The organism is Alitiscatomonas sp., assembly GCF_037242085.1.
GTDB lineage: Bacteria > Bacillota > Clostridia > Lachnospirales > Lachnospiraceae > Alitiscatomonas > Alitiscatomonas aceti.
This window is the reverse complement of sequence record NZ_JAXXBR010000081.1, coordinates 1-81,155: the sequence shown is the minus strand read 5'-3', so window position 1 is coordinate 81,155 and position 81,155 is coordinate 1. Positions and strand designations below refer to the sequence as shown.

Below are 81,155 nucleotides of genomic sequence, written 5' to 3'. Positions count from 1 at the left end.
CCTTGGGCTTTTCCAGCACATCAAAGCTGTCTATGTATCTCATGTGGGGGATCTCACCCAGCACCTGATCGGTGAGGGTGGTGAGCATCCACCAGGCCCGGCCTTCTTCCTCCCGGAGCATAGGCAGCAGCTTTTCGCAGTAGGCGGAGATGGCGAAGCTGTTTTCACCCTGCTCCTCCAGCCAGATCTGCACATCCTCCCCGGAGATGTCCCAGCCGTCCTCGGTGCGCAGACCGATGTTCTGGAGGGGCTGACGGCCCACAAGGATGTTCCAGTGCTCCAGCACCTCCTTGGGGGCGTGCTTCTGGAAGTAGACCAGCTCAAACAGCTTGACCTTGTCGCCCTCCGGGGTGAGGATCAGCTCATGCTTTTTGCCGTTGAAGCCCATCTCGAAAGAGATTTCGTCAAACGCCTGGTTCAAAGCCCCTTCCATTTGGGCCACGAGTTCTGCGCCGCGGGTGTGATCTTTGTCCTCATCCATCATCTGGCGCAATTCTGCTTCCATCTCGGCAAAGGTTTCCCACCAGTCCTCTGTCCGCTCCCGGAAGCACTCCCAGAACTGCGGCAGAGAAATACCCTTCTTGCACCGTTCGATAAACTCTTTGGTGTCATCGTCACCAGGGCGGACTTCCAATGCCTTTTCAAAATATCGCAGAGCCCGGCCCTCCTGATCCAGATAAAAGTAAGAGTAACCCATGCGGAAGTTCCAGCAGTGGTCTCCCTCAAAGTATTCCTCATGGGGTTTCAAGAGAGCGATGGCCTTTTTGAGCAGCCCACAGTTGGAAGGTGCCCCCAGATTGTTGTAGGCCCGGGCCAGCTCGCTGTCCATCTCCGGGGTGCGCTCCTCGGCGGGGATGGCCTCCAGCGCGTCGATGATCTTCTGGTACTCGCTCTTTTCATTCCACTTCTGGCATTGCTTCAAAATGTCCATATCAGTCTCCTCCTCGTCCTCATCCGGTTTCCAGTCTTTGATCTGCTGGAACACGCCATTCTCATCCCGCTCAAAGGCGCAGGGAGCGAGTGTATGCAGCAGAGGAATGATGTCGGGATCGTCGTTGCAGATCGTATTCAGCTTGTAGATCCCGGCATTGTTGGGGTCGTCCATGTACGCCTCGCTCTCGTCACCAGCGGTGAAGCGCCAGCCACTGTCCCAGCCGCCGTCCGGTTTCTCCCGGTAGCAGTAGCCTACCTTGCAGCCCTCCACCGTGATACGGTTGGTGGCGATACAGCCATCGGCACCCTCCCAGTCGGGGAGCAGATCTTTTACATCTTCCGCCTTTACATGGTAGTTCCGGTTGCGGCCAGAGGCTTCGTACAGCTCCTTCCGCAGCATCTCCACCTGAGAAGCCATATCCGTGATCTCATCCTCGCCCATCATCTCGCTGATGTCGTATTCCAGCGGGGCATGGACAAAGTCCGCCAGGGCCTTGTCCATGGCCTCGTGCTCCTCCGGCGTAGCAGTGATGCGGATACGGCGGGCGGGGGTGTTGTACTCGTCCAGATCCTGAAGGTTTACACTGCCACTGACGCTGCACTCCAGCAGGATGGCGGCCAGGTCGGTGACCACATCAATGGCGAAGTGAAAGTCCATCTCCACGCCATTGGAGTGGGTGAACTCCAGATACTCCACGGTCTGGCGGAAGTCCCAGTTCTGCTTATCCAGTCCGATCTTGGTGAAGATCTCGCTGAGAGGGATCTCCTCTTTCTTCAGGTCTTCCAAAAATGCCACAAGGTTCAGACTGTCGTCGGAACCGCCAATAAAGTCGCCCCAGTATTTGTCGATATACATCTGTCAAACCTCCTATTATTCCGGCCACTCATCTCCGTCGCAACGGCTGATGAAGTCATAGTGCAGGCTCTCAAAATAGTCGTTGGGATAGGATTCACCGTCCTGCTGAAGCTCCAAACCATCCAAGTCCATCATTTTATTGATATAAGCAAGGGTAGTATGGATACCCGCAATATGTTCGTCCTGAAGCATCTCGGCTATTATGCTTTTCTGCTCCGGGATCAGTGTGGCGAGAAGTTCATTTTTCGCCTTATTGTCCTCCGTCTTGGGGAAACCATCCCCCTTGACCCACCGGGCCGTTATGCTGTCTTTCCGCTCCACAAGACCGTCAATAAATGCTTTATATAGTTCCAGTTCCTTACTCATGTTAAACCCTCCATTCCCACGTGATTTATTTCCAGATCAAACTCCCATCTTCACCCGGATGATAGGCCGATGAAAGTCATGATCTCCGTTTCGTTCATTGTCCTCCTGCACTTCCGGCTTACAGTGAGGCGAACAGGGCAGGAAACCGAGAAATGGGCCCAGCCTGCCGCAGATATTGCATCCGCCATCACCTCCGCAGGTGGTAAGCCTATCAGTCTGCACCACTTCCCGCATATTGGGATCGTAGGCGATGGACAGGCCGAAGAAGTTGGGTTCCTCCATGTCATAGGGCCGGTTCTCATCCTCATCCATGTTCTCAAACCAGTGCAGACGCATGGAGTAGTCTAACCCATCTCCCCATGGAAACAGGGTCCGACACCCGCCGCCACACAGGTAGGCCCACTCGTCCGTCGTGGGCAGGGAGAAGCCCTGTTTTTGCAGCCGGTTTTGAAAGTCCAGATAGTCCACCTCGTGATAGAGGCTGACCTGCCAGCTGTCACCATCCTGCTTGAAACGGGCACGGCCTGCCAGCATGGGACTGATGGCACTCCCTAATGTCCTTTGCCATACGCTTACCTCACGATTCTCTGCACAGTTTTCCCTGTTCCAGTGCCAAAATCCACCGTATACCACACTTGAACCATCTTTTGTCCTCCTACAGCCTATCCAGATTTTCTTGTAAATCGCCCTGCATCAAGTGTTGGGCAATGGCTTGGTTCAGTCCCTTATGGGGGTGATCGGCTGTCTGCTCTACATCGTGGAGGCACTCCTCCATCAATACCTCCGGAGAAATGCCTTCCCGTTTGCCATAAAGATGACCGAAGGCATAGCACACAGACTTGAGAAAGTCAAAAATGTAGTTGTGATTTCCTCGCATACTGGGCAGATCATTGAACGAGCCCATGCCGCCATATGCCCGGAGGTGGTGGGCAACCTCCCGCCGTTGGCTCCAGTCCTCAATATCCCGCTCCAGCCAGTCGATCCAGTTTTGGAACTCTGGATGGTCTGCCAGAAGGATGGAGCGTAGACAGGTCAGAGCCTCGGTATAAATATCTGTCTGTTTCATCAGAACCCTCCTGATTCTTTTAACGCTCCATCATAGGTGTGGCTTTCCCAGATGGCCTCAAATTCCGCTTTCTCTATGACGCAGGCGTGGAATTCCTCGCCCCAGACATGGGCGTTCAATTCCTCCACGGTGGGGATCGGCGTGATCTCGATGGCGCCGTCGTAAAGGTCAGGGATGTTGCGGGTGCGGCCATCCGAAAAAATGTCAATGGAGCGGAGGGCCAGCCGCTCATCTTCGGTATCCACTTCATAGAGGATGACCGCTGGTTCACCCTCCGGTGCGCCCTCCCAAAAGAGCTTGATGTACTCGATCTTGCCAAGATAAGTCCGCATCGCTTTTTCATCGGCACAGGCTACTCGGATCATTTTTGCCAGCAGCATCAGGTCATCGATGTATTGGGAGTACACGCAGAACACATCTTCGTCGGAGTCGAAGTGAAACAGATCCACGCCGCTGTTATTTTCCTCGAACTCCTGGATCACGCCCCGGACCAGCCGTTCCCAGTCTCCGCTGCTGCCGGTCAGTCCCAGCCGTCGGAATTCCTCTGTCCGGAATCCGTCGCTGATCTTCAGCAGAAGGGAGATCGCATAGGGGTGGTGGGGAATGAGAAAGAATGGCGCGATCTGCTCCGGCTTCACCCAAATTTTGAATGGCGGGCGCGGATCAGGTATCCAGGGCAGGATCTCCCATTCGTCCTCTGGCCGGTTTCCGTATTGGCAAAGGTCTTTCATTGCTTCACCGCCTGTTCAAGTTTCTTTCTACATTTCTCAATGTGGGCTTGCTTGGCGGCCATGATCTCCCGTACCGTCTCTGTCTTCATCTGCAATAGAAGCGCGATCTTCTCAACAGGCATCCCGTCCGCCGCCAGCATACAGAGAATTTCCTTCTGTGCGGAGGCCTTTCCAGCAGCAAAACCAGTATCATAGTCGTGAGACAGCAGGGCAAAGAATTGCTCCGGTGTCAGAGAGGAAATCCGTTCCTGCTCCCCGTGATCGATCCTGCTGCGGGGCATTTCCAGTTCATAAGGTTTCATTGTTCCCATACCGTACTCCAATCGCAAAGCATTTCATTCTGTGTCACCCGGCGCAGCTCGTCCCGCACCTCCATCAACGCAAAGCCCAGCAGGTTTTGTCCACGCCACTGCATGGGGTCCTGGGCCTCTGGGGAGCTGGCTGCGAGGCGAATACCCCAGATGTTATCGTAGGGGCTGGCCTCCACCAGCACACTGTCCCCGGTGGAGAGGAGAAACTCCCGCAGATCGCGGTTCTGGCTGAATTTGCACCAGTTGCCATTCAGCACAATGGCGTATTTGAACCTGTCCCACACCTTCTGGTCAAAGCCCCGCACCTTGCGGCCCAGGGCCTTGATCTGCCTGGGATCGCTGCACGCCAGGATCTCCTTGCGGATCTCCTCGTCGCCAAACAGCTGGGCTTTTCCCGCCATCATATACTGCTCCATGCAGAGATAGGTGTCGGCGATGGACCAGAAGTCCTCCATCCACCACTGGCTGAGGCAGCTTTTTGTGATGCTGCCGTCCTCGGCAGGCTGATGGCCCCAGAACAGGCACAGCTCCCGTGTTCTCCCTGCGGAAAACTCCTGCTGGAGCCACTGGCGGGTGTACTTAGGTCTTCCTTCCGGCTGCCACACCTCCACAAAGAAGTCGCCGTGCTCCAGCACCCCGCCGTTGTCCTCGTCATCCCACCACCCTTTCCAGGTCACCGGCTCGGGAAAGAGGGTGCGGTATTCCGTCCGCTCCTCCGGGGAAAGGGTGTCCAGCCAATCGCCAAATCGGTATATGTAATCCTCCCCATGGCCCATGCGCCAGCCAATGGAGTATCGCTCGATCTCCCGATGGGCCAGCCAGGGGGGAGGCATTATTTTCTTATTTTGTAGTTCCATAGGGGTCTCCTTTTCTATTAAGTGTTATCGCAGTTCTTCCCTCACATCCAGTGGAGCACCGTCCATGGATGTGATCTGTTCCAACTCTGTTTCCGTCAGATTTTTGTTCCATCCTCATTCCTCCTGCATTTTCTTCAGCAGCTTCACGATCCGCTCCCGGTTCTTTGCGGTTTTCATGAAGGTGGGGAGATGGTCGGCCTGCGTCTTTTTCGCTCTTCCCATCGGCTTTTCCCGCAGGTCGGCGCTGAGATAGCTGATCAGATAGGCAAGGTGTTCCCGGTTGAGGGCCCAGACTGGCTTACCCTGGAAGGAGGTCAAAAACCACAGCTCCAGGCCAAAATAAGGTTCTCGTCCATCCTGAATATCAGCAATATAAGAGAAAGCCTCCGCTGTTTTATGAACTTCTCCCGACATGGTTGTACCGCAATAGGGGCAGGCCACATGGAGAACGGAAAAGTGCTGCCTTTCCTCCGCTTCAATATCCACCCGGTAGTATCTTCCACAGTTTTTGCACTGGTTATGGACATCATAGCGGTAGATCGTCCGGTCACGGGCCTCCTGATGGCCGCAGCTCAGGCACCGGAAATAGGCGTTGTCGTCATCCGCTGTCACCACACCCGCGCCGTGGCACTTGGGGCATTTCACCTGGATGCCGGAGGTCAGGGCGTTGTATGCACTGTATGTAAAGTAGGGTTCATCAGTGATTCGGCTCATGCGCCCGCACACTCCTTTCAAAAATCACGAAGTTCCTCAAACTTTTCAATCAGGGCATCTTTCTGAAGTGTATCGCCCGGCAATGCGTCCAGGATACCCCGCAGGGCCATGTAAATTTCATCCCGTTCCTCGGTTTCGATAAAGCGCATCTTGTTGAAAGTCTGAGTGTAGGCTGCCACCGCTTCCAGCGCCTGGGTCTGGGCGTCCTCGCACGGCTCAGAGGCCAGCTTCATCAGCTGGGAACGGGTCTTGCGGTATTGATTGGCTGCTTTTTTTGCGGAAGTGGCAGGGATATGCTCCGCGCCGTCCCAGCCCCGGAAGGGGTTGTCCAGATTTTGCGCCAGCCACTCCGGTTTCCGGGGCTTGGTGATCCGCAGGTCCATTCCAGGCTTGCCTTTCCAGATCTGCTTTGCCGCTTTTGCTGCCGTCTCCGGCAGGCTAGTCATCCAGAACCAGCGAAGCTCTGGCATCTGCTCCGGGGTGGGGATGTCGTCCGCCCCGAAGCCGAACAGATCAAAGGTGGAGAGGTTCGTCAGTTCCCGGAACTTTCGCACGGCAGAGAAGTTTTGCAGATTTCCCGGCGCGCCCCAGAGCCGCAGCTCCTTTAAGTGGGGATGGGAGGCAACAAGGGCGGTCAGATCAAAGTCCTTCAACTGGATACCGTGAAGGCCCCAAAGATCCGACAGCTCCGGGTGGGGGCGGTATTCCCCGATAAATTGGAGGGTCAAACCGCTGCCATTCCCGATGGCATGGATGGTACAGGCATCCGGCCCCTTGTTCTGGAACAGGAGCTGCTCCGTATCCTCACCCAGCCACAGTTCCTCCAGGCCGGTCATGTCCAGCATCAGCTTTCTGATGCTGGTTCCCCGCAGATCAAGTGTCCTCTGACTGTGGTTCAGCAAAGTCAGTTCATCAAGGAAGGGATTTCCCCGCAAAAACTCCAGCAGATCCGGGTGCCACCGCTCACAGATGAGGTCAGAAAGGCAGGGCAGCGCCTCCAGTTCCAGCGCCGAATCGAATGGTGCGTACTGGTCCATCACCCGATGGTTGCTGACCTTCACCGGGATACCGCCGATCTCCGTTTCCCCGTCGCTCTCCATGGCCTCCTTGAAGGCCCGCCGCCGCTTTTCCGGGGCGGCCTCCCACCTCATCTGCAAATACACCTCATAGCCGTTGTCCCAGCCGCCGTAGGAGCGGCAGGGCTGGTCGGTGAAGGATGGCAGGATACCCACCAGCGTGTACTGTGGCGGGATTTCCACCGGCACCCGCAGCAGGTGAAGGTCACGAGGCCAGTACATAAAGTCCTTGTAGAGCGGACGGAGATGGGGCAGTTCCTCTGCCGTCAAAGGGGCGTCACCTGTCCAGTCCAGAGAGAGGATCACCGCCCAGGGCTGCTCACTCACCGTGTCCGGCGGCGCAATATAGGCCACCTGGCAGGCGGTATAGCGTTTCAGATATTGATTGTAAACTGTATAGACCTCTCCGGCATTGGCTTTCATGGGTTCACGCTCCCCTCATCCGTCTTTCTCTAAATAAAATCACCACACGCTGTTGGAGAACTCTCCAGCGGCAAAGCGGTGGATCTGCCCGTTGATCTCTACCTGCCAGACCTCAAAGGTATGTTCCTGGTGATAGACGGGATCTTGGACTTTTACCCGCTTGCCAGTGGTTTTCCAGTCGTAGTCAAAGATATTTACGCCAAACAATTTGCATTGACCGTCTGGGCCAAAGGTTTCATATTTCCAAGTCATATTTTCAATTCCTTTTCAGTGACTTGATATATGCGCTCTCCGAGCCGTCCCAGTAACAGTTCACACACCGGCCATCCTGAAAATGATGGTCGCAATTTGGGTAGCCATAGAGAACATGGGCGCATTCCGGGCACAGCCCCATCATCTGTGAGGAACCTTTGAAAAACAGGCTGCCGCACTCATCACAAATGGCCAGTTCTTTTTCTGCCATGGGAATCACCAGTCCCGTTCCCGGAGGGCCTCCTCGGTGTCAATGGAGATGTTGAACCATTCCAGAATGTAGGCCACAGCTGCCGCAATACATTCCCGGGCTGCCGTTTCGATCTCGCTGTCGTTCTCATCAAACTCCTTCTGGAGATCATTGATGCCGCAGACCGCCTCGTCCAGCGTTTCCTGTATCACTTCGGTGTCGGTTTCGCCGCTCTCCAACAAATCGATGACCTTTTGAAGCTCGCCCTTTACCTTGTCTACCAGAAAAGCCGGATAGTAATCGTCCTGATACATCTCGTCCAGCAGTTTGTGATTGGGGTCAAATGCTTTCATGTAAGTGCTCCTCTCATTTTTCCTTTATTGCTTGAAGCCGTTCCCTCCACTGCGCTTCTTCGATTCTCTCATCATTTTGGTAAAAATGGTCTTTGTCGCGAGCCAAATGGTCAGTGAGCAGAGGTGCGTCCCACGGGGTGCATACGGTAAAACTGTCCCGATCCGCTCCCTTGATCTCCCGGTTGAGGTAATACACCCGCCTGGCATCGCGGGAATACCAGTGCCCAAGCAGTTCCCAGGAAGTCAGTTCTGCTTTGGGAAGCTGCTTGCCGTAGGCATAGATCCGCTTCTCATCTCTGGCAAAATAGGTATCGCCCAACGAGCGGAAAGAGGAAATTTCCGCTCCCTTGATGATCTTCACCTTGCCGTCCCCGTTGTGGAAGCAGACCTGCCGGCTGTCCTTTGCATAGCCCTGGGGCGCACCCGAATCGTTCTGGCCGTTGTCTAATACCTGGAAGGATGCAAGATCTGCTTCGGGGACTCTCCCGCTGGTGGTGTAGACGGCTGTTTTGTCCATGGCGTAGGCAAAGTTTAACACCTGAAACGATGCCGGGTCTGCTCCACGCAGGCGAATCCCACCGAGAAAGCAGGCCGCAGAGGATTTGCCCCAGTAATGCCAGCAGCAGAAGTCTTTTGGATCGATCCCTTTGAGCAGACCGTTTTCATATAGGCCGGAGAAATAGACAGCTCCATCCTTGAGGAAAAACTCGTTGTCCACCGGCTCTGCGTTGGTGATTGGCTGCAGCGTTTCTTCGTGCTTGGCTGTAATACTCAGCTCGATCTCATCGTCGCTGTAAATCAAGTGGAGCCCATGATGGGCTTTTCCATCAAAATGCAGTTCGATGTCATGGTATTTGAGAATTAAAGGTTTCCCATCGCTTCTCAGCGTGGAAACGGCATCAGGATTCCCGAAGATCTCTATGACCTCATCCTGTGACATCCCGAATTTCAGCGGTGAAATGTCCCACGGATTCTGCAATGTTTGATTGCGCCAAATAGTAAAGTCCTGTTTCATAGTTTTCCGTCCAGTGCCTCCACAGTTTTCATGGCAGCGGAATCAAATTTACACTGCCGCAGTTCCCGTTCAATCAAGGCAAACACATCTGGAAAGCACTCGATCTCGTCCTGATACTCATATTTCGCATACAGTCTCCCGGACTCCGAGATCCAGACCTCTGCCGGATAATAGTAGCCGATGTAGCCGATGGGCTGGCACTTCTGACTGGCTGCCTGTTCAATTTCCGCCAGTTCACAGCCGGACATATCCCGGAAATAGGCATCCTCCAAATGGTTTTTGATTCCATTGACCAGATGAGGAAACAAAGCAAATTCAAAGTCAGCCGCCCATTTCAGCTTTTTCTGCGCCAGGTACCACTCACAGCACAGGCCGAAATACTTGCGGTAAAACCGCTGGGTGGTCTTCATCATAGGAACGCCATGATCGGCGTAATACTGCTCCGCAATGGAAATATCCACACTGCGGCCTTCGTACCACCCGGCGTACTCCATCAGCTGCTTGACCTTGCTGCCCAGATCGCCGGAAATGGGGATGCGTTCTTTAATCATAGGATACCACCTCAGCTCTCATGTGTGATACAAAAAATTTCCTTGTTCAGATCAAAGTAGATCACCATCAGCTCGTCAGTGATCTCCGGGTTGAAGGACAGGTCCAGAATGAATACCTGCTGATTCATCTCGCTGTCCACCAGGCTGCCAAACCGCTTGAGCCGCAAAAAGTCCACCATCTCGGCAAAGGACAGCTTGGCCGGGTCGGTTCCCGGAAAAAGTTCCGCCGCAATATCCGGGCCTACATCGTCCCGGTGGAACTCCATGAAAAATGTCACAACGCTATGGTAGCGGCTGTCCTCGTCCGCCAGCGCCGCTTTGATGGCGGCTTTGGCCTTCTCCGCCAATTTCTCCGCCTCATCCAGCATTTCTCCCACCGCATCCATGACAGCAGGATCGCCGGTCAGTTCTTCCTCTACATCGAAGAGAAAGGGCAGTCCCGATTCCTCGGGAAAGTTGAATATCTCCTCGCCGGGTGTATATGTAAAATCAATGCGTTTACAGTTCAGCTTCATAGGGATGCCTCCTCATTGGTTTTCCAGATGGGGCAATGGAATTGGCGAATAGACCACTGTATCTCCGTCATTATCCATCTTGAGAATGATAGCAAATTCCGCTGTATTGCTGTCCTGTCCCTTTGGGAGAGAAAAGATCATTGGGGGCAGCGCAGGGCAGCATGGTTCGTGGTTTTATTCCAGTCTTCCATGGCAGCAGATAAAATGACATCAATGTGTGCCAATACCTTCTCAATGGAACCCGCTGAGATGCTGTAAAAAGCGGGGTTTTTATGATACTGCTCTGTGATGAAGTTTTTATAAGTCTGCACTGGCATAAAGCAAAATTCCCAATCAAGGGGATACAACCCAAGCCAATACCCATACAGTTTCATCTCTGCGCCTCCTTATCCCTCGATGCAGCGATTGATCAGAGCAATCACTTCCTGCTCCTCGGGCTCGTACATCTCATAGAATTCTTCAAACATTGTGTGTCCTCCTTTACAGCAGTTCCAGCACTGCGGCGGCAGACTCGGCAAACTCCTCCGGGGCCTGCTCCAATATATCCCGGTAGGCCAGCACCGCCTGCCAGGAGTAGTAATAGAAGCTGTAAAACAGGTCATCTGGGAAGACCTCGTCCTCCTCGTACCGCATTTCATCTTCTTCCTCGTCATACTCCTCCGACCACAGGTATTCTTCTCTCAGCAGATTGGAGAACAGCGGCAGCGGATCGGCGTGTTCCATCTCATCTCCATCATGGAAACACTGGAGGATGCAGGCGAAAAAGTCCAGCAGTTCCCCAGCCAGGAAACGGGCTGCAGGGTTCTGGCCGCTCTTTTTGAGGGCCTTCTCCAGAATCCGGCTCAAGAACACCATGCCGAAGGGGGAAGCGTGCCACAGGGTACTCTGGTGTTCCATGTTGATAGTGAGCTCATAGAGGGATTCTTTGACTGACGACAAATCACGCATCTGCTCCAGCACAGTCAGATGTGCGGGAAACTCCGTTCCCCGGCCATAGGCGGTGGTGAGCCGATGCCACGGGACATCAGCGGCCTTGAGATGGGTGATGTAGGTTCTGTTTTCTTCTGTCATGTCGTTGTCCTCCTTATCCTGCTGTCTGATTGCTGTATTCCTTTTCAAGCTGGATATACCACCGTTTCAGCATGGTTTCCAAATTAGTTTTCCCGCTGCGGTCTGTAAAAACAAGGAATTTTTGCAGTAGTCTTGGGAATATATATTTACCCGCTTCTGTCAGGTCCTGATTGAGATAGACCATCCGCAGGATACGGCCCTGCTGGTCCAGAGGGTTCTTTTCAGCAATTTCTTTTCAAAGCAGAAGCGCAGGAACACCACATTCTCGTCGTAGAAGTCCTCCACCACAGCCGCGCCAATGCTGGTATAGGTAATGTCATACACCAAACGGCTCCACTCAAATTTCTCGGTATAGAGCAGTTTCAGTGCCTTCGCCCAGTGTTCCTCCGGGATCACCAGCATCCTGTGCCGGGCAGTGCTGGAGTAGCCGCGGCAGACGGGTTCTGGGTGTCCCAGCAGTTCGCTCACACGGTCGGCATAGACGAAGCACAGTTCCTCATCGAACAGGCCGCCAATAAAGTTGCCATTGCAGTACAGCATATAGTTCTTAGACTTGGCCGGAGAGTAAGAGAGATTGTATTCCTGCGAGTCTAGGCTTCTATGTACTTTGTTCAAAAAATCGATTGATGTCATGGCTTTGCTCCTTATGCTTCAAACTCGCCCATTACATACTATCCCAAAAGACATTGTCAATGGCGCATGGCTTTGTGGAAACGACTGCTCTTATGGCAATACCACACCGGATAGGGGGTGCCGATAGAAACACTTCGTATCCATGCGCTCCCGCAGTTCCTCGATGCTGCAGCAGGCGGGAAAGCCGTAAGAGACAGTCCTGTCCAGCATTTCTTTGTACTGTTTAAAAAAACGTCCGCGGTGATCTCATCCATACCAAAAAGGATGTTGTCCTGGATCACATTCTCAAACCAGTGGGCCAGCAGGCCGGTAAAGTGAACGGATACGTTCTCTCCTGCCTCGGTCCGGGTATCCATGTGCAAAGTATGGGCTTCAAAGTCAGTGCAGTAGCGCAGGACTCTGTTATCGTGCAAATTGTCAAAGGATTGAATTCCCATACTCATGCCAGCTCCGCGTCCAAAATCTGGACTTGTTTCCCTTTCTCATTCACATAGTAAAGGGCGATATAATCAATGCCGTCCCGCTTGACCTGCTCCCAGGGCATACGCTCGCCGGTGATCAGCGCCACGGTATCCGCCTCATCTGGTTCGAAGTCCTCTTTTTCGTCCTCATAGTCAATACTGTAACCCAGCTCCAGCACCAGCCTGGAGGCAGGGATCTCATACCGCTTGAGGGGACGGTGCTCCAGTTCGGCTGGATCATGCTCATCGCAGAACAGATTGTCATAGCCGTGCCGACCGCCGTCAAAGATGACGAACTCCTCGCCGCTCTCCGGGTCGCGGCCAGCCACCAGTCCGGGGGCCTCGTCGCCATCTGCAATATAGGATTGGGGCTCTCCCTTCACCGTGAGCAGATTTCCGTAATACCAGACTTCCAGCAGTTCATTGCCGGCGGCGGAACACAATGTCACAGTGGGCAGACGCTTCTCCGCCCATTCTTTCACATGGCCGATGAGCCAGGTGGGATATTTCTCAGTCATCATAGTCTTTCTCCTCCTATTTCAATTTCAGCACAAATCCCCAGATACTCACCACAATCAAGAGGACACCCAGCAGAAAGAAAACCACACGCCGGTATCCTCTGCTGTGTCGATGGGCATCCCGCGTACCAGTGGGGTCGCAGAGCCAGTTCCAGTTGCGGATCGCTCCAATTAAAATCACGGCCCCGATGAGCACCGAGGCAATGTACCAATGCTCTTGCAAAAATGCTGTGATCTGTTCACTGTTCATTTACAGATACCCCCCTTTTTTTACATCATCGGGAGTTTCCTTTCGGATGATTTCCTCCCGCTCTTTTAAATCCAGCTCCAGAGCTTTTTCCTCCTCCAGATATTCCTCGCAGTCCCGAACCAGTTTTTGAGCGTCCAGGGCAATAAAGTCCTTGACTTTTCTCTTTTTCATGGCTTTCTCCTTACGCAAATACCTGCTGGTACTTCTCTTTCAGTTCCTTCGGCGCCGTCTTGATGACCTTGCTGCCGCCGTTCTGAGAATCCTTTCCCCAGATGGCCCAGAGCAGGCTCTGCCAAGCGATAGCCTGGAATTTTGTATCCTTTCTCTCGTCTGGCAGGAGATAGGCGGAGAAGCGGTGCTTGACTGTCAATAGAGCATCCAGGCTTTCCTCATTGGCAATCAGACTGCGGAATTCCTTGGCAGGCTCCAGCCACTGCATCGATAATGCGCCCCGCACCAGTACGCCCAAAGTCCACAGCTGGAAACCGAACTTGCGGATAAAGGCATGGAGGAATTTCTCTTGCAGGGAAGAGTGCTCATCATCGCATAGATCCAGATACTCTGCCACCAGCGGTGCCCACTGTTCTCCTTCCAGCCCCAGGGCAAACACGGCGAAAGTTCCGGGCATGGCGCAGGATTCATCGGGGAGGTTGTTGTACCATTCATACTCCCGCATGGCCAGCCGTGCATACCGCTCAATATCGCCGTGTAATCTGGGGTACTGGACAGCACAGGCAAAGAGCTGATTCACTCCCTTTTTCGGAAGCCCAGGAATGGGCAGATAGTTTTTCTCTGGGCCACGGAACTCCACAGAGTAACTGCGGGGGAAGTCCTCCTGCTCCAGCACCGCGCACAGGTAGTCCAGGATTTCAGCATAGCACTCATCTGTGGAGTCCTTGGCGGTGATGCGGATGGCAGCGAAAGCGTCGTTGGCCGAGGCGGTCAGGTGCTTTGTTTTCCGCTTTTGGATGTTAGGCGGCAATTTGCCGCTGCCACTCGTTTTCAGTTCCTTTACCATGTCCGGGCGGAGCTGGGAAACCAGACTGAGAATATGCCCGGTCGTGAGAGCTTCAAAACTCTGCCCATATACTGTATGGCAGACCGCCACATAGCAGGCAAAGTGCAGCAGTCCTTCATCCACATCCTCCGGGCGCAATTCCGGCCACACCGTGCAGGGCGGAAAGACTGTAAACCCATCTTCACGCTCTCCAACAAGGAAGTACCGTTCCTGCACCTGCTTTTCTATGTACTTCTCCAACTTATAGCGGATCTCATTCCAGCCCGCCAACCGCCGCAGGGCATCGCAGAATACAACTGCCTCCTCGCAGGGAAATCCCTTCAAAGGCAGCTTGGACAGATACCGATCCAGCAGCTGGCTGGGAAGGAAGGGAGTTCCGCTTTGATTCCGAACTACCATCGGGGAGCCAGAATGGCTTTCTTTTGCGGTCCCATCCAACACATCCTGGATGCACTGATCTGCGTGTTTCAGTACTTCGGGGTCAGTATCCGGTTTATGTATCAGATAATAACGGTCATTTACGCCGTCGCGTTTTGGCAGACTCATGTCTGATCACCTCTTTTTAGACAATAAAAAAGCCCCACGCCGCACTGTCATGAAGACAGGCTGACGCAGGACATGAAGAAGCCGCGTTGAAGGAGCCGCATCCACCAGCAGATGTAGTTTCTTCAACAACCAAAATTTTTTTTTCGTATCTTAAAGCAGCAAATGGCTGTCCAACATATTGATTCATCGCAGCACCCTTTTTGTTCGCATAGTATTGTTTTTTCCGGGAGAATTGAGCGCCTGGATTTTCGCGGTGAACGTGAAAACCAGATGCGCGATGGTATAATGTCTGTTTCCAGGCATTATACCACATATTGTTTGATTCGGGAATATTTTTCTTACAGGAATCCATATGCCTAAAATAAAATTTTAACTAAGTTAATTCCTGTATACAAAAAACTTGCAAAATTTTCCGTTTGGTGCTATACTAACGTTTAGTTGGAAAACATTTTTGGAAGCATAGCTCAGCTGGGATGAGCGTTCGCCTCACACGCGAGAGGTCATGGGTTCGAGCCCCATTGCTTCCATTTTCTTTTTTATGAGATCCGGGGCATTAGCGCAGTTGGGAGCGCGCAACATTCGCATTGTTGAGGCCGTGGGTTCGAATCCCATATGCTCCATGTTTTATTCTGTCAATACAAAAATACCGGGACCATACCGTTTTGGATGGTTCCGGTATTTTTGTTATGGGAAATGGCACCCTATGGCATAAAAAACGCTCTGCGGGGATCTTCATGGGGCGAAGGGAAACTTTGCCGCAGAAGCAACCCGCCGCAGACGGAGAAGCCCGCCTGCGGGCCTCTCTCTTGTTTCGTCCTTATGTACAGCCTCATTGCTGTATGCCTACTTCTGCCCATCCAGATATCTTCCGATCCCCAGGACCAGACCGTCTGCCAGCTTTTCAAGCGCCGCGTCCGAGTGATCCGATGCCTTGTCCCCCAACTCAATATCCACGCTGGGGATGGTGGAATAAGAGGTCTGGGTCAGATCCATGGCCATGGCGCCCGATGAAAAGATCTTATTTCCTTTTTCCTTAAGCCCCTTTACCAGACTTTCCCCCAGGGCGTTGTGGGACTGCCAGTGGGAGGCCACCGGCTCCATGGCCCGGTATGACCTGTGATCCGGGACACTCATGAAAAAGCAGCCCTTGTCGGATGTGGTGGAATCCCAGTGCAGAGAAATATGGATATCTGCCGTATTGTTGGCGATCACCGTCCGTGCCACATTATCCAGCTGCACATCTTCCTCCTCCCGGATCATCACCACGTCATAGCCCTCTGCCAGCAGCTTATCCTTCAGTTTTTTTGCCATGGCCAGGGTCACTGTGCTTTCCGGCGTCCCGTCTGCGAAAGTCATCCCGGACGATATGGCGGACGCATACACGGCTCCGGCTCCTGTGGTCCCTCCGGTCACCTTGGGAGATCCGTCCGGATGGCAGAGGGTCTTCATGGAGCTTCCGCCCCGGGTCCCATGGCCCGCATTGACACAGACCGTCTTTCCCTTCCGGTCCGCCCTTCCGTTCTTATAATACACCGCCACCTCGCTGTTTATCTTGGAAAATGAAGCAAATTCCCAGTTTTTGTCCAGGAACACGTCCTTCGAGCTTTCCACATGTACATTTTTTTCATGGACCTGTACGGCTGACTTCCCATCCAGGACACTGGCTGGCTCCTGGCTGCTCAGATACCGGCTGGCCACATAACACGCGTTTCCGTTGACCGTCACCCGGCTCCAGGTTCCGTCGTCCGATTCCCGCTGGATCTTCGTCCCCCTGGGTACCGTTCCCAGAACTGCGCTGTCTGTGGATTTTCCCTCCCGGCAGTTTAAATTGCCCGCCGTCACATATACCGTATCCGCCAGGGCCGTTCCCGGCACCGCCGCGGCCACCATAAGAAGCCCGATGCCAGCCATCAGTCCCATTTCCTTTCTGTTCATATAACCCCTCCTCTTTCTCTCCGGCCGTTTTCCGGCCAGGCTCCTGCCCGATATGTAAAAGGCAGGGGGAAGCACAGCCTCCCGCCCGCCTTTTTGTTTCTGTTATTCCGTCCGGCACCCGTATCTTCCGGCCTGGCACCGGATGGTCCACCACTGGCCGTTGCAGTACACCTCCATCCAGCATCCGCCGCTGCCAGTGCAGCCGCAGTTCCCAGTGTTTCCGGTATTTCCGCAGCCGTTGTTTCCAGCGTTCCCACTGTTTCCGCAGCCGCAGCCACCGTTGTTCCCGGCGTTTCCGCTGTTTCCGCAGCCGCAGCTTCCACCATTTCCAGTATTTCCGCAGCCGCAGCCACCATGGTTCCCAGCGTTTCCAGTATTTCCGCAGCCACAGCCTGCGGAACCAATATTTCCTGTACTCTGGCAGCCGCAGTTCTGGTACCACCAGCTGTTCCAGCAGGTGTTCCGACAGTTTCTGTAACATCCGTTGTTCACAAAATTATTTCGATTGCAGCACATATGATAAATCTCCTTTTTTACTTAAGGTTGTACTTTATCATATGGGACAGCCGCAAAAAAGGTGCAGGCTTTTCCATTCCGCAGCCAGAAAACCAAAGACCTGCCCCGGCCGGGCTCCTCCGGCGGAGGAAGCCGGCCGCTGCCGCATTAGTCTCCCAGCACGTTGACGATCTTTGACGGGCTCCTGTAATTCCAGGAAGAGATCTTGATTCCCGTCCGTTTACTGGAGGCATGGACCACCTGGCCGTTGCCGATATAAAGGGCCACATGGTTGATCCCGCCGCCGCTGCCGGAATAGAATACCAGATCTCCAGGCCGCATCTGGCTGGATTTGATGGATTTTCCGCAGCCCGCCTGAGCGGAAGAGCTGTGGGGCAGGGACACTCCGAAGTGTGCCATGACAGACATGGTGAAGCCAGAGCAGTCCGCGCCGTTTGTAAGGCTCGTGCCTCCCCATACGTAAGGATTGCCCACAAACTGTACGGCATAGTTGGCGATCTGTGCCCGTTTCGAGGAAACGCTTCCTGCGCTGGAACCGGCCGCCCCGTCGTTGGCGCTTCCGCCGGATGGCTTGGAGCTTCCGCCCTTACCAGGCTTTGATGTGGTCCCGCCAGACGGCTTGGAACTTCCAGTGCTTCCATTTCCTTTTGCCGGGGCCTCCACCACCGGAGTATAGGGGATCGCCTCATTGAGGCCGTATTTCACATCCACATAGTCGCTGGAGATGAACGCAGTGGAATCATCCAGCTCGATCTCCACCCAGCCGTCCTGCTGGCTGGCCACCAGGAACTTTTCACTGCTGGCAATCTGGGTCCAGATACTGGATTCCGTATTGGGCTCGGACCGTACATTGACGCCGTCGGTGTTGGCAATGGCCATGAGCTTTGCCACCTGCATGGCCTTATCCTCCGCCTGCTGGCCTGTCAGTATGTACTCTGACTTCACATAACCCGTGATCTTTCCGGAGCGGATCTTATACCATCCGTCATCCGTGGTCTCCAGGATATCACAGCCCGCGTTGCTGGGCAGCTTTGCAATGATCTTTCCGTCTCTTTCGCTGGCCTTATCCCGGACGTTCAGATAGTTGCTCACGTTGGAAACGCCCAGATTCTCATAAAGACTTAAGACCGTGGTCCGCATATCCTGCTTCCGGGCCTCATTGAGGGCATAGCGGACGGTCACATAGTCTGCGGAAAGATATCCGTCGTCGATCTGCACCCAGCCGTCCTGGATGCTCTCCACCGGATACCGCTCGTCCTTATAGACCTGCCCCATGATCTCGCTGTCCTGGCTGGGCTCTTTTCTCACATTCAGTTTATCTGTGCTGACCACTGCCCGCTCGATGACGTTTTCCGCCGCCACCTCCCTCGCCTTGTCGCCCGTATAGATATACTGGGAGCTGACATAGCCGGTGACGCCGCCGGAGGATATTTTATACCAGCCGTCGGTGGAGGTGTCGATGATCTCACAGGCACCGCCGCTTAAAAGCTTTCCCACCACCTCTCCATAGGTCTCCGGGATCTTTCTCACATTCAGATAGCCGGATACCCCGGCGATCCCCAGGTTTGCATAACCGTCCAGGACCTTCTGGACCGCCTCATCATGCTCCTTCTCGGCGATCTCCTCCGCCGAAAGGGTGGTCTCCAGAACAATGGACGCCGGTTCCCCGCTGGTCTCCGGCGGAGCCGTCGTCTCCAGGGACGCCTCTACGGTCTCCACCTTTATCCTTCCGGCCCGGCTTTCCCCGCTCTTTCCCAGAACGCCTCCAGCCACAGCCACGACGATCACGACTGCCACAGCCGCGCCTGCGCCCGCCATATATTTCATGGAAACGCCGCTGGTCCTTTTCTGCCGGATCTTTTTCAGCCGTTCAATATTCTCCTCCGGCTGTACCTTATTCCTTTTTTCCGTTACTTTCTCTTCATCCGTCATTGATACTCTCCATCTCCGGGAATTTCCGGATTTATATACATACCGTAACCCATTTTAGCAGATTATAAGGGTTCCTGTCAAATTTTTTCCCGGGATGAACCATGATATTTTTCTTACGATTTCATGAGGAAAGAGTGGAAAATACGCCGTACCGGGCCTCACCAGTCCACCACACGGTCCACGATGGCCTGCTGCTCGGTGCTGGTCCTCCTCAGATAGATCCTGGTGGTCTCAATGCTCTCATGTCCCATAAGGTCCGCCAACAGGGCCAGGTCATTGAACCGTTCCAGAAAGCTTTTGGCAAACCGGTGGCGGAAGGAATGGGGATAGGCCACCGCCGGATCGATGCCGTACCGGAGGGCCATGACCTTCAGCTGTCCCGCCACACCCCTGGTGGTGATCCGGCGTCCCTGCTTGTTTAAAAAAAGAAAGCCGCTGGTCTGGTTTCTTCCTTCCAACCAGGCCAGCGCCTCCTCCTGCAAAAGCTTCGGTATGTAGATCCGCCTCAGCTTTCCGCCTTTGGAATACAGATCCATATATCCGATCTGTACATGCTCCGCCTTGATCTGGATCAGCTCGCTGACCCGGACCCCGGTGGCTGCCATAAAGCGGACTGCAAAATACCAGAACAGCTCTCCGTCCCGCTTTAAGCAGCTTTTAAAATACTCATAATCCGCCTCGCTGATCACATTCTCCAGAAAGGCCTTCTGCTGCACCTTTACAAACTGCAGCTTCCACTCTCCCTTTCCAATGCTGTCCAGGTAGCAGTTGATGGCGCGGATCCTTAAATTCACCGTTTTGGGCTTATAGGATTCGATCAGCCACATCTTATGGTCCCGCAGCTTTTTCTGCGTCACCGTATCGAACTGGGCGAAATACTGCTTGACAGCAAATTTGTAGGATGCGATGGTATTTTCCGACAGATTCGTGTTCCGGAGATATACCTCAAAATCGTCTTCTCTCATATTGAAAGACCTCCTTTCAATATGATTTTATCAGACATTTCTCAAAATACCATGTATTTCCCTGTTTTTCGACATACATCAAAGCCGATGTTTTATAACTCTCCGATTACTGTTTCCCCAGGGTCTGGAAGTGCTCCATGGAGCCGTACAGCTTCTGGATCCGTCCAAATTCCTCTTCATCGTAGAAGGAGCACAGACCATTTCCAAAGGCCTTGGCTGCCTCCAGCATAAACCGTCCTGCATCCTCCAGGTCCTCCAGATGGGTAGCTCCGGTGGCACAGCCTGCCACTGTGGTCTCTGTGGTCACTGCCACGCCTACCACCGGGGCCTTGGTGGCTGTTGCCGGCTGTAAAATGCTGTTTAAGTGGTACAGGCCGTTTCCGTAGGGAGTGATATCCTGCTGGCTTAAGGCAAATACGTGGGGCAGCCGTCCTGTGGTGCTGATCATTACATCCAGAAGATCCTCGCTGACCCGTAAGATGTATCCCTCCTTCACAGTGGGGGAGATGGCAAAGCCGCGGTGATTGATGATCCGGTTGCCCTTGGTGGTATCCACCACTAAAACGGCGTCCAGGTCATCGGTAACCTCTTCCTTATTTACCTGCCAGGTCTCAACCGGGGAGTTCATGAACGGAACGGGCTCATGGGGCGTGGTGGGCGCGTCGGGACATACGTGGGTAGAGATAAATACGTCTCCCTCTAAGAAATCACCCTTTTTCTGCATATCCAGAAGCTTTGCAGCCACTGCCAGAGCCGTTAAAGCGCCGTCTCCGTCAGAAACGAAGCCCAGCTGCTCCGGTCTTGCTCCCAGGCCGCCCAGACGGCCTAAGATACCCATGGTCTTTGCAGAGCCGCCTTTGCTCTTTCCGTTCCTTCCGGGGATCAGGATCCGCACCATATCTGTGTGGCCCTTGGGCCCCTCCAACGGGTAAGTCTCCACCTGACAGTCCGGAACGATGGAGCGGAAATATTCCACCACCTGTGCTCCGGATGCCGAAGCGCTGTCTAAAATATCGAAAAGTTCGATAAGCTGCTTATATAACATAATATAACCCTCCTTGCGTAAAGCCGCCGCTATTTTTAGCTGTTTAATCTATATATCCCTTTTCCTGATAATACCGTCTGGCCCCTTCGTGAAGGAGCCCAGACCCATCCTGGCATAAAAAGGATTTATCCTCCATGGCCGCCAGGCGCGGATCTCCCGCTTTTCCTATATTTTCATCCATGGCCCTGACGATCTCATAGGCCAGCCCATCCTCCATCTCCGCTCCGGCGCATAAAAACACCGGAAAGCCAAAGGTCCTCACAAGCTCCTCCTGACCCCTGTATGTTCCTGCCGGGAGCGTGAGCCTCTGGTATCCCGGATTAATCTCCAGGATCCTGTCCAGCTCCTCCTCCGTATAGGAAAGGACTGAAACCTCCATTTCCTCTGAGAGTCTGATGAAAACGTCTGCGGGAGCCTCCAGGAAGCCGTGGATCCCGTCCACGGTCCCGTCTCTTAAGATCCCTGTACTGTTTTCGATCCCCCGCTGCCAGAAATTTTCTTCCTTCACATCCATATCCAAAGCGTCAAAGACCGCAGCAGAGGCCATTCCCGTCTCCGAAAACGCCGTTCCGGCTGAAAGATTCCGGCCGTCCAGTTCATGGACGAAGGCCAGGCCCGAGTCCTTCCGGGCCAGCCACTGGGACGCCGCAGGATAACAGGCCATGAGGATGCGGAAATTCTCTTTTTTCTCTCCCTCAAAGGTCCCTTCCCCGTTCCAGGCATCATATACCACATCTCCAGATACCAGGGCCAGATCATATTTCCCCTGGCACAGGTTTTCCAGGCTCACAGGAGAACCCTTGGACTCCTTCAGCTCCACATAGACCGTGGACTCAGAGGTATTAACTGAATCAGCCAGGGCGATGGCCTCCCTGTGAATAAGCTCCCCGTGGAGCCCTCCGGCCAAAGTCACACACTGCCGCTCTCTCTTTGCCTCCTCGTCCGGAGCGCAGCCCCAAAGCGCCAGGGCGCTTCCCAGAAGGGCCGCTGCCGCCAGAAGCCGCAATGGCCGGCCAGGTGTTCTGTTTCTTTTTCTGTATCCCATCTTATATAAAATCATTGACACACACGGCACCATAGGGACGGATGCTCATGCGGTAGGCGCTTCCCTGGCCCATGGCTTTTTCTATGTATGCAATATACTCGTCCGCCAGGGCATTGGGGATCATGGCCATGATCACGCCGGCAAAACCGCCGCCGTGTACCCGGCAGGCTCCGCAGCCTTTTTCCTTAAGAAACAGCTCTGTAAGGGCCAGAGCGGTGGTGATGCCCTGCTCCTCGCTTCCCGGCACATAACAGTTCTGGAGCCACTTCCAGGAGGAATTGCCTGATTCAGTGATCAGCTCCAGGAAGTCCTCAAACCGGTCCTCCTTTAAGGCGCAGACCTCCTTCTCCACCCGCTTATTTTCCTCGAAGAAATGAAGCGCCCGAAGGAGCGCCCGGTCCCCGGCCTTTTCCTTTACCTCGGTCACACGCGCGATGACCTCTTCCTCTGTGATATCGGCGCAGACCTCTTTTCCGAACACTGCAGCCACCTTTTTCATATCCGAGGGGATGGAGGAGTATTCCGCGCTGAGATCCGCATGGCCCTTTCCTGTCTGGACAATGATCAGGCTGTGGTCCTGGGCTCCGAAATCATAATCGATCTTTTCTACCACTGGCTTTAAGGGATCCTTAAAATCAATGGTGATCATGCCGCCCACGGCGCAGGCCATCTGGTCCAGCAGGCCGGAAGCTTTGTTCCAGTATTTGTTTTCCGCATATTTTCCCACATGGGCGTAGGTGACCACATCCACTTTATTCCCGTTAAAGAAGGTATTGATCATGGAGCAGATCAGCATCTCATAAGATGCAGAGGAGCTGACTCCGGCAGCGCTGATGACGTTGCTGGTGATAAAGGCGTCAAAGCCGCCGATCCTGTACCCCATCTCCTGAAAGCCCATTAACATTCCCTTGGTCAGATCGATGGTCCCCGCCATCTTTTCGCTGGGAGAAAGGTCGTCCAGGCGGATCGTAAACCTCTGGTTGTAGGTCTCGCTGATGATATGGATCTCATCGGTCCCGTTGGCTGCGGCCGCAGCCACACAGTCCAGGTTGATGCTTCCTGCCAGGACCTTTCCATGGTTGTGGTCCGTGTGGTTTCCGCTGATCTCTGTACGGCCAGCGGAGGTGAACAGATACATGTCTGTATTTTTAAAGGCCTGGACAAAGCCCTCCATTACATGGAGATACCGGTTTTTATTTTCCTTTGCATGGTCCTTTCCATACATTTTTTCCAGGAAGTCCGCGGCCTTCCCGCCGTCCAGCTGCTGTAACAGCAAATTTTTTTCCATCGATCCATCTCCTTTTTCCATATGGCTGTCATTGGTCCTTGCCAGCCAGCCTTTTCCCATTATATAATAGATACCGACATACTTGCAATAGTTTCGTGGAAAGGTTTTGTAAAACATGAACAGCTGGAACGGAAAACCCTATCATTCTCTGGATTTTCATTTAAAAGAAATGTTTGGCAGAAAAGTATATAAGCTGGCCCTGGACGGCGGCATGACCTGTCCCAACCGGGACGGCTCTGTGGGCCGGGGCGGCTGCATCTTCTGCAGTCAGGGCGGCTCCGGGGATTTTGCCGCCAAAAAGCAGCTCTCTCTCCGTGAGCAGGCGGACCTGGCAAAAAAACTGGTGGAGAAAAAGGCCGGTCCCGATGCCCTGTACATCGCCTATTTCCAGTCCTACACCAACACCTACGCCCCTCTTTCCTATCTGGAAGCCCTGTTTACAGAGGCCGTCTCCCTGCCGGAGGTCTGCGCCCTGTCCATCGGCACCAGGCCCGACTGTCTGCCGGATGAGACTGTGGCTCTCCTTTCCCGGCTGAACCAGGAAAAGCCCGTATGGGTGGAGCTGGGTCTCCAGACCATCCATGAGTCCACCGCCCGGTTCATCCGCCGCGGCTATGGGCTTCCCGTTTTTGAGGATGCCTTCCGCCGTTTGCGGGCCGCAGGCCTGACGGTCATCGTCCATGTGATCCTGGGGCTTCCGGGTGAGACCCGTGAGGATATGCTGGAAACCATCCGGTACCTGGCAGGTCTTAAGATCGACGGGATCAAGCTTCAGCTCCTCCATGTATTAAAGGGCACTGACCTGGACCGGCTGTACCGCCAGGGCGCCTTCCAGGTCCTGGAGCTTTCCCAGTATCTGGAGCTGGTGGGAGACTGTTTAAAGCTCCTTCCTCCGGAAACGGTGATCCACCGGCTCACCGGCGACGGGCCCAGATCCCTGCTGACGGCCCCCTTATGGAGCGGAAACAAACGTCTGGTGCTGAATTCCATGGCCAGGTATCTAAAAGAAAATAAAATTTATCAGGGCCAGGAGTACTGATACTCCCGGCCCTTTTCTGGCTCCTATAATGCTAAGATCACGCCTCCGTCGCTGGCGTATACGGTGGACACCCCGCAGGTATCGGTGATGACCACCTCTTTGAACTCTGCCATGGAGCAGAGCTTTTCCTTCATGAACTGGGCGCGCTCCGGGGCGTTGCAGTGGGCGATCACCAGACGCTTGTCTTTTGTGGTCCCAGCTTCCTTCACGGCGATCTCCGCCATACGCTGCAGGGCCTTCTGGATCCCCCTGGCCTGGTCCAGCTTGATGATCGTGCCGTTGTCCGCACCCATGACCGGCTTGATGTTTAACTTGGTGGCAAAAAATGCCTGGAGCCCCGTAAGGCGTCCGTTCTTTTTCAGCGTATCTAGGGATTCCAGGACAAAATACGTATTCATCCGGTCCCGGCAGGCAGCAGCCTTTTCACAGATCTCGTCAAACTCCAGGCCCTGGTCACAGAGCTCCCGGATATACATGGCGATATTTAACTGGCCGCTGGACGCAGATTTTGAATCCAGCACCAGGATATTTTTCTTCCCGTACTCCTCCTCATAAAGGGACTTCGCCAGGACCGCGCTGTTATAGCTTCCGCTTAAGGCCGCGGAAAGAGTGATCACAAACACGTTCTCTTCCTCGCAGCAGTACGCCTCCTTGAACATCTCCGGAGACGGACAGGCCGATTTCGGGCACTCCGGGTACTCCTTTACTACTTTTATAAATTCCTTCTGGTCAAAGGTCTCGTCATCCACAAAATGCCGCTCTCCCACCATCAGTGTCAGAGGGATCATGGAATAGCAGGGATCCTTTCTCATTTCCTTTGTCAGATCCAGGCAGCTGTCCCCTATAATCTTATATCTCATACCGCTTCCTCCAGCTTAAAACCGCGCCCTGCGCGATGTAGTAATCATTACTACATATTATAGGATCTCACTGCCGGAAAGTCAATCCCCCGGAAAAGCTTTTCCTCAAAACAGGTACACGATCATCTCCAGCAGGCACAGTCCCAGAAACAGAAGAAATCCCGGATTCCAGTAGACATACTTTTTCCATGGGCTCTTTTCCCCGTTATGGGCCGTCACCTGGCGGTACCAGATGGGGCCGAACCGCCAGAGGACCATGGCCCCGCCGGCTGTCATAAAAACGAGGAAGGCCAGGAATGCCATGGAATAAGGGACCGCTGCCAGGTCTCCCAGGGCCGCTGCCACCAGATCCTGCCCGGCCACCATGACGGTGCTGAAGGAATTGATGGCCATGTGCATCAGGACCGTATAGCGGATGCTGCTGGTCCTTACGGCCACGTAGCCCAGGATCAGGCCGATGGCAGCCGCATAGAAAAACTGCAGCAGGTTTCCGTGCATGAGCCCGAAGAGCACCGCTGTGAACGCCACCGCCGTCCGGTCTCCGAACCGTCTGGCCCGTTTTAAGATCATGCCCCGGAACAGAAGCTCCTCCATGAACGGTCCCAGAAAGCAGGCGTAAATGACCATGGACGGCGTCATGTCCATCATCATCTCCGCCGCCGGGTTCATTTCCTCAATGGTCCTGCCGTTGAACGCGGAGAAAAAGGCGTTCACCAGATTGCCCAGAAGATTAAAAACGTTCCCGATCCCCATGGCGGCGATGAGACACAGGAGAAAGGCCGCCAGGGACAGGGGCTGAAGCTTTCCCTTAAACTTTGGGACCCGGCACAAAAGGAGGGCTATAATCGGATAGGCGCCGCCGATGACGAACAGATATTTCACCAGCACAGCGGTCCAGGGAGAGTCAAAAAGCCAGGAAAACCAGCGGAAAACGCCGGTCTCCTGGCTTTTTGCCCACGTTTCAGCCAGGCCGAACAGCAGGGCCCCGGCGTACTGGTACGCCATCAGGGCCGCTGCGGAAAGTCCCAGCATAGTAAATGTGATAAAATAGTCCCGTCTTTTATATTCCATAAACGTCCTTTACTGCTCTTCCCGGGCCATGTCCATCATGATCTCGCCGCTTCTTGCAATGAACTTTGTCATGCGCTCCGGAGAGAGGCTTCCATGGGCCAGCTTGGCCAGATCGTAAAGCTGCTGGCAGATCTTTCCGGTGTTCTCTCCGTCTTTGTGGTTCAGCACGAATTTCACCAGCTGGTTATTGGCGTTTAACACCAGAGTCTCCGATACCGGGAACATGTCTGCGCCGCCGCCGTACATGCTGTACATCTTCATCATATCGGCCATTCTGCGGCTCTCCTCGGAAACGGTGATCATGGAGGCCACCGACTCATTCTTAAGCTTCTCCACCTTCACTTCCAGCTTATCGTTTCCAAGGGCCTTCTTAAAGATCTCTGAAAGGCTTTCTGCGTCCTTCTTTGCCTGCTCCTTTGCGGCCTCGTCGTCCTCTTCCTTCTCCTTAAAGGTCTCGTTGACATCCGCGTCGATCCGGAGGAATTTCACCTTCTCGTTCTTCTGCTCCAGATGGGAGATGAACGGGGAATCGATGGCATTGGGAAGGATCACCGCATCCAGGCCGGCCTCCTTGAACATGTTGATATACTGGCTCTGCTCCTTTTCATCGGTCACATAGAACACCTGGTTTTCATGGCCCTTTTCTTTATTGGCATCCAGGCAGTCCTTCAGGGTCAGATATTTGCTGTCCAGGTTTTTAAAGATGATATAATCGTTCATCTTTTCTGCAAACTTCTCATCCTTTAAGCAGCCGAATTTAATGAAGGGATTGATATCGTCCCAGTATTTCTCATAATTCTCCCGGTCGGTCTTGCACATGCCGGAAAGCTTGTCTGCCACCTTCTTTGTGATGTAATCGGAGATCTTTTTCACAAAGCCGTCGTTCTGTAAGGCGCTTCTGGATACGTTCAGGGGCAGATCCGGACAGTCGATGACGCCCTTTAACAGCATCAGGAACTCCGGGATCACCTCTTTGATATTATCGGCGATGAACACCTGGTTGTTATACAGCTTGATCTTTCCCTCGATGCTCTCGTACTCCATATTGATCTTGGGGAAGTACAGGATCCCCTTTAAGTTGAAGGGGTAGTCCATGTTCAGGTGGATCCAGAATAAGGGCTCCTTGAAGTCCATGAATACCTTGCGGTAAAATTCCTTATATTCCTCCTCTGTGCACTCGTTGGGATGCTTATTCCACAGGGGATGGATATCGTTGATGGGCTCGGGCCGTCTTAAGATCTTATATTTTTCTCTTGCTGGGGAAACCTCCACAGTCTCCTTTGTACCGTCCTCGTTCTCCTTTTCCTCGGTCTTTGCCTCTTCCACAATGGTCTCGATCACGGTGTCCTTATCGGTCAGCTCATCCTTTTCGATGGTATCGTACTGGGGCTCTGCCGTCTCGTCTGCCACGTAGATCTCCACCGGCATGAAGGCGCAGTATTTTTCCAGGACCTCTCTGGCCCGGTACTCGTTGGCAAACTCCGTGCTGTCGTCGTTTAAATAAAGGGTGATGGTGGTTCCTGCTTCTGTTTTGTCCCCGTCGGTCATCTCATACTCTGTGCCGCCTTCGGACTCCCAGTGGACCGCCCTGGCGTCTGCCTTATAGGATAAGGTATCGATGGTCACGCGGTCTGCCACCATGAACGCAGAATAAAAGCCCAGTCCGAAATGACCGATGATCTGGTCCTCGTTGGCCTTGTCCTTGTATTTATTTAAGAAGTCCTGGGCTCCGGAAAAGGCGATCTGGTTGATATATTCCTCCACCTCGTCCTCGGTCATTCCCAGACCGTTATCGGAGACCTGGATGGTCTTTTCCTTGGGGTTTACGGTAACGGACACCTTATATTCCACTCCGTCCGGCTCCTCGTACTCGCCCATCAGCGCCAGCTTTTTCAGCTTTGTGATGGCGTCGCAGCCGTTGCTCACCAGTTCTCTGTAAAAAATGTCATGGTCTGAGTACAGCCACTTTTTGATAATGGGGAAAATGTTCTCGCTGTTAATGGATAAACTTCCGCTCTTTGCCATAAAAAATCCACTCCTTCGATATTTCTGCTGTTCTGAATGTATGTCTCCGTCAGACGACGGCTATTTTTCCTGCAACAATGGATATTGTAATACCTTTGGATGGAAATGTCAATAAAAATTTAGCACTCGCGCGAAGTGAGTGCTAGCAAAACAATCTGTCCGGATCTCCGGCCGCAAAAACGCCGCCCGAAGCCAGGATACGTTCCCGGCCCCGGGCGGCATAAACCGCAGATCTCTTTTATTATACCTCCAGCTCCTCAAGGACCGCCTTCAGCGCCTCCTTTACGGAACCTTCCTTTAATACATTGTGGAGCCCGCTGTACTCTAAGAGCTTAAAGTAGCCCATGGAGCCTCCCGCCTGGCACAGCTTATAATAATCTGCCCATGCGGCCTTCCGGTCTGCCTTCATCTTGGTATAGAACTCGAAGGCGCCGATCTGGGCCATGGCGTAGTCCACATAATAGAAGGGATACAGGAAAATGTGCTGCTTCTGCATCCAGAATCCGCCGCCTGTAAGGAAGGCGTTTCCGTCATAATCCCTCCAGGGCATATAGACTTTCTCCAGCTCACTCCATACGGCTCTCCGCTCCATGGCCGTCATCTCCGGCTTTTCAAATACCCGGTGCTGGAATTCATCCACGCAGACCATATACGGGATCTTCATCAGAGCATCGGCTAAATGCTCCTTCCGGTACTGCTCCGCCTTATCTCCAAAGAAGCTTTCCATCCACGGATAGGTCCAAAGCTCCATGCCCATGGAGTGGATCTCATTGATCTCGCTGGTACTGTGGCAGAGCTCCGGGGTCTTCTGGAATTTATCCGCCGTAAAGCCAGCAAAGGCATGGCCGGCCTCATGGGTCAGCACGTTCACATCCGCCTGGGTCCCGTTGAAGTTGGAGAAGATAAAGGGCGCATGGTACAGGGGAAGGGAGGTGCAGTAGCCGCCGACCCGTTTTCCTTTTTTGGTCTCCAGGTCAAACAGCTCGTGCTCCACCATAAAATCAAAGAATTCCCCGCTTTCCGGAGACAGCTCCCGGTACATTTCCTGGGCCTTTTTCACCATATAGTCCCGGTCTCCCACAGGAACCGGATTTCCCTGGGGACTGGAAATGGATTCGTCATAATAATGAAGGGTATCCACGCCCAGGGCCTTTCTCTGACGCTCATACAGCTTCACACAGGCGGGGACGATCACCTCCTGCACCTGGCGGCGGAATACCTTCAGATCCTCTGCGTTGTAATCGTATCTGCGGCGTTTATAATATCCCATCGGGATGAAGCTCTCAAAGCCCAGCTTCTGTGCCATTCCGGCTCTGAGCTGTACCAGACCGTCATAGATCTCGTCGATCTTCGGTGAGATCCCCTCAAACAGACGGGCCCAGGCCTCGAACGCTTCCTTCCGCTCCTGGCGGTCTGTGCTCTGCATATGCTTTAAAAGGCCGTAGGTGCTGCACATTTCCCCCCGGAATTCCACAGACGCACCGGCCACAGTTTTGGAATACAGGTTGGCTAACTCTGCTTCCTTTACCATATCGTCCACCACGGCCTCGCTGGAAAGGAGCTGTCCCACCTCCATATTCTGGATCAGGATGGAGCCGAATTCCTCCTCCATATCCTTCTTAAAGGGAGAATTTAAGATCACCGTTCCCATTTCCTTTACCAGGATCTCGTATTTGGGCATCCATGCGTGGAAATATCCCATCTCTGTCTCATAAAATTCATCCATCATATTGATGGTGTTCCGGATGTGGGCCAGCTGTCTGGCTGTGGAGACCTGGATATCCGTATTCACATAATCCATGTACGCCGCTTTAAACTCCCCAAAGTCTGCGGCATTTTTCAGAGCCTCTGTGACTGCTCTCATGTCTCCCAGGACCTTTTCCATATCCGGGCGGACATACTGAAGTTCAGAAAATTTTTCCATAGTTTCTGCTTCCCCTTTCTTTTTTCCCATATGAAACCTCCCTGCCAGGAGTTTTCTGTCTTTATTTTACTACAAAGACGGAGTTTCTGCAATCTGGGAGAGAAAGATTTCTTCCGGATCCCGCCCTCTTTCCAGCAGATGGGACGCTTTTTCCTACGAAAAAAAGAGGCCCGCAGGCCCCTTTTTTATTTCAGATATTCTGCCGCCACAAAAGCCATGGCTCTGGTGCAGAGCTTGATGTAACGCTCGTCCACCTGGAAACCGGGATTGTGCATGGGCGCATCCCCTCCCGTTCCCACAAAGATCATACAGGACGGGGCCTCCTGGGCAAAGAACCCGAAGTCCTCGGCTCCCAGCATGGGATCCAGGTCTGTGACCAGCCACCCCTCCGGACGGCCGTCTCCCATGTTCTCATAAAGCCGGTCCGCATTGCTGCGGAAGGCCTGCTCCACGGTCTTTGTAAACTCCACATCGTTGTAGACTGCCGGATATCCGGCCCGGAAGGCGATGTCACAGGTTCCTCCCATGGATTCTGTGATCCCCTTTGCCAGGGTCTCGATCTGATGGCGCATCACGTCCCTGGATTCCCTGGATACGTTCCTCATCATCACGCCCAGGACTGCCTGGTCTGCAATGATGTTGGGCGCCGAACCGCCGTGGATGGTCCCCACGTTCAGTGTGGCCTGGGCCATGGGCGAAAGGTTTCTGGACGCGATCCCGTGAAGGGCGGACACCACTGCCGACGCAATGTAAATGGCATCCACGCCTTCCTCCGGCATGGAGGAGTGGGCTGCCCGGCCATGGATCGTCAGCGTATAGCCGTCCGAATAGGAAGACAGGTACTTCTGCTTTAAGTAAATGAGACCGCTGGCCCCGTTTTTCACATGAAGGGCAAAGCAGGCGTCCGGCTTCTCCTCCATCAGTCCTGCCTTTATCATCTCACGGCCGCCGCCGCCGTTTTCCTCTGCCGGCTGGAACACCAGCTTTACCTTTCCGTTCCAGCGCTCTCTGGTGCGGAAAAGAAGCTCTCCCACGGCCAGGAGATTGGCCGTATGGACGTCGTGGCCGCAGGCGTGCATGACCCCGGGGACCTGGGAGCCAAAGGGAAGCCCCGTCTTCTCCTGGATCGGAAGGGCGTCCATATCGGCTCTCAGCATCAGGAACTTACCCGGGCGGCCGCTGTCGATGACAGCGATGATCCCCGGCTCCTGGGGGCTCTTTTCATAAGGGATCCCGATGCGGTCCAGCTCCCGCATCACCAGCTGGCTGGTTTTAAATTCCTGGAAGGACAGCTCCGGGCACTGATGGATCTCATGGCGCAGGCGGAGGGTCTGCTCCTCCAGCTCATCCGACAGGCGGACCAGCTCTTCCTGTAAGGTTTCGTTATATTCCATATTTCCGGCCTCCTCTTAAAATCCGATGGCAGTTCCGATGAAGATGGAAGCGACCATGATCACAAACAGGATCGCATAGCAGGGCACCAGGAACTTCATCCATCGCTTAAAGTCCACACCGGCCATGGCAAGACATGCCATAAGGTTTACGTTGGTGGGCAGGAACAGGTTCGTAAAGCCGTCTCCATACTGGAGGGTGAGCACTGCCATCTGGCGGGTAACGCCCACCACATCGGCTAAGGGAGCCATGATCGGCATGGCAACCACAGTCTGGCCGGAGCCAGAGCCGATGAATACGTTAATGAACGCATTTGCAATGAACATTCCCACAGCCGCCATAGCGCTGCTTAAATGGCTTAAGGGGATGGAGATGTAATAAACGATGGAGTCCAGGACTCCCGCCTGGTTTAAAATAATGCTCATAATGGAGGCCAGGACCATGAATACCATAACGCCGCACATGGACTGGGTTCCCTTTACGAAGTTTTTCATGGTATCGTCCAGGCTGTATCCGGCCAGGATCCCTTCCACAAAGGCAACGGGAAGCATAATGGAGCCTAACTGGGTCATGCCCAGGCCCAGGGTCGGGCCGCCGGCGGCAAAAAAGATAAATGCGCCGAAGAAGATCGCCAGGATCGCCATTTCACGGCCGGAAAGAGGCTTATATGTATTTTCATACTCTCCGCTCTCCATGTCTTCCTCTCCGCCGAAATCCGCCTCGTATATGGCTGTATTTTTCTGGCAGCGCTTTGCCCACCATACCAGGTATGCGGAAACCACCGCCACATTGAGGATCGTTACGATGGTCCGGAGACCTGCGCCGGAATAAGGAACCAGTCCGGCGATCTCCTGTCCCATAACGCCAGTAAGGGGATTGATGGGGGAGGACATGAAGCCGGTGAAGGAGCCCAGGATCACAAGGCCAACGGCAAAGGTCCGGTCTGCCCGGAGCTTTCTGGCGATCAGAAGTCCCAGGGGAACGAACAGGATCACCGTGGAGATCATGGAGCCCACACAGCCTAAAAGGGCTGTGGCAAATACATAGATCGGAATGATCGCCAGGGCCTTATCCTTCAGCCGGTGGATCAGATTCCCCAGGGCCCGGTCCAGGACTCCTGTGGAGTTGACGATCCCCATCATGCCGCCCATGATGATCAGTGTCACGAACAGCTTTCCGAAGGAGGAATATACCGTATCTCCCACGGCCAGGATCACATCCACCGGGTTCAGATACGTCTTTTCCACCACCTCATAGGTGCCTGGAACTGCCATCTTTCCATCTCTCTGGTACGCTCCCGACGGGATCACAAACGACAGGATGTACACAGCCAGGTTTACGATGAGGATGATCTTCCACATGCTCATGGACTCTTTTTTCTTTTTGTCTGCCTGCATAAGTCTTTCTCCTTTTTTAGTAATATTTTATGATTATTTTATCTTCTTCCGTCATTTTTAACAAACAACGTTTTTGTCGCATGGCACAACTAAAAGAATCCATTCCAAAGAGATTCCTCTTCTCCGCATATTTTCTGTGAACACTTCACAAAGTCCATGGCTGCCTTTGTGATGTAGCTGCTCTTCAGATGAAGGACGGCCCCCAACAGTGTGACATCCGGATATCTCCATCTGAAAAATACCATCCCCCTTCTCTGCTCCGCCGTCAGATGGTCCAGATAGCCGGCAGGGACCAGCGTTGCCCCGATGCCCTCGGCACAGCACTCCAGCACCGTAAGGACGCTCTGGGATATGACAAAGATCTTCGGATCGAAGCCGTCCTCCCTGCAATACCGGTCAAACTGCTCCCCCATCCACGTATCTGCATCCATCCGCACAAAGGGACAGCCGGAAAAAGGACGCAGCGAGACGATCCCCTCTTCTTTAAAGCCTCGGATTTCCTCCGAAGACAGGCATTCCGCTGCCATGGGCTCCGGTACAGCCAGGACGGTCTCCTCCCGGGACAGCCGGTGGGAGACCAGGGCCGGATCATCCTCCATATGATAACCAAACATCAGATCCAGCTTTCCAAGCTTTAGATCCGCAACACAGCCCGCCAGGTTCTTTTCCTTCACGGTCACGCAGATCTCCGGATGAAGCCCTGAAAACTCCTTCATGATCCGCGGGATCAGGATACTGCTGCGGAAATAGGAGACGCCCACCACCAGATTCCGGCTTTCCTGCCCCAGGACCGCGTCCAGCTCTGCCCGCATCTGCCGCTCATTGTCCAGGATCCGGCAGACGTGCCGGTACATACACTCTCCGGCCGGCGTAAGGCTCATGGGCGTTTCCCGGTTGAACAGCCGGGTATTATACTCCTTTTCCATTTTGTCGATCTGCTTGCTGAGGGCCTGCTGGGTCATAAAAAGCTTTCTGGCCGCCTTTGTGAAGTTTAACTCCTCCGCCGCTGCTGCAAAATATCTGTAATTATCAAAATTCAACTGCCGCCTCCTAACAGGTAAACGCGATCCCGCTTCTTTTTAAAAACTGCTTTACGCTCTCATCCCATTCCCGCTCCAGGGTCCGGTCCATGGTGAAAACGTTCATGGATGTGCCCGTAACACAGGTCATTTCCTGGTTTTCATACTGGATGTTGATATAAAGGCCGCCTGCCTGCTCCGGCAGGATCCCCGGAGCATGGGCCTGTACGAACCGGCTCCTGGCCTCCTCCGACAGGCAGAGGACGATGCGGAAGGTCTCCGGCAGACGCTTTCCCCGGATCAGGGAAAAGCATACGGGCTTTATGGTCCTCCAGGAGGAAAACTCACCGATCTTCCCCTGCTCCTCTCCTGTATAGTATCCCCGGCGCACCCGGCCGTCGATGGTGAACCGGTTGAAGGTAACGATGTCCGCCTCCCTTAAAAGAAATTGATCGAACAGCTCTCCGATAAAAAGCCCCGAGGTAAATTTCTTCTGTTCCTCGATTCGCAATGCGATCATACCTGTTCCTCCCCGGCACATACCGTCTCAAAGATCTCAAAAAAATCCGCCGTCACAGCCGGACTCCCAGTGACCGTAAGCCCCTGCCACAGCTCCTCATCCCCGGTCAGTGGGTGTTCCGCCTGGAACGCCTGGTAGGAGCTGTAAAAGGCAGCGCTTCTCTTTTCCCGTATCATCTGCTCCTTGCGGACTCTGGTGGCAGCCTCATCGTAATCGTTTTCGCACCTCAGGATGTAATATTTCCCTCCGTCCTCCACCACCGGGCTCACCTCTCCGGATGCCATGGAAAAGGCCGTCTTTTCATACTCCTCTCCCATGAGGCCGTACCAGAGCTGTTTTTTTATCTCCGGATCCTCTGAATATTCCTTGGCTGCGGCAAAAAAATCCATTCCCTCCTCCTGGATCTTTGAACGGATCTCTTCTGCCCGGGTCCTGTCGGAAACCTGGATCTGGGCCACGGAGATCACCTTGGCCTCGCTGTCGCTGACCTCCAGGTTCATATCCCCTGTAATGGTCTCCACCAGCTTTTCCGCCGTCCAGTAATCCGTATACAAGGCCTCCGCTTTTTCCTCTGTCAGCCCGAACTCCTCTGCCTGGACAGAGCCCAGAGCGTCCATATACTGGCCGGCCGCTGTTTTGGCCAGCTCCTTTTCCCGGCTGGAAAGGGTGATCTCCTTCTCCCGGGCCATGAGGCTCATGACCTTCAGCTCCTTTAAAAAATCATGGATCTGGCCTGTGAGGACCGTCTCAAAGGCCGTTCCGCCGCCGTCCACCTCTGCGGTCCAGATCTCCTCTGAATATACGTTTTCGTAGCGGAGCCGCTCCGTGGTCAGGATCACCATGGTCTCCGCCTTTCCGTATTCCTTTTCTCCTTTTCCGGAATACAGCGTTTCCACTGCGCCGCAGCCCCCTAAGCATACGGCTGCCGCCATGGCCGCCATGGAGACAGCCGCCCGGCATATCCACGCGCTTTTTCGTTTTTTCATCTTCTTTTCCATTATTTCCGCTCCACCAACAGCTTTAATATCTTCAACGGCCCCTGGTTTCCATTGGAATCCGCCAGAAATCTGGCGGCGGCCCGGGTCTCCGGCCGTCCATTGGCCACTGCAAAGCTGTAATACGCCTGGTTTAACATCTCGATATCATTTAACTGGTCGCCGAATACCATGGTCTCTTCAGGACGGATCATGAGGCTTTCCTGGAGAAGCTTCACCGCCGCGCCCTTACTGACTCCCGGATCCATGGTATCCAGCCACTGCTCTCCCGCCAGGGTCACTTTAAGCTTCGTTCCGTATTTTTCCTTAAACCCGTCCGCCCGGCTTCCCAGGCCCTCCATACGGCAGCCGGCGATCTTCACAATGGGCTCAGCAAGGGTCCTCAGATCCTCCAGCTTCCTTAAGCGGAAATGATATCCGTTTAACATCCACTGGAGAAACTCCGGATTCCTGGAATCCGTATAGGCGCAGTCCGCACAGTCCACTAAAACGTCCAGACCGGCGGCTTTCATATCGGCGATCACGTCCATGGCCAGCTCCTGCTTATACCGGGTCAGAAAAAGCTCCCTGCCATAGCAGCCCAGATACGCCCCGTTATCCCCGATGTAAAAGATCTTATCCTTTATTGGATCAAAAATATATTCAATGCTGGCTGAATGACGGCCGCTGGCAGCCGCAAAATAGATCCCCTGGCTTTTGAGCTTCAGGATCACCTCGTAAAGCTCCGGGTCCAGCCGGCTTCCCCCATCCTCTGTGAGGGTCCCGTCTATGTCTGATACGATCAGTCTGATCATCTTCGGCACTCCTTAAATTCCGTTTAATTCCTTCAGTTCCTGATACAGCCTGCTCACAGGAAGTCCCATGACATTGGCATAGGAGCCCTTAAGCCCCTTGATATACCTGGCAAAAAAGCCCTGGACGCCGTAGGCCCCGGCCTTGTCCATGGGTTCCTCGGACATGGCGTACTGGAAGATCTCCTCCTCTGTCAGAGGATACACCTCCACATCGGTCTTGTCGAAAAAGACCCTGGAACAGTCGTTTCCGTCTTCTCCCTTAAGGATCACACAGACGCCCGTGTACACCTGGTGGACCCGGCCGGACAGCATCCCGATCATCTCACGGGCCTCTTCGTGGGTCTTTGGCTTTCCCAGGATCTTCCCGTCTATGGCCACCACCGTGTCGGAGCCGATGACAGTCTCCCCGGCCTTCCTCCCGGCTGCCACATCGGCCGCCTTCTGGGACGCCAGCTCCATGACCACCTCCGACGGCACGCTGGAAGTGACCCGTTCCACCACGTGGCTCACCACGATCTCCGGCTGGATCCCGATCTGCAAAAGCAGCTCATTCCTTCTGGGAGACGCCGATGCCAGAACTACATTCTTTATTTCCATTTTCTGCTTCCTTTCTAAGAAAAGAGGCTGCCAACTGCTAAAAAGCCTTCAGCCGCCTCTTTTCCTCTACGGATCTTCCAGGTCCAGGATGCCCGAAAAGCATTTCCGGGACCTGCTTCCGTATTTAGAATTCAAATTTTTCTTCCAGATATGCCTTTAACTCTGCAATGGGTACCCGTACCTGCTCCATGGTATCCCGGTCGCGGACCGTAACGGCTCCGTCAGTTTCAGAATCAAAGTCATAGGTCACGCAGAACGGAGTTCCGATCTCGTCCTGTCTTCTGTAACGTTTTCCGATGTTTCCTCTGTCGTCAAACTCACAGTTATAATATTTGGAAAGCTCTGCGTACACCTTCTCTGCACCCTCGTTGAGCTTTTTGGATAAGGGCAGCACGCCCACCTTCACCGGAGCGATGGCCGGATGGAAGTGGAGAACGGTCCTTACGTCGCCTTCGCCGATCTCTTCCTCGTCATATGCGGAGCATAAGAAGGCCAGCGTCACACGATCAGCTCCCAGAGACGGCTCGATCACATATGGGATATATTTCTCACTGCTTTCGTCGTCAAAATACGTCATATCCTGACCGGAGGTGTTCTGGTGCTGGGTCAGGTCATAGTCGGTACGGTCTGCAATTCCCCAGAGCTCGCCCCAGCCGAAGGGGAATAAAAATTCCAGGTCCGTGGTGGCCTTGCTGTAAAAGCAGAGCTCCTCTGCGGAATGGTCCCGGGCTCTCAGCTCGTCGTCTTTAATGCCTAAATTCCGCAGCCAGTCGATGCAGAACTGCTTCCAGTAGGAGAACCACTCCAGATCCGTTCCCGGCTTACAGAAAAATTCCAGCTCCATCTGCTCAAACTCTCTGGTACGGAAGGTGAAGTTTCCGGGAGTGATCTCGTTACGGAAGGACTTACCGATCTGACCGATACCAAAGGGAAGCTTCTTTCTGGAGGTTCTCTGGACGTTCTTGAAGTTTACGAAAATACCCTGTGCCGTTTCTGGACGGAGATATACCGTATTCTTGGCGTCCTCGGTCACGCCCTGGAAGGTCTTGAACATTAAGTTAAACTGGCGGATATCGGTGAAATCGTGCTTTCCGCAGCTGGGACAGCAGATGTTGTTGTCGTCGATATACTTCTTCATCTCTTCCTGGGTCCAGCCGTCGATCCCTGTCTCCGGCTCAATGCCCTTTTCTGCCATATAGTCCTCGATCAGCTTATCGGCGCGGAAACGCTCCTTACATGCCTTACAGTCCATAAGGGGGTCGGAGAAGCCTCCCAGATGGCCGGAAGCCACCCATGTCTGGGAGTTCATTAAGATGGCGCAGTCCACACCCACGTTATAGGGGCTTTCCTGGATGAATTTTTTCCACCAGGCCCGCTTTACATTGTTCTTAAGCTCTACGCCCAGGTTGCCGTAATCCCATGTATTGGCAAGACCTCCGTAAATCTCGGATCCCGGGTAAACAAAGCCTCTGGATTTCGCAAGCGCTACGATCTTTTCCATTGTCTTTTCCATATCGTCTCTCCTCTTCATTCTGTTTTCAGGACAGCGCCCTGTATGTTCCTTATTTAAAAATTATATAGGACACGCCTCCGTCCGGGGTCCTGGCCCCGTTTTCTCCCGTCAGCGTCACTCCGTCGGAAATGTACTGGATGGCTCCGTCGGTCTCTAAAAGCGCCGGGCCCTCGACCACGGCCACATGGAGCTTTGATTTTTTCTTGACCTGGTCCGCCGGTACGGCCGTTCCCTTTTCCTTTCCTGCCGCAGCCGTCAGGGATACGTCCCCAAGCTCTGCTTCTTCCATGGAAAGGATGGACAGGGCCTTTACCTGGACTCCGCTCTCCTCATCCGGATACGCGGCCATAAATTCCATATAGGCCGCCGGAGAAGAAAAGTCTATGAGCAGGGAGGCAGTCCCGTCTGCCAGGGTACACGTATTTAAGACCGCTGGGGCCTTCTCTTTGTCCCCGGCTGTGCTGGCCGCGTCCTGGTTGAAGGCTGCCAGGTTTTCTTCCACAAAGGCCTTTAATCCTTCTTCTGTGTAATAGTCCTTCTCGTATGTCTCTATGGCAGCGCTGGTGACCTGGCCGCTGCCGGTGATGTACAGGCTGTCCTCTGTGGGTTCAAAGGCCTGCGCCGGACCGCGGGTACAGGCCGCCGTACAAAATACGGCAAGCCCCGTCAGGGCACAGAGACATGTATTTCTGATTCGGTTCATGGATCTTTCAGACCTCCTGAGTTGTTCCAGGCCCCATGGCATGGATCTTTGCCGGAGCCCCGCAGCTTGGTGCTTACGTAGCATTATCCATTACTGCGTTCAAAATGTCAAGGGAATGGAACGTTTTATCAATAAATCTTTCCTTGTTCTGCTCCACGCACCGGACGAATTCTCCCAGTACCTGGTCCGTCAGGGTGAACGTATACAGACTCTCCACCGGAGCGGCCAGGACGTACTGCCAGGCGTACAGGGTGGAATCATTGAGACGGCCCAGGGGAAGCTCCCGGTATTCTCCATTGATCTCCATGAGCTTCAGCTCATATACGGGCTTTACCAGACGGTTGGGGACCGACGGCTTTAAAAGAGCCCGCAGGGACTGGTATAAAAGCCGCAGCGTCTCCGTGGCGTCTATATTTTCCCTTCCATAATAATCGGCCATCTCCAGGAAATAGGAGCCATAGCAGGCTGCCTCCATATCCCCGGCGATCTCCCGGAAATAATTTTCCACCTCCGCACCCGCCAGGGTATAGGCGTCGCGGCCCTCATACAGCAGAAACTTTCCAAATACAAAGGGGGCCGCCGCGGCCATAAGCTGGTTCCCAGGCCGTCTCACGCCCCTGGCAAAGGCGGTGATCTTTCCCCGTCCGCGGGTCAGGATCACCAGCCTCCGGTCATATTCCCCCACCGGAGCGGCCATCAGGACCATTCCGGTGACACTTATCTGTTCCCTCATGACAATTTAGATATCCCTTGGGTTATACCCGTAATTCTTCATATAAAGCTCGCTGTCCCGCCATTCCCTGCGGACCTTGACCCAGAGCTGCAGGTTGACCTTGGCGTCCATCAGATTCTCGATCTCGATCCGGGCCGCGGTGCCGATCTTTTTCAGCATGGATCCGCCCTTGCCGATGACGATCCCCTTGTGGGACTCCCGTTCACAGACAATGGTAGCCTCTATATCAAAGATCCCGTTATCCCGCTCTTCCATGCGCTCGATGACCACAGCGATCCCATGGGGGATCTCGTCGGACATGAGCCGCAGCGCCTTCTCCCGGATCAGCTCTGCGGCGATCTGGCGCATGGGCTGGTCTGTGACTGTATCCTCGTCATAATACTGGGGGCCCTCCGGCAGATACTGGAACAGGGTGCGGATCAGGGTATCGGTATTGGTTTTTCTCATGGCCGATACGGGGATGATCTCCTTAAACCGGTACACATCCTTATAGGTGTCCATGGTCTTTATGATCTCATCCTTTTTTACGGTATCGATCTTGTTGATCACCAGGATCACCGGCGTTTTCACCTTGTTCAGCACCTTTAAGATGTGCTGCTCTCCGGCTCCTATGTAGGTCCCCGGCTCCACCAGCCACAGGATCACGTCCACCTCTTTTAAGGTATGCTCGGCGACGCTTACCATGTATTCTCCCAGCTTGTTTTTCGCCTTGTGGATCCCCGGCGTATCCAGAAAGATGATCTGTCCCCGGTCATCGGTGTAGACCGTCTGGATCCGGTTTCTTGTGGTCTGGGGCTTTTCTGAGGTAATGGCGATCTTCTGGCCGATCAGATGGTTCATCAGCGTGGATTTTCCCACATTGGGCCGCCCGATCAGGGTCACAAAGCCGGATTTATATTTTTTGTTCATTCAATTCCTCCCATAAGGCGCCGGAGGGCGGGCATTACTGCCCGTCTTCTGACGCCGTTCCGTTATACAGAGGCTGGATGGCACCGAACATGGCCGCATCCGCCTTGATCTTTTCTTCATTTCCAATGGCACAGAGAGCGCCGGTCTTTAAAACCTCCCGCACGATACCGGAAAGGGCCCGCACATCCTCCACTCTGGCATTTAAGATCTCATCCCTCTCCTTCTGGACCATCTCGTCCGTCAGTCCGGAATACCAGGCGGCCAGGCCCCTGGCTCCCTTCTGGGATGGTGTCAGCGGCGTATCCAGCTCGCTGATGGTACCGATCACATATTTTGCCATGTCTCTCTCGTCGGCGTCGAAATGTTCCAGATACTCGGGGATCCCCTCGTAAATGTCGTTGGTCTCCTTCATATTGGGATCCCGGTAGGATACGAAATACCCGTCCCCGGACCGGGTGATGGCGCTCATGCAGCCATAGGCGCCGCCCTTGACACGGAGATTGATCCAGAGATAATCGTAATTTAATGCCACCTTAAGGAGACGGAGCACTCCGGTATACGGATAGCCGCTGCCCGCAAAGCTGCCGCACCGGGCCACATAATTGACCTTGGAGGAGGAGGTAAAGCCCTCGTTCCGGCGGATCCCCGGCGCCTTCACTGCATACGTCTTTTTCTCACCCTCCGGCAATGCCTGGGAAAGCTTCTTCATGGCTTCCGGAAGGAAGGAAAAGCCCCGGTCGTCCGCCGTGTAGCTGACCGTCATGTTGTCCCTTGTAAAAAGGGCCCCCATGACTCTCTTAAGGCCTGCGATGATCTCTCCCTTTTTACTGTCAAACTCCCGTACCCACTGCTCCACAGACTGGAAATAATCGATGCCGGCTGTGATCTCGTTGTAGTAGGAAACGTCCGAAAAATAGGAGGTGGCCCTGGATACAGCGGCCGTATGGCCGGAACTCATGAGCCGCATCTGGCTCTTGGATCTCACCTCGTTTAAGATCTCCCGCAGCCGTTTTTCATCCTCCAGAATGGATTCCGTAAGGATTTCTTTTAATATCTCAAAGCCAAAGTCCAGTTTCTCATAAAGCACCCGGACGCTGGCCGCAAACAATCCTGTAAAGCCGCCGTTTTTAAGATCCGGGAAGGCGGTCACAGAAAAGCTCACGCCGCCGCTGTTTAAAAAGATCTCGCTGCTCAGATCCCCGTAGGTATGGCGGGCGGTATCCACATAGCCCAGAACAGCCTTTAAAAGCCCCACATAGGGCAGATCCTGTACCGGAACGCGGCTGGTATCAAAAAGCACCTTTAGATATCCGATGCCCGAGGTAAATGTATCGTGGCGAACCACTGTGATCCCATCCACCTCCGTCTCAGAAAAGATCAGCTTCGCCGCCTCCGGCTCCATATCCGACCGGCCAAGAAGGGGGATCAGCTCCAGCTCCTCCTTTGTGGAGGGCGTATCCTGGTATTCCTTTAATTCCTTCGTCTGCCGCACCAGGTCCAGGATCTCGTCGTGGGAAAGCCCCGCCTTATATTCCGCCAGCTTTTCTGCCGTTTCCGCCTCCAGTCTGGCGGTCATGTTCCGCTCCGGGCTTAAGATCACCAGAGCCTCATAGGGATTATCCAGAAGATATTTCTTTATGAGTCCCTCAAAATATCCGTTTCCCGCTCCCTCTTTCAGAGCCTTGAAGGTCTCCTCATACTCCAGGTGCATCATGGGATCGCCGCCGTAAAGCCAGCTGTCCAGGCACTGGAGGCCGTACATGAGGCCCTTGGGTGCAGACCCGAAATCTGCCTCCCTGTACTGGAATTCATACAGGTTGATGCCGGCCCGCAGGCTCTTTTCATCCAGGCCTCCCAGGGCCAGCTTCCGCAGGGTCCCCTTGACCACCGCCAGGAATTCTCCCTTCTGGTCTTTTCTGGCGTTCTTGGCCGCCACAGTGAAATACGGCTGGAGGATCCCGTTGTCATAGCCGCCCATGATGTCGTCGCCGATCCCCGCGTCCAGAAGCGCCTTCTTTAAGGGCGCCGCCGGAGCGTCCAGGAGCACATACTCCAGTACCTGGAAAGCAATATATTCCCGGGGGGAAAGCTCGTTTCCGGCCTGGGTGCTTAAGGAAAGGTAAACCGCGTTCTCCACGTCGTCGGTTTCTGACACAGAGTAAAAATACTCCTGCTCCACCGGCTCCTTAAAGGCCTTCTGGATCTGGATCTCAGAATCTACCTCTTCTCTCTCATATTTTCCCAGGTATTCCCGGTCCAGCCACTCCAGCTTTTCCGCCATGTCCATGTCGCCGTAAAGGTAGATGAAGCTGTTGGAGGGGTGGTAATATTTTTTATAGAAGGCCAGGTAGTCCTCGTAGGTCAGGTTCACGATGGCCTCGGGATCGCCGCCGGACTCAAATCCATAGCAGGTGTCCGGGAACATGGCAGCCTTGGTATACCGGTCCAGAAGACTTTCGGGCGAGGAAAATTCTCCCTTCATCTCATTGTATACCACTCCGTTGTAGGTCAGCTCGCCGTCTGGCTCTGAAAGCTCGTAATGCCAGCCCTCCTGCATGAAGATCTTTTTTTCTTTTCCGATCCTGGGATTTAAGACTGCGTCCATATAGACGTCCATCAGGTTCTGGAAATCCCTGTCATTGCAGCTGGCAATGGGATACACAGTCTTGTCCGGATAGGTCATGGCGTTTAAAAACGTGTTCATGGAGCCCTTCACCAGTTCCACAAAGGGATCCTTCACCGGGAATTTTTCTGAACCGCAGAGGACGCTGTGCTCCAGGATATGGGGAACGCCTGTGCTGTCTCCCGGCGGTGTGCGGAAGCCCACGCAGAACACCTTGTTTTCGTCGTCGGTGCTCATGAGGAACAGTCTGGCTCCCGTTTTTTTATGCTCTAAGACGAAGCCCTCTGAATTCAGTTCCCGGATCTCTCTTGCATCCAGGACTCTGTATGCGGACAAGCTTCCGATCTCCTTACGCTGACTGTGCATATTGATTTCTTCCTTTCTATTACGATTACGATTGCAGATATAGGGGGATGGGATTTCCAGGATGGAAAACTGGACCGGCGGTGACGATACTGGGCGGGTCTCAAGGCCGGAACCCCCTCTGCAGGCAAGCCTGCGCCAGGGCTTTCCGGCCTTGATCCCCTTGTATCTACATATTTCCCACAAATTTATCTTTTAGGATCGCGAAGCATTCCCGGACGGAGAAGTGTAAAAACAGCACCGGGTCGGATTTGGCGGCGATACCGGTGATGCCGGGGATGCCGGTCTTTCTGGCTATGGCCTTGGCCCGGAGTACGTGGAAGTTGCTGGTTATGATCCCCACGCGGATGGATACCTCCTCGTCGGGAGGGGACAGATAGCCCGACGCTGCCATCACGTCCCGGATGGTCTGGCGTCTTTTTGCTTCCCGTTCCTGGATCAGGAGCTTGCTGTATACCAGATTTTCGTAGGTGCTGGCAGACTGCTCCTCCAGAAGCATCTGGGATTCGGGGATGCCGTGGGCCTTGAGATATTCGTACATGGCCTCCGCCTCTGTCATCTCCTCGCCTACCCCCTGACCGCCGGACAGCACCAGAACGGTGTTTGGATGGACCCTGGCGTATTCCAGGGCTTTTTCCAGACGGTACTCCAGGGTTCTGCTCAGAGCCTTTCCCCGCACCTGTGCGCCCAGGACGATGACATAATCGGCGCTCTGCTTATCCAGGGAAAAGAAGTTGACCCCCATGGCGATCTCCACACACACAAAGACCACAAAAATGGCAGTCAGGGCCGTCACCGCCGAAACCTCCAGGCGCAGCGAGATCCGGTCCCGGAACCTGTCGTAAAAGTGTACCACCGTCGCAATGATAAAAAGACAGGCGGACAGCACCAGCCAGATCGGTGCGAAGGAGGTGGACGGCCCGGAATAGCAGACGATCACCCCGTAATATGCCAGGCAGAATACGCCAAAAAACCAAAACAGAAATTCCATGGCCCCGCTCCCTTCCCCTTAGTCTTCTCTTTTTCTTAAGATATCATACGGCTCTGCCTGGCCGTCCAGGTCGATGAAGAGCACCTGCTGCGGATGGGGAGCGCTTTCCTGGCTTTCCCCGTCTTCCCGGAAGATCCCCTTCACCGTCACTTCCACGTTCCGGCCGTCGGGCTTCATGATCTCAATGGTCTCTCCCACGGAAAACTTGTTCTTCTGCTCGATCCGCCCAAAGCCGCGTCCATCCGTTTCCTCCACAGTCCCCAGATAGGTATAGTTTTTCACATAGGTGCTGCTGTCATAGATCTGGGTGTCGCTTCCAGGCTTTCCGAAATAAAAGCCCGTGGTAAATTCCCGGTAGGTGCATTTTCCGATCTCCTCCCGGTACCACTCCAGATTTTCCCGGTATTTCTCCGGACTTTCCAGATAATCATCGATGGCCTTCCGGTATGTCCTGGCCACGGTGGCCACATACAGGGCCGTTTTCATGCGCCCCTCGATCTTAAAGCTGTCGATGCCGGCTTCGATCATCTCCGGAACGTACTCGATCATACAGAGATCCTTGGAGTTAAAAATAAAGGTTCCCCTGTCGTTTTCATAGACCGGCATGTATTCGCCGGGCCGGGTCTCCTCCACCACTGAATACTTCCACCGGCAGGGATGGGTACAGGCTCCCTGGTTGGCGTCCCGGCCGGTAAAATAATTGCTTAAAAGGCACCTTCCGGAATAGGAGATGCACATGGCCCCGTGAATAAAGCTTTCGATCTCCATATCCTCGGGGATATGGTCCCGGATCTCCCGGATCTCCTTTAAGGAAAGCTCCCTGGCCGATACCACACGCTTCGCTCCCAGCCCATACCAGAACTGGTAGGTCCCGTAGTTGGTATTATTGGCCTGGGTACTGATGTGGATCTCCATCTCCGGCAGGATCCGCTTTGCAGTCATAAACACGCCTGGATCGGAAATGATCAGAGCGTCCGGGCCGATCTCCCCCAGCTCTTTAAAATATTCCTCCACTCCCGGAAGATCGTCGTTATGGGCGAAGATATTGGCTGTGATATACACCTTCACGCCCCGCTCATGGGCAAAGGCGATCCCTTCCCGGATCTCTTCATTTGTAAAATTTTTAGCCTTCGCCCGGAGTCCAAAGGCCTCGCCTCCAAGATAAACGGCGTCGGCTCCATAGATCACAGCAGTCTTTAATACATCCAGGCTTCCCGCCGGGATCAAAAGCTCAGTCTTTCTCATGAGTCTTCCCTTTCTTTCCGGACGCTTAGGGCCACCCCGTCCCCGATGGGGAGGATGGCGGTCTCCAGATTTTTCATATGTTTTAAAGTATAAAGGTATTCCCGCATCCGGACATGGATGGTCCGGTCCCGTCGCTCCACCGCGTACCTGGACTCCACAATGGTCCCATCCTGGAGCACATTGTCGGACATTAAAAGTCCGCCGGGGGCCAGAAGTCTTAAGGCGTCCGGCAGCCAGTGGACATACTGGCCCTTGGCCGCATCCATGAAGATAAAATCAAAGGAGCCGGAAAGGGATCCCAGGATCTCTCCCGCATCCCCCTCCAGCAGCGTGATCTTTTCCTCCATCCCCGCCCTTTTAAAGTTTTCACGGGCAATGGGGATGCGCTTTTCGTATTTTTCTATGGTGGTAATGTGTGCCGTTTCCGGCATGGACCGGGCCATTAAAAGAGCCGAATAGCCCACAGCCGTTCCCACCTCCAGGATCCGCTCCGGCTTCTTTAAAGCGAGCATGGTCTTTATAAGAGCCGCCGTCTCCCGCCGGACGATGGGCACGCCGGACCGGACCGCCTCCCTGGCGATCCCGTCGCACAGCTCCCCGTCTCCTGGATCCAGGGAATTGATATAATCTGTGATCCTGCTGTCAGTGATCATTACTCCTTTTTCGTCTCCTCGTCCAAAATATTGATGATCTCCTTGGAGCTCTGGGAGGTATTCAGGGAAAAGCTTCCCTTTTTCACCTCATAATCGTAGCATTTTGCCTGGATGGAAAAGGCCACATGGTCCCGGATCAGACCGGCATCCTCCAGGAGCTTTCCCACGTCCGCCACCGACTCTGTACCGTCCAGGGTCACAGTCTTTTCCGTCCCCGGGAGTGCTTCCATTCCCGGGGCATAGAAAATATCATGGCCGAATTCATACGTTTTTCTGACGCCCAGCACCAGAAGCACCAGCACCAGGGCGTAAAACACAAGGCGGCCGGAAATGCCGATGACAGCCAGGCTGATCTTATTGATTTCCTTTGTCAGTTTGCTCATACGGCTCCTTTGTCCCGTCCTTTGGGACGGTCGTTATACTTCCATGATGATCGGAAGGATCATCGGGTTTCTCTTGATCCGCTTCCATAAGAAATCGCTTAAGCTGTCGCGGATGATGTTCTTGATCTTGCCCCAGTCGGAAACGTGCCGCTCCAGGCAGTCAGCCACGGCGTGGTCCACAATGGCCTGGGCTTCCTCCATCAGATCCTCAGACTCACGCACATAGACAAAGCCCCTGGACACGATATCTGGTCCCGAAAGCAGCTGGTTGGAGTATTTCTCCAGGGTCAGCACCACGATGATGATCCCGTTCTGGGCCAGGTTCTGACGGTCTCTTAAAACGATGTTTCCCACATCGCCCACTCCAAGGCCGTCCACCAGGACACCGCCGGACTGGACATGGTCGATGACCTGGGCGCTCTCCTCGCCGATCTCCAGCACATCGCCCGTATGGAGCATCATAATGTTTTCCTTGGGGATCCCCAGGGATTCTGCCAGCTCCTTCTGGGCCATCCTGTGACGGAATTCACCATGGATGGGGATGGCATATTTGGGATGCACCAGGGAATAGATCAGCTTGATCTCCTCCTGGCAGGCATGGCCCGATACATGGGTATCCTGGGAGATCACCTTTGCGCCCTTCATGGAAAGCTCGTTGATGACCCTTGCCACTGCCTTTTCATTTCCCGGAATGGGTGTGGAGCTTAAGATCACCACGTCTCTCGGCGTGATGGATACCTTCCGGTGCAGGGAGGAGGCCATTCTGGATAAGGCCGCCATGGACTCTCCCTGGCTTCCTGTAGTGATGAGCACCGTATCCTCTTCCTTATAATTCTTTAACTGCTCGATATCGATGAGTGTGCCGTCGGGGATGTTGATATATCCCAGCTCCTGGGCCGTCCCGATGACGTTCACCATGCTGCGGCCCTCGATGACCACCTTTCTTCCGTACTTGCAGGCTGAGTTGATGACCTGCTGCACCCGGTCCACGTTGGAAGCGAAGGTCGCCACGATGATCCGGTTCTGGGTGTGCTCTGCAAAGATCGCGTCAAAGGTCTTTCCCACAGTCCGCTCGGACATGGTGAAGCCCTTTCTGATGGCGTTGGTGGAATCGCACATAAGGGCTAAAACACCCTTTTTCCCCAGCTCCGCCAGCCTCTGGAGATCTGTCACATCTCCAAATACAGGCGTATAGTCGATCTTAAAGTCTCCGGTATTTAAAAGGATGCCTGCCGGCGTAAATACTGCCAGGGCTGCGGCGTCCTCGATGCTGTGGTTCATCTTGATAAATTCCACACGGAAGCAGCCCAGGTTCACGGACTGGCCGTGCTTTACCACCTTGCGCTTCACGTTTTTCAGCATATTGTGTTCTTTTAATTTATGGTCAATGAGCCCCATGGTCAGTTTTGTCCCGTAGACCGGAGCGTTGACCATTTTAAGCACATAGGGGATGGCTCCGATATGGTCCTCGTGTCCATGGGTGATCACAAAGCCCTTCACTTTGTCAATATTGTCCGTCAGATACGTCACGTCCGGGATCACCAGGTCAATGCCCAACATATCATCGCTGGGGAAAGCCAGGCCGCAGTCCATGACGATGATGCTGTCCTCATATTCGATGGCAGTCATGTTCATTCCGATCTGCTCCAGACCTCCCAGGGGGATGATCTTTACTTTGCAGTTCTTATTGTCTTTGTTTGCGTTCTTCAAGTTTTAACCTCCATTGCGTTCTGCGCTTTTCTTCTGCACGCGCTGCAAAGGCCATACAGCTTTACCTCATGGTCCGTAACCTCAAAGCCCAGACTCTCGAACACCTGCTTTTCCAAAGTGTCCAGAAGATCCGTCTCCAGGGAATACACCTTCCCGCACTGGGTACAGATGGCATGGTGATGGCGGTGGCCCGATCCCGTCTCTTCTCCGTTCAGCTCATACCGGGCGAAACCGTCGTCAAAGGTGACCTTTTCGATCACATGCAGTTCCAGAAGGACCTGTACGGTCCTGTATATGGTTGCAAGCCCGATCTCCGGGCTTTCCTCTTTTGCCAGGTCATAGATCTCCTCCACCGTCAGGTGCTCGTCCCCGTGGGCGCTCAGGATATTTAAGACCATGAGCCGCTGGCTGGTAACCTTAAGCCCCTTTTCCCGCAAAAGATCCTTTACCTTTTCTTCGTTCATGAAATAACTTCCTATTCCTTTGTCTCAATGTCCACGTCATCCAGAAGCTCCTCAAAGATCTTCATAAGGCCCTCTAGCTCCGCTTCATCCTCCACAAATTCATAAAGAGCGTCGGCCTCTCCCTCCCTGGACATATCCTTTAAGATATAGCAGTCGGCCTCTTCCTCCTCATCCTCGGCGTCCGTCACCAGCAGATAATCTGATCCGTTTAATTTTGTCTCTTCCAGCACGTAAAATTCCAGGGTCTGCTCGTCGTCCACCAGCGTGATCTTTCTTTCTTCCATTTTTTCTCTCCTATTTCGTAACGGTCCGGCCATGGTGATCTAGGTAACCCTGGAGGATCAGACAGGCAGCCACCTTGTCGATGACGGCTTTCCTGTTCTCTCTCCGTACCCCGGATTCCATCAGGACCTTTTCTGCAGCAACTGTCGTAAGGCGCTCATCCCAGAGCGTCACCAGAAGCCCGGTCCGGCGCTCCAGCATCTCTTTAAATTCCTTTGTTTTCTCCACCCGGTCTCCCTCGGTATTGTTCATATTTTTCGGGAGTCCCAGCACGATCTCCTCCACGCCGTATTCCTTTATGATCTCCTCGATCCTGGCGCAGGTCTTTCTCAGCTTATTCTCATCTTTCCGTTCGATGGTCTCCAGTCCCTGGGCCGTTAAAAGCAGCTCATCGCTTACGGCCACCCCCACGGTCCTGGATCCGAAATCAAGTCCAAGTATCCTCATTTTCTCCACGACAAAATCAGCTGGCCTCATATCCCCCAACTGTTCTGCCGCTTTCCCCCTATGGTTCTTTTCTGGCTTCCGCCATTTTGTCTATTTCAGTCTCGTATTGATGTAATTTTCCATCAATTCCTCTAAGATCTCGTCCCGCTCCACCTTCATGATCAGGCTTCTGGCGCTTTTATGACTGGTGATATACGTCGGATCTCCAGACATGATATAGCCTACGATCTGGTTGATGGGGTTATATCCCTTTTCAGTCAGAGCCTCGTAAACCTCCCGAAGGACCTGGCTGACCTCCATCTTCTTTTCTTCCTGTACTGCCCTGAAATACTGTGTGTTGCTGATATCGCCCATAAATGTCCTCACGTCCTTTAGTTGCTATTCCTTATTTTACCCCAAATCCGGATTTTCTGCAAGATAAATGATCTCATCTGTCAGGAATTCTTTTAACACTCCCCGGACAAAGCAGTTTTTTCCGCCAGCTTCCGGCACAGCGGCCTTTACATATTCCTTTGTATGGCCCACCATGTACCGGGCTCCGCCTATCTCCACAGGCTCCTCCAGAAGGACCTCCGTCTCCCTTCCCAGAAAGGAGGCCCGGTATGCCTTTGACATCTCCTTCTCCAGGGCCAGAAGCTCTGCACTCCGCTTCGTCTTTACCGGCTCCGGCACCTGGTCCGGCATCCGGTCCGCCCGGGTCCCCGCCCGTCTCGAATATTTGAATACATGCATCTCGTAAAAATGGACCGTTTCCAGGAATTTTTTTGTCTCTGCAAATTCCTCGTCTGTCTCTCCCGGGAAGCCCACGATCACGTCAGTGGTAATGGCCGGATCCTTGAAATATTTTCTTAAGATCCCGCACCGGTATAAATAGTCCTCACAGGTATAGTGGCGGTTCATGCGCTTTAAGGTAGCGTCGCAGCCGCTCTGCAGGGATAAATGGAAGTGGGGGCAGATCTTTTCCATGGCAGAGAGCTGCCGTACAAATTCCTCGGTGATCAGCCTGGGCTCCAGGGAACCGAACCGGATCCGCTTCACGCCAGGGATCTGGTGGAGCCGCTTTGTCAGCTCCAGAAGGTCCTGGGGCTCCTCCTTAAAGTCTGTGCCATAGGAGCTTAAGTGAATGCCTGTTAAGACGATCTCCTGGTATCCCTTTTCTGCCAGGGTCCTGACCTCCTCTTCCACATCCTCCGGCCGGCGGCTCCTGACCCGTCCCCGGGTGTAGGGAATGATACAATAGCTGCAGAACTGGTTGCATCCGTCCTGCACCTTGATAAAGGCCCTGGTATGGTCTGCCTGGCGTTCAATGTGGAGCGCTTCATATTCCTGGGCTGCGGAAATATCGATGACCGCGTCCTGGGGCTCCCGTCCGGCCAGCCGCTCCTCCAGAAGCTGCACCAGCTCCGCCTTCTTATTATTTCCGATGACCAGGTCGATGGCCGTATCCTCCAGGAGCTTTTCTCCAGCCGCCTGGGCATAGCAGCCCGCAGCCACCACAAGGGCCTCCGGATTTTTTGCCTTGGCCCGGTGGAGCATCTGGCGGGATTTTTTATCCGCCACATTGGTGACGGAGCAGGTGTTGATGATATAAACGTCAGCCTTTTCCTCAAAGTCCACGATCTGGTAGCCGGCAGCCTCTAAAAGCTGCTGCATGGCCTCTGTCTCATAGGAATTGACCTTGCAGCCCAGGTTATGGAGTGCAGCTTTTCTCATTTTCTTCTCTCCTGTCTAAATTCAATCATGCATTCCCGATTTTCATGCAATCTGGCTCTTGACTTTTGCGGGATGTCCATTTAGTATGAATATAAGAACGTAATTTATCTATATAATGAACTGGGAGGACTTTAACATGAAAACCGTTAAAATTTCTTTGAACTCCATCGATAAAGTTAAGTCTTTTGTAAACGACCTGACGAAGTTTGATACCGATTTCGACCTGATCTCCGGCCGCTATGTGATCGATGCCAAATCCATCATGGGCATCTTCAGCCTGGATCTTTCCAGACCCATCGACTTAAATATCCACGCGGAGGGAGACGCTGAGGAGATCCTTACCGTACTGGCCCCGTATATCGTGGAATCATAAGCCCTTTAAAGTCTGCCCGGAAGCGGTCCGCTCCGGGCAGTTTTTGTTTTAAATACAGCGGATCACTTCCCTGGTCTCAATGGCCGTCTTCACCATTTCATCGATCTTTTCAGAAAGCTTTGTCTCTGACATCTCGATCCTCTTAAGGTTCGGCTTTGTCACCGGATGCTTGGCCACGAAAATCGTGCAGCAGTCCTCATAGGGGAGGACAGAGGTCTCATAGGTGTCGATCTTTAAGGAAATATCCACGATATCCTGCTTGTCAAAGGCGATCAGCGGCCGCATCACCGGAAGTTCGCAGACTGCGTTGGTCACACCTAAGGACTGTAACGTCTGGGAAGCCACCTGGCCGATGCTCTCGCCGGTGATCAATGCCAGGCAGTCGGACTCTTTTGCAATGGCTTCCGCGATCCGCATCATATAGCGGCGCATGATGATGGTCAGCTCATCATGGGGGCACTGGTCATAGATATAAAGCTGGATATCGGTGAAATTCACCACATTCAGCTTAATGGGGCCCGTGTACTTTGCCACCAGCTTCGCCAGGTCCACCACCTTCTGCTTGGCCCGCTCGCTGGTATAGGGCGGCGCATGGAAATAGGTCGCCTCCAGGGTCACGCCGCGCTTGGCCACCATGTACCCTGCCACCGGACTGTCGATGCCGCCGGAAAGCAGGAGCATGGCCTTTCCGGCCGTTCCGATGGGCATTCCCCCGGGACCAGGGATGGTCTCGGAAAAGATATTGATCTTATGGCGCACCTCCACCCGCAGGAGAACGTCCGGGTTATGCACGTCCACCCGGGTCTCCGGATACGCGTTTAAGATCACCTCGCCCAGGTCCCTGTTGATCTGGTCAGACACCACCGGATACTGCTTGTTTCCCCGGCGGGCCACCACCTTAAAGGTAAAGTTTTTGTTTTCATAGGCCTCGCCGATGTACCGCACCACCTGGGCCTTCAGATCTTCATAGCCGTTGTCCTCGATCTGCAGCATGGGACAGATGCCCACGATGCCGAACACGTGCTGCAGGGCGTTTACCACCTCGTCAAAATCAAAGGCTTCACTGGCCTCGGCGTAAATGCGCCCGGCCTCCTTTGTTACCGTAAAGCCGCCCTCCAGCCGTTTCAGACGGTGGTGGATCTGCTTTACCAGGGCGTCCTCAAAAAGATAACGGTTCTTACCCTTGACGCCGATCTCTGCATATTTAATAAGAAAGGATCTGTAATTCATATTTCTCCTTCTGTTCTGTAAATCTGATTTTCTGTTCTTCTGGCTCTTAAGCCCTCCGGTATCTGCGGAGCACTGGAAGGAGCTCCCGCAGGACCTCCAGACAGTAATCCACCTCGTCCTCCGTGTTGAACACGCCAAAGGAAAAACGCAGGGTGGAATCCAACAGGGATTCCCTGACGCCAATCCCTCTCAGGGTTCCGGAGACCCCCGGATGATTGGAGGAGCAGGCAGAGCCGGAGGAAACGTAGATCCCCCGGTCCTCCAGGGCATGTAAAAGCACCTCTGCCCTTACGCCCTCAAAGCCGGCGCTGACGATCTGGGGGGCCGAATCCCTGCCGGTCCGTCCGTGGACCGTTACGCCCTCCAGGCTGGAAAGCCCCTGGACCAGACGGTCCTTTAAGGCGTACAGACGCTCCACCCTTTCGTCATGGTCCTTATAGATCTCCCTGACAGCCATGCCCAGACCGGCGCAGCCCGGAACGTTTTCTGTCCCCGAGCGCATTCCCTTCTGCTGGCCGCCGCCAAAGATGATGGGCTTGATCCGGACCTTTTCGTCCACATATAAAAAGCCCACTCCCTTGGGTCCGTGGATCTTATGGCCGCTGACGGACATGAGATCGATGCCCTCTTTTTTGGGACGGATCACATATTTCCCGTAGGCCTGGATGGCGTCCACATGGAAATAAATGTCCGGACGGATGCTCTTTATGAGCTTCCCGATCTCTGCCACCGGCTCCACGGCTCCCATTTCGTTGTTCACATACATGATGGAGACCAGGATCGTGTCGTCGCAGATGGCCTCCCGCAGGGCGTCCAGGGATACGATCCCGTCCTGATCCACCGGAAGATAGGTGATCCGGAAGCCCTGCTCCTCCAGGAAGCTCATGGTATTATAGATGGACGCATGCTCGATGCAGGTGGTGATCAGATGGTTTCCCTTTCTTCTGGCAGCCATAGCGGCGCCGATGAGGGCCATATTGTTGGACTCCGTTCCGCCGGAGGTAAAAACGATCTCCTTTTCCTTTACCTTCAGGGAGCCTGCGATCTCCTCCCGGGCCTCCCGGATGTACCGTTCCGCCTCCACGCCCTTCATATGTCTGGAGGAGGTATTGCCGTAATCGGAGGTCATGGCCTCCACCATCACGTCCCGGACACTGTCAAAGACCCGGGTCGTGGCTGAATTGTCAAAATATACTTCTTTTCTGTTTTCCATTTAAAAAATCAATCCTCCAAAAGAAGCCCCACGGCTGAAAGCACAAAAAGCCCCGCCGTCTCGGTCCTTAAGATCCGCTTTCCCAGGGTCACAGTCCTGGCCCCGGCGTTTCTGGCAGCCTCCACTTCCCCATCGGAAAAGCCGCCCTCGGGACCGATGAGCACCGCGCATTTCTTTCCCGGCTCCAGTCCTCCGATCAGGCTTCTGGTAAGCTCCATGCCTCCGGCTCCCGAAAGGCTTTCAGAATCCTCATAGGGCAGGAGGAACAGGTCCATGGAAGCCGCCTCAGCCACCGCTTCCTTATAAGAAAGGACCGGTCCGATCTCTGGAACGATCATCCTTTTGGACTGCTTGGCGGCGCTTTCGGAAATGCCCTGCCAGCGCTTCCTTTTTGCCTCTTCCTTCTTCTTATCCAGCTTTACCACCGACCGGGCCATTTCCACTGGTACGATCCGGGAGACGCCCAGTTCCACACATTTCTGGATGATGAATTCCATCTTATCGCCCTTGGGAAGGCCCTGGTACAGGGTCACTTCCACCGGAAGCTCCGTGTCCTCCACCAGCTCCGGCAGGATCCGCGCCAGGACCCGGCTGCTTTCGATCTCCGTGATCTCACACAGGCAGTTTGTCCCCTTTCCGTCGCTTAAAAGGATCTGCTCGCCCGGCTTCATCCGCAGCACATTTTTTATATGGTTCACATCCGGCCCGGTGATCACGGCCTCAGACTCTGTAAAAAATTCCGTTTCAGTAAAAAAATGATACACTACCGCTTCCTCGCTGTGATGGAGACCCACTCTCCCTGTCTGGTGGTCTCCAGGATCTCAAAGGCATCGTTCTGGGACAGCGCATCCCTGACCGCCTGCTCCTTCATATCGATGATGCCGGAGGTAATAAAGATCCCTCCCTGCTTCAGATGCACCGGAACCTCCTTCTGGATCATGATGATCACATCGGCCAGGATATTGGCCACGGCAATGTCGTAGCACTCGTATCCCGCAGCGTCCTGGACTTCCTTCTCATCGATGATATTTCCCTGGACCACTCCGAATTTCTCCTCCGGGATCCCGTTGGCCTCCAGGTTTTCATGGACGGCGGTAATGGCGTTCTCGTCCAGATCCGTTCCGAATACAGAACCGGCTCCCAGCTTTAAGGCCGTAATACCGAGAATGCCGCTGCCAGTGCCCAGATCCAGGATCCGCACACCCGGCTTCACATATTTTTCCAGCTGGCGGATGCAGAGCTGGGTGGTCTCATGCTTTCCGGTCCCAAAGGCCGTTCCCGGGTCGATCTGGATCAGAAGCTTGTCCTTGTGCTCCTCAGGGATCTCCTCCCAGGTGGGCTTTATAAGGATGTGATCCACAGTAAACGGCTTGAAATACTGCTTCCAGTTGTTGATCCAGTCCTTGTCCTCGGTCTCAGAGGCTGTGATGGTCCCCTCACCGATCTCCACGTACTGGCGCAGTTCAGAAAGCCCCTCATCCACTTCTTTTAAGATGGCCTCCGCGTCGTCATCGTCGTCCAGATAAAAGCTCACTCTGGCTGTACCGTCGTCCGGCGGCAGCTCCGGCAGGATGTCGATGAACATTCCCTTGGTCTCGCTCTCGGTCAGAGGCACGTTGTCCTCGATCTCAATGCCCTGGATCCCGATCTCATCAAACAGGCTGCTGATATAGTCCACCGCCTCTGTGGTGGTCTTCAGCGTAAATTTTTTCCACTTCATATTTTTTTCCTCCGGTCTCAGAACGGCTCCTTTTAAGAACCGCTAAAAAGTCACATGATATCATATCACAGATCGTCCCCGAATACAAGAGAGCAAACGGCCTGCCGCCGGGACAGGGAACGGCCGTCACCCCGCCAGGATCTTCACAAACAGCAGAGCCAGCACGCCCATGACCACAGGCCTTACGATCTTCTGCCCGTTGTTGACCACGAGCCCCGCTCCAAAGTAGCTGCCTGCCATGCAGAAAAGGGCCGCTGCGATCCCCAGGGCATAATCCACCTTTCCGCCGACGAAAAACGTCCCCAGGGCCCCGATATCTGCGCTCAGGTTGACCACCTTGGAGATCCCGGCCGCATCTCTGGTCCCCAGCTTCAAAAGGCCGGTGAATACGAGGATCAGGAAGGTCCCTGTCCCCGGACCGTAAAAGCCGTCGTATCCGCCGATCAGAAAGGAGACAGCCAGGCCTGTAAAAAACATACGGCGGAATCCGTCCGGATCCTCGGACCGGTCCGGAGTCTCCCCGCCGCCCAGTTCTTTATTCTTCAGCACATAAAAGGCCACCACCGGAAGCACCACCACCATCAGCGAGCGGATCAGCTTTTCATCGGTCTTAAGGGCCAGGCTGGCTCCTCCCACAGCTCCCAGGGCCGCAGAAGCCGCCCAGGGAAGGGCCAGCTTAAAACGGATATAGCCGCTCTTGGCAAATCTTAAGGCTGCAACGATGGATCCCGGAAAAGCGCTCAGCTTTGAAGTTCCCAGGATCACATGGACGGGAACCCCGGCCAGCATATACGCCGGGAATGAGATCAATCCCCCTCCTCCGGCAATGGAGTCTACAAATCCCGCCAGAAATACCAGCGGGCATACGATCAGAAACTGTTCCATATCTGTCTCCTTCTGTTATTTTTACCCATATTATAGCATGGCCTCCGACATTTTTCATGATAATTTAATAATTTATTCCTTGAATACCCGGATGCGGTATGATATAGTACTCAGAAATAGGGGAAAAGAAATGGCCGCCACTATTTTTAGTGACGGCCGTTCTCTTTGTACCGCGGTATCCTAAGTTCTGGAACGATCAGTTGTTGGCGGCGACCACCACCCGGCGGCCCCGCTCCAGGGCGATATAGATATGGCAGTATTCCATGGATGCACAGATCTTGTCGGCCATGGTAATGATCCACGCCTCCCGGTTCTTTGGCACCGGCCCCAGAGGGAACATATGGGAAAGGATCGCGCTTTTCTCGCGCTCGCTGATCCCAAAGACCTCCTGGCTGTTCCTAGCCGCGACTCTGGGATGGTAAAAGGCCTGGAAGCCGCCTGTGGGAGGCTTTTCCCTGAAATCATAAAGGCAGAAATCGTGAAGCAGTCCGGCCCTGGCGGCCATTCTTGCATCGCACCCCAGCTTTCTGGCTATATGCCAGGATATATAGGATACATTGATGCTGTGCATCAGTCTGGATGTACTCTGGTGATGGGAAAACGCTCCCAGCTGCATAAATTCCCGGTTTTCCAGGATATCCTTTACTTCCTTTATGTACCCGGGTTCGATCTGTCCGTTAAATGTAAGCTCCATCGGCTGTCACTCGCTTTCTGTAAAGAATGATGGATATTTCCCCTACACTTTTATTATGATAAAGTACCGTGAAAATTTCAAGGCCTTTTCTTTAATTTTTTCTTTCATTTTGAGGTGAATTGCTTATGATCAGGATTTTAAAATTTTTTGGCGTCTCATTTCTGTTCCTGCTGCTCCTTTACATCCTCCTGCTGACCCTGCCCTATGTGGCCCATAAAAAGGTCCCCCAGGAGATCCTGGACCGGATCCGTTCCGCAAAATATTACTCAGAGCTTCCCGGCGCTGAGCGGGCCGCCTACATAGACGACAACACCGACGCCCTCCTCTACCGTCTGAACCTCATTGACCAGGCCGAAAAGGAAATCATCTTCTCCACCTTCGATTTTAATGTGGATGAAGCCGGCAAGGACATCATGGCATCTCTCCTTTCCGCAGCAGAACGCGGAGTCCGGATCCGGATGCTGGTGGACGGATTCAGCGGCATGCTGGATGTGAACAGCAGCCCATGGTTCGAGGCCATGGCTTCCCATGAAAATATCGAGCTGAAGATCTATAATCCCATCCACTTTTATGCACCGTGGAAAATGCAGGCCAGACTCCATGACAAATATCTGATCATTGACGATCAGATGTATCTTTTAGGCGGCAGGAATACCTTTAACCTGTTCCTGGGAGACTATACGCCAGTGAAAAACATCGACCGGGAGCTGTTCATCTATGAGACCGCCGGGGCCCCGGAGGCCTCCATCCATCAGTTAAAGCAGTATTTCCAGTCTGTCTGGGAGCTGCCCGACGCGAAGCTGTATACGAAAATGGGCGACCGGGAAAAATCCCAGGAATGCATCCAGTGGCTTACCGCCCACGCTGACGCCCTGAAGTCCTCTTATCCGTCCGCCTATGAGCCCTGGGATTATGAAGCCCTCACCATGGAGACCAACCGGATCACCCTCCTTCACAACCCCATCAATGCCTCCAATAAGGAGCCCTGGATGTGGGAAACCGTCTGCCACCTCATGGGGACCGGAAAGGAGATCACGGTCTACACGCCCTACATCATCTGCGGAAAGGAAATGTACGCAGACCTTACGGCCCTGTGTAAGAAAACAGACCTGGTGGAGATCATCACCAACGATGTGGCCAGCGGCGCCAATCCCTGGGGCTGCACCGACTATCTGAACCAGAAAAAGAAGATCTGGGCCACCGGCGTCCGTGTCTACGAATATCTGGGCGAACACTCCAGCCATTCCAAGGCCGTCCTCATCGACGACCGCATGAGCATTGTCGGCTCCTATAATATGGATATGCGGAGCACCTACCAGGATACGGAGCTGATGCTGGCCGTGGATTCCCCGGAATTAAACGCTGTCATCCGCAAAGAGGCAGAGGTCAACAAGACGTACAGCCGGTATATGACGCCGGAGGGGACGTACATCAACGGCGAGAACTATGTGCCCCGGGAAATGAGTGCAGGTAAAAAACTCTTTTACGGCGTGCTCCGGGTCTTGATCATGCCCTTCCGGAGATTCCTGTAAAAGAACGTGCTGAAAACATGTCCTCCCTGATGCGCATTTCCGGGACCAGCCCATAAAGAAGCCCGATTGCGGGCTTCTCCGCCTGCGGCGGGCCGCTTCTGCGGCATAATTCCCTTCCGCCGCATGGCGATCCCCGCGGAGCGTTTTTATGTCATAGGACGCACTTTCCTATGACATAAAAAAACGCTTAAGCAGATACCATTTCTCTGCTTAAGCGTTTTTCGTTTTTACATGGATCCTATTCCACCAGCTTCTCCAGCTCCTTCACATATTCCGTTCCGTCGGAGGTCTTGTGGCCCGCCTTGGAGGCGTAAAGCCCCACGGCAGCCTGGGATTTTTTAATGGGCTGCATGGTCCCGGCCCCGGCCACGCAGCCGCCGGGACAGGCCATTCCCTCCAGAAGATACCCGTTATATTTTCCAGCCTTGGCCATGGTCAGGAGCTTTCTGCATTCCTTAAGGCCCTCGGCGTTGGCTACCTTGATCTCCTTATCGGGATACCGTTCCTTGATCACATTGACCACCGATTTTGCCACGCCCCCCGCCACGGCAAAATTGCGGCCGTCTGCGGAAGCGTCGTTGACGCCGTCGGGATCCTCCTCCATGTTCTCAATATCCACATGGCGGGCGTCAAAGATCCCTGCCATCTCCTCAAAGGTCAGCACGAAATCCACCTCGCTGCGGACGCTGCGGCGCATGGCCTCCAGCTTTTTGGCCGCACACGGTCCGATGAATACCACCTTTGCCTTCTCATGCTGCTTTTTAATGAGTCTGGCAGTCAGGGTCATGGGCGTTAAGGCCATGGAAACGCAGTCTGCGTATTCCGGGAACAGCTTCTTTGCCATCACAGACCAGGCCGGGCAGCAGGAGGTTGCCATAAAGGGGATATGCTCCGGCACCTCTTTTATAAAGTCCTCAGCCTCCTGGACCGCGCAGAGGTCTGCCCCGATGGCAACCTCGAATACATCGGCAAAGCCCAGCTGCTTCATGGCCGCCCGCAGCTTTCCGGGCGTCACCTTGGGGCCGAACTGTCCCACAAAGGCAGGAGCCACAGCGGCGTATACCCGCTCTCCTGTCTGGATGGCGCGGATCACCTGGAAGATCTGGGACTTGTCCGCAATGGCTCCAAAGGGACAGTTCACCAGGCACATGCCGCAGGAAACGCATTTGTCATAGTCGATATCTGCTTTTCCGTTCTCGTCTGAGTGGATGGCGTCCATGCCGCAGGCCGCCGCACAGGGACGCTCCTGGATAATGATGGCGTTGTAGGAGCACACCTTTGCACACTGGCCGCATTTAATGCACTTCTCCGGATCGATCCTGGATTTCCCGTTGGTCCGGTCCAGGCTCACCGCATCCTTGGGGCAGACCTCCACACAGGGGTGTGCCAGACAGCCCTGGCAGCCGTCGGTCACCATGACCCTTTTTTCTGCACACGCATTGCAGGCAAATTTGATCACATTGATCAGCGGCGGCGTATAATACGTTTCCGGCCGGTCTGCCGCCTCGATCCCATCGGATACAGGGGCCGGGTCTCCCGCCCCGCGGTAGGGAAGTCCCATGGCCAGGCGCAGCCGTTCTCCTACGATGGCTCTTTCTAAAAACACGTCATTGCGGAAGTTTCCAACCTCCCCGGGGATGATCTTATATGGAAGCTCCTCGATCCTTTTGTCAATGGGCCACTCGGTATGGTAGGCCATACGGGCCGCCTCGCGGAAGATCCTGTGGCGGATCTCCTGAATCCTGGTCTCAACACCTCTCATCGAATTATTCCTCCTGTGATTCTTTGCAGTCGTCTCTGTTTTGTGAAAAAGATAACATATCCCGGCTGTAACTTCAAGTTTTTAATCGCATACAATCTGCTTTTTCTTTTCCAGAAGCCCCGGTTCCTTCCATTTATGATTTTGCCCCATTTCTGCCGCAGGACTGCCGCAACCTGCGCCTTTTCTATTGCAGATGGACCTGGTAATATATTCCTATCCGGAGCAGTCCTGCGGGAAAGAAGCGCGCCTGTGGGCTTTTCCGTCTGCGGCGGGCCGTTTCTGCATTAAAATTCGGATGCGCTGTCCCATGGTATAAAAGCTCCGGTCCCACACTGAAAAGAAAGGATATGATGCACAATGAAAAAATGTATGAAGCTGGCGGTCGCAACCGTTGTTATGGGATGCCTTCTGTCCTTCCCGGCCTTTGCGGCAGAAACAAGGGCGGAATATAAAGAGGCCGTAGCCCCCATCCGGGAGGAATTAAAGGCCCTGGAGGAGGAGATGGACGCTGTCCGCACCGAAAATAAGGCCCTGTCGGCCCGTTTCAGCGAGATCCGGCAGATCCGTAAGGAGACCGGGGAGCTGATTGTTTCCAAAGATACCTGGAAAAAAGCCCGGGAACTGAAGGCCAGGATCCGTGAGGTCCGTTCTTCCATGGACAGTCTCTCCATAAAATCCCTGCGGACCCAGGCCAGGGCCGCTGTAAAGGAAAAAGATTTTGACGCAGCCTTAAAGGCCATGGGCGAAGCCATGGAACAGAAGCAGGACCGCCTGGATTCTCTCAAAGAGATCAACGCCATCTGGAAGCAGATCGATGATCTGCTGGAAGCTGAAGAATAATTTTTTCCATTAAAAAGGAGCTGCAAAACGGAGGAAGTGATCCGCAGATCCCCCGTTTGCAGCTCCCTGGCTATTTTTCATCCTTCTATTTTCCTGTATAACATTCCATATCTCCCGATGTGGTGGTGAACTGGATCCTGGGAAGGTTCTTTCCGCTTTCCCTGCCGTTTCCTCTGTCCACGATCCCCCTGGCACCCATTTTCTCCCATTCCAGCTGCCCGTCAAAATCTGTCTCCAGACCGCCGCTGACCCACTGGGCCTCGAACTTAAACCGGGGATCCTCTGCTCTTTCCACAAGGATCTCTCCAGACACGCTTTCCATGGAAATATCTCCCAGGGCCTCTCCGATCGTCATCTTCCCGGATACGGTGGAAAGCTCTGCGCCCGCCGCTGCCTTCTCAATGCTCAGATCCCCGGATACACTCTCTCCCTCCACTGCTCCTCTGATCGTTCCTCCATCCAGATCGCCGGATACTGTGGCGACCTCCAGGCTCTCTCCCTCAAATCTCGGAATCCGTATGTTTCCCGATACCGTATTGATCTCCAGCTCTCCTCGGAAATCCTCTGGGATCTGGATCCTGGCGGAAACCGGGAGCCTTTTCTTTTCCTCGTCTTCAAACCTCAGTCCTGTCAGTCCTAAGACGATCGTTCCCTTTGATCCATCCGGATCATCGTTGACGATCTCCACCCGGCCTCCGCCAGAAGACACCCTGGTTTGATGGATCTCTTCCCACGGGACCACGTACTCCTCCTCCAGAAGGATCTCCTCGGAATCTGTCACCTCCACGTTCAGATCGGTCAGTATATAGGAGATCTGGATGTCCTCTGCCTCGTCCATAGGGATCTGACGTTTAAGGATCCCGCCATCGCCGAGCTTTGTCCATCTCCATCCATCGGGAGTATCTCCAGGGTCAGCTCCTGCGCCAGAACCTGTCTCCTCCGTACCCGGCTTTTCTGTTCCAGGACCGCTCTCTCCTATTTCTGGCTGTCCTACACCGGGGTCAGCCTCTCCTATCCCCGGTTCCTCCATGCCAGGGCCTGTCTCTCCCGTCTCCTCCCGGTCTTCAAAACGATTTTCCCCGTCCAGACGTCCCGATGCCTCAAGGGTCTCTTCTCCTCCTTTATGGCCCCTGTCCACCCTGGCTGCCACCATACCGGTGCCCAGAAGAAACAGCAGGCCTCCAAGGGCAGCTCCCAGAACCAGGATCTTCACCGTATGGTCTTTTTTCTTTTCTGGTCTTTCTCCCGCCATTACAGGCTCTCCCTTTCCGCCGCCGTTTTCCTTGTTTTCCTCTTCAAAAAGCGAGCGGATGTCGCCCATGGCATTGATGGTACAGTCGAAGGCGTCCTGCTCCCCGTACCCCTCTGCCCGCAGATCATCGTACCTTTCCTCCATATTTCCAATGATCTCTTCCTTTAAATCCACCACATTTCTGGTTTTCGGGATATCCCTTACCATATCTTCCACATATTTTCTCAGTTTTTCTTTCATGCTGTGCCCTCCCCGTCATCGTCCAGCAGCCGGTCGATCAGCTCCTTTGCCTCCTCCCAGTCCCTCCGGTTGGAAGCGTAGGTTTCTCTCCCTTTTTCTGTGATCGAGTAATATCTTCGCCTGGCTCCAGTGGTCTCGTCTCCCCAATACGTCCGGATACAGCCCGCCTGCTCCAGCCGTTTAAACGCTGAATACAGGGTCGCTTCTTTCAGCTCGTACCTCCGGTCCGTCCGGGCCAGGATCTCCTTGTTGATCTTGTAGCCATAGCTGTCCTGCTTCAGCAGCAGGGACAGGATGATCGTTTCTGTGTGTCCCCGTAAAATATCCGATGTGATCGACACGCTCCCACCACCTTTCCTTAGTTTCATTATGCAATATAATACCTCGTCTATCAATGTATATTTGATTATTTAGTATTATGTTTGCCGCAGATATCCAGCCGCCCTGCGCCTCCCGCGCCCGTTCCAGTCTCCCGCCCCATGTTTCCTTTCAGATCACCGCCGTCTGCGAAAACCGGGATCCTTCCGGTCCCATATTCCCCCCTCCCCTATTTTCGAAAATATTGGGCAAAAATGTACGTTTTTTCCCACAGTGCCCAAAAATCTCACGGAAATCCTGGGATTTTCACCGGATTTCACTGGATTTCTCCTATGGATTGGGCATATTTCTCTTTTTTCTCTGTATATACCCAAAAATCTCCGGAATTTTGGGCATAGCAGAAAAAAGTCCCTGTCTATGCCCAAAAAGGGGCTTACACTTCTGCCTGTTCCCGTTTATAATGATCGGACAGGGCTTCTCCGCCTGCGGCGGGCCGCTTCTGCGGACAAATTTCCTTCCGCTATATAGCGATCCCTGCGGAACGTTTTTTATGTCATAGGATGCACTTTCCTATGACATTAGCCGCGAAGGCCTGGATATGCTCTGTACCAAACACCATATAGATCCGGCCAGGAGCCGGAAGACTTTTGCAAAAGCAGGGAGGCCTTTCCATGAACTTTGATGAGCTGTTTACAAAATGGAAATCCGAATATTCGTTTAACGCTTTTATCCGGGACGGGATTGTTGATCCCGCTCACTATGACAGGCCGCACATTTTATTTATTCTCCGCGATATGAACTGCCGGCACGAGCGGGACCTGTGTGCGGATCTCCGCAGAGATGGAAGCGGATGGAGAACATGGAACAACATCGGCAGATGGACAAAAGCTCTGCTGGACGGTGACGGGGAGTATCCGTGGGATATGTCCTCCCCCAGCCGCGCGGCACAGCTAAGGCGCGTTGCTGTTATGAATCTGAAGAAGGAGGGCGGCGGCAGCCGCGCCTCTGGAAGCCAGCTTCTGGATGCGGTGCAGATGCAGCATGGAAAGATCCTGGAAGAGATCTGTTTGTGTGATCCAGGCATGATCATCTGCTGTGGTCTGGCCAGTTCCGGGATCAAGGGAAATGCTGCCCTGCTTAAAGATCATGTATTGCCGGTTTCAACGGAATGGGCATCCTTCCAGTCCAGGACCTTTGACCGGGACTGGCAGTATTATTTTACTGAGATCAATAAAAAACAGATCCCTGTCATCAGCTTCTGCCATCCACAGGTCACAAATCTCAATGGCAGCAGAGGGCATGAAAAGCTATTTATTCCATTATTCCAGGATATGCTCTATATAAAAGAACTTTTTTTGAAAAACACTGCGGGAAGCGAATAAAAAAGCTGCTGCAAAAGAATAGCGGAACGGCGCTCCCATAAGGGAACGCCGAGAATCCGCTCTTTTGCAGCAGCTCCCGGATCATCCTGTTTTATTTTCCAAAAAGTCCCCGCTTCTTCTTTCCGCCTTCCGGCACAATGCCGTTCATGGCGTCGTCGAAGCGCCGCAGGGCCTCCTTCTGCTCTTCATTGAGCTTTTCAGGCACTGTGATCACCAGGGTCACAAAATGATCCCCACGGATATTCTTATTTCTTAAGGACGGAACGCCCTTTCCTCTGAGCCGTACCTTGGTATCGGTCTGGGTGCCAGGCTTTACCTCATACTCCACTTCCCCGTCCACGGTCTTGATACGGATCGGGCCGCCCAGTGCCGCTGTTACAAAGGAAATGGGCACGGTGGAGAAGATGGTGGTCTCCTGCCGTTTGAAGATCGGGTGCTTGGATACAGTCACCTCCACCAGAAGGTCTCCCCGGTCACCGCCGTTGATCCCCGGCTCTCCCTTTCCGGCGATCCGGATGCTCTGTCCGTTGTCGATACCTGCCGGGATCGTCACCTGGATCTTCTTTCTGCTGGAAATATATCCGCTGCCGTAGCAGTCCGGACATTTCTCCTTGATGATCTTGCCGGATCCCTGACAGTCCGGACATGTCTGCACGTTCTGTACCTGTCCGAAGAAGGACTGCTGGGTATAAACGATCTTTCCTTTCCCGTTACACTTGGGGCAGGTCACCGGAGAGGTTCCCGGCTTTGCACCCGTTCCATGGCATTTGGGGCATTCATCCTTTAAGTTTAATTCGATCTCCTTCTGACAGCCAAATACCGCCTCCTCGAAGGTGATCCGGACACCGGTCCTTAAATTCGCTCCGCGCATGGGCCCGTTGCTGCGCCCCCTGCTCCTGCCGCCGCCGAAGAAATCGCCGAAAATATCGCCGAAAATATCGCCCATGTCTGCGCCGCTGAAATCAAAGCCTCCAAAGCCTCCGGCCCCGCCGGCGCCTCCGTCAAAGGCCGCATGGCCAAACTGGTCGTACTGTCTTCTTTTTTCCGGATCGCTGAGCACGCTGTATGCCTCGGAAGCCTCCTTGAACTTAGCCTCCGCCTCTTTATCTCCCGGATTGGCATCGGGATGGTACTTCTTCGCCAGAACTCTGTATGCCTTCTTTAACGCCGCATCATCTGCATCTTTCGGCACGCCAAGGACTTCATAATAATCTCTCTTGCTCTCTGCCATTTCAAGTCTTACCTTTCAAACTCTATATAGTGGGAAAGGGGTTAGGCGGAATGCCGCCTAATCCCCATGCCTTCGATTTATACGCTTCGCAGCTTTTATTATTAGACTTCCTTGTAATCTCCGTCTACCACATCATCGCCGTAGCCTGCCTGGCCTGCGTCCTGGGGTCCTGCCTGGGAACCTGCTCCCTGGGCTCCGCCAGCCGCCTGGGCCTGCTCATAAACCTTTGTGAAGAGCTGCTGTGCGCTCTGCATCAGTTTTTCTTTTGCAGCCTTGATGTCTTCCACCTGGGCGTCTGTCATCTGATCGATGGGCGCACGGTTTACAGCCTCTTTCAGTGTATTTAAGTCTGCCTCAACGGCTGCCTTATCGTTGGCATCGATCTTATCGCCTACCTCTTCCAGGGCCTTTTCGGTCTGGAATACCATGGAATCTGCATCGTTCCTTGTGTCGATGGCCTCTTTCTTCTTCTTATCCTGGGCCTCGAACTCGGCTGCCTCCTTCACGGCCTTCTCAATATCTGCGTCAGACATGTTGGAGCCGGAGGTAATGGTGATGTGCTGCTCTTTGCCTGTTCCCTTATCCATAGCGGATACGTTTACGATGCCGTTGGCGTCGATATCAAAGGTAACCTCGATCTGCGGAACGCCTCTTCTGGCCGGAAGGATGCCGTCCAGACGGAACTGGCCCAGAGTCTTATTGTCTCTTGCAAACTGTCTCTCACCCTGTACCACATGGATATCAACGGCAGTCTGGTTATCGGCTGCTGTGGAGAAGATCTGGCTCTTCTTGGTGGGGATCGTGGTGTTTCTCTCGATCAGCTTTGTGGCAACGCCGCCCATGGTCTCGATGGACAGGGAAAGCGGTGTTACATCCAGAAGGAGGATGTCGCCTGCGCCTGCATCGCCGGCTAATTTGCCGCCCTGGATCGCTGCTCCGATGGCAACGCACTCATCCGGGTTCAGGGTCTTGCTGGGCTCTTTGCCTGTCAGCTGTTTTACCTTCTCCTGTGCGGCTAACATACGGGTGGAGCCGCCTACCAGGAGGACCTTGGAAAGCTCAGATGCAGAAAGTCCGGCATCCTTCAGGGCATTCTGTACCGGGATCGCAGTTCTCTCCACCAGATCGCTGGTCAGCTCGTCAAATTTCGCTCTTGTCAGGTTCATATCCAGATGCTTCGGTCCCTCAGCGTTGGCTGTGATGAACGGAAGGTTGATGTTGGTGGTGGTGGCTGTGGACAGCTCCTTCTTTGCCTTCTCAGCAGCCTCTTTTAATCTCTGGAGAGCCATCTTGTCGCCGGACAGGTCGATGCCCTCTGCCTTCTTGAACTCGTCGATCATCCACTGGGTCACACGGTTGTCGAAGTCATCGCCGCCGAGACGGGTATCACCGTTGGTAGCCAGAACCTCGATGACGCCGTCACCGATCTCAATGATGGAAACATCGAAGGTACCGCCGCCTAAGTCGTATACCATGATCTTCTGCTCTTTTTCATTATCAAGGCCATAAGCCAGAGCTGCGGCTGTGGGCTCATTGATGATACGCTTTACTTCCAGGCCTGCGATCTTACCTGCATCCTTGGTAGCCTGACGCTGGGCATCGTTAAAGTAAGCCGGAACGGTAATAACTGCCTCTGTCACCTTCTCGCCCAGATAGCTTTCTGCGTCTGCTTTCAGCTTCTGGAGGATCATTGCGGAGATCTCCTGGGGAGTATATTTCTTTCCGTCGATGTCTACCTTATAATCTGTACCCATGTGTCTCTTAATGGAGGAGATGGTGCGGTCTGCGTTGGTCACGGCCTGACGTTTTGCCGGCTCACCTACCAGTCTTTCTCCATTTTTTGTAAATGCCACGATGGACGGTGTGGTCCTGATTCCTTCTGTATTGGCGATAACGGTCGGTTTACCGCCTTCCATAACTGCTACACAGCTGTTTGTTGTACCTAAGTCAATACCAATGATCTTGCTCATAGTGATTTCCTCCTGAATTTATAAACAATGATAAATTACTTCCAGTTAGTTGGCAACCTGCACCATGCTGTGGCGTACCACAGTATCCCGGTACATATATCCCTTTAACAGCTCCGATGCCACCACATTCTCTCCCAGGGATTCGTCGTCCACATGCATCACTGCATTATGGAAATTGGGATCAAACGGCTTGCCCACAGCTTCGATGGGCTTTACGCCCATGTCGTCCAGGGTCTTCATAAGCTGCTTATATATTTTCTCCATTCCTTCGGCAAAGGGCGTTTCCTTCGCATCCTCGGGAACGGTGGCAAGGCCTCGCTCAAAATTATCCACCACAGGAAGGATCTTCTCGATCACATCCCTGGCTCCGATCTCATACATAGCGGACTTTTCTTTATCCGTCCGCTTCCTGTAATTGTCAAACTCTGCCATGGACCGCTTTAACTGATCTGTCAGCTCCTCGATCTGGGTATCTCTCGGGTCCTTCTTCTTTCCAAAAAAGCCCTTTTTCTCTTTCTTTTCTTCTTTTCCATTTTCCGGAGCAGCTTCTCCGTCTGCGCTGGCCCCTGCCGGCCCAGCCGTGTTTTCCGCTGTATTTTCAGCTCCCGCTCCGTTTTCGGGAATATTTTCTGCTTCTGCCTCTCCTGGAGCTTTCTTTTCCAGTTCCTTCTCTTCCACTTGACTCGACACCTTTCATTTCTATTTACTGCTGCTTATTAAATGTTTCATTCAGCTGGGTCACCAGAGTCCTTAGGGTCCCGACGACCTTTTCATAGTCCATCCTCTTGGGTCCGATGATCCCGATGGTTCCCCTAAGGCCGTCTCCCAGCACATAGTTGGCAGTGACCACGCTGCAGTCCTTCATGGTCTTCACCGGCGTTTCATCTCCGATATAGACCTGGATCTGGGAATCCGATGCCGACGGCGCCTGGCTTTCATCAAACAGTCCCTTTAAAAGCTCCTTCTGCTCCAGGGTACTGATCAGCTTGCTGGCATTTTCCGTATCGGAGAGCTCCGGATACTTGAAAATATTTGTAGCTCCGCTGGTATAGATCTGAAGATCCTCCGCCTGGGAGCCAATGGCCTCAGAGACCTCGTTGAGGACAAATTCCACCACCTGTCTGTGGATCCCCGCCTGCTCCTTGAGCCTTGCGATCACTCCCAGGTTGATCTCCTGGATCGTAAGCCCGTTGAGACTGTTGTTCAAAAGGATATTTAAGTTTAATATCTCTTCATTGGAAAGCTCTTCATCCAGAGTCACAAAGGAATTCCGGATGATATTTCCTTCCACCACCACCACGATCAGAAGCTTGTTGGCCTCCACTCTCGAAAGCTGGATGAACTTCAGCTTCGTCTGGTGGTAATTGGGACCGCTGACCATGGTCGCATAATTGGTATTGCTGGCCAGGATCTGGGCCATCTGCTTCAGTAAAAGCTCCACCCGGTCCACCCGCTGGATCATCATGTCCTGCATGGCGTTTACCTGGCTGTCCTTTTCCTGGATGATCTGGTCCACATAGAACCGGTATCCCTTATCAGAGGGGATCCGTCCTGCCGACGTATGGGGCTGGATAATGTATCCCAGCTCCTCCAGATCCGACATCTCGTTCCTTATGGTAGCGGAGCTCAACTTAAGACCAGAATATTTGGAGATCGTTCTGGAGCCTACTGGCTCTCCTGTCTCTAAATACGTCTGGATTATGGCTTTCAAAATCTTCTCTTTTCTTTCGTCCAGCTCCACATTTTCACCCTCTTTTTGTTTTATTAGCACTCTTTATCTATGAGTGCTAACATTTACAGTTGTTACTATATTACTTAAGTCCCCGTTTGTCAAGATATTTTTTCATTTTTCATTGCATTGATGCATTTTTATCATTTCTTCCGATGCGGGAGCCGGAACGGAGAAACCTTCTAATGAAAGGATCTGAAACAGCTGTTTCGGCAGAAACCTCCGGAAGATCCGGCTGTTTTTCTTGACATTTAACACTTTTGTAAATATAATGAAATAAATGAAATTTCTTTATGACAAATTGTAATTTTAAGTACGATCAACAGAGAGGTTGCTTATGAAGAAAAATGGATTCTGCCGCGCCGCCATGGCCGGTACTGCCCTGTTCCTTTCCATCGCCGTATTCCCCTCCCAGGCCGCCGAGACCGGGCCAGGCTTTGAAGAAGCCGTGGAGGATACATATGACGGGCCTGAAAGCCCCCTGGAGGCCGCCAGGCCTGCGGACAAAGCCATGGAAGCCGAACCAGCGAAAACGTCCGGAGGCCCCCGGAAGCCAGCAGAAGACGCCAGCGGGATGGCAGACGGCTCCCAGGAAGCTCCCTCTTCAAAGGTAACAGAGACAGAGCCGGAGGAGACCACCGTTCCCGGCAGATCCTATGGAACCTTTAAGATCTCCGCTTACTGCGGCTGTGAAGCATGCAGCGGCGGTCATCTGTACACCTATTCCGGCGCAGTTCCCAAAGAAGACCACACCATCTCTGCCGACCTGGACCAGTTCCCTCTGGGAACGAAGCTCCTCATCGACGGCATTGTCTATACAGTGGAGGATAAGGGCAGCGGCGTAGTAGAAAACCACCTGGATATCTATTTTGATACCCACAAAGAAGCCCTGGATTACGGGCTCCAGAAGGTGGAGGTATTTGAGGCAGTCGAGAAAACCCAATAGATCCATAAAAAAGGAAGGGCCCTGTCATCCAGGTTTCCCTTCCTCTTTTTTATCCTTATTTACAGATCCTTAGATCCCCATTTCAGCCTTCACTTCTGCGAAGCACTTCACTGCGAAATCCAGGTCCTCTTTTGTATGTCCCGCAGAAATCTGGGTACGTACACGGTCACGTCCCTTGGGAACTACCGGATAGCAGAAGCCTACTACGTATACGCCCTTATCTAACATACGGCGGGCAAACTCATTGGCAACCTTCGGGTCGTAGAGCATAACCGGAACGATGGGATGCTCGCCCGGAAGCAGATCAAAGCCGATCTTCTCCATCTCTTTACGGAAGTATGCAGCGTTCTCGTGAACCTTGTCACGGAGAGCGGTGGACTCCTCTAACATGTTGATGGTCTCGATGGTAGCGGCACAGATCGCCGGAGCCAGTGTGTTGGAGAACAGGTACGGACGGCTTCTCTGACGAAGAAGGTCAACAACCTCCTTCTTGGAAGCGGTGTATCCGCCGGAAGCTCCGCCCATGGCCTTGCCGAAGGTACCGGTGATGATGTCCACACGGCCCATAACGCCGCAGTATTCAGCAGTTCCGCGGCCATGCTCGCCCATGAAGCCAACTGCGTGGCTGTCGTCTACCATAACCATAGCGTCGTACTCGTCAGCCAGATCGCAGATACCCTTTAAGTTTGCGATGTAACCGTCCATGGAAAATACGCCGTCAGTGGCGATCATGATGCGCTTGCAGCCTGCTGCCCTTGCATCCTCTAACTGCTTCTTTAAGTCTTCCATGTTGTTGTTTTTATAACGGTATCTCTTGGCCTTACATAATCTTACGCCGTCGATGATGGAAGCATGGTTCAGCTCATCGGAAATGATGGCGTCGTCTGCATTTAAAAGGACCTCGAAAAGACCGCCGTTGGCGTCAAAGCAGGAGGAGTAAAGGATCGCGTCTTCCATACCAACGAACTTTGCGATCCTCTGCTCTAACTCTTTGTGGATCTCCTGGGTTCCGCAGATGAAACGTACAGAAGAAAGACCGAAGCCCCATTTATCATAACTGGCCTTGGCAGCCTCGATCAGACGGGGATGCGCGGAAAGGCCCAGGTAGTTGTTGGCGCACATATTTACTACGCCGTTGGCTGCTGTTGTATCGATACGGGAGCGCTGGGGTGTTGTGATGATGCGCTCGCTCTTATAGGTTCCTGCCTCACGGATCGCATCTAATTCCGCACGGTAGGTTTCAAATGCTGTCTTCATTGGGTTTCCTCCTATTTCTTCGTTGTCCAGTCTAAGATGACTTTACCGGATTTTCCGCTGTGCATAGCCTCAAATCCCTTTTCAAACTCTGTATAGTGGAATCTGTGGGTGATCGCCGGCTTCAGATCCAGACCGCCCTGTACCATATAGATCATCTGGTGCCAGTTGTCCATCTTACGTCCGTAGATACCCTGCAGTGTCAGGCCTTTTCCGATCACTTCGTTCATATCCATCTGGAACGGGCCGTTGGCCAGACCCAGAAGGCTGATCTTTCCGCCGTTTCTCATAACGGAGATCATCTGCTTTAAGGCAGCTCCGCTTCCGGACATCTCAAGACCCACGTCAAAGCCCTCAACCAGGCCCTGCTCCTTCATAACGGTCATCAGATCCTCTTTTGCAGTATTCACAGCTGCATCTGCGCCCATCTTCTTCGCTAATTCCAGACGGGCATCCTGGATATCGGTGATGATCACGCGGCGTGCGCCTGCGTATTTACAGATGGCAACAGCGATGATACCGATGGGGCCTGCTCCTGTAATAAGAACATCCTCGCCCACAAGATCAAACATTAAAGCGGTATGGGTTGCGTTTCCAACGGCGTCAAACATGGCAACCACATCCTCGTCCATGCTGGGATCGATGGCGATCACGTTTGTAGCCGGGATGCATACATACTCAGCAAATGCGCCGTCACGGTCTACACCCACGCTGTTGGTGTCCTTACACCACTGGATGTTGCCGTTGTGGCAGTTACGGCAGTGGCCGCAGGTGATGTGGCCTTCGCCGGATACGCGCTGGCCAACTGTAAAGCCGGTCACTCCTGCGCCTAATTCTGCGATCTCGCCCACGTACTCATGTCCGATAACCATCGGCGGCTTGATGTGCTGGGTGGACCACTCGTTCCAGTCATAAATATGTACGTCTGTACCGCAGATCGCTGTTTTATGGATCTTGATCAGTACTTCGCCCGGACCCGGAGTGGGAACCGGTACCTGACGCAGCTCTAAACCCGGAGCTGCAGACGGTTTTACAATAGCGTCCATCATTCGCATACAATGTCCCTCCACCAAATACATTTAGTTTTGTTTTGTCTGTTCCACAAGGACATTGTACCACATTCTTCCTTTCATTTCAAGATTTTTTTCATTCTGCCCCATCCGGCCCAAAGCCTTTGTTTTCCATGGTTTTCCAGTTTTTTCCCAGGAAACGCCGGAAAGCGTTTCCGCCTCCGGGGGTTGACAAAACGGAAAAAATATGTAAAATATAGCTTTGTTTCCAATTTGTTACATTTTTGTTACATTCGCATCATACTTTTTTAATGAATGTAACATAAAAGAAAGGATGTTGTAAACATGAAAAAAACAAGACTTATGGCCGGTCTTCTGCTGGTAATGCTCTTTACCGCAGTCAACTGTGTCATGGCCCTGGCTGGTACTTCAAAGATAAATGGACACTTAGACAGCGTAGAGGGAAAGGCCGTATCCGGCTGGCTCTGGGATTCCGGAAAACCGGAGGAAAGCCAGACCGTCACTGTTACCGTCACAGACGAACACAGCGGACAGGTGGTGGCAGCCGTATCCGTTCTGGCCTCCGAATACCGCGGTGATCTGACCGAGGACGGCATGGGGACCGGAAATTACGGGTTCCATGTGGAGATCGACTGGGATTCCCTCCCTCACTCTTCTTATATTATCAGTCTTTCCTCCGGGAACACGGTCATCTCCAGAAAGCTGCGTTATGCATCCGGAGACGCGGCGGCTTCCCCCTACCGGAGCCTGGTCCCTCTGGGAAATTTCAAGCTCACCGCCTACTGCCCCTGCCGGATCTGCTCCGAGGGCTGGGGACGGCGCACCAGCTCCGGGGCCCTTGCCACTGCCAGTCACACAGTAGCTGTGGATCCCAGGGTCATTCCCATCGGAAGCCGCCTTCTCATCAACGGCCAGGAATACGTGGCTGAAGACATCGGCGGAGCCGTAAAGGGCCATCACATCGACGTTTACTACAATACCCATGCAGAGACAAGGAACCATGGCACCTCCTCCGCCGAGGTATTTCTGATCCAGGAGTAAGCCCCTGGTATTTGATCCAATTCTTAAAATTCTCTAAAAATTCATAAGAAACTGATGTTTAATTGAAGAAAAATGGTAAGAATGGTATAATAAGAAAATCCAGATTCCGGGAGCGCACGCCCATAAGCGGTATGCCCCCGGAATTTATCACACAGAAAGGGGAACAAATACGTTCGCATTATGAAAAAAAGAAGCTTTTTCTCCGTGTTCGGAGGGATCCTGGTTTCTGCCGTTATCATCTTTCTTCTATATTATACGATGCTTCCGGCCATTAACTTAAAAAGCCAGGATTTTATCATTTTTCTGATCCTGTCCACTCTTATTATCCTAACTGTAAATTTCATCACCTATATGAAGGAATTCCTGTCAGGCCTGGGAAGCCGCACCAATGTCCGCGTCCGCCAGAACCCTCTCACCGGTCAGATCCAGTTTGAGACCGAGGAGCGGGAACCGGACGAGGTAACTCCCCGCCGATCCCTGGCCAGGCCCTTGAAGATCGGCTTTGGCTTCATCGGGATCCTCATTGTCCTGATGGTGATCGCCACAGCCATTGGCATCCCGTTTTTCAATGCCACCCGGTACCGGGATCTGATCCAGATGGAGACCGGAGATTTTTCTGCCGATGTGGCTGAGATCAGTATGAACCAGATCCCGGTGGTGGATAAGGATACGGCCACCCGCCTGGGAAGCCGGAAGCTGGGAGAAATGACCGAGCTGGTATCCCAGTTTGAGATCGAAAACAACTACACCCAGATCAACTACAACGGTGTCCCCTACCGGGTGACTCCCCTGTCCTACGCCGATCCCATTAAATGGCTCTATAACCAGAAAAAGGGACTCCCCGCCTATATCACCGTGAACATGGTGACCCAGCAGACGGACCTGGTATGGCTGGAAAATGGAATGAAATACTCTCCCAGCGAGTACTTCTTCCGGAACATCTACCGCCATATCCGCTTCCTCTATCCTACAAAAATGTTTGAAGAGGTCTCCTTTGAGATCGACGACGAGGGAACGCCTTACTGGGTGGCGCCCACCATCCAGTACCGCATCGGCTGGTGGAACGGAAAGGACATCGACGGAGCCATCCTTGTGAATGCCGTTACCGGAGAGGCCAATTATTATGAGAAGGACCAGGTTCCCCAGTGGATCGACCAGCTTTATGATTCCGACCTGATCATCTCCCAGCTGGACGACAACGGCCTGTTCCAGAATGGCTACATCAACTCCATCTTCGGACAGAAAAACGTGCGCCGCACCACCTACGGCTACAACTATCTGGCCCTGGACGACGATGTCTACCTTTATACAGGTATGTCCTCTGTCACCGGAGACCAGTCCAACATCGGCTTTGTGCTGGTGAACCTCCGGACCAAGGCCACAAAATTTTATGCAGTTCCCGGCGCTACCGAGGCATCCGCCATGGCTTCGGCCCAGGGACAGGTACAGCACTTAAAGTACTCAGCCACCTTCCCTCTGCTCTTAAACGTTTCCGACCGGCCCACCTACTTCATCTCCTTAAAGGATGACGCGGGGCTTGTAAAAATGTATGCCTTCGTAGATGTGGAGCAGTACCAGATCGTAGGCACCGGACAGACCATCGACGAGGCCCGGAAAAACTACCGGACCGCCCTGAACCTGGAGGATGTGGAGACCGGCGGCTCCATGGACACCCTGGAAAAGACCGGCACCGTGGACGCGGTGGCCAGTGTGGTCGTTTCCGGCAATACCTGCTATTACTTCACCCTCACCGGAAGCGATACGGTCTACGCCGCCATGGTGACCTTAAATGAAAATCTTCCGTTCCTGGAATCCGGCGACCGGATCTCCTTTACTTATACGGAGGATGAAAAGCCCGCGGCTGTGGCTGAGATCACAGAGATCAAAAAGCAATAGCCCGGAAAATTTCTTCTGGACGCATAAAGCTCCCCCGGAACGGCCCAATGGAAAGCCGCTCCGGGGGAGCTTTTTATTTATCTGTCATCCGCCTACACGGTCTGGTATTTGGCCACGTATACCTGGAAGCTGTCGGTGCCGTAAAGCTCCTTGCCCACGGATATGGTCACATTTTTATCGGTGATCACATACTCCAGTCTGGCCCCCTCCTGGACCACTGTATCCTGCATCAGCACACAGTTCTTTACCTTGGCGCCCCTGGCCACCTTCACGCCCCGGAAGAGAACGCAGTTTTCCACCTCTCCCTCAATGACACAGCCGTCGGCCACCAGCACGTTCTTTGCCTTTGCGCCGTTGATGTAGCGGGTCGGGTTGTCGTCACGGATCTTGGTGTGGATCTGGTTTCCGGAGAATAAGGAATCCAGATTTTCATCCTCCAGAAGCTTCATATTCTCGTCAAAATAGCTGCGCACGTCACAGATCCTGGCGGCATAGCCTGTGTATTCATAGGCCATGACCTTCATCTTGCCCAGCTGGTTTGCCAGGATGTCTCTCTCGAAATATGTATAGCCGCGGACAAAGGCCGTGTTGATCTCATTGATCAGCCGCTCCCGTTCCATCACATAGATGTTCATGGAGAAGTTCTGGATCCCCTCTTCCTGGGAATTCATATAGATCTTTCTCACCTTGCTGCCCTCCAGGCCCAGGGTATAGTAAAGATCCTTCACCACATCGGATTTTCTCGCGCTTTCCGGCAGCTTTTCCTTTTTGTAAACGATGGTCACGTCCGCCCCGCTCTCCTTGTGAGCGTTTAAAAGGGCATTGAAATCAAAGCTGGCGGCGATGTTGGTATCGGCCATGACCACATATTTTTCCTTCTGCTCCTTTAAGAAGGGAAGGATGCTGGCCAGGGCTTCCACACGGCCGTTATAGATCTTCATGTGCTTTTCCGCATAGGGAGGAACGATATTGAGGCCTCCGTTCTTCCGCACCAGGTCCCACTCGCGGCCAGAGCCCAGGTGGTCCATAAGAGAATGGTAATTCTGACGCACGATAATGGAGATATTGTCGATCCCGCAGTTTACCATACTGGATAATAAAAAGTCCACCATCCGGTAACGGCCTGCAAAGGGGATCGAGGCCATGGACCGCTCGGCCACCAGTTCCGGTACAAAGCTGTCATAACTGTTGGGGAAAAGGATTCCCAGAGCATCTACGTTGGAATTTACCATTGTTCTTCACCGCCTTCTACATTTTTATTGACCATGGCATTGGGGCCCACGATGGCCCCGTCTCCGATCACAACGCCGGAGCCCACAGTTGCGACGCCCTTTTCTCCGTCCTTCGGCATGGCTCCCACCACTGCCTTCTTTCCAATGGTCACGTTTTCCGCCACGATACAGTGCTTCACCACGGCTCCTGCCTGGATCACAGAGCCGCCCATGACCACAGCATCCTCCACTTCCGCTCCGGCTTCCACCTTAACGCCGGCAAAAAGGATGGAGTGCTTTACATGGCCGTCCACACGGCAGCCGTCGGTGACCATGGAATTTTCCACCAGACCCTTATTTCCGATCTTATGACCGGTCATACCGCTGTTGCGGCTGTATATCTTCCAGTTTTCATCAAACAGATTGATGCCGCTGTGCTCCGGGTCCAGGACCTCCATGTTGGCCTCCCAGAGAGAGGAGATGGTCCCCACATCCTTCCAGTAGCCGTCAAAATGGTAGGCGTACATATTTCTTCCGTCCTTTAACAGATTGGGAATGATGTTATTGCCGAAATCGTTTTCAGAATCAGGATCTGCCTCGTCCTCGATCAGGTACTTCTTCAGCACATCCCAGTTGAAAATATAGATACCCATAGATGCCAGGTTGGATTTGGGATTTTTGGGCTTTTCCTGGAATTCAGTGATCTTATCGTTTTCATCAGCCACCATCAGTCCGAACCGGGACGCCTCCTCCCACGGAACCTCCATGACAGCCACACTGAACTCTGCATTCTTTTCCTTGTGGAACCGAAGGAAATCGCTGTAATCCTGTTTGCAGATCTGGTCTCCGGAAAGGATGATCACATACTGGGGATCGTATCTTTCAATGAACGGAATATTCTGGTAGATCGCGTTGGCGGTTCCCTTGTACCAGTCAGAGCCGGAGGCCTTCTGATACGGCGGCAGCACATGGACGCCTCCATAAAGACGGTCCAGATCCCAGGGCTGCCCATTGCCGATGTATTCATTTAATACCATAGGCTGGTACTGGGTCAGGATCCCCACCGTATCGATCCCGGAATTGACACAGTTCGACAGCGGAAAGTCAATGATCCTGTACTTTCCGCCAAAGGGAACTGCCGGTTTTGCCAGCTTCTGGGTCAGGGCATATAAACGGGAGCCCTGGCCGCCGGCAAGCAGCATTGCAATCATTTCTTTTGCCATAAGTCTTTCCCCCTGAAATAATAAAAAATCTCATATACAAATTTTAACATAAAAATGCAAAAACCGATAGTCTTTTTACATATTATTTGTTTTTTTAATTGGATATTTATGACAAAAATTCCAGTATTCTTCAATTATTACAAAAATTCCGCCATTACATAATTACTCACATCCATGCCATAATCCGTCAGCCGGAACCTGCCGTCTGAAAGAACGGCGGCTCCCTCCTTCTCCAGCCGCTCCATGAGACCGGGATAAACGTCCTGGACCCGCTCCCCGAACCGCTCTTCAAATTCCTTTAGGGAAACGCCCTGGACCAGTCTCAGGCCCACGTAAAAAAATTCCTCCTCCATATCCTTTTTCGTCAGGATCTCCTGGTCCAGCCGCTTTCCGGGCTTCTCTCCCAGATAGATCCCCAGGTCCCGTTCATTGCAGAACCTGCATCCATTCACATAAGAGGAGGCTCCCAGTCCCAGCCCAAAGTAGGAAACCCCCGTCCAGTATCCGAGATTGTGACGGCATTCCATTCCAGGTCTGGCATAATTGGAGATCTCGTACCGTTCATAGCCCCGGTCCTTTAAAAACTCCCGGGTCCGGTGGTACATCTCCCGCTCCGCATCCTCATCCGGAAGGATCCCGTCCCCCCGCCCATTTCCGTATGCTTCAAAAAAGGGAGTGCCTTCCTCGATGATCAGACTATACGCGGAAATATGCTCCGGGTCCAGGTCTGCTGTTTTTTTCAGCGTATCCATCCAGCTTTCCACCGTCTGTCCCGGCAGGGCGGACATGAGGTCCACATTGAGGTTGGAAAAACCGGCCTCCCTGGCCAGCCGGAAGCTTTCCAGAAACTCCTCCCAGGTATGGATCCGTCCCAGGGCCTTTAATTCCCTGTTATCCGCCGACTGGAGGCCGAAGCTTAACCGGTTGATCCCGGCCTCCCGGTAGATCCGGAGCTTTTCCCGGTCCACGGTCCCAGGGTTGGCCTCCATGGAGATCTCCGCCGTTTCTTCTATATGAAAGGAGGCCCGCAGACAGTCGAAGAGCTCCTTCATCCACCGGGCCTTTAAAACAGACGGAGTGCCGCCTCCCACAAACACCGAAGAAACCGGTGTATCATGAAAGCCGGCACTGACTGTCCTTATCTCTTCCATCAGCTTTTCCACATACCGCCTCTGGATCTCCTCCCCCTGGGGAAAGGAAAGAAAATCACAGTAGGCACATTTTTTTACACAGAACGGAATGTGTACATATAGTTCCATCGCTTCTCCGTCCTCCTAATCTGCCTCCGGCCCTGATGTCCTGCCGGATCTTTCTGTATGCTCCGAGAGCCAGTTTTTTAAGAGCAGCAGCTCTCCTTCCTGTAAACAGAAGCCGTCCGCCTGTGTTTTTGCTGCCTGGCAGGCCTTCTCCAGATCCATCCACCGGACAGATTCCACCTCATCGGCCTGGAGCTCCAGGTGTTCCGCCTCCACCGGCCTTCTGTAAACGTAGACCGCAGCCTTTTCGCGGTTGATAAAGGGCTTTCCGTAAAAGTCCCCCTCATACTGGCTCTCAAAAAAACCGGCAAATTCCAGTTCTTCCTCCGAAGCGGTGATCCCCAGCTCCTCCTTAAGCTCCCGTCTGGCTGACTGGAGGTATCCGTCTCCCGCCGGAATATGGCCGGCGCTGGAAATATCGTAGCAGCCCGCAAAGGAATCCTTCCTGCTGCTGCGCTTCTGGAGCAGCACCCCATGGCTGCCGTCTGGCTTTTCCCGGACCACCCACACATGGCTGGTCCTGTGATAATCGCCCCGTTCATGGACCATGGACCGCTCCCGCACCAGTCCCGAGGGCTCTCCGCCTTCATCCAGCACGTCCAGCAGCTCCATGGACTCTCCGTTTAGGACCGCCTCCGAAAGCCGGTTCCCATAATAATGAAGCTTTAAAGAAAAAAACGGCTCCCCTTCATCCATGAGCCTGAAAAAGATCCGGTCGCCTTCCCACAGGTTTAAACGGTCGATCTCCTCTTTTGGTACCCACTCCAGGGTCCCTTCATCGCAGGGGACCGGCTGGCCGGTGAACCCGTCAGCTGTATAGAGGAACATGTATTCCGCCTCCTGGTCATTAAACAGGAAGGTCACGATCCCTCTTAGCCGGTAACTGGTAAGAAGGAAGCCCGTTTCCTCCCGGGCTTCCCTCAGCACACAGTCCTCCGGACTCTCGCCGGGTTCAAATTTCCCGCCGATGCCGATCCACTTATCTTTATTTACATCATTTTTCTTCACGATCCGGTGCAGCATCAGGTATTTCCCGTCCTGTTCCAGATAGCATAGTGTGGTCAGACGCATGTTTACTCCTCATCCAGCTTCAATACGCTCATAAAGGCCTTCTGCGGGATCTCCACAT

Annotated in this window: 83 protein-coding genes, 2 tRNA genes and 1 pseudogene; 10 read left to right on the top strand and 76 right to left on the bottom strand. The window is 53.5% G+C overall.

The window, feature by feature from the left end; genetic code table 11:
* The 24 genes and pseudogenes from WIH05_RS08045 to WIH05_RS07930 form a co-directional block, all read right to left on the bottom strand.
* The coding region (locus WIH05_RS08045) for a DUF2185 domain-containing protein (protein WP_337425224.1) at positions 1-1,789 on the bottom strand (1,789 nt) is incomplete at its 3' end.
* A 15-nt stretch (positions 1,790-1,804) separates the two neighbouring features.
* Positions 1,805-2,155 carry a DUF6547 family protein gene (locus WIH05_RS08040; RefSeq protein WP_262427546.1) on the bottom strand — a complete coding sequence of 117 codons (351 nt, stop codon included), beginning with the start codon at positions 2,153-2,155 and terminating at the stop codon, positions 1,805-1,807.
* A 36-nt stretch (positions 2,156-2,191) separates the two neighbouring features.
* Positions 2,192-2,689, bottom strand: a complete 498-nt coding sequence (locus tag WIH05_RS08035) for a hypothetical protein (protein WP_337425223.1) — start codon at positions 2,687-2,689, stop codon at positions 2,192-2,194.
* Between the two features lie 121 nt (positions 2,690-2,810).
* The gene (locus WIH05_RS08030; RefSeq protein WP_337425222.1) at positions 2,811-3,221 is read right to left on the bottom strand and encodes a hypothetical protein; all 411 of its coding nucleotides are present in this window, start codon (positions 3,219-3,221) and stop codon (positions 2,811-2,813) included.
* Positions 3,221-3,553 (bottom strand): hypothetical protein, encoded by a 333-nt coding sequence (locus WIH05_RS08025; RefSeq protein WP_337425228.1) that lies wholly within the window; start codon positions 3,551-3,553, stop codon positions 3,221-3,223. Before WIH05_RS08025 ends, WIH05_RS08030 begins: the two co-directional genes overlap by 1 nt.
* Positions 3,542-3,952, bottom strand: a pseudogene (locus tag WIH05_RS08020) (Imm51 family immunity protein); the annotation flags it as partial. The pseudogene WIH05_RS08020 and the gene WIH05_RS08025, both read right to left, overlap by 12 nt.
* A complete protein-coding gene (locus WIH05_RS08015) occupies positions 3,949-4,263 on the bottom strand; it encodes a hypothetical protein (RefSeq protein ID WP_337425221.1) in 315 nt (104 codons plus the stop codon). The gene WIH05_RS08015 and the pseudogene WIH05_RS08020, both read right to left, overlap by 4 nt.
* Positions 4,251-5,120, bottom strand: coding sequence for an NADAR family protein (locus WIH05_RS08010; RefSeq protein ID WP_337425220.1), 870 nt, complete (start codon positions 5,118-5,120; stop codon positions 4,251-4,253). The genes WIH05_RS08015 and WIH05_RS08010 overlap by 13 nt, the downstream gene beginning before the upstream one ends.
* Positions 5,104-5,232 (bottom strand): hypothetical protein, encoded by a 129-nt coding sequence (locus tag WIH05_RS08005; RefSeq protein WP_337425219.1) that lies wholly within the window; start codon positions 5,230-5,232, stop codon positions 5,104-5,106. Before WIH05_RS08005 ends, WIH05_RS08010 begins: the two co-directional genes overlap by 17 nt.
* Before the next feature lie 2 nt (positions 5,233-5,234).
* Positions 5,235-5,834, bottom strand: coding sequence for a hypothetical protein (locus WIH05_RS08000; RefSeq protein ID WP_337425218.1), 600 nt, complete (start codon positions 5,832-5,834; stop codon positions 5,235-5,237).
* A gap of 17 nt (positions 5,835-5,851) precedes the next feature.
* Entirely contained in the window at positions 5,852-7,333 is a 1,482-nt protein-coding gene (locus WIH05_RS07995) for a hypothetical protein (RefSeq protein ID WP_337425217.1), read from the bottom strand.
* Between the two features lie 39 nt (positions 7,334-7,372).
* Positions 7,373-7,585, bottom strand: a complete 213-nt coding sequence (locus WIH05_RS07990; protein ID WP_337425216.1) for a hypothetical protein — start codon at positions 7,583-7,585, stop codon at positions 7,373-7,375.
* A gap of 216 nt (positions 7,586-7,801) precedes the next feature.
* Complete coding sequence (locus WIH05_RS07985) at positions 7,802-8,128, bottom strand: DUF5713 family protein (RefSeq protein WP_262427539.1); 327 nt, start codon at positions 8,126-8,128, stop codon at positions 7,802-7,804.
* A 13-nt stretch (positions 8,129-8,141) separates the two neighbouring features.
* Positions 8,142-9,143, bottom strand: coding sequence for a DKNYY domain-containing protein (locus WIH05_RS07980; RefSeq protein WP_337425215.1), 1,002 nt, complete (start codon positions 9,141-9,143; stop codon positions 8,142-8,144).
* Positions 9,140-9,694, bottom strand: a complete 555-nt coding sequence (locus WIH05_RS07975; RefSeq protein ID WP_215653579.1) for an SUKH-3 domain-containing protein — start codon at positions 9,692-9,694, stop codon at positions 9,140-9,142. The genes WIH05_RS07980 and WIH05_RS07975 overlap by 4 nt, the downstream gene beginning before the upstream one ends.
* Positions 9,695-9,705: 11 nt before the next feature.
* A complete protein-coding gene (locus WIH05_RS07970; RefSeq protein ID WP_337425214.1) occupies positions 9,706-10,209 on the bottom strand; it encodes a DUF2004 domain-containing protein in 504 nt (167 codons plus the stop codon).
* Positions 10,210-10,346: 137 nt separating this feature from the next.
* Positions 10,347-10,583, bottom strand: a complete 237-nt coding sequence (locus tag WIH05_RS07965) for a hypothetical protein (protein ID WP_337425213.1) — start codon at positions 10,581-10,583, stop codon at positions 10,347-10,349.
* 106 nt (positions 10,584-10,689) lie between these two features.
* Positions 10,690-11,280: a hypothetical protein gene (locus WIH05_RS07960; RefSeq protein WP_337425212.1), complete on the bottom strand. Its 591-nt coding sequence runs from the start codon at positions 11,278-11,280 to the stop codon at positions 10,690-10,692.
* A gap of 159 nt (positions 11,281-11,439) precedes the next feature.
* Positions 11,440-11,913, bottom strand: a complete 474-nt coding sequence (locus WIH05_RS07955; protein WP_337425211.1) for a hypothetical protein — start codon at positions 11,911-11,913, stop codon at positions 11,440-11,442.
* Positions 11,914-11,969: 56 nt separating this feature from the next.
* Entirely contained in the window at positions 11,970-12,350 is a 381-nt protein-coding gene (locus WIH05_RS07950; protein ID WP_337425210.1) for a hypothetical protein, read from the bottom strand.
* 2 nt (positions 12,351-12,352) lie between these two features.
* On the bottom strand, positions 12,353-12,895 hold the full coding sequence (locus tag WIH05_RS07945) for a hypothetical protein (protein WP_337425209.1): 543 nt from the start codon (positions 12,893-12,895) through the stop codon (positions 12,353-12,355).
* Between the two features lie 13 nt (positions 12,896-12,908).
* A complete protein-coding gene (locus tag WIH05_RS07940) occupies positions 12,909-13,142 on the bottom strand; it encodes an immunity 17 family protein (protein WP_002576934.1) in 234 nt (77 codons plus the stop codon).
* On the bottom strand, positions 13,143-13,313 hold the full coding sequence (locus WIH05_RS07935; protein ID WP_337425208.1) for a hypothetical protein: 171 nt from the start codon (positions 13,311-13,313) through the stop codon (positions 13,143-13,145).
* Between the two features lie 10 nt (positions 13,314-13,323).
* Complete coding sequence (locus tag WIH05_RS07930) at positions 13,324-14,706, bottom strand: DUF6138 family protein (RefSeq protein ID WP_337425207.1); 1,383 nt, start codon at positions 14,704-14,706, stop codon at positions 13,324-13,326.
* A gap of 453 nt (positions 14,707-15,159) precedes the next feature.
* Between WIH05_RS07930 and WIH05_RS07925 the strand changes: the two genes are divergently transcribed.
* Positions 15,160-15,233, top strand: a tRNA-Val gene (locus WIH05_RS07925).
* Positions 15,234-15,253: 20 nt separating this feature from the next.
* Positions 15,254-15,326 (top strand) — tRNA-Ala (locus tag WIH05_RS07920).
* Between the two features lie 223 nt (positions 15,327-15,549).
* On the opposite strand, the gene WIH05_RS07915 is transcribed toward WIH05_RS07920, so the two are convergent.
* The 7 genes from WIH05_RS07915 to WIH05_RS07885 form a co-directional block, all read right to left on the bottom strand.
* Positions 15,550-16,626 (bottom strand): N-acetylmuramoyl-L-alanine amidase, encoded by a 1,077-nt coding sequence (locus WIH05_RS07915; protein ID WP_337425227.1) that lies wholly within the window; start codon positions 16,624-16,626, stop codon positions 15,550-15,552.
* Positions 16,627-16,743: 117 nt separating this feature from the next.
* The gene (locus WIH05_RS07910; RefSeq protein WP_022273684.1) at positions 16,744-17,157 is read right to left on the bottom strand and encodes a hypothetical protein; all 414 of its coding nucleotides are present in this window, start codon (positions 17,155-17,157) and stop codon (positions 16,744-16,746) included.
* Between the two features lie 147 nt (positions 17,158-17,304).
* Positions 17,305-19,089: an SH3 domain-containing protein gene (locus WIH05_RS07905; protein WP_022273685.1), complete on the bottom strand. Its 1,785-nt coding sequence runs from the start codon at positions 19,087-19,089 to the stop codon at positions 17,305-17,307.
* A 158-nt stretch (positions 19,090-19,247) separates the two neighbouring features.
* On the bottom strand, positions 19,248-20,054 hold the full coding sequence (locus tag WIH05_RS07900; RefSeq protein WP_022273686.1) for a tyrosine-type recombinase/integrase: 807 nt from the start codon (positions 20,052-20,054) through the stop codon (positions 19,248-19,250).
* 106 nt (positions 20,055-20,160) lie between these two features.
* Positions 20,161-21,099: a DUF1177 domain-containing protein gene (locus WIH05_RS07895; RefSeq protein ID WP_022273687.1), complete on the bottom strand. Its 939-nt coding sequence runs from the start codon at positions 21,097-21,099 to the stop codon at positions 20,161-20,163.
* A 43-nt stretch (positions 21,100-21,142) separates the two neighbouring features.
* Positions 21,143-22,159, bottom strand: coding sequence for a TAXI family TRAP transporter solute-binding subunit (locus tag WIH05_RS07890; RefSeq protein WP_337425226.1), 1,017 nt, complete (start codon positions 22,157-22,159; stop codon positions 21,143-21,145).
* On the bottom strand, positions 22,146-23,432 hold the full coding sequence (locus WIH05_RS07885) for a galactokinase family protein (protein ID WP_022273689.1): 1,287 nt from the start codon (positions 23,430-23,432) through the stop codon (positions 22,146-22,148). The genes WIH05_RS07890 and WIH05_RS07885 overlap by 14 nt, the downstream gene beginning before the upstream one ends.
* Positions 23,433-23,547: 115 nt before the next feature.
* On the opposite strand from WIH05_RS07885, the gene WIH05_RS07880 reads away from it, so the two are divergent.
* Positions 23,548-24,471, top strand: a complete 924-nt coding sequence (locus WIH05_RS07880; protein WP_022273690.1) for a TIGR01212 family radical SAM protein — start codon at positions 23,548-23,550, stop codon at positions 24,469-24,471.
* 23 nt (positions 24,472-24,494) lie between these two features.
* Here the strand turns inward: WIH05_RS07880 and WIH05_RS07875 are convergent, their stop codons facing one another.
* From WIH05_RS07875 to mtaB, 26 genes are all read right to left on the bottom strand, one after another.
* Positions 24,495-25,331, bottom strand: coding sequence for a DegV family protein (locus WIH05_RS07875; protein ID WP_022273691.1), 837 nt, complete (start codon positions 25,329-25,331; stop codon positions 24,495-24,497).
* A gap of 105 nt (positions 25,332-25,436) precedes the next feature.
* Positions 25,437-26,402 carry a type II CAAX endopeptidase family protein gene (locus tag WIH05_RS07870; RefSeq protein ID WP_022273692.1) on the bottom strand — a complete coding sequence of 322 codons (966 nt, stop codon included), beginning with the start codon at positions 26,400-26,402 and terminating at the stop codon, positions 25,437-25,439.
* A gap of 9 nt (positions 26,403-26,411) precedes the next feature.
* Positions 26,412-28,427 carry a molecular chaperone HtpG gene (gene htpG, locus WIH05_RS07865; protein WP_022273693.1) on the bottom strand — a complete coding sequence of 672 codons (2,016 nt, stop codon included), beginning with the start codon at positions 28,425-28,427 and terminating at the stop codon, positions 26,412-26,414.
* A gap of 241 nt (positions 28,428-28,668) precedes the next feature.
* The gene (locus tag WIH05_RS07860) at positions 28,669-30,381 is read right to left on the bottom strand and encodes a M3 family oligoendopeptidase (protein ID WP_022273694.1); all 1,713 of its coding nucleotides are present in this window, start codon (positions 30,379-30,381) and stop codon (positions 28,669-28,671) included.
* Between the two features lie 155 nt (positions 30,382-30,536).
* On the bottom strand, positions 30,537-31,745 hold the full coding sequence (locus WIH05_RS07855) for a M20 family metallopeptidase (protein WP_022273695.1): 1,209 nt from the start codon (positions 31,743-31,745) through the stop codon (positions 30,537-30,539).
* Between the two features lie 15 nt (positions 31,746-31,760).
* Positions 31,761-33,140: a Na+/H+ antiporter NhaC family protein gene (locus WIH05_RS07850; protein ID WP_337425206.1), complete on the bottom strand. Its 1,380-nt coding sequence runs from the start codon at positions 33,138-33,140 to the stop codon at positions 31,761-31,763.
* Between the two features lie 89 nt (positions 33,141-33,229).
* A complete protein-coding gene (locus WIH05_RS07845; protein WP_022273698.1) occupies positions 33,230-34,180 on the bottom strand; it encodes a LysR family transcriptional regulator in 951 nt (316 codons plus the stop codon).
* Between the two features lie 10 nt (positions 34,181-34,190).
* Positions 34,191-34,679, bottom strand: coding sequence for a DUF5721 family protein (locus tag WIH05_RS07840; RefSeq protein ID WP_022273699.1), 489 nt, complete (start codon positions 34,677-34,679; stop codon positions 34,191-34,193).
* On the bottom strand, positions 34,676-35,677 hold the full coding sequence (locus WIH05_RS07835) for a peptidyl-prolyl cis-trans isomerase (RefSeq protein ID WP_337425205.1): 1,002 nt from the start codon (positions 35,675-35,677) through the stop codon (positions 34,676-34,678). Before WIH05_RS07835 ends, WIH05_RS07840 begins: the two co-directional genes overlap by 4 nt.
* Positions 35,677-36,468, bottom strand: a complete 792-nt coding sequence (locus tag WIH05_RS07830; RefSeq protein ID WP_337425204.1) for an HAD family hydrolase — start codon at positions 36,466-36,468, stop codon at positions 35,677-35,679. Before WIH05_RS07830 ends, WIH05_RS07835 begins: the two co-directional genes overlap by 1 nt.
* A 12-nt stretch (positions 36,469-36,480) precedes the next feature.
* Positions 36,481-37,059, bottom strand: a complete 579-nt coding sequence (locus WIH05_RS07825; RefSeq protein ID WP_337425225.1) for a Maf family protein — start codon at positions 37,057-37,059, stop codon at positions 36,481-36,483.
* A 130-nt stretch (positions 37,060-37,189) separates the two neighbouring features.
* On the bottom strand, positions 37,190-38,578 hold the full coding sequence (locus tag WIH05_RS07820; RefSeq protein WP_022273702.1) for a glycine--tRNA ligase: 1,389 nt from the start codon (positions 38,576-38,578) through the stop codon (positions 37,190-37,192).
* Positions 38,579-38,627: 49 nt separating this feature from the next.
* Positions 38,628-39,281, bottom strand: a complete 654-nt coding sequence (locus WIH05_RS07815; protein ID WP_022273703.1) for a hypothetical protein — start codon at positions 39,279-39,281, stop codon at positions 38,628-38,630.
* Positions 39,282-39,354: 73 nt separating this feature from the next.
* Positions 39,355-40,014 carry a DNA repair protein RecO gene (recO, locus tag WIH05_RS07810; RefSeq protein WP_022273704.1) on the bottom strand — a complete coding sequence of 220 codons (660 nt, stop codon included), beginning with the start codon at positions 40,012-40,014 and terminating at the stop codon, positions 39,355-39,357.
* A gap of 6 nt (positions 40,015-40,020) precedes the next feature.
* Entirely contained in the window at positions 40,021-40,923 is a 903-nt protein-coding gene (gene era / locus WIH05_RS07805; protein ID WP_022273705.1) for a GTPase Era, read from the bottom strand.
* Positions 40,924-40,957: 34 nt separating this feature from the next.
* On the bottom strand, positions 40,958-43,912 hold the full coding sequence (locus WIH05_RS07800; RefSeq protein ID WP_022273706.1) for an insulinase family protein: 2,955 nt from the start codon (positions 43,910-43,912) through the stop codon (positions 40,958-40,960).
* 166 nt (positions 43,913-44,078) lie between these two features.
* Positions 44,079-44,900, bottom strand: a complete 822-nt coding sequence (locus WIH05_RS07795; RefSeq protein ID WP_215653608.1) for a YdcF family protein — start codon at positions 44,898-44,900, stop codon at positions 44,079-44,081.
* An 18-nt stretch (positions 44,901-44,918) separates the two neighbouring features.
* Positions 44,919-46,145 carry a U32 family peptidase gene (locus WIH05_RS07790; protein ID WP_337425203.1) on the bottom strand — a complete coding sequence of 409 codons (1,227 nt, stop codon included), beginning with the start codon at positions 46,143-46,145 and terminating at the stop codon, positions 44,919-44,921.
* Positions 46,142-46,798: an O-methyltransferase gene (locus WIH05_RS07785; RefSeq protein WP_022273708.1), complete on the bottom strand. Its 657-nt coding sequence runs from the start codon at positions 46,796-46,798 to the stop codon at positions 46,142-46,144. Before WIH05_RS07785 ends, WIH05_RS07790 begins: the two co-directional genes overlap by 4 nt.
* Complete coding sequence (locus WIH05_RS07780; RefSeq protein WP_158359115.1) at positions 46,798-47,181, bottom strand: endolytic transglycosylase MltG; 384 nt, start codon at positions 47,179-47,181, stop codon at positions 46,798-46,800. Before WIH05_RS07780 ends, WIH05_RS07785 begins: the two co-directional genes overlap by 1 nt.
* Before the next feature lie 33 nt (positions 47,182-47,214).
* A complete protein-coding gene (locus WIH05_RS07775; protein WP_022273710.1) occupies positions 47,215-48,891 on the bottom strand; it encodes a ribonuclease J in 1,677 nt (558 codons plus the stop codon).
* Positions 48,888-49,355 carry a Fur family transcriptional regulator gene (locus WIH05_RS07770; protein ID WP_022273711.1) on the bottom strand — a complete coding sequence of 156 codons (468 nt, stop codon included), beginning with the start codon at positions 49,353-49,355 and terminating at the stop codon, positions 48,888-48,890. The genes WIH05_RS07775 and WIH05_RS07770 overlap by 4 nt, the downstream gene beginning before the upstream one ends.
* 11 nt (positions 49,356-49,366) lie before the next feature.
* Complete coding sequence (locus WIH05_RS07765) at positions 49,367-49,639, bottom strand: DUF1292 domain-containing protein (protein WP_022273712.1); 273 nt, start codon at positions 49,637-49,639, stop codon at positions 49,367-49,369.
* A gap of 10 nt (positions 49,640-49,649) precedes the next feature.
* Positions 49,650-50,084, bottom strand: a complete 435-nt coding sequence (ruvX, locus tag WIH05_RS07760; protein WP_215653610.1) for a Holliday junction resolvase RuvX — start codon at positions 50,082-50,084, stop codon at positions 49,650-49,652.
* Between the two features lie 90 nt (positions 50,085-50,174).
* Positions 50,175-50,438: an IreB family regulatory phosphoprotein gene (locus tag WIH05_RS07755; protein ID WP_022273714.1), complete on the bottom strand. Its 264-nt coding sequence runs from the start codon at positions 50,436-50,438 to the stop codon at positions 50,175-50,177.
* A 36-nt stretch (positions 50,439-50,474) separates the two neighbouring features.
* Positions 50,475-51,797 (bottom strand): tRNA (N(6)-L-threonylcarbamoyladenosine(37)-C(2))-methylthiotransferase MtaB, encoded by a 1,323-nt coding sequence (gene mtaB, locus WIH05_RS07750; RefSeq protein ID WP_337425202.1) that lies wholly within the window; start codon positions 51,795-51,797, stop codon positions 50,475-50,477.
* Between the two features lie 136 nt (positions 51,798-51,933).
* Here mtaB and WIH05_RS07745 point away from each other — a divergent pair, with 136 nt between their 5' ends.
* Positions 51,934-52,170: an HPr family phosphocarrier protein gene (locus WIH05_RS07745; RefSeq protein WP_022273717.1), complete on the top strand. Its 237-nt coding sequence runs from the start codon at positions 51,934-51,936 to the stop codon at positions 52,168-52,170.
* A 48-nt stretch (positions 52,171-52,218) separates the two neighbouring features.
* On the opposite strand, the gene thiI is transcribed toward WIH05_RS07745, so the two are convergent.
* The 6 genes from thiI to WIH05_RS07715 form a co-directional block, all read right to left on the bottom strand.
* Positions 52,219-53,400, bottom strand: coding sequence for a tRNA uracil 4-sulfurtransferase ThiI (thiI, locus tag WIH05_RS07740; RefSeq protein WP_022273718.1), 1,182 nt, complete (start codon positions 53,398-53,400; stop codon positions 52,219-52,221).
* Positions 53,401-53,446: 46 nt separating this feature from the next.
* Positions 53,447-54,613 (bottom strand): cysteine desulfurase family protein, encoded by a 1,167-nt coding sequence (locus WIH05_RS07735; RefSeq protein WP_337425201.1) that lies wholly within the window; start codon positions 54,611-54,613, stop codon positions 53,447-53,449.
* A gap of 8 nt (positions 54,614-54,621) precedes the next feature.
* A complete protein-coding gene (locus WIH05_RS07730; protein ID WP_022273721.1) occupies positions 54,622-55,377 on the bottom strand; it encodes a 16S rRNA (uracil(1498)-N(3))-methyltransferase in 756 nt (251 codons plus the stop codon).
* Positions 55,377-56,333 carry a 50S ribosomal protein L11 methyltransferase gene (gene prmA, locus WIH05_RS07725; RefSeq protein ID WP_022273722.1) on the bottom strand — a complete coding sequence of 319 codons (957 nt, stop codon included), beginning with the start codon at positions 56,331-56,333 and terminating at the stop codon, positions 55,377-55,379. The genes WIH05_RS07730 and prmA overlap by 1 nt, the downstream gene beginning before the upstream one ends.
* A gap of 126 nt (positions 56,334-56,459) precedes the next feature.
* Positions 56,460-57,218 (bottom strand): TSUP family transporter, encoded by a 759-nt coding sequence (locus tag WIH05_RS07720; protein WP_022272566.1) that lies wholly within the window; start codon positions 57,216-57,218, stop codon positions 56,460-56,462.
* A 196-nt stretch (positions 57,219-57,414) separates the two neighbouring features.
* Entirely contained in the window at positions 57,415-57,912 is a 498-nt protein-coding gene (locus tag WIH05_RS07715; protein WP_022272567.1) for an HD domain-containing protein, read from the bottom strand.
* Between the two features lie 125 nt (positions 57,913-58,037).
* On the opposite strand from WIH05_RS07715, the gene WIH05_RS07710 reads away from it, so the two are divergent.
* Positions 58,038-59,444: a phospholipase D-like domain-containing protein gene (locus tag WIH05_RS07710; RefSeq protein WP_022272568.1), complete on the top strand. Its 1,407-nt coding sequence runs from the start codon at positions 58,038-58,040 to the stop codon at positions 59,442-59,444.
* Between the two features lie 238 nt (positions 59,445-59,682).
* Here WIH05_RS07710 and WIH05_RS07705 read toward each other — a convergent pair whose 3' ends face one another.
* Positions 59,683-61,206: a 4Fe-4S dicluster domain-containing protein gene (locus WIH05_RS07705; protein WP_215653616.1), complete on the bottom strand. Its 1,524-nt coding sequence runs from the start codon at positions 61,204-61,206 to the stop codon at positions 59,683-59,685.
* A 357-nt stretch (positions 61,207-61,563) separates the two neighbouring features.
* Here WIH05_RS07705 and WIH05_RS07700 point away from each other — a divergent pair, with 357 nt between their 5' ends.
* Entirely contained in the window at positions 61,564-62,046 is a 483-nt protein-coding gene (locus WIH05_RS07700; RefSeq protein WP_022273194.1) for a hypothetical protein, read from the top strand.
* Positions 62,047-62,131: 85 nt separating this feature from the next.
* On the opposite strand, the gene WIH05_RS07695 is transcribed toward WIH05_RS07700, so the two are convergent.
* Both WIH05_RS07695 and WIH05_RS07690 read right to left on the bottom strand, forming a co-directional pair.
* Positions 62,132-63,538, bottom strand: a complete 1,407-nt coding sequence (locus WIH05_RS07695) for a DUF4097 family beta strand repeat-containing protein (protein WP_022273193.1) — start codon at positions 63,536-63,538, stop codon at positions 62,132-62,134.
* Complete coding sequence (locus WIH05_RS07690) at positions 63,535-63,879, bottom strand: PadR family transcriptional regulator (protein WP_022273192.1); 345 nt, start codon at positions 63,877-63,879, stop codon at positions 63,535-63,537. The genes WIH05_RS07695 and WIH05_RS07690 overlap by 4 nt, the downstream gene beginning before the upstream one ends.
* A 648-nt stretch (positions 63,880-64,527) precedes the next feature.
* On the opposite strand from WIH05_RS07690, the gene WIH05_RS07685 reads away from it, so the two are divergent.
* On the top strand, positions 64,528-65,238 hold the full coding sequence (locus WIH05_RS07685) for a hypothetical protein (RefSeq protein ID WP_022273191.1): 711 nt from the start codon (positions 64,528-64,530) through the stop codon (positions 65,236-65,238).
* 91 nt (positions 65,239-65,329) lie between these two features.
* Here the strand turns inward: WIH05_RS07685 and dnaJ are convergent, their stop codons facing one another.
* The 4 genes from dnaJ to hrcA all read right to left on the bottom strand — a co-directional run bounded on the left by dnaJ (position 65,330) and on the right by hrcA (position 70,180).
* Positions 65,330-66,469, bottom strand: coding sequence for a molecular chaperone DnaJ (gene dnaJ, locus WIH05_RS07680; protein WP_022273190.1), 1,140 nt, complete (start codon positions 66,467-66,469; stop codon positions 65,330-65,332).
* Between the two features lie 101 nt (positions 66,470-66,570).
* The gene (dnaK, locus tag WIH05_RS07675; protein WP_022273189.1) at positions 66,571-68,439 is read right to left on the bottom strand and encodes a molecular chaperone DnaK; all 1,869 of its coding nucleotides are present in this window, start codon (positions 68,437-68,439) and stop codon (positions 66,571-66,573) included.
* Positions 68,440-68,484: 45 nt separating this feature from the next.
* Entirely contained in the window at positions 68,485-69,117 is a 633-nt protein-coding gene (grpE, locus tag WIH05_RS07670; RefSeq protein WP_022273188.1) for a nucleotide exchange factor GrpE, read from the bottom strand.
* A 25-nt stretch (positions 69,118-69,142) separates the two neighbouring features.
* Positions 69,143-70,180, bottom strand: coding sequence for a heat-inducible transcriptional repressor HrcA (gene hrcA, locus WIH05_RS07665; RefSeq protein ID WP_022273187.1), 1,038 nt, complete (start codon positions 70,178-70,180; stop codon positions 69,143-69,145).
* 325 nt (positions 70,181-70,505) lie between these two features.
* Between hrcA and WIH05_RS07660 the strand changes: the two genes are divergently transcribed.
* Positions 70,506-71,114, top strand: coding sequence for a 3D domain-containing protein (locus tag WIH05_RS07660; protein WP_022273186.1), 609 nt, complete (start codon positions 70,506-70,508; stop codon positions 71,112-71,114).
* A gap of 69 nt (positions 71,115-71,183) precedes the next feature.
* On the opposite strand, the gene WIH05_RS07655 is transcribed toward WIH05_RS07660, so the two are convergent.
* Together WIH05_RS07655 and tdh are read right to left on the bottom strand one after the other, a co-directional pair.
* Positions 71,184-72,371 carry a glycine C-acetyltransferase gene (locus WIH05_RS07655; RefSeq protein ID WP_022273185.1) on the bottom strand — a complete coding sequence of 396 codons (1,188 nt, stop codon included), beginning with the start codon at positions 72,369-72,371 and terminating at the stop codon, positions 71,184-71,186.
* Positions 72,372-72,382: 11 nt separating this feature from the next.
* Positions 72,383-73,417: an L-threonine 3-dehydrogenase gene (gene tdh, locus WIH05_RS07650; RefSeq protein WP_252207598.1), complete on the bottom strand. Its 1,035-nt coding sequence runs from the start codon at positions 73,415-73,417 to the stop codon at positions 72,383-72,385.
* Positions 73,418-73,723: 306 nt separating this feature from the next.
* Between tdh and WIH05_RS07645 the strand changes: the two genes are divergently transcribed.
* Both WIH05_RS07645 and WIH05_RS07640 read left to right on the top strand, forming a co-directional pair.
* Complete coding sequence (locus WIH05_RS07645) at positions 73,724-74,440, top strand: 3D domain-containing protein (RefSeq protein WP_022273183.1); 717 nt, start codon at positions 73,724-73,726, stop codon at positions 74,438-74,440.
* 180 nt (positions 74,441-74,620) lie between these two features.
* Positions 74,621-76,336 (top strand): hypothetical protein, encoded by a 1,716-nt coding sequence (locus WIH05_RS07640; RefSeq protein WP_022273182.1) that lies wholly within the window; start codon positions 74,621-74,623, stop codon positions 76,334-76,336.
* Between the two features lie 92 nt (positions 76,337-76,428).
* Here WIH05_RS07640 and glgD read toward each other — a convergent pair whose 3' ends face one another.
* The 4 genes from glgD to WIH05_RS07620 all read right to left on the bottom strand — a co-directional run bounded on the left by glgD (position 76,429) and on the right by WIH05_RS07620 (position 81,097).
* The gene (gene glgD, locus WIH05_RS07635; protein ID WP_022273181.1) at positions 76,429-77,568 is read right to left on the bottom strand and encodes a glucose-1-phosphate adenylyltransferase subunit GlgD; all 1,140 of its coding nucleotides are present in this window, start codon (positions 77,566-77,568) and stop codon (positions 76,429-76,431) included.
* Entirely contained in the window at positions 77,562-78,770 is a 1,209-nt protein-coding gene (locus WIH05_RS07630) for a glucose-1-phosphate adenylyltransferase (RefSeq protein ID WP_022273180.1), read from the bottom strand. The genes glgD and WIH05_RS07630 overlap by 7 nt, the downstream gene beginning before the upstream one ends.
* Positions 78,771-78,907: 137 nt before the next feature.
* On the bottom strand, positions 78,908-80,029 hold the full coding sequence (gene hemW / locus WIH05_RS07625) for a radical SAM family heme chaperone HemW (protein ID WP_337425200.1): 1,122 nt from the start codon (positions 80,027-80,029) through the stop codon (positions 78,908-78,910).
* 15 nt (positions 80,030-80,044) lie between these two features.
* Complete coding sequence (locus WIH05_RS07620; RefSeq protein WP_022273179.1) at positions 80,045-81,097, bottom strand: NUDIX domain-containing protein; 1,053 nt, start codon at positions 81,095-81,097, stop codon at positions 80,045-80,047.
* Positions 81,098-81,155: the final 58 nt, after the last annotated feature.

Bases quoted from the DNA above. Each gene is read 5' to 3' on its own strand.
- WIH05_RS07655 (WP_022273185.1), bottom strand. From the start codon at position 72,371: ATGAAGACAGCATTTGAAACCTACCGTGCGGAATTAGATGCGATCCGT.
- WIH05_RS07970 (WP_337425214.1), bottom strand. From the start codon at position 10,209: ATGAAGCTGAACTGTAAACGCATTGATTTTACATATACACCCGGCGAG.
- WIH05_RS07975 (WP_215653579.1), bottom strand. From the start codon at position 9,694: ATGATTAAAGAACGCATCCCCATTTCCGGCGATCTGGGCAGCAAGGTC.
- WIH05_RS07660 (WP_022273186.1), top strand. From the start codon at position 70,506: ATGAAGAAAAATGGATTCTGCCGCGCCGCCATGGCCGGTACTGCCCTG.
- WIH05_RS07915 (WP_337425227.1), bottom strand. From the start codon at position 16,626: ATGGGACTGATGGCTGGCATCGGGCTTCTTATGGTGGCCGCGGCGGTG.
- WIH05_RS07735 (WP_337425201.1), bottom strand. From the start codon at position 54,613: ATGGAAAACAGAAAAGAAGTATATTTTGACAATTCAGCCACGACCCGG.
- WIH05_RS07705 (WP_215653616.1), bottom strand. From the start codon at position 61,206: ATGAGAGGTGTTGAGACCAGGATTCAGGAGATCCGCCACAGGATCTTC.
- WIH05_RS07795 (WP_215653608.1), bottom strand. From the start codon at position 44,900: ATGGAATTTCTGTTTTGGTTTTTTGGCGTATTCTGCCTGGCATATTAC.
- WIH05_RS07770 (WP_022273711.1), bottom strand. From the start codon at position 49,355: ATGAACGAAGAAAAGGTAAAGGATCTTTTGCGGGAAAAGGGGCTTAAG.
- WIH05_RS07645 (WP_022273183.1), top strand. From the start codon at position 73,724: ATGAAAAAAACAAGACTTATGGCCGGTCTTCTGCTGGTAATGCTCTTT.
- WIH05_RS08015 (WP_337425221.1), bottom strand. From the start codon at position 4,263: ATGGGAACAATGAAACCTTATGAACTGGAAATGCCCCGCAGCAGGATC.
- WIH05_RS07905 (WP_022273685.1), bottom strand. From the start codon at position 19,089: ATGACGGATGAAGAGAAAGTAACGGAAAAAAGGAATAAGGTACAGCCG.
- WIH05_RS08010 (WP_337425220.1), bottom strand. From the start codon at position 5,120: ATGGAACTACAAAATAAGAAAATAATGCCTCCCCCCTGGCTGGCCCAT.
- WIH05_RS07715 (WP_022272567.1), bottom strand. From the start codon at position 57,912: ATGGAGCTTACATTTAACGGACAGATCGAACCCGGGTACATAAAGGAA.
- WIH05_RS07790 (WP_337425203.1), bottom strand. From the start codon at position 46,145: ATGAGAAAGACTGAGCTTTTGATCCCGGCGGGAAGCCTGGATGTATTA.
- glgD (WP_022273181.1), bottom strand. From the start codon at position 77,568: ATGGTAAATTCCAACGTAGATGCTCTGGGAATCCTTTTCCCCAACAGT.
- WIH05_RS07960 (WP_337425212.1), bottom strand. From the start codon at position 11,280: ATGACAGAAGAAAACAGAACCTACATCACCCATCTCAAGGCCGCTGAT.
- WIH05_RS07850 (WP_337425206.1), bottom strand. From the start codon at position 33,140: ATGCAGGCAGACAAAAAGAAAAAAGAGTCCATGAGCATGTGGAAGATC.
- WIH05_RS07830 (WP_337425204.1), bottom strand. From the start codon at position 36,468: ATGATCAGACTGATCGTATCAGACATAGACGGGACCCTCACAGAGGAT.
- WIH05_RS08000 (WP_337425218.1), bottom strand. From the start codon at position 5,834: ATGAGCCGAATCACTGATGAACCCTACTTTACATACAGTGCATACAAC.
- WIH05_RS07885 (WP_022273689.1), bottom strand. From the start codon at position 23,432: ATGGAAAAAAATTTGCTGTTACAGCAGCTGGACGGCGGGAAGGCCGCG.
- WIH05_RS07890 (WP_337425226.1), bottom strand. From the start codon at position 22,159: ATGATTTTATATAAGATGGGATACAGAAAAAGAAACAGAACACCTGGC.
- WIH05_RS07755 (WP_022273714.1), bottom strand. From the start codon at position 50,438: ATGGGCGATATCAGCAACACACAGTATTTCAGGGCAGTACAGGAAGAA.
- WIH05_RS07980 (WP_337425215.1), bottom strand. From the start codon at position 9,143: ATGAAACAGGACTTTACTATTTGGCGCAATCAAACATTGCAGAATCCG.
- WIH05_RS07965 (WP_337425213.1), bottom strand. From the start codon at position 10,583: ATGAAACTGTATGGGTATTGGCTTGGGTTGTATCCCCTTGATTGGGAA.
- WIH05_RS07630 (WP_022273180.1), bottom strand. From the start codon at position 78,770: ATGGCAAAAGAAATGATTGCAATGCTGCTTGCCGGCGGCCAGGGCTCC.
- WIH05_RS07720 (WP_022272566.1), bottom strand. From the start codon at position 57,218: ATGGAACAGTTTCTGATCGTATGCCCGCTGGTATTTCTGGCGGGATTT.
- WIH05_RS07780 (WP_158359115.1), bottom strand. From the start codon at position 47,181: ATGAGCAAACTGACAAAGGAAATCAATAAGATCAGCCTGGCTGTCATC.
- WIH05_RS07860 (WP_022273694.1), bottom strand. From the start codon at position 30,381: ATGGGAAAAAAGAAAGGGGAAGCAGAAACTATGGAAAAATTTTCTGAA.
- WIH05_RS07990 (WP_337425216.1), bottom strand. From the start codon at position 7,585: ATGACTTGGAAATATGAAACCTTTGGCCCAGACGGTCAATGCAAATTG.
- WIH05_RS07880 (WP_022273690.1), top strand. From the start codon at position 23,548: ATGAACAGCTGGAACGGAAAACCCTATCATTCTCTGGATTTTCATTTA.
- WIH05_RS07955 (WP_337425211.1), bottom strand. From the start codon at position 11,913: ATGACATCAATCGATTTTTTGAACAAAGTACATAGAAGCCTAGACTCG.
- WIH05_RS08030 (WP_337425222.1), bottom strand. From the start codon at position 3,221: ATGAAACAGACAGATATTTATACCGAGGCTCTGACCTGTCTACGCTCC.
- mtaB (WP_337425202.1), bottom strand. From the start codon at position 51,797: ATGAGAAAAGCTGCACTCCATAACCTGGGCTGCAAGGTCAATTCCTAT.
- hemW (WP_337425200.1), bottom strand. From the start codon at position 80,029: ATGGAACTATATGTACACATTCCGTTCTGTGTAAAAAAATGTGCCTAC.
- WIH05_RS07695 (WP_022273193.1), bottom strand. From the start codon at position 63,538: ATGAAAGAAAAACTGAGAAAATATGTGGAAGATATGGTAAGGGATATC.
- htpG (WP_022273693.1), bottom strand. From the start codon at position 28,427: ATGGCAAAGAGCGGAAGTTTATCCATTAACAGCGAGAACATTTTCCCC.
- WIH05_RS07785 (WP_022273708.1), bottom strand. From the start codon at position 46,798: ATGATCACTGACAGCAGGATCACAGATTATATCAATTCCCTGGATCCA.
- tdh (WP_252207598.1), bottom strand. From the start codon at position 73,417: ATGATGGACGCTATTGTAAAACCGTCTGCAGCTCCGGGTTTAGAGCTG.
- WIH05_RS07895 (WP_022273687.1), bottom strand. From the start codon at position 21,099: ATGTTATATAAGCAGCTTATCGAACTTTTCGATATTTTAGACAGCGCT.
- WIH05_RS07985 (WP_262427539.1), bottom strand. From the start codon at position 8,128: ATGAAAGCATTTGACCCCAATCACAAACTGCTGGACGAGATGTATCAG.
- WIH05_RS08035 (WP_337425223.1), bottom strand. From the start codon at position 2,689: ATGCTGGCAGGCCGTGCCCGTTTCAAGCAGGATGGTGACAGCTGGCAG.
- WIH05_RS07945 (WP_337425209.1), bottom strand. From the start codon at position 12,895: ATGATGACTGAGAAATATCCCACCTGGCTCATCGGCCATGTGAAAGAA.
- WIH05_RS07745 (WP_022273717.1), top strand. From the start codon at position 51,934: ATGAAAACCGTTAAAATTTCTTTGAACTCCATCGATAAAGTTAAGTCT.
- WIH05_RS07930 (WP_337425207.1), bottom strand. From the start codon at position 14,706: ATGAGTCTGCCAAAACGCGACGGCGTAAATGACCGTTATTATCTGATA.
- WIH05_RS07820 (WP_022273702.1), bottom strand. From the start codon at position 38,578: ATGGAAAAGACAATGGAAAAGATCGTAGCGCTTGCGAAATCCAGAGGC.
- WIH05_RS07855 (WP_022273695.1), bottom strand. From the start codon at position 31,745: ATGGAATATAACGAAACCTTACAGGAAGAGCTGGTCCGCCTGTCGGAT.
- WIH05_RS07940 (WP_002576934.1), bottom strand. From the start codon at position 13,142: ATGAACAGTGAACAGATCACAGCATTTTTGCAAGAGCATTGGTACATT.
- recO (WP_022273704.1), bottom strand. From the start codon at position 40,014: ATGAGGGAACAGATAAGTGTCACCGGAATGGTCCTGATGGCCGCTCCG.
- WIH05_RS07800 (WP_022273706.1), bottom strand. From the start codon at position 43,912: ATGCACAGTCAGCGTAAGGAGATCGGAAGCTTGTCCGCATACAGAGTC.
- WIH05_RS07815 (WP_022273703.1), bottom strand. From the start codon at position 39,281: ATGAACCGAATCAGAAATACATGTCTCTGTGCCCTGACGGGGCTTGCC.
- WIH05_RS07910 (WP_022273684.1), bottom strand. From the start codon at position 17,157: ATGTGCTGCAATCGAAATAATTTTGTGAACAACGGATGTTACAGAAAC.
- WIH05_RS08040 (WP_262427546.1), bottom strand. From the start codon at position 2,155: ATGAGTAAGGAACTGGAACTATATAAAGCATTTATTGACGGTCTTGTG.
- WIH05_RS07640 (WP_022273182.1), top strand. From the start codon at position 74,621: ATGAAAAAAAGAAGCTTTTTCTCCGTGTTCGGAGGGATCCTGGTTTCT.
- prmA (WP_022273722.1), bottom strand. From the start codon at position 56,333: ATGAAGTGGAAAAAATTTACGCTGAAGACCACCACAGAGGCGGTGGAC.
- WIH05_RS07765 (WP_022273712.1), bottom strand. From the start codon at position 49,639: ATGGAAGAAAGAAAGATCACGCTGGTGGACGACGAGCAGACCCTGGAA.
- ruvX (WP_215653610.1), bottom strand. From the start codon at position 50,084: ATGAGGATACTTGGACTTGATTTCGGATCCAGGACCGTGGGGGTGGCC.
- dnaJ (WP_022273190.1), bottom strand. From the start codon at position 66,469: ATGGCAGAGAGCAAGAGAGATTATTATGAAGTCCTTGGCGTGCCGAAA.
- WIH05_RS07870 (WP_022273692.1), bottom strand. From the start codon at position 26,402: ATGGAATATAAAAGACGGGACTATTTTATCACATTTACTATGCTGGGA.
- era (WP_022273705.1), bottom strand. From the start codon at position 40,923: ATGAACAAAAAATATAAATCCGGCTTTGTGACCCTGATCGGGCGGCCC.
- WIH05_RS07935 (WP_337425208.1), bottom strand. From the start codon at position 13,313: ATGAAAAAGAGAAAAGTCAAGGACTTTATTGCCCTGGACGCTCAAAAA.
- WIH05_RS07995 (WP_337425217.1), bottom strand. From the start codon at position 7,333: ATGAAAGCCAATGCCGGAGAGGTCTATACAGTTTACAATCAATATCTG.
- WIH05_RS07835 (WP_337425205.1), bottom strand. From the start codon at position 35,677: ATGGAAAAGAAGATGAAAAAACGAAAAAGCGCGTGGATATGCCGGGCG.
- WIH05_RS07710 (WP_022272568.1), top strand. From the start codon at position 58,038: ATGATCAGGATTTTAAAATTTTTTGGCGTCTCATTTCTGTTCCTGCTG.
- WIH05_RS07685 (WP_022273191.1), top strand. From the start codon at position 64,528: ATGAACTTTGATGAGCTGTTTACAAAATGGAAATCCGAATATTCGTTT.
- WIH05_RS08025 (WP_337425228.1), bottom strand. From the start codon at position 3,553: ATGCGGACTTATCTTGGCAAGATCGAGTACATCAAGCTCTTTTGGGAG.
- WIH05_RS08005 (WP_337425219.1), bottom strand. From the start codon at position 5,232: ATGGAACAAAAATCTGACGGAAACAGAGTTGGAACAGATCACATCCAT.
- dnaK (WP_022273189.1), bottom strand. From the start codon at position 68,439: ATGAGCAAGATCATTGGTATTGACTTAGGTACAACAAACAGCTGTGTA.
- WIH05_RS07950 (WP_337425210.1), bottom strand. From the start codon at position 12,350: ATGGGAATTCAATCCTTTGACAATTTGCACGATAACAGAGTCCTGCGC.
- WIH05_RS07840 (WP_022273699.1), bottom strand. From the start codon at position 34,679: ATGATCGCATTGCGAATCGAGGAACAGAAGAAATTTACCTCGGGGCTT.
- WIH05_RS07875 (WP_022273691.1), bottom strand. From the start codon at position 25,331: ATGAGATATAAGATTATAGGGGACAGCTGCCTGGATCTGACAAAGGAA.
- WIH05_RS07900 (WP_022273686.1), bottom strand. From the start codon at position 20,054: ATGAGAGAAGACGATTTTGAGGTATATCTCCGGAACACGAATCTGTCG.
- WIH05_RS07700 (WP_022273194.1), top strand. From the start codon at position 61,564: ATGAAAAAATGTATGAAGCTGGCGGTCGCAACCGTTGTTATGGGATGC.
- thiI (WP_022273718.1), bottom strand. From the start codon at position 53,400: ATGAATTACAGATCCTTTCTTATTAAATATGCAGAGATCGGCGTCAAG.
- WIH05_RS07620 (WP_022273179.1), bottom strand. From the start codon at position 81,097: ATGCGTCTGACCACACTATGCTATCTGGAACAGGACGGGAAATACCTG.